The sequence below is a fragment of the Leisingera thetidis genome (assembly GCF_025857195.1).
GTDB classification, from domain to species: Bacteria; Pseudomonadota; Alphaproteobacteria; order Rhodobacterales; family Rhodobacteraceae; genus Leisingera; species Leisingera thetidis.
The window spans coordinates 3,356,785-3,468,279 of the sequence record NZ_CP109787.1 but is presented as its reverse complement, the minus strand read 5'-3'; the positions used below and the strand labels follow the sequence as shown (position 1 = coordinate 3,468,279).

General features: G+C 63.2%; 101 protein-coding genes, 1 tRNA gene, 2 rRNA genes, 1 other RNA gene, 2 pseudogenes and 1 riboswitch (2 of these 108 cut by a window edge). Of the genes and pseudogenes, 53 read left to right on the top strand and 54 right to left on the bottom strand.

All coding sequences use genetic code 11. The annotated features are described in order from the left end of the window. The 4 genes from OKQ63_RS16720 to OKQ63_RS16705 all read left to right on the top strand — a co-directional run. Positions 1–704, top strand: a 23S ribosomal RNA gene (locus tag OKQ63_RS16720); it begins 2,127 nt to the left of the window's first position. 199 nt (positions 705–903) lie between these two features. Then, a 5S ribosomal RNA gene (gene rrf, locus OKQ63_RS16715) occupies positions 904–1,018 on the top strand. Positions 1,019–1,065: 47 nt separating this feature from the next. After that, positions 1,066–1,142 (top strand) — tRNA-Met (locus OKQ63_RS16710). 438 nt (positions 1,143–1,580) lie between these two features. After that, positions 1,581–5,276, top strand: coding sequence for a type IIG restriction enzyme/methyltransferase (locus OKQ63_RS16705; RefSeq protein ID WP_264211170.1), 3,696 nt, complete (start codon positions 1,581–1,583; stop codon positions 5,274–5,276). Between the two features lie 255 nt (positions 5,277–5,531). Here OKQ63_RS16705 and OKQ63_RS16700 read toward each other — a convergent pair whose 3' ends face one another. From OKQ63_RS16700 to OKQ63_RS16655, 10 genes are all read right to left on the bottom strand, one after another. Beyond that, complete coding sequence (locus OKQ63_RS16700) at positions 5,532–5,798, bottom strand: hypothetical protein (RefSeq protein ID WP_264211169.1); 267 nt, start codon at positions 5,796–5,798, stop codon at positions 5,532–5,534. A 43-nt stretch (positions 5,799–5,841) separates the two neighbouring features. Further along, positions 5,842–6,138, bottom strand: coding sequence for a hypothetical protein (locus tag OKQ63_RS16695; protein ID WP_264210717.1), 297 nt, complete (start codon positions 6,136–6,138; stop codon positions 5,842–5,844). Further along, positions 6,138–7,766, bottom strand: coding sequence for an IS66 family transposase (gene tnpC, locus OKQ63_RS16690; RefSeq protein ID WP_264213928.1), 1,629 nt, complete (start codon positions 7,764–7,766; stop codon positions 6,138–6,140). The genes OKQ63_RS16695 and tnpC overlap by 1 nt, the downstream gene beginning before the upstream one ends. Before the next feature lie 62 nt (positions 7,767–7,828). After that, entirely contained in the window at positions 7,829–8,176 is a 348-nt protein-coding gene (tnpB, locus tag OKQ63_RS16685) for an IS66 family insertion sequence element accessory protein TnpB (protein ID WP_141889229.1), read from the bottom strand. Next, positions 8,173–8,478 carry an IS66-like element accessory protein TnpA gene (gene tnpA / locus OKQ63_RS16680; RefSeq protein ID WP_264213929.1) on the bottom strand — a complete coding sequence of 102 codons (306 nt, stop codon included), beginning with the start codon at positions 8,476–8,478 and terminating at the stop codon, positions 8,173–8,175. The genes tnpB (OKQ63_RS16685) and tnpA overlap by 4 nt, the downstream gene beginning before the upstream one ends. A 152-nt stretch (positions 8,479–8,630) precedes the next feature. Continuing rightward, on the bottom strand, positions 8,631–9,509 hold the full coding sequence (locus OKQ63_RS16675) for a hypothetical protein (protein ID WP_264211168.1): 879 nt from the start codon (positions 9,507–9,509) through the stop codon (positions 8,631–8,633). Between the two features lie 180 nt (positions 9,510–9,689). After that, complete coding sequence (locus OKQ63_RS16670; protein WP_264211167.1) at positions 9,690–9,908, bottom strand: hypothetical protein; 219 nt, start codon at positions 9,906–9,908, stop codon at positions 9,690–9,692. 122 nt (positions 9,909–10,030) lie between these two features. Beyond that, positions 10,031–10,273, bottom strand: a complete 243-nt coding sequence (locus tag OKQ63_RS16665) for a helix-turn-helix transcriptional regulator (protein WP_264211166.1) — start codon at positions 10,271–10,273, stop codon at positions 10,031–10,033. A gap of 83 nt (positions 10,274–10,356) precedes the next feature. Further along, positions 10,357–11,088, bottom strand: coding sequence for a hypothetical protein (locus tag OKQ63_RS16660; RefSeq protein WP_264211165.1), 732 nt, complete (start codon positions 11,086–11,088; stop codon positions 10,357–10,359). A gap of 89 nt (positions 11,089–11,177) precedes the next feature. After that, positions 11,178–12,365 (bottom strand): site-specific integrase, encoded by a 1,188-nt coding sequence (locus OKQ63_RS16655; protein WP_264211164.1) that lies wholly within the window; start codon positions 12,363–12,365, stop codon positions 11,178–11,180. Positions 12,366–12,904: 539 nt separating this feature from the next. Between OKQ63_RS16655 and OKQ63_RS16650 the strand changes: the two are divergent. The 3 genes and pseudogenes from OKQ63_RS16650 to OKQ63_RS16640 all read left to right on the top strand — a co-directional run bounded on the left by OKQ63_RS16650 (position 12,905) and on the right by OKQ63_RS16640 (position 16,640). Next, a pseudogene (locus OKQ63_RS16650) lies at positions 12,905–14,426 on the top strand (transposase). 517 nt (positions 14,427–14,943) lie between these two features. Then, positions 14,944–15,846, top strand: a complete 903-nt coding sequence (rsgA, locus tag OKQ63_RS16645; protein ID WP_264211163.1) for a ribosome small subunit-dependent GTPase A — start codon at positions 14,944–14,946, stop codon at positions 15,844–15,846. A gap of 251 nt (positions 15,847–16,097) precedes the next feature. Further along, positions 16,098–16,640 carry a YaeQ family protein gene (locus OKQ63_RS16640; protein ID WP_264211162.1) on the top strand — a complete coding sequence of 181 codons (543 nt, stop codon included), beginning with the start codon at positions 16,098–16,100 and terminating at the stop codon, positions 16,638–16,640. A gap of 84 nt (positions 16,641–16,724) precedes the next feature. Here the strand turns inward: OKQ63_RS16640 and OKQ63_RS16635 are convergent. Further along, positions 16,725–17,772: pseudogene (locus OKQ63_RS16635) on the bottom strand (transposase); the annotation flags it as partial. 583 nt (positions 17,773–18,355) lie between these two features. Between OKQ63_RS16635 and OKQ63_RS16630 the strand changes: the two are divergent. Next, positions 18,356–18,883 (top strand): amidohydrolase family protein, encoded by a 528-nt coding sequence (locus OKQ63_RS16630; protein WP_264211161.1) that lies wholly within the window; start codon positions 18,356–18,358, stop codon positions 18,881–18,883. 449 nt (positions 18,884–19,332) lie between these two features. Here OKQ63_RS16630 and betA read toward each other — a convergent pair whose 3' ends face one another. The 7 genes from betA to speB all read right to left on the bottom strand — a co-directional run bounded on the left by betA (position 19,333) and on the right by speB (position 26,168). Next, positions 19,333–21,012, bottom strand: coding sequence for a choline dehydrogenase (gene betA / locus OKQ63_RS16625; RefSeq protein WP_264211160.1), 1,680 nt, complete (start codon positions 21,010–21,012; stop codon positions 19,333–19,335). Between the two features lie 81 nt (positions 21,013–21,093). After that, on the bottom strand, positions 21,094–22,554 hold the full coding sequence (locus OKQ63_RS16620; RefSeq protein ID WP_264211159.1) for a purine-cytosine permease family protein: 1,461 nt from the start codon (positions 22,552–22,554) through the stop codon (positions 21,094–21,096). 7 nt (positions 22,555–22,561) lie between these two features. Continuing rightward, positions 22,562–22,726, bottom strand: a complete 165-nt coding sequence (locus OKQ63_RS16615; protein WP_264211158.1) for a hypothetical protein — start codon at positions 22,724–22,726, stop codon at positions 22,562–22,564. 58 nt (positions 22,727–22,784) lie between these two features. Next, on the bottom strand, positions 22,785–23,681 hold the full coding sequence (locus OKQ63_RS16610; protein WP_264211157.1) for a polysaccharide deacetylase family protein: 897 nt from the start codon (positions 23,679–23,681) through the stop codon (positions 22,785–22,787). Then, positions 23,678–24,415 carry an SDR family NAD(P)-dependent oxidoreductase gene (locus OKQ63_RS16605; protein ID WP_264211156.1) on the bottom strand — a complete coding sequence of 246 codons (738 nt, stop codon included), beginning with the start codon at positions 24,413–24,415 and terminating at the stop codon, positions 23,678–23,680. Before OKQ63_RS16605 ends, OKQ63_RS16610 begins: the two co-directional genes overlap by 4 nt. Continuing rightward, entirely contained in the window at positions 24,412–25,194 is a 783-nt protein-coding gene (locus tag OKQ63_RS16600; protein ID WP_264211155.1) for an SDR family NAD(P)-dependent oxidoreductase, read from the bottom strand. Before OKQ63_RS16600 ends, OKQ63_RS16605 begins: the two co-directional genes overlap by 4 nt. A 2-nt stretch (positions 25,195–25,196) precedes the next feature. Then, the gene (speB, locus tag OKQ63_RS16595) at positions 25,197–26,168 is read right to left on the bottom strand and encodes an agmatinase (protein WP_264211154.1); all 972 of its coding nucleotides are present in this window, start codon (positions 26,166–26,168) and stop codon (positions 25,197–25,199) included. Between the two features lie 99 nt (positions 26,169–26,267). Between speB and OKQ63_RS16590 the strand changes: the two genes are divergently transcribed. Next, positions 26,268–27,197 carry a LysR family transcriptional regulator gene (locus OKQ63_RS16590; protein ID WP_264211153.1) on the top strand — a complete coding sequence of 310 codons (930 nt, stop codon included), beginning with the start codon at positions 26,268–26,270 and terminating at the stop codon, positions 27,195–27,197. Between the two features lie 75 nt (positions 27,198–27,272). On the opposite strand, the gene OKQ63_RS16585 is transcribed toward OKQ63_RS16590, so the two are convergent. Continuing rightward, positions 27,273–27,488, bottom strand: coding sequence for a hypothetical protein (locus OKQ63_RS16585; protein ID WP_264211152.1), 216 nt, complete (start codon positions 27,486–27,488; stop codon positions 27,273–27,275). Between the two features lie 481 nt (positions 27,489–27,969). On the opposite strand from OKQ63_RS16585, the gene tnpB (OKQ63_RS16580) reads away from it, so the two are divergent. Further along, a complete protein-coding gene (gene tnpB, locus OKQ63_RS16580) occupies positions 27,970–28,170 on the top strand; it encodes an IS66 family insertion sequence element accessory protein TnpB (protein ID WP_264211151.1) in 201 nt (66 codons plus the stop codon). Between the two features lie 239 nt (positions 28,171–28,409). On the opposite strand, the gene OKQ63_RS16575 is transcribed toward tnpB (OKQ63_RS16580), so the two are convergent. Further along, positions 28,410–29,012 (bottom strand): pyridoxamine 5'-phosphate oxidase family protein, encoded by a 603-nt coding sequence (locus OKQ63_RS16575; protein WP_264211150.1) that lies wholly within the window; start codon positions 29,010–29,012, stop codon positions 28,410–28,412. A 67-nt stretch (positions 29,013–29,079) separates the two neighbouring features. Here OKQ63_RS16575 and OKQ63_RS16570 point away from each other — a divergent pair, with 67 nt between their 5' ends. After that, on the top strand, positions 29,080–29,847 hold the full coding sequence (locus OKQ63_RS16570) for an AraC family transcriptional regulator (protein WP_264211149.1): 768 nt from the start codon (positions 29,080–29,082) through the stop codon (positions 29,845–29,847). A 93-nt stretch (positions 29,848–29,940) separates the two neighbouring features. Further along, positions 29,941–31,107 (top strand): sterol desaturase family protein, encoded by a 1,167-nt coding sequence (locus tag OKQ63_RS16565; protein WP_264211148.1) that lies wholly within the window; start codon positions 29,941–29,943, stop codon positions 31,105–31,107. Here OKQ63_RS16565 and OKQ63_RS16560 read toward each other — a convergent pair. Both OKQ63_RS16560 and OKQ63_RS16555 read right to left on the bottom strand, forming a co-directional pair. Continuing rightward, positions 31,104–31,739: a DUF1326 domain-containing protein gene (locus OKQ63_RS16560; RefSeq protein WP_264211147.1), complete on the bottom strand. Its 636-nt coding sequence runs from the start codon at positions 31,737–31,739 to the stop codon at positions 31,104–31,106. The two genes, OKQ63_RS16565 and OKQ63_RS16560, sit on opposite strands and share 4 nt — an antisense overlap. Before the next feature lie 128 nt (positions 31,740–31,867). Next, positions 31,868–32,416, bottom strand: coding sequence for a cysteine hydrolase family protein (locus tag OKQ63_RS16555; RefSeq protein ID WP_264211146.1), 549 nt, complete (start codon positions 32,414–32,416; stop codon positions 31,868–31,870). A 94-nt stretch (positions 32,417–32,510) separates the two neighbouring features. On the opposite strand from OKQ63_RS16555, the gene OKQ63_RS16550 reads away from it, so the two are divergent. The 3 genes from OKQ63_RS16550 to OKQ63_RS16540 all read left to right on the top strand — a co-directional run bounded on the left by OKQ63_RS16550 (position 32,511) and on the right by OKQ63_RS16540 (position 35,472). After that, positions 32,511–33,437 carry a GlxA family transcriptional regulator gene (locus OKQ63_RS16550; RefSeq protein ID WP_264211145.1) on the top strand — a complete coding sequence of 309 codons (927 nt, stop codon included), beginning with the start codon at positions 32,511–32,513 and terminating at the stop codon, positions 33,435–33,437. Positions 33,438–33,549: 112 nt separating this feature from the next. Further along, entirely contained in the window at positions 33,550–34,623 is a 1,074-nt protein-coding gene (gene pheS / locus OKQ63_RS16545) for a phenylalanine--tRNA ligase subunit alpha (RefSeq protein WP_264211144.1), read from the top strand. Positions 34,624–34,821: 198 nt separating this feature from the next. Further along, complete coding sequence (locus tag OKQ63_RS16540; RefSeq protein ID WP_264211143.1) at positions 34,822–35,472, top strand: hypothetical protein; 651 nt, start codon at positions 34,822–34,824, stop codon at positions 35,470–35,472. 570 nt (positions 35,473–36,042) lie between these two features. On the opposite strand, the gene OKQ63_RS16535 is transcribed toward OKQ63_RS16540, so the two are convergent. The 6 genes from OKQ63_RS16535 to OKQ63_RS16510 all read right to left on the bottom strand — a co-directional run bounded on the left by OKQ63_RS16535 (position 36,043) and on the right by OKQ63_RS16510 (position 42,572). Then, on the bottom strand, positions 36,043–36,714 hold the full coding sequence (locus tag OKQ63_RS16535) for a cysteine hydrolase family protein (protein ID WP_264211142.1): 672 nt from the start codon (positions 36,712–36,714) through the stop codon (positions 36,043–36,045). Between the two features lie 404 nt (positions 36,715–37,118). Next, the gene (locus tag OKQ63_RS16530) at positions 37,119–37,892 is read right to left on the bottom strand and encodes an N-formylglutamate amidohydrolase (protein ID WP_264211141.1); all 774 of its coding nucleotides are present in this window, start codon (positions 37,890–37,892) and stop codon (positions 37,119–37,121) included. Beyond that, positions 37,892–38,785 carry a branched-chain amino acid ABC transporter permease gene (locus OKQ63_RS16525; protein WP_264211140.1) on the bottom strand — a complete coding sequence of 298 codons (894 nt, stop codon included), beginning with the start codon at positions 38,783–38,785 and terminating at the stop codon, positions 37,892–37,894. The genes OKQ63_RS16530 and OKQ63_RS16525 overlap by 1 nt, the downstream gene beginning before the upstream one ends. Positions 38,786–38,787: 2 nt before the next feature. Beyond that, the gene (locus OKQ63_RS16520; protein ID WP_264211139.1) at positions 38,788–39,504 is read right to left on the bottom strand and encodes an ABC transporter ATP-binding protein; all 717 of its coding nucleotides are present in this window, start codon (positions 39,502–39,504) and stop codon (positions 38,788–38,790) included. A 12-nt stretch (positions 39,505–39,516) separates the two neighbouring features. Next, on the bottom strand, positions 39,517–40,668 hold the full coding sequence (locus OKQ63_RS16515) for an ABC transporter substrate-binding protein (RefSeq protein ID WP_264211138.1): 1,152 nt from the start codon (positions 40,666–40,668) through the stop codon (positions 39,517–39,519). A 20-nt stretch (positions 40,669–40,688) separates the two neighbouring features. Continuing rightward, a complete protein-coding gene (locus OKQ63_RS16510; RefSeq protein ID WP_264211137.1) occupies positions 40,689–42,572 on the bottom strand; it encodes a branched-chain amino acid ABC transporter ATP-binding protein/permease in 1,884 nt (627 codons plus the stop codon). A gap of 23 nt (positions 42,573–42,595) precedes the next feature. On the opposite strand from OKQ63_RS16510, the gene OKQ63_RS16505 reads away from it, so the two are divergent. Genes OKQ63_RS16505 through ocd form a run of 3 tightly spaced genes read left to right on the top strand, consistent with a single transcriptional unit; the run spans position 42,596 to position 45,812 of the window. Next, complete coding sequence (locus OKQ63_RS16505) at positions 42,596–43,441, top strand: MurR/RpiR family transcriptional regulator (RefSeq protein ID WP_264211136.1); 846 nt, start codon at positions 42,596–42,598, stop codon at positions 43,439–43,441. Further along, on the top strand, positions 43,438–44,748 hold the full coding sequence (locus OKQ63_RS16500) for a glutamine synthetase family protein (RefSeq protein ID WP_264211135.1): 1,311 nt from the start codon (positions 43,438–43,440) through the stop codon (positions 44,746–44,748). The genes OKQ63_RS16505 and OKQ63_RS16500 overlap by 4 nt, the downstream gene beginning before the upstream one ends. 2 nt (positions 44,749–44,750) lie before the next feature. Continuing rightward, positions 44,751–45,812, top strand: coding sequence for an ornithine cyclodeaminase (gene ocd, locus OKQ63_RS16495; protein WP_264213942.1), 1,062 nt, complete (start codon positions 44,751–44,753; stop codon positions 45,810–45,812). A gap of 256 nt (positions 45,813–46,068) precedes the next feature. Here the strand turns inward: ocd and OKQ63_RS16490 are convergent, their stop codons facing one another. Continuing rightward, complete coding sequence (locus OKQ63_RS16490) at positions 46,069–46,692, bottom strand: TetR/AcrR family transcriptional regulator (protein ID WP_264211134.1); 624 nt, start codon at positions 46,690–46,692, stop codon at positions 46,069–46,071. A gap of 189 nt (positions 46,693–46,881) precedes the next feature. On the opposite strand from OKQ63_RS16490, the gene OKQ63_RS16485 reads away from it, so the two are divergent. After that, positions 46,882–48,000 carry a trimethyllysine dioxygenase gene (locus OKQ63_RS16485; RefSeq protein WP_264211133.1) on the top strand — a complete coding sequence of 373 codons (1,119 nt, stop codon included), beginning with the start codon at positions 46,882–46,884 and terminating at the stop codon, positions 47,998–48,000. Positions 48,001–48,171: 171 nt separating this feature from the next. Further along, positions 48,172–49,449, top strand: coding sequence for a M24 family metallopeptidase (locus OKQ63_RS16480; RefSeq protein WP_264211132.1), 1,278 nt, complete (start codon positions 48,172–48,174; stop codon positions 49,447–49,449). A gap of 87 nt (positions 49,450–49,536) precedes the next feature. Here the strand turns inward: OKQ63_RS16480 and OKQ63_RS16475 are convergent, their stop codons facing one another. The 4 genes from OKQ63_RS16475 to OKQ63_RS16460 are packed head-to-tail and all read right to left on the bottom strand — an operon-like array spanning position 49,537 to position 54,604. After that, complete coding sequence (locus tag OKQ63_RS16475; protein ID WP_264211131.1) at positions 49,537–50,175, bottom strand: sarcosine oxidase subunit gamma; 639 nt, start codon at positions 50,173–50,175, stop codon at positions 49,537–49,539. Beyond that, a complete protein-coding gene (locus tag OKQ63_RS16470) occupies positions 50,162–53,068 on the bottom strand; it encodes a sarcosine oxidase subunit alpha family protein (RefSeq protein ID WP_264211130.1) in 2,907 nt (968 codons plus the stop codon). The genes OKQ63_RS16475 and OKQ63_RS16470 overlap by 14 nt, the downstream gene beginning before the upstream one ends. Beyond that, the gene (locus tag OKQ63_RS16465) at positions 53,065–53,334 is read right to left on the bottom strand and encodes a sarcosine oxidase subunit delta (protein WP_264211129.1); all 270 of its coding nucleotides are present in this window, start codon (positions 53,332–53,334) and stop codon (positions 53,065–53,067) included. The genes OKQ63_RS16470 and OKQ63_RS16465 overlap by 4 nt, the downstream gene beginning before the upstream one ends. A 16-nt stretch (positions 53,335–53,350) precedes the next feature. Then, positions 53,351–54,604 carry a sarcosine oxidase subunit beta family protein gene (locus tag OKQ63_RS16460; protein WP_264211128.1) on the bottom strand — a complete coding sequence of 418 codons (1,254 nt, stop codon included), beginning with the start codon at positions 54,602–54,604 and terminating at the stop codon, positions 53,351–53,353. A 182-nt stretch (positions 54,605–54,786) separates the two neighbouring features. Between OKQ63_RS16460 and OKQ63_RS16455 the strand changes: the two genes are divergently transcribed. Continuing rightward, positions 54,787–55,701, top strand: a complete 915-nt coding sequence (locus OKQ63_RS16455; RefSeq protein ID WP_264211127.1) for a LysR substrate-binding domain-containing protein — start codon at positions 54,787–54,789, stop codon at positions 55,699–55,701. Between the two features lie 120 nt (positions 55,702–55,821). Beyond that, a complete protein-coding gene (locus OKQ63_RS16450) occupies positions 55,822–57,366 on the top strand; it encodes a trimethylamine methyltransferase family protein (RefSeq protein WP_264211126.1) in 1,545 nt (514 codons plus the stop codon). A gap of 333 nt (positions 57,367–57,699) precedes the next feature. Here the strand turns inward: OKQ63_RS16450 and OKQ63_RS16445 are convergent, their stop codons facing one another. Continuing rightward, a complete protein-coding gene (locus OKQ63_RS16445) occupies positions 57,700–60,120 on the bottom strand; it encodes an FAD-dependent oxidoreductase (RefSeq protein WP_264211125.1) in 2,421 nt (806 codons plus the stop codon). Between the two features lie 468 nt (positions 60,121–60,588). Between OKQ63_RS16445 and OKQ63_RS16440 the strand changes: the two genes are divergently transcribed. The 5 genes from OKQ63_RS16440 to pheT all read left to right on the top strand — a co-directional run bounded on the left by OKQ63_RS16440 (position 60,589) and on the right by pheT (position 67,350). Continuing rightward, entirely contained in the window at positions 60,589–61,446 is an 858-nt protein-coding gene (locus tag OKQ63_RS16440; protein WP_264211124.1) for an ABC transporter permease, read from the top strand. Further along, positions 61,443–62,246, top strand: a complete 804-nt coding sequence (locus OKQ63_RS16435) for an ABC transporter permease (protein ID WP_264211123.1) — start codon at positions 61,443–61,445, stop codon at positions 62,244–62,246. Before OKQ63_RS16440 ends, OKQ63_RS16435 begins: the two co-directional genes overlap by 4 nt. Positions 62,247–62,260: 14 nt before the next feature. Next, entirely contained in the window at positions 62,261–63,361 is a 1,101-nt protein-coding gene (locus OKQ63_RS16430; RefSeq protein ID WP_264211122.1) for an ABC transporter ATP-binding protein, read from the top strand. 20 nt (positions 63,362–63,381) lie between these two features. Then, positions 63,382–64,440 (top strand): extracellular solute-binding protein, encoded by a 1,059-nt coding sequence (locus tag OKQ63_RS16425; protein WP_264211121.1) that lies wholly within the window; start codon positions 63,382–63,384, stop codon positions 64,438–64,440. 513 nt (positions 64,441–64,953) lie between these two features. Beyond that, positions 64,954–67,350 carry a phenylalanine--tRNA ligase subunit beta gene (gene pheT / locus OKQ63_RS16420; protein ID WP_264211120.1) on the top strand — a complete coding sequence of 799 codons (2,397 nt, stop codon included), beginning with the start codon at positions 64,954–64,956 and terminating at the stop codon, positions 67,348–67,350. A 93-nt stretch (positions 67,351–67,443) separates the two neighbouring features. Here the strand turns inward: pheT and OKQ63_RS16415 are convergent, their stop codons facing one another. After that, complete coding sequence (locus OKQ63_RS16415) at positions 67,444–68,322, bottom strand: LysR family transcriptional regulator (RefSeq protein WP_264211119.1); 879 nt, start codon at positions 68,320–68,322, stop codon at positions 67,444–67,446. Positions 68,323–68,409: 87 nt separating this feature from the next. On the opposite strand from OKQ63_RS16415, the gene OKQ63_RS16410 reads away from it, so the two are divergent. The 5 genes from OKQ63_RS16410 (at position 68,410) to OKQ63_RS16390 (ending at position 71,525) form a co-directional block, all read left to right on the top strand. Beyond that, positions 68,410–69,045: a class I SAM-dependent methyltransferase gene (locus tag OKQ63_RS16410; protein WP_264211118.1), complete on the top strand. Its 636-nt coding sequence runs from the start codon at positions 68,410–68,412 to the stop codon at positions 69,043–69,045. 48 nt (positions 69,046–69,093) lie between these two features. Next, a complete protein-coding gene (locus tag OKQ63_RS16405) occupies positions 69,094–69,756 on the top strand; it encodes a phosphoribosyltransferase (RefSeq protein WP_264211117.1) in 663 nt (220 codons plus the stop codon). After that, a complete protein-coding gene (locus OKQ63_RS16400; RefSeq protein WP_264211116.1) occupies positions 69,747–70,196 on the top strand; it encodes a YtoQ family protein in 450 nt (149 codons plus the stop codon). The genes OKQ63_RS16405 and OKQ63_RS16400 overlap by 10 nt, the downstream gene beginning before the upstream one ends. Then, positions 70,193–70,723, top strand: a complete 531-nt coding sequence (locus OKQ63_RS16395; protein WP_264211115.1) for a GNAT family N-acetyltransferase — start codon at positions 70,193–70,195, stop codon at positions 70,721–70,723. The genes OKQ63_RS16400 and OKQ63_RS16395 overlap by 4 nt, the downstream gene beginning before the upstream one ends. A gap of 265 nt (positions 70,724–70,988) precedes the next feature. Then, positions 70,989–71,525, top strand: coding sequence for a hypothetical protein (locus OKQ63_RS16390; RefSeq protein ID WP_264211114.1), 537 nt, complete (start codon positions 70,989–70,991; stop codon positions 71,523–71,525). A 29-nt stretch (positions 71,526–71,554) separates the two neighbouring features. On the opposite strand, the gene OKQ63_RS16385 is transcribed toward OKQ63_RS16390, so the two are convergent. The 3 genes from OKQ63_RS16385 to ald all read right to left on the bottom strand — a co-directional run bounded on the left by OKQ63_RS16385 (position 71,555) and on the right by ald (position 74,189). Next, the gene (locus OKQ63_RS16385; RefSeq protein WP_264211113.1) at positions 71,555–72,361 is read right to left on the bottom strand and encodes a mechanosensitive ion channel family protein; all 807 of its coding nucleotides are present in this window, start codon (positions 72,359–72,361) and stop codon (positions 71,555–71,557) included. Between the two features lie 77 nt (positions 72,362–72,438). Further along, a complete protein-coding gene (mscL, locus tag OKQ63_RS16380) occupies positions 72,439–72,870 on the bottom strand; it encodes a large conductance mechanosensitive channel protein MscL (protein ID WP_264211112.1) in 432 nt (143 codons plus the stop codon). Positions 72,871–73,070: 200 nt separating this feature from the next. Continuing rightward, a complete protein-coding gene (gene ald, locus OKQ63_RS16375; RefSeq protein WP_264211111.1) occupies positions 73,071–74,189 on the bottom strand; it encodes an alanine dehydrogenase in 1,119 nt (372 codons plus the stop codon). A 137-nt stretch (positions 74,190–74,326) separates the two neighbouring features. On the opposite strand from ald, the gene OKQ63_RS16370 reads away from it, so the two are divergent. Both OKQ63_RS16370 and ppk2 read left to right on the top strand, forming a co-directional pair. Continuing rightward, the gene (locus tag OKQ63_RS16370; protein ID WP_264211110.1) at positions 74,327–74,785 is read left to right on the top strand and encodes an Lrp/AsnC family transcriptional regulator; all 459 of its coding nucleotides are present in this window, start codon (positions 74,327–74,329) and stop codon (positions 74,783–74,785) included. A 270-nt stretch (positions 74,786–75,055) separates the two neighbouring features. Next, entirely contained in the window at positions 75,056–75,973 is a 918-nt protein-coding gene (gene ppk2 / locus OKQ63_RS16365; RefSeq protein ID WP_264211109.1) for a polyphosphate kinase 2, read from the top strand. A 67-nt stretch (positions 75,974–76,040) separates the two neighbouring features. Here the strand turns inward: ppk2 and OKQ63_RS16360 are convergent, their stop codons facing one another. Continuing rightward, a complete protein-coding gene (locus tag OKQ63_RS16360) occupies positions 76,041–77,138 on the bottom strand; it encodes a CAP domain-containing protein (protein WP_264211108.1) in 1,098 nt (365 codons plus the stop codon). A 708-nt stretch (positions 77,139–77,846) separates the two neighbouring features. Next, positions 77,847–78,053, bottom strand: a complete 207-nt coding sequence (rpsU, locus tag OKQ63_RS16355; protein ID WP_008207378.1) for a 30S ribosomal protein S21 — start codon at positions 78,051–78,053, stop codon at positions 77,847–77,849. A 120-nt stretch (positions 78,054–78,173) separates the two neighbouring features. On the opposite strand from rpsU, the gene OKQ63_RS16350 reads away from it, so the two are divergent. Together OKQ63_RS16350 and OKQ63_RS16345 are read left to right on the top strand one after the other, a co-directional pair. Then, positions 78,174–78,875 carry a COQ9 family protein gene (locus tag OKQ63_RS16350; RefSeq protein ID WP_264211107.1) on the top strand — a complete coding sequence of 234 codons (702 nt, stop codon included), beginning with the start codon at positions 78,174–78,176 and terminating at the stop codon, positions 78,873–78,875. A 123-nt stretch (positions 78,876–78,998) separates the two neighbouring features. Next, positions 78,999–79,982: an NAD(P)H-quinone oxidoreductase gene (locus tag OKQ63_RS16345; RefSeq protein ID WP_264211106.1), complete on the top strand. Its 984-nt coding sequence runs from the start codon at positions 78,999–79,001 to the stop codon at positions 79,980–79,982. A 62-nt stretch (positions 79,983–80,044) separates the two neighbouring features. Here the strand turns inward: OKQ63_RS16345 and OKQ63_RS16340 are convergent, their stop codons facing one another. Continuing rightward, on the bottom strand, positions 80,045–80,902 hold the full coding sequence (locus OKQ63_RS16340; RefSeq protein ID WP_264211105.1) for a DUF2189 domain-containing protein: 858 nt from the start codon (positions 80,900–80,902) through the stop codon (positions 80,045–80,047). 243 nt (positions 80,903–81,145) lie between these two features. Then, positions 81,146–81,790: a ribonuclease T2 family protein gene (locus OKQ63_RS16335; protein WP_264211104.1), complete on the bottom strand. Its 645-nt coding sequence runs from the start codon at positions 81,788–81,790 to the stop codon at positions 81,146–81,148. A gap of 144 nt (positions 81,791–81,934) precedes the next feature. On the opposite strand from OKQ63_RS16335, the gene OKQ63_RS16330 reads away from it, so the two are divergent. Together OKQ63_RS16330 and OKQ63_RS16325 are read left to right on the top strand one after the other, a co-directional pair. Then, positions 81,935–82,702, top strand: a complete 768-nt coding sequence (locus OKQ63_RS16330; protein ID WP_264211103.1) for a DUF1013 domain-containing protein — start codon at positions 81,935–81,937, stop codon at positions 82,700–82,702. A 305-nt stretch (positions 82,703–83,007) separates the two neighbouring features. Beyond that, on the top strand, positions 83,008–85,152 hold the full coding sequence (locus OKQ63_RS16325) for an ATP-binding protein (RefSeq protein WP_264211102.1): 2,145 nt from the start codon (positions 83,008–83,010) through the stop codon (positions 85,150–85,152). Between the two features lie 162 nt (positions 85,153–85,314). Here OKQ63_RS16325 and OKQ63_RS16320 read toward each other — a convergent pair whose 3' ends face one another. After that, a complete protein-coding gene (locus tag OKQ63_RS16320) occupies positions 85,315–86,226 on the bottom strand; it encodes a LysR substrate-binding domain-containing protein (RefSeq protein ID WP_264211101.1) in 912 nt (303 codons plus the stop codon). A 137-nt stretch (positions 86,227–86,363) separates the two neighbouring features. On the opposite strand from OKQ63_RS16320, the gene OKQ63_RS16315 reads away from it, so the two are divergent. Next, positions 86,364–87,041, top strand: coding sequence for a hypothetical protein (locus OKQ63_RS16315; protein WP_264211100.1), 678 nt, complete (start codon positions 86,364–86,366; stop codon positions 87,039–87,041). After that, positions 87,038–88,087 carry a low-specificity L-threonine aldolase gene (gene ltaE, locus OKQ63_RS16310; RefSeq protein WP_264211099.1) on the top strand — a complete coding sequence of 350 codons (1,050 nt, stop codon included), beginning with the start codon at positions 87,038–87,040 and terminating at the stop codon, positions 88,085–88,087. The genes OKQ63_RS16315 and ltaE overlap by 4 nt, the downstream gene beginning before the upstream one ends. Positions 88,088–88,190: 103 nt before the next feature. Here the strand turns inward: ltaE and recR are convergent, their stop codons facing one another. Continuing rightward, on the bottom strand, positions 88,191–88,790 hold the full coding sequence (gene recR / locus OKQ63_RS16305) for a recombination mediator RecR (protein ID WP_264211098.1): 600 nt from the start codon (positions 88,788–88,790) through the stop codon (positions 88,191–88,193). Positions 88,791–88,925: 135 nt separating this feature from the next. Here recR and OKQ63_RS16300 point away from each other — a divergent pair, with 135 nt between their 5' ends. Continuing rightward, a complete protein-coding gene (locus OKQ63_RS16300) occupies positions 88,926–89,429 on the top strand; it encodes a GNAT family N-acetyltransferase (protein WP_264211097.1) in 504 nt (167 codons plus the stop codon). A gap of 62 nt (positions 89,430–89,491) precedes the next feature. Here the strand turns inward: OKQ63_RS16300 and OKQ63_RS16295 are convergent, their stop codons facing one another. Both OKQ63_RS16295 and OKQ63_RS16290 read right to left on the bottom strand, forming a co-directional pair. Next, complete coding sequence (locus OKQ63_RS16295) at positions 89,492–89,836, bottom strand: YbaB/EbfC family nucleoid-associated protein (RefSeq protein ID WP_264211096.1); 345 nt, start codon at positions 89,834–89,836, stop codon at positions 89,492–89,494. A 180-nt stretch (positions 89,837–90,016) separates the two neighbouring features. Then, positions 90,017–91,837 (bottom strand): DNA polymerase III subunit gamma/tau, encoded by a 1,821-nt coding sequence (locus OKQ63_RS16290; RefSeq protein WP_264211095.1) that lies wholly within the window; start codon positions 91,835–91,837, stop codon positions 90,017–90,019. A 194-nt stretch (positions 91,838–92,031) separates the two neighbouring features. On the opposite strand from OKQ63_RS16290, the gene OKQ63_RS16285 reads away from it, so the two are divergent. Further along, the gene (locus OKQ63_RS16285; RefSeq protein ID WP_264211094.1) at positions 92,032–92,565 is read left to right on the top strand and encodes a protein-tyrosine phosphatase family protein; all 534 of its coding nucleotides are present in this window, start codon (positions 92,032–92,034) and stop codon (positions 92,563–92,565) included. A gap of 68 nt (positions 92,566–92,633) precedes the next feature. On the opposite strand, the gene OKQ63_RS16280 is transcribed toward OKQ63_RS16285, so the two are convergent. After that, positions 92,634–93,038 carry a hypothetical protein gene (locus OKQ63_RS16280; RefSeq protein ID WP_264211093.1) on the bottom strand — a complete coding sequence of 135 codons (405 nt, stop codon included), beginning with the start codon at positions 93,036–93,038 and terminating at the stop codon, positions 92,634–92,636. A gap of 110 nt (positions 93,039–93,148) precedes the next feature. Continuing rightward, a riboswitch (cobalamin riboswitch) is annotated at positions 93,149–93,370 on the bottom strand. A gap of 18 nt (positions 93,371–93,388) precedes the next feature. Beyond that, complete coding sequence (locus OKQ63_RS16275; protein WP_264211092.1) at positions 93,389–93,997, bottom strand: TetR/AcrR family transcriptional regulator; 609 nt, start codon at positions 93,995–93,997, stop codon at positions 93,389–93,391. 70 nt (positions 93,998–94,067) lie between these two features. Between OKQ63_RS16275 and OKQ63_RS16270 the strand changes: the two genes are divergently transcribed. Beyond that, positions 94,068–94,946: an alpha/beta hydrolase family protein gene (locus OKQ63_RS16270; RefSeq protein ID WP_264211091.1), complete on the top strand. Its 879-nt coding sequence runs from the start codon at positions 94,068–94,070 to the stop codon at positions 94,944–94,946. An 11-nt stretch (positions 94,947–94,957) separates the two neighbouring features. Here the strand turns inward: OKQ63_RS16270 and OKQ63_RS16265 are convergent, their stop codons facing one another. Both OKQ63_RS16265 and nudC read right to left on the bottom strand, forming a co-directional pair. Further along, complete coding sequence (locus OKQ63_RS16265) at positions 94,958–95,425, bottom strand: SRPBCC family protein (protein ID WP_264211090.1); 468 nt, start codon at positions 95,423–95,425, stop codon at positions 94,958–94,960. Positions 95,426–95,482: 57 nt separating this feature from the next. After that, positions 95,483–96,466: an NAD(+) diphosphatase gene (gene nudC / locus OKQ63_RS16260; RefSeq protein WP_264211089.1), complete on the bottom strand. Its 984-nt coding sequence runs from the start codon at positions 96,464–96,466 to the stop codon at positions 95,483–95,485. 322 nt (positions 96,467–96,788) lie between these two features. Between nudC and OKQ63_RS16255 the strand changes: the two genes are divergently transcribed. Both OKQ63_RS16255 and ffs read left to right on the top strand, forming a co-directional pair. Then, positions 96,789–98,648: a 5'-nucleotidase C-terminal domain-containing protein gene (locus OKQ63_RS16255; protein ID WP_264211088.1), complete on the top strand. Its 1,860-nt coding sequence runs from the start codon at positions 96,789–96,791 to the stop codon at positions 98,646–98,648. Positions 98,649–98,714: 66 nt separating this feature from the next. After that, positions 98,715–98,813: signal recognition particle sRNA small type (ffs, locus tag OKQ63_RS16250), an RNA gene on the top strand. 103 nt (positions 98,814–98,916) lie between these two features. Here ffs and OKQ63_RS16245 read toward each other — a convergent pair. After that, positions 98,917–99,750 (bottom strand): prephenate dehydratase, encoded by an 834-nt coding sequence (locus OKQ63_RS16245; RefSeq protein WP_264211087.1) that lies wholly within the window; start codon positions 99,748–99,750, stop codon positions 98,917–98,919. Between the two features lie 118 nt (positions 99,751–99,868). Between OKQ63_RS16245 and OKQ63_RS16240 the strand changes: the two genes are divergently transcribed. Continuing rightward, positions 99,869–100,375, top strand: coding sequence for a c-type cytochrome (locus OKQ63_RS16240; RefSeq protein WP_264211086.1), 507 nt, complete (start codon positions 99,869–99,871; stop codon positions 100,373–100,375). Between the two features lie 85 nt (positions 100,376–100,460). Here the strand turns inward: OKQ63_RS16240 and OKQ63_RS16235 are convergent, their stop codons facing one another. Further along, entirely contained in the window at positions 100,461–100,697 is a 237-nt protein-coding gene (locus OKQ63_RS16235) for a putative hemolysin (protein WP_264211085.1), read from the bottom strand. A 217-nt stretch (positions 100,698–100,914) separates the two neighbouring features. Here OKQ63_RS16235 and OKQ63_RS16230 point away from each other — a divergent pair, with 217 nt between their 5' ends. The 4 genes from OKQ63_RS16230 to OKQ63_RS16215 all read left to right on the top strand — a co-directional run bounded on the left by OKQ63_RS16230 (position 100,915) and on the right by OKQ63_RS16215 (position 106,795). Further along, on the top strand, positions 100,915–102,828 hold the full coding sequence (locus OKQ63_RS16230; protein WP_264211084.1) for an extracellular solute-binding protein: 1,914 nt from the start codon (positions 100,915–100,917) through the stop codon (positions 102,826–102,828). A 9-nt stretch (positions 102,829–102,837) separates the two neighbouring features. Then, a complete protein-coding gene (locus OKQ63_RS16225) occupies positions 102,838–103,923 on the top strand; it encodes a microcin C ABC transporter permease YejB (protein ID WP_264211083.1) in 1,086 nt (361 codons plus the stop codon). A gap of 3 nt (positions 103,924–103,926) precedes the next feature. After that, complete coding sequence (locus tag OKQ63_RS16220) at positions 103,927–105,033, top strand: ABC transporter permease (RefSeq protein WP_264211082.1); 1,107 nt, start codon at positions 103,927–103,929, stop codon at positions 105,031–105,033. A gap of 169 nt (positions 105,034–105,202) precedes the next feature. Continuing rightward, positions 105,203–106,795 (top strand): ABC transporter ATP-binding protein, encoded by a 1,593-nt coding sequence (locus OKQ63_RS16215; RefSeq protein WP_264211081.1) that lies wholly within the window; start codon positions 105,203–105,205, stop codon positions 106,793–106,795. Positions 106,796–107,102: 307 nt separating this feature from the next. Here the strand turns inward: OKQ63_RS16215 and hemN are convergent, their stop codons facing one another. After that, positions 107,103–108,458 (bottom strand): oxygen-independent coproporphyrinogen III oxidase, encoded by a 1,356-nt coding sequence (gene hemN, locus OKQ63_RS16210; RefSeq protein WP_264211080.1) that lies wholly within the window; start codon positions 108,456–108,458, stop codon positions 107,103–107,105. A gap of 62 nt (positions 108,459–108,520) precedes the next feature. Between hemN and fnrL the strand changes: the two genes are divergently transcribed. Beyond that, positions 108,521–109,261: a transcriptional regulator FnrL gene (gene fnrL / locus OKQ63_RS16205; protein WP_264211079.1), complete on the top strand. Its 741-nt coding sequence runs from the start codon at positions 108,521–108,523 to the stop codon at positions 109,259–109,261. 338 nt (positions 109,262–109,599) lie between these two features. Then, on the top strand, positions 109,600–109,857 hold the full coding sequence (locus OKQ63_RS16200; RefSeq protein WP_264211078.1) for a GlsB/YeaQ/YmgE family stress response membrane protein: 258 nt from the start codon (positions 109,600–109,602) through the stop codon (positions 109,855–109,857). A gap of 104 nt (positions 109,858–109,961) precedes the next feature. On the opposite strand, the gene OKQ63_RS16195 is transcribed toward OKQ63_RS16200, so the two are convergent. Next, entirely contained in the window at positions 109,962–110,801 is an 840-nt protein-coding gene (locus OKQ63_RS16195; RefSeq protein WP_264211077.1) for a universal stress protein, read from the bottom strand. 203 nt (positions 110,802–111,004) lie between these two features. Here OKQ63_RS16195 and ccoN point away from each other — a divergent pair, with 203 nt between their 5' ends. Beyond that, positions 111,005–111,495: the start of a cytochrome-c oxidase, cbb3-type subunit I gene (gene ccoN / locus OKQ63_RS16190; RefSeq protein WP_264211076.1), read on the top strand. 1,120 nt of this gene lie beyond the right edge of the window; only the first 491 of its 1,611 coding nucleotides appear in the window; its start codon is at positions 111,005–111,007; the stop codon falls past the right edge of the window.

The following is a 111,495-nucleotide window of genomic DNA, read 5'->3' as shown; positions in this document are numbered from 1 at the left end:
GCACTCTTGATGTCTAACCGCGGTCCGTTATCCGGATCCGGGACCCTGCGTGGCGGGTAGTTTGACTGGGGCGGTCGCCTCCTAAAGAGTAACGGAGGCGCGCGAAGGTTGGCTCAGAGCGGTCGGAAATCGCTCGTTGAGTGCAATGGCAGAAGCCAGCCTGACTGCGAGACTGACAAGTCGAGCAGAGACGAAAGTCGGCCATAGTGATCCGGTGGTCCCGCGTGGAAGGGCCATCGCTCAACGGATAAAAGGTACGCCGGGGATAACAGGCTGATACTGCCCAAGAGTCCATATCGACGGCAGTGTTTGGCACCTCGATGTCGGCTCATCTCATCCTGGGGCTGGAGCAGGTCCCAAGGGTACGGCTGTTCGCCGTTTAAAGAGGTACGTGAGCTGGGTTTAGAACGTCGTGAGACAGTTCGGTCCCTATCTGCCGTGGGTGTAGGATACTTGAGAGGAGTTGCCCCTAGTACGAGAGGACCGGGGTGAACGATCCACTGGTGGACCAGTTGTTATGCCAATAGCAGTGCTGGGTAGCTATGATCGGACAGGATAACCGCTGAAGGCATCTAAGCGGGAAGCCCCCCTCAAAACAAGGTATCCCTGAGGGCCGTGGAAGACCACCACGCCGATAGGCCGGAGGTGTAAGCGCAGCAATGCGTTCAGCTGACCGGTACTAATCGCCCGACAGGCTTGATTTGATCCAGTAACAGACAGTGTTACTCAGAACCAAACAAGCAAACACATCCCAAAACAAAACTTGGACAAACGTTGATTGTACTGCCTTCCGCTCGTGGAAACGTCTCGTGACGCAACCCAGGTGCGGCAACGCGCATTTGCTTTGCAAATACGCTGCCTGCCGCCAAATCCACTTGCCGGAGGCAAGTGGATTTTTCTCGGTTTGGTGGCAAAAGCGCAAGTGAAACACCCGGTCCCTTCCCGAACCCGGAAGTTAAGCACTGCAGCGCCGATGGTACTTGGGCTCAAGCCCTGGGAGAGTAGGTCACCGCCAAACCTAGTAAAATCCAAATATCTCTCAAAAACGATGCGAAATACACCTGACGCGGGATGGAGCAGCCAGGTAGCTCGTCAGGCTCATAACCTGAAGGTCGCAGGTTCAAATCCTGCTCCCGCAACCAAGATAAACTAATAATACCAGTATGATAGCGCCCTAAGGGGCGCTTTTGACGTTTTGACGCCTTCACCGCTGGAAGCACTGTGGAAGCAAATGGGGCGGATTGTTGCTGTAGCATCCGGGCAACAGTGCGCCAGGCCGTTGGTCCGATCAGGGCATGAGCCTGGCAGCGGCCGCTTCCTTACAGGAAAGAGCGCTGCCCGTGACCACCTGTTTCCTTAGTGCGCCAGACCGGTCTCAGCCCGAAGCGGACATGGCCTGTGCTACCGCAGCATCAGAGCATCCCGGCAGGCGGGGCGAGAAGCGGACGTTCGCCGCGGATGCAGGTTCCTGGGCCGAAATCAAGAAAGCCGACTTTCGCGTCGGTTGCGGGTGGCCTACCCAATGAATTTGGGCGAGAAGTGAACATCCGAACATTTCAAAGGCAAAGGTTTATCGTCAGATGAATATGGTAACTAAGTCCGTTTCCAAGGGTCTGCCACCGGCATTGAAAGCCTTCCGGCCAGCGAGAGCAGATGTAGATCAGTTTGCCTCGAACTTGGGTGGTTACCTTGATCATATTGATAGCCAAGAGAGCGAAGAAAACCTCAAGACTCACCTGATGGCGTTCTTGAAGCCGACATATTCACCTGATCATACAATTGAGCAACAAGGTGCTATCGACTTTGTTATTCGCTCACGTGGCAAGGGTTCGCCCGCTGCGGTTCTTTTTGAGAGCAAGAGAGAGGCAAACAAAGCTGACATGATCCGTTTGGACAATGTCAACCGCAAAGCAATGCATGAACTGGTACTTTACTTCATGCAAGAGCGCGACGCGGGAAACACGGACATACAGCACCTTGTGATCTGCACGGAGTACCAATTTTTTGTCTTTTCTTCGTCAAGCTTCGAAAGAGCTTTCTTCAAGAGCTCGGTCTTTCGAAAAGATTTCAAAGCGTGGCGTGATAACAAGAAAACAGAATCGACTACTGATTTCTTTTACCGGGAAATCGCCGCTCCCTTCATCGAAGCTAGCGACGTCGAACTGGAAGCCATTCATCTTGATTTGCGGACATATCGATCGAAAATTCATAAGGGTGCCGAGAGCAAGGAAATTGTAAAGCTATTCAAGTTCCTGGGCCCTCACTTCCTTCTACGGGAAGAGTTGAACAACGACAGCAATAGCCTGAACAAAGCATTCTACGATGAGCTTCTGCACATCATTGGGCTTGAGGAACGCAAGGAGGGGTCCAAGCGTTTGATTGGGCGCCTATCAAAGGCAAAAAGAAATCCTGGGTCACTGCTGGAAAACGCCATCACCAGAATCCGATACGAGGATGACTTCAACTCCCCGGAAATAATCTTGGAGTATGGCGCTTCAAACGAGAAGCGTGAGTTCAACATTGCACTCGAGCTATGTCTAACTTGGATCAACCGATTGCTTTTCCTCAAGCTTCTAGAAGCTCAATTGGTCAAATTTCACGGTCACGACAGCAGCTACAAGTTTCTCACTAGGTCCATGATCGCCGACTTCGATGACCTATCAGACCTGTTCTTCATGGTTTTGGCCTTCAAGCCAGACGACCGTCCGGACGGTGTACGTGAAAAGTATGCCAAAATCCCCTATTTGAACAGCTCGCTTTTTGAGCTCACGAATCTGGAAAAAAGGTTTAGAATCAATGCATTGAATAATGCTCTGGAAATACCGATTTTCAAAGCAACGGTCTTGAAGGACGCCCTCGGTCGACGTCTGAGCGCTGACAAGAACACGCTAGGATACATTTTTGAGTTCCTCGACTCCTACGACTTCGGAACCGTGGGCGGGGGAGATGTCCAAGAAGAAAGCAAGACCATAATCAACGCTGCAGTGCTCGGTCTAATTTTTGAAAAGATCAACGGATATCGTGATGGTGCAATATTCACTCCCGGTTTCATTACAATGTACATGGCCAGGGAATCGGTTGAAAAATTGGTTCTAGAAGCTTTCCGTCGGGAGTACTCAAGCTGGACACTTGATGACATTGACGACCTTAGGAACAACATCACGGATCGATCAAAGTCTTCAATTCTTAAGCTGAACGAAGTGATCGATGGCTTGACAATTTGCGATCCGGCTGTGGGTTCTGGCCACTTTCTTGTTTCCTGTCTTAACGAACTCATCGCCCTTAAATCCCGTCTCGGTGTTCTGGCCGACTCCGAAGGCAACCGACTGTCTGACTACCAAATTGAAGTGGACAATGATGAGCTTATTATCGTCCACGAAAACACTGATGAGGTTTTTTCCTACCAAGTCATCGAGAATGCCGTTCCTAAGGCGCTTCAGCACGTTCAGAAAACGCTTTTCCATGAGAAGCAAAAACTCATCGAAAACTGCCTGTTTGGTGTAGACATCAACATCAACTCGGTGAGAATTTGCCAGCTTCGTCTTTGGATCGAACTCTTAAAGAATGCCTATTACCGAGACGGTCAGGATGGGCAACTCGAGACGCTGCCGAACATCGATATCAATATCAAATGCGGGAACGCGATACTCTCGCGCTTTGCGCTGGACGAGAACTTGTCCGAGGCTTTCAAGAATGCCGGGCTAACGGTGTCGACGTATAGAGCACTTGTACAAGAATATAAGAACACGAAAGACAAAACGACAAAGAGGCATCTCCAAGAGAGGATTAACGGCGCGAAATCACGTTTTCAGGAAGAGCAACTGGGGCGATTGACTAGAAAAATAGATGCGGAAATAGCCGAGCTCAGAGCCAAAGAAGCACAAGAAGATTTATTTTCAGACGATGAGGCACAAAAATCCAAACGTGCGACGACGATCAGTAGTATCCGGGAAAGCATCGAAAAGCTTGAGAGCGAGCGAGATAAGTTGGTGCAACGGAAAACTTTCCTTAGCGCCCTAGAGTGGCGTTTCGAGTTCCCGGAAGTTTTAGATGACAAAGGAAAATTTCTTGGTTTCGATCTCATAATCGCGAACCCACCTTACGGAGTCTCAATATCGGAACCGGCCCGTTCCCACATTACGCGATCTCTGGGAAAGGTCCCTGACTTTGAAATTTACTATCTTTTCCTAAATTTGGCGGGTGCAATCTGCAAAAAAGAAGGCACGACCTGCCAAATCGTACCGAACAGCGTGCTCTTCAATCACTTTGCAAAACGCTATCGGGAGCAACTCCTACACGACTGGCGGGACATCCACATTGATGATCTAACGAGTTTCCGGGTCTTCGAAGGCGTGGTTGTTCACAACATCATCTTTCATGCACGACGCAGAAAGGGACGGGAAGGCGTAGAATTTCGCCGTACGGGGCTTGACACAAATGTCTTGGAGTACTTGCGTCGGGACACAGAATTGGCATCGTTCGCAACTCTCTTCGAAAACAATAAAAACTGGGGATTGGTCTTCCGCCTGGATCCTCAAGTCATGGAGACCGTGACTAAAATTAAGTCAAGCGGCACAGACTTAAAGGCGCATTTTCCAGATATTTCCCAAGGGCTTATAGCCTACGACAAGCACCAAGGGCAGTCAGAGGAAATCATCTTGTCTCGAGCTTTCCATTCAAACCAGCCGACGGGCACCAATTCACCGTGGTTGAAGGGGGAAGACGTCACCCGCTTTTCTGTTCAATGGAACGGTACAGAGTACATCGAATACTCAGCCGATCTAGCCAATCCAAGGCAGCCTAAGTTCTTCAATGATCCTAGAATCTTGGTCCGTGAAATAACCAATCCGAGGATCTTCGCTGGCTACAGTGAAGAAACGCTGTATAATGACCCAGCCCTCATCAACATTCTAGACAGACCAAACGGCGATTTCCCAGCATTTGCCTTGCTGGCGGTATTGAACTCGAAAGTCGCAAGCTTCTATCATTTTAATTCGTCCCCCAAGGCAACGAAGGGTGCGTTTCCAAAAATACTTGTCAGCGATATCAAATCATTCCCATTGCCTGATATCCATGGAAAGAGTGAACTGATTGAACGTCTGGTAGAGCGTACCAAGAGGCTCTGCGAACTTGCTAAGTCTTCAAAAATGGGAATGGAGTTCAGAGTCCTTGACGAAGAAAACGAAGCGGATGTCGTCAGTCTGTACGGTCTTTCTGACGATGAAGCTGCTATTGTAGCTGAGTATTTTCTCGAAATTCGCACAGAAGACATCTGAAGGTCGGCCATGAAAGTTGCATCTGTATCACCTGTATTATGCATGCGGCGCGAACGGCTGCGTTCTTTTGCTTGTCTCCGCACAGTGATTGTCAGAAATGGGCCGTGGGCGTTACTGGCATGTCTCGTCGCACCAACTTTGCAAAGTCCGGAATCTGCGCTTGTCGTCGTACTAGGCGACCAGGGCTATGCCCGCAGCGAACGGCCGTTTTGGAGGGCTTCCTGACAGTGACTAGGGGCGTGTTGACTCTATCGGTCACTTGAACCGATACCTGCCTACCGCCTTTCCAAGCCTTTCCTCAATTGGCACCGGGTGTTCGTCGGATTGTCGCTGTAAGGTTTCTACATGGCTGTCTAGGAAGTCCCGGAACTCATGGGGCTTCACCTCTGACGCTACTGCTCGCGACACCAGCAGGCCCAAAATTTGCCGGTCTAGCATGCGCATATGTTCCTCCCGATTGGTCTCGATCACTTCGTTGGGCAGGACGCCGCAGCAGTTCTCGTGCAGGTCCAGGGCAATCACGCTGCTGACCTGATGCCACAGCTCATGCGTAAGCGCCCGATTTTTACCGCAGCGGTTGATTGTTGACGCGGGCGATGATGTCGGGCTCAGCGACGAAGTCTTCGAGGAAGCTGTGCCATGCCTCAACGGACACTCGTGCTGATGCCAGCATGTCGCGCAATTCGTCGATGCCCTCGTCGGTCAGCGCCGTAATGTAGTCGTCCCGTCCGATGTGGACGCTGACGATGTTGCCGTAGGAGAGGTTGTCGTCGTTGCTGACGATGGCCTCGAGAAGTCCAGGATCCTCGCCCAGCAGGCTGGCGACATGGGCGATGGAGCAGACGTAGGTCGTCGCTGCCATCACGCAGCCTCGCTGCGTTTCTGATCTGCCGGCTTCCAGTTCCAAGGGAGTAATTCGGCCAGCCGGTTGACCATGTGATCGTGGATACGGTCCAAGACATCTGCGAGGTAGGCCTGCGGATCGAGGCCGTTCATCTTTGCCGTCTCGATGACGGTCATGGCGCGGGCGAGCGTTTCACCGCCGGTATCCGAACCCGCGAATAGCCAGTTCCGCCTGCCAACGCCAATGGGCCGCAGCGCGCGCTCGGCGGGATTGTTGTCGATGGCCACGCGCCCGTCCTCCAGAAACAGCGTGAATGAAGCCCAGCGGCTCAGCCCGTAGCGGAACGCCTTGGCCAGATCACTCTTACCGGGAATACGGGTGAGCTGCCTTTCGGCCCAGTCCCGGAACGCATCAACCTTGGGCTTGCTTTCCTTTTGGCGCACGGCCAGCCGCAGTTCGGCAGGCTTGCCGCTGATTTCCCGTTCGATGTCGTAGAGCTTGCCGATACGGTCGAGCGCCTCGCGCGCGATTGCGGATTTCGTCGCGGTCCAGACATCGTGAAAGTCGCGGCGAAGATGCGCCCAGCACGCGGCCTCCCGGAACTGGCTCTTGCCGTCCAGGTCCGCGGCATAGAGCTTGGCATACCCCTTGTAGCCATCAGCCTGGAGAATGCCGCTGGTCTCGCTAAGATGGGCGAGGACATGCTCTTCCTTCCAGTCCGGGGCAAAGTGATAGACCGCACCCGGCGGGGCCGTGCCCGCCCATGGGCGCTGATCCCGGACATAGGCCCAGATCCGGCCTTTCTTGACGCCCTTTCCGAGCCCCTTGTCGCGGCGGCCGCGATCGAGAACCCGGATGGGCGTGTCATCTGCGTGCAGAAGATTGCTGGCCATGATCTCGGCCTCGATCTTCTCGATCAGCGGCGCCAGCGTCTTCATTGCCCCGCCGCACCAGTCGACCAGGGTCGTGTCAGGGATGTCTGCCCCCATGCGGGCGAAGATCTCGTTCTGACGATACAACGGCACGTGGTCGTCGAACTTCGAGGTCAGCACATAAGCCAGAAGGTTCGGGCCCGCCATGCTCCGTGGGATCGGACGGCTGGGTGCCGGGCTTTGAACCATACGCTCGCAGCGCCGGCAGGATTTCTTGATACGCGCGATCTCGATGACCTTCAGCTGGGCTGCAATCATGTCGATCAGCTCGCTGACATCCTCCCCGACCACACGCAGATCGCCCCCGCAATCCGGGCAACTGTCGCCGGGGTCAAGCTCGCGGCGTTCGCGCGGCGTGTCCTGCGACACCTTCGGACGGCGGCGCCTCGACTCCCGCGGTTCGGCTGGTTCCGGGGTCTGGTTGTCCGTCTCCGGCTCATCATCGCCCTCCGGCGGCAGTTCATCCGCCTCGGCGAGCGCAACCTGCAGGTCCTCCAGCGCCAGTTCCAGTTGCTCGATCTCCCGCTCGATCTTTTCCGAACTGGAGCCGAATTTCTGCTTCTGCAATCTGGCAATCCGGACGCGCAGCGCCTGAACCAGCAGATCATGCGCCCGCAAACTGGCGGACATCTTTTGGTTTTCCGCCTGCAACGCGGCGATCATCGCCTTCAGAACGGCGGGATCATTGGGGAGAGGCGTGGCTTCTACGGACATGGTGGTGGATACCATTCTCCCAGATCGGACGCCATAAAAACAAACAATTCCAGAGAGATAAATCAGCCCGTCCGGGCTGGTGGCGCGCCCCAATCCGGCCTGCGCCAGTCGATCCCCTCCCAGAGCATGGCCAATTGAGCGGCGGTCAGACGCACGCTGCCATCCGTCGCCGCAGGCCATGGGAAACGACCCTTCTCCAGGACTTTGTAATACAGGCAAAAGCCCTGGCCATCCCAATACAGAAGCTTCACCCTGTCGCCGCGGCGCCCTCGAAACGCGAACACGGCACCGTTCGATGGCCGCTGCCTCAAGACATCCTGCGCGATCGCTGAAAGCCCCGCGATACCTTTGCGCATATCAGTGTGACCGCAGGCCAGGTAAACGCGAATGCCGGTGCCCGGGCCGATCATGCCGCCTCCACCGCCTGGATCAAACGGGTCAGCACCGCCGCATCCACATGGGCATCGACCCGCAAGCTGCGACCATTGCGCAGAACCACCTCAATCAACGCCAAGCTCGCTTCAGGGGCGCACGCTTCCGGCGGTTCCGGCGGCGACGTAATATCGACGGGCAGGAATAGCGTCGCGTCGTCTGGCGTCAGAAGCCCCTTCCTCCTCAGCTCGTATCGCCAGGCATAGATCTGCTGCCGCCTGATCTCGTGGCGCTGTGCGACCTGCGACACGGTCGCGCCGTTCACCCCGACCGAAAGCACAATCGCCAACTTCTCGTCGTCACTCCAGCGGCGCCGACGCTCCAAGCCAAGAATTTCGCCCCGCACAGCTGCCTCCCTCCCTGTAGGAGACGTCATTAAAGACGTCTTTATGGACGTCTCTTAGCAATCTCCAGGACACACGAGCAGGCGGTTCAAATCGGGCGGTTACGCTCATGCGCGGGCCAGCGGGCGCGGTTGCTGTCGGTGGTGGGGCAGGTGTAGCGGATCTTCTCGCAGAACTCGGTGTATGCATCGCCCACCATATCGCGGAGGTCTTGCCAGGAGCGCATTTCCCAGCGGTTGCGAAGCTGCTTTGACCCCATGCGCAGTTCAAAGCGCCAGACTTGGCTGGATGCACGGTCAGCTAAGTCCAGGGGCGGGCGGTTCAGTTGGATGCGGGCATCGTTCCAGATGGTAAGCCAGCCCAGCTTGCCCTTCTGCATGACTTCCTGACGCTTATCGTAGATCACCAGCTGCCTGTTGGCGACGGCCCCGGCGCGCAGACCGGTGACGCGGGCGCCGGTGGCGTGGGTTTCGGTTTCATCTATGCCGGTGTGTTCCTGAACGCGGGTGCCGGGCGGCACCACAAGGGCCTCACGGTCTGGTTCGAACCACGGGGCCAGGAAGTCGATGGCATAATCCACACGGGTTACGCGCAGCAGGTGTTCAGCGTAGCGGATGCCAAAGGCGTCCATGCACTCCCGGAAATGTTTTTCAGCGGCGTCCAGGCCGCCGGTGGCGAGCAGGAAGGCCCGAAAGTCTACCGTTATGCCGGGATTATTCGCAGGGCGGTTTTCCGGGTCCAGGAAGTACCATTCCGCGCCGTATTCGCCGGTATGGGCGGAAAAGGCAGAGCCGCCTGTGCGGCGCACTGAGAGGGCGACAGAGCCAAATTCCAGAACGGCTTCGCTATTGGCTTTGATCGCTTCGGCTTTGGCATCGGCAAGGGCGGTTCGGAACTCAGGCGGGATATCGGTTTCAATTGTGAATTTCAGCCCGTCAAAGCCCGAATGCAGGATATCGGCTTCCATTTACTCTGACCTTCGCTTTCGTATTCGTGGAGGGGGGTGTTACAAGACCCCCCTCCTGCGCGGCACATTGGGCCGCTGGTTTCTGTGGAGATGTGAGGGAAAAGGGCGGGGGCCTTTGGCCCCCTTTGTGCCTCCGGCGGGGCAGCATTGGTTTTGGGGCCGGGCCAAGCCCGGCGACCATTATTTCGCGTTGACCTGACGGCCAATCCAGATTTCGGCGCGCTCCGCGCATTTGGCGAGGTTCAGCAGGTCGGAATGATGGAAGCTGCCGGTATTGCGCCAGTCGCCGGTATCGGTCTTGTAGGCGCGGGACAGATCGACGGAAAAGAAGCCGTCATTTTTCCAGATGGTGGCCGTGATGAGGCCGATTTTCAGCTTGTGAGCAGGCTGGTTTGCCATGGGTTCTGTGCTTTCGAAATGTGTTGGAATGAGAAAGGGCGCGGGACCGTTTCGCCCGCGCCCCCAAGAGCCATCCGGCCCCAAAATCCCGCGCGGCGCTGCCAGCCCCACGCGGGCAAAACTCAGAGAGCGCTGGCGCTGGTGCTTTTGCGGCGGCGCTCATCGCCCCAGGTGAGCAGGTCGCGGCGGCGGTAGCGGATGGAACGGCCAGATTTGTAGAATTTCGGTCCGAAGCCAGTCACGCGCCATTTCTGGACAGTGCGCACGCTTTGGCACAGGAAGTCAGCGGCCTTGGCTTCGTCAATGAAGCTGTCCAAGAATTCCGAAGCGGGGGCATTGATGGTGTCTGCGGCGTTAGTTTGCATCTTGCATTCTCCAATTGAGTTCTGATGCGTTTGTCTTCGCTCAAGCCGCAGACACAAAAAACGACAATAAATGGGGGTGGATTTTATTGTTTTTTGTCTTCCTTCCACAGGGGGGAGACGATCCGCCGGAAGGTTTCGTAATTCGGTGTTTCGGCGGTCACTCCCAGGTCAGGAAAGTCTTCTGCGAGGCGGACTCGCACATTTTCGGTAACTGTCTTCACACTCATGTGCGGTGTCAGAACGCCACTTGCCAGAGTGCGAAGATAGGCCCGCTTGATCTGCGGCTGAACGCTCGGACGGCCCTTGATCGGGGGCTTGGGGGCAGTCGGCGGGTGCGAAGCTGCCGGGATTGAAGCGCTCAGCGTTTTGACGGTATCGTTCCCAACAATCCGGATTTCCACGAAGTGCAAACCTTGTGACTTCAGCTCGTTTTCCTGCCAGTTGATCTGCCCTTGCCAGAACTGCGCGGGAAGGCGGACTGGCTTTGAGGTCATGTGCCGGGGGTGTTCAAAGCCAATTGCAGACACGGCTTCTTGAATAAGTGAACGCACAAGAGCGTTTTTCATTTCAGCCACAAGGCGTTCCTTGGGGCCGTCCACGGCTCTAATTGCGGCTATGAGTTCCGGAGCAGCTTCGGAAAACTTAGCTTTGCGTTCCAGGAGTTCGTCGACTTTGAGCTTTGCTTCCAGGATGGAGTTACGTTTGCTGACAGTTTCCCACTCTTTCCGGAGGTCTGCCGGAGCAAAGCTGCGGTAGGCTTGGCTCAGGTAGGTGCCTGCATTCCAGAGCTGTTCGTTGATTTCATCAGTGTGCATTTCAGTGCTTTTGCAGTCTTTTGTAGGGTCTTATCGCCCTTTGTAGAGGGACGGAAGTGTGCGGAAGTGAGTGGAAATGTACTGAAATGTCATGAAACCACACGTAACCTAGGGGCGTAGATTTCCGGAGAGTTCATAGCATTTCCGAGCATTTCCGCGTTTCTCTCGGCCGCTTTGCGGACCGGGTCGTCTGCAAGATGGGCATAACGCATTGTGGTTTGCAATTGCGTATGTCCGAGCAATCGTCCAACCATTTGAATGGGCATCCCAGAGGAAACGGCATTTGACGCGTAAGTGTGCCGCAGATCATGGATGCGCACATTGGGCAAACCTGCCTTTTCCCGGATGCGCCGCCAGGGGTGCTGCAAGTCGGTGGCATATTTTTCCGCCAGCTTGCCTTCGATCACATAAGGATTGCCGGGAGTGCGGGGCAGGTGCGCCAGGATTTCTCGTGCAGGTTGGGGCAGGGGGATGCGGCGCGCGCCGGTCTTGCTGTCCGGAAGTTCCATGCCCTGCGGGGTGATATACTCCCATTTCAGGGTTTGAATTTCCCCCAGGCGGCAGCCGGTCAGGATCAGCAACCGGAAAGCGGCCACCACGAAGGGTGTTTCGCTGCCCTCGCGCTCCGCTTCCGCCAAGACCTGCCCCAGCCGCTGCAATTCATTCTGGCTCAGATATCGTTCTCGCTTCACCTCCCGGTATTTCGGCACATGGCGGCAGGGGTTGGAGCCGTCCGGGCGCAGCCCCCAGACTTCCGCCAGATTGAACATCTTGGACAGAACGCCAAGGGTGCGGTTGGCCTGATACGGCTTGTCTTTGAATTTGTGGTGCAGGTCGGCAATGTCCTTGCGTTCCACATCAACCACTTTGAAGCTGCCCAGGGCGGGGACAATGAACAGGTCGATAGCGCGCCGGTATTCCTTCTGAGTGGAAGGCTTGCAGCGTTCTTTGGCATGGGCATCAAAGAACCGCTCGCAGAGGGCGGCAACGGTGGGGGCCTTGCGGTGCTGCGAGATGTCCTCGGCGGGGTTTTCGCCTTTGGCAACCTGCCCCATGATTTCCTTGGCGAGCTTGCGGGCTTCATCCACTGTGACTTTGCCATGCCGCCCGACTGAAACCCGCCGCGTGCGCCCGCCTTTTCGGTATTGGGCCTGATAGGTCTTGGCTCCGGAGGGCATGACGCGCACCCCGAAACCGGCAATCTGGCTGTCCCAGACAAAGTAATCTTTCGTCCCCGGTTCAAGCGCCTCAACGCTGCGTTTTGTGAGTTTGGCCATGTCCCTAATCCTACCTCTGAATTCCCTCGTGGAAGCACTGTGGAAGCAACTGGAAGCAAACCACGGGGTAAGGCGTAGGAGCTGAGCGCGCGGCGCGTCAATTTAAAATAAGCAATAACAATAAGATAGGGCAGCTGGGCGCAAGGTGGGGTAAAAGGTGTGAGTGGGCCTAGGCTCTCTCATAACCTGAAGGTCGCAGGTTCAAATCCTGCTCCCGCAACCAAACACATCACTGTAATAGCAGTAGCTTAATAGCCGCCCAAGGGGCGGCTTTTTGCCATCCAGAACAGCCCGGTGCTACAGCGGTGCTACGCAACGCTGCAAACAAGCGAAAAAACCTAAAGCCAAGCAGTGCGACTCGGAAAGCCGAAAACAGCCCCTTGGCGACATCCGTACCAGAAACAGCGGGCACACTCCGCTGCGGTCGCGAAACTCTGGGGCAACATTCCCGGAAGTAGGCGCCCGATGGATGAGGCGATGTGGCATGAACCGCATCGGGTTTGCCGGAGGCTTCAACTCCTGCGTAGGATGAAGCCATAATGAGCAAGACAACAAACAAGTATTCTCCTGAGGTCCGCGAGCGTGCGGTGCGTCTGGTGCTGGACAACCAGAGCCAGCACAGTTCCCGCTGGCAGGCAATCATGTCGATCTCCGCGAAGATCGGCTGTTCGGCGCACACGCTGAATGAGTGGGTGAAGAAGGCGGAAGTCGACAGCGGCAAGCGGGCGGGTGTTCCAACTGATGTCGCCGACAGGATGAAGGCGCTTGAGCGGGAGAACCGCGAGCTGCGCCAGGCGAACGAGATCCTCCGCAAGGCATCGGCGTATTTTGCGATGGCGGAGCTCGACCGCCGGTCGAAGTGATGGTGTCATTTATCCGCTGCCCGGCAGCACATGCGCAGCATGTGCGAGAGGGGACATGCATCGCGGTGAGCATGGGGTCGAGCCGATCTGCATTCGCCATTGTCTCTCGGACCACTGGCGTTCCAATGGCTCCTTCCTGCCGATTGCCCCTTCCACGTATTACGAGCATCTGGCGAAGCGGGCCGATCCGGCCCGGTTGTCGGACCGTGCCCGGCGTGACGCGGCATTGCGGCCCGAGATCCTGCGTGTTTTCGAAGAGAACTGGCGGGTCTATGGCGTGCGGAAGATCTGGCGGCAATTGCAACGGGAAGGTTTTGACGTCGCCCGCTGCACGGTCGCCCGGCTGATGAAAAGTATGGGGCTTCAAGGCGCTCGCCATTGTCCTCGGACCAATGGCGGACAAAGGCTCGCTCCGGGGCAAGCCGCACAAAACCACGGTGCCCGACAAGAAAGCCCCGTGCCCCCTCTCGCACATGCTGCGCATGTGCTGCCGGGCAGTGGATGGACAAGGTAAACCGGCAATTCCGTGTGCCCGCGCCCAACATGCTCTGGGTCAGCGATTTCACCTATGTCGCCACCTGGAAAGGGTTCGCCTATGTCGCCGCTCGCCATTGGGCTCGAACCAATGGCGCCTTCAATGGCTCGCTCATTGACGCCTATGCCCGCAAGATTGTCGGCCCCCTCTCGGCAGATTTGGCATGGCCAAATCGCCTGCCGGTCAATGGGTCGTGTCAGCACTTCGGCGCATGCCGGGTTCGTTCTCGACGCCCTGGAACAGGCTGTTCACGAGCGGCGGCGGACAAAGGCGATGGGGCTTGTTCATCACTCCGACCGCGGCAGCCAATACCTTTCGATCAAATACACAGAACGGTTGGGCGAAGCTGGCATCGAACCTTCCGTCGGCAGCGTTGGGGACAGCTATGAGTTCAAGCGGGTCTGCGCAGCGGATCAAATGATCCGGGGGGATCATTTGAAGGCGCAGAACGCGCTGGCTGAAACGATCAATGGCCTTTTCAAGGCTGAGGTCATTCACCGCCGCGGCCAATGGCGCAACTTCGAAGCCGTGGAATACGCAACGCTCGAATGGGGGGATTGGTTCAACAACCGCCGCCTGCTTGAACCCATTGGGAACATCCCGCCGGCAGAAGCAGAGGCCAATTTCTACGCCGCTCTGGAAACTGAGGACATTGCCGCGTAACTAACTGAAATCAGCCTCCGGCAAACCCGGTGCGGTTCAATTCGTGCTCAGCGCAGCATTCTTTCAAAGTAACAACGGCAGGCGGGAGTTGCTGCAGCTCAGGGCAAACAGCTCCGAAAGAAAGGTGCCATCGATTGCGGTAAAACCCCAACAATTGAGCCTAGGTATCTGCGCTTGGCGGTCCTCAAGCCTCAAGCGCGGCTCGTTGTTCATTGCCGGGAACCGACAAAAGTAATGTCATTTCAGGCAGCGGACCCACGTGGCGTTACTCATTTCTGACAACGTTGAAGCGATCAGGTAAGGAAACCTTGATTATTGCCTGACGGTAGTAAAACTGGCCGAAAGGACTTGCTTTTCCCTGATGCCGTGGCCATGCACGGTGACCGTGGTACATTCTATTGTTCAATCACCCCTGTCGTTGGCCAACCTCGGCTGGTCCCAGTTCTTTGGCAACCAGCTAGGTCCTGACGAGACAGATTTAGCCCGGATGCGCATTGCGACTGTCCACCGGTCTCGCATGACAGCTGTATCTGAAACCGGCCCGGTGAAGCTGAACCTCCCCGCCCAAACGATTACGGCAGATTTCGCCGTGGGGGACTGGATCTTGGCGGATCCACGGACCCACATAGTCATTCGCCGTTTGGAAAGACGTGCCTTGTTGCAGCGCCGGACCGAGGGTGCCCGGACCCAGCAACTGATCGCCGCAAATGTGGACACGCTCTTCATCGTTACTTCTTGCAATGACGATTTCAATCAAGCCCGGCTGGAACGTTATCTGGCCCTCGCAAATGAGGCCGGCGCAAACCCCGTGATTATCTTGACGAAAGCCGATCAAGTGGCGGATGCGGAGCCATACCGGCAGCAGGCAGAAGACCTGCAGCGCGGAGTGGCCGCCGTTGCGGTGAACGCGAAAACCTGCAATGCAGTGATGGCTTTAGCTCAGTGGTGCGGGTCAGGGCAGACTATTGCTCTTGTCGGATCATCCGGGGTGGGGAAATCAACTCTGCTCAACACTCTTGCTGCCAAGCCACCTGGGGAAGCACAGCTTACTGGCAGCATTCGGGAGGACGATGCTAAGGGGCGCCACACAACTACGTCTCGCTCCCTACACTCTATCAAGGGCGGCGGTTGGGCGATTGACACGCCGGGAATGCGTACGCTGCATGTCAGCGATGTCCGGGCTGGTCTAGACATGCTGTTCGCGGAGATCACTGAGCTTGCACCCAAGTGCCGTTTTCGGGATTGTACCCACGCGCATGAGCCAGGCTGTGAGGTTCAGGCCGCGGTTGCGGCTGGGGCGGTCGACCCAGTGCGACTTGGCCGGTGGCGCAAGCTTGTCGAGGAAAACCACAACAACACACGCTCTGAATCCAGGGCCCGTGGCTACAAGACCCCAGACGTCCGTGGCAAGCGACGCTAAGTCTATTCCCACTATGCACGACCTATGATCCACCGAGACTGAGTTCTCCGGCCCACAGCCGCAGTTGCCCGGTTCGTTAAACGCTGCCAGCAGATTGCTCAGGCCGGCCATTCGTGCTCAGTTCAACACTGTGATGGCTCTAAGGTCGGCGGCGGGTCGAGAACCTTGCGGGGCGATGCCAGTTGCTTTCCGCTTTCGCAAAGCCACGCTGCGCTCTAAACATCCCTATCTTCGCTAGCCCGGGAAAAATCATGGCGCAAAAGGCCACCATCTATAAAGTAGAGCTTTCCGTATCCGATATGGATCGGCACTATTACGAGACCCACAAGTTGACCGTCGCCAAGCATCCTTCGGAGACGGATGAACGGTTGATGGTGCGTATTCTCGCTTTTGCGCTGAATGCCCATGAGCAATTGGAACTTACTAAGGGTCTTTCAACGGATGATGAGCCAGATATTTGGCAGAAAAGCCTGAGTGGAGAGCTTGAATTATGGGTAGCGTTAGGTCTTCCCAGCGAGAAGATTGTTCGTCAATCTTGTGGCAAGGCCAAAGAGGTGATTGTCTATAGTTACGGCAGGACCGCTGAGGTGTGGTGGGAAAAGATCAAAAACAGCACCGCCCGGTTTGATAACCTTCAGGTTGTGAATTTTTCAGAGACGGATACCCGTGACTTGGGAAACCTTGCAAGTCGATCGATGAAGCTGCAGGTCAATATTCAGGATGGTGATGTCATGGTCAGTGTTGATGATAGTATCGTTTACGTGACCCAGGCCAAATGGAAGAATGCGGTGTAGGCACGGCATGACCTGCCACTGAACGTTCATCCAGCCGCGACCGGAGTCCGGTTGCTTTTTACGCCGATCAGCGCAGGTTGAGCAATCGCCCGCCCAGGCAGCGATCACGGCACGCGCTTGGGCCAGCTCGCGGAACATGGTCACGTTGAGCAACGCATCGCGCATTCGCCCGTTGAAACTGTCCACGAAGCCATTCTGCATCGGCCTGCCTGGCGTGATGCAAGGCCATTCAGCCCGGTGCCCGGAACACCACCGCAGGATGGCATTACAGGTCAGTTCCGTCCCGTTGCCGCCGGCAATCATCCCGGGCTTGCCGCGGCGCTCGATCAGGACCGTCAATTCACGCGCCACACGGCGGTCCGGGATAGAGGTATCCGGGATCGCTGCCAGGCAGCCGCGGGTGCCATCGTCGACCAGGTCGAGAACGCGGACGCGCTGGCCGGCGGCGAATTGATCCTGGACGAAATCCAATGACCAGCGCGCGTCGGGCCGTGCCTCAACGAGGATCGGGGCTCGTGTGGCGGCCGCCTTGCGCCGGGCCTTTCGCTGGCGCGCGGCCAGCCCCTCCCCGCGGCGGAGCCGATAAATCCGGTTGATCCCCGAAGCTTCTCCCTCTCGGCGCAACAGCACGGAGAGCCGCCCCTCTCATGGTTTGCAAGCAAACCACTGCCGGACAGTGGATAGCCGAACCTGCGGCGCTCATTGGCCAAGTCCCGCAACCGGCCGCGCAGCACCCTGTCCGGCGCACGCCGGGCCTGGTCGCGGACCATGTTGCGATCCGCCCCGGCACTCCGGCACGCCCGCCGTTCCGAGAGCCCAGGCAGGGACCTCAGGTGCGCGGCTGCGTCGCGCTTCACGGCAGGCGTCCCCACTGTTTTGAACCCAGTTCCTTCATCGCGGCGAGATTGAGCATCTGTTCGGCCAGCAGCGTCTTCAGCCTGGCGTTCTCGTCTTCGAGCGCCTTCAGCCGCTTCGCCTCGGGCACCGTCATGCCGCCGGACTTGGCCTTCCTGTTGCAGAAAGTGTCTTCCGGCATACCGTGCTTGCGGCACAGGTCAGCGCACTTGGCGCCTGCCTCGTGCCCGGCCAGGATGCCGATGATCTGCTCGTCCGAGAACCTTGTCCGCGTCAGTGTCCGTCCTCAGGTTGGGCTGGACTCCAATCGAAGGTGGAGGAAAGCCCCCTGGCAGGTCACCCTTGCCACCATGGGGCAAAATTCTATTGCCGTCAGGTGTCGCCGTGGTTCCTGGCCTGGCTTCGACAACGTTCGGTCCAGTCTCTTCCGGGATCGGCGTTGAAATGATGTTGCCGGCCGGATCACCGGGGATCGGAGAACCTGTGTGGTGAGGCAGACCAAGCTCCTCAATAGGGTACGCTTCAAGCCATTGCTCGATCCGTTCCAGAGTGAAGCCCGGCAAGTGCCCCTAGCGGCGTTCATCTTCCGTCAGTTCGGGAAAGACCTCGACCCAGCCCTGCGCCAGTTCACCGTCCAGGGACGTAAACCGCCTTGCTTCCAAGGCAACCAAGGTGTCTGCCGCAAGCCGGCGTGCTTGTGCTCCCGCGTTCGCCACGTGGCAGATCAGCAGGAACAGGCGGCTTCGCCGACTGAACCTGCAAATCAGCCCTGATTTTCCGGTAGGAAGTCAGATCAAACGTAACAGAACACGCGAGCCGAAGGCGGGACTTCGGCCGCCAATCTGACGGAAAGGTCAGTTTTGCTTGGCATTCAACAACCACGGTCAACACCTTCATCAACAAAGTGGAGTCACTGGTGGATCTGGACAAGCTCTACCGCCAGGACGGCCTGTGGGGGGGACCGGGTCTATCCGTTCCGCAGTTTCCGGGATGCCGGTGGCATTGTCGCGGCGGGCAGCAATGCGCCGGTGGATGTGCCGTCGCCGCAGCCTTTCGTCAACACGGCGGCGGGCTTGATACGGGCGGACCTGCTGCCGGCCAACCCGCTTTCAAAGGATGAAAACGGGGAAATCATGGTAGTTGCGGTCAACGCGGAGGAAGCGCTGGAACTGGACGACATTCTGGCCGCCTATACGGTGAACGGCGCGATTGCGATGGGGCAGCAGGATTTGACCGGGTCGCTGGAACCGGGAGAGCGCGCGGATCTGATCATGATTGATACCGACATCGAAGCGCCGTCGCAGAATTTGGAGACGATCTGGGACATCGCGGAGACCAAGTTCCCGCTTACAGTCTTCGACGGCGAGATTATCCACGACGCTCGCTGAAGCGAGTGCAATAGTCCAAGACAGTGGCCCGGGCAGTTTCTGCCCGGGCTATCAAGCCAGGTAACCGGGTACAAATTTGGGTCGAGTAGTACAGGCGGCTCCTTCGGGCAAACAAGGGCTTCTGGAAGCGGCCGTTGGCTGCCATGCAAGAAGGTTCACCTGTTTGCGCAGTTCCGTTGCTGCTGATCCGAACCGTGCTGCGGCTTGCATGAATGGCTGCTTTTTCATAGTGAAGCAGCGGTGGACACAGCCATGGCGCTTCGTGGAAAATTCTGCGCGCGCAGCAGGGGCTTAGCGCTTTCGGAATGGGCTCCAAGCCGTCAAGCTGCCTCATAGTGTTCTGATCGTCGCTCTGGGCCGATGCCGCCTCTGCCGAACCAATATGTTTTTATCTCCAAACTGCATGCATCGGCGGTTGGCATTAGGACTCTGCAGGGCCAATCTTCCTGTCAGATTTTGCGGACTGGCTCGCTGCTGCGCTGGGTCTGGCCCGTCCCCGGGGCGGTGCCAACCGCGGCATTCGATGGCGGCAGCAGCGTGCGCCCGCGCACCATGTCCGCCGCGCGTTCCGCCAGCATGATCGTTGGGGCGTTCAGATTGGCGTTGGGCTCACTCGGGAAAACTGAGCTGTCAATCACGCGCAGCCCGCCGATACCGTGTACCTTCAGCTCGCTGTCCACAACGGCCATTCCATCCTCGCCCATGCGGCAGGTGCCGCAGGGATGATAGGTGCTTTCCATCGTTTCACGCACCCAGGCGTCGATCTCGTCATCCGTCCGGACGTCCTTGCCGGGGGCCATTTCCTCACCTCGGTACCTGTCAAACGCAGGCTGGGCGACAATCTCCCGCGTCAGCCGCAAGCACTTGCGGAACCCTTCCCGGTCTTCTTCCCGCTCAAGGTAATTGAACAGGATATCGGGCTGCTCAAACGGGTCGGTGGACCGCAGCCGCACATGGCCCCGGCTTTTGGGTTTATTGGGCCCCGTCAGCACCATGAAGCCATGCTCCTTTAGCGGCTCTTTGCCGTCATACCGCATCGCGGCAGGCAGGAAATGGAACTGAATATCGGGCCATTCCAAGGAGGCATCCGAACGGATGAAACCGCCGCTTTCGAAGTGGTTGGTGGCCGACAGGCCGCGCTTGAACAGTATCCACTCCGCGCCGATCAGGAACTTGCTCCAAAGCCCCATCTTGCCATTCAGCGTAATCGGTTCCTTGCAGGCGTACTGGATGTAGACCTCGGAGTGATCCTGCAGGTTTTCCCCCACGCCGGGCAAATCGTGCTGCACGCCGACACCGGCTTTGCGCAGAACCTCTGCCGGGCCGATCCCCGACCGCTGCAGCAGGTGCGGTGCGCCGATCGGGCCAGAAGAGATCAACACCTCGCAGGTGGCATGAGCAATGTGGCGCTGACCGCCGCGTTCATACTCGACGCCCACCGCGCGCTTTCCCTCCAGGATCACCCGCCGCGTCATGGCGTGGGTCAGGACGGTCAGGTTCGGCCGGGACATCGCGGGTTTCAGATAGGCGTTGGCAGTCGACCAGCGGCGCCCGTCCTTCACGGTCATGTGCATCGGGCCGAACCCCTCCTGCAGGTGGCCGTTCGGGTCGTCTGTGGTGACATAGCCTGCCTCCCGCCCTGCCGCGACGAAGGCGCGATAAAGGGGGTTTTCCATTTCATTGCCGGCATTCGTGGCAAGCGGGCCGGTGTCCCCGCGCCATTCATCGCCTCCGCCCTTCCAGCTTTCGGCGCGCTGGAAATAAGGAAGGCAGTTGGCGTAGCCCCAGCCTTTGGCGCCAAGCTCCTCCCATTCATCAAAGTCGCGTGCATGGCCGCGCATGTAGACCATGCCGTTGATCGAAGATGACCCGCCCAGCACCTTGCCGCGCGGGCAATGCACCCGGCGCCCGTCCAGACCTGGTTCGGGCAGCGTGTAGTAGCGCCAGTTATGCTTGGTGCCGTTCATCGGAATGGACAGCGCCGTTGGCATCTGGATGAAGATGGACTTGTCCGACCCGCCGAATTCCAGCACCAGAACGCGGGTTTTGGGGTCTTCGCTCAGCCGGTTCGCCAGCACGCATCCAGCTGAGCCCGCACCAATGATGATATAGTCGTAGGACTGGGTCATGGGACACCTTCCGTTATTTCAAGTGGATTGCAGCCTTGCGGCGGCCGGCAGGCAAACGAAGCTTCACCTGCCGGATTTTCGTTAGTTCTTGGGGTAATTCCCCCAGCCGAGACGGTTGGCCAGCAAGCGGGTCAATACGTAGTGGACCAGCCCGGCCATTGCGCAGGATGGCAGCGACGCCGTGAGGTAGCGGAAGGCTTCCACGTTATCGAGCGTTTGCGGGTTGAACAGCCACACATAGGTGACAAAGCCCGCCAGCAGCGCGAAGAGACCAATCGGGTTGAACCCGCCCAGGAACTGGTAAGCGCCGTTTTCCTGCCTGCCGTGCAGCGCGCGCAGGTCAAGCCGCTGGCGGCGCAGGAAGAAGTAGTCGGCGATGCCGATCCCCGCCAGCGCCGAGTTGAGCGCCGAAGTCCAGACCAGGAAAATGAAGAACCCGTCATATATCTGCGGAAAGACCACGGCCAGCAGCAGCGGCACAATGCAAAACCCGAACAGCAGCGTGCCCCAGCCGATCCGGCGCACGCCAGCCGTGCCGACCTGACGCAGCCCGACATTTGCAGAATATAGGATATTGGCCATTGAAGTGATGTTGGCGAAGGCGATGAAAGCGAGCGCCAGCACACCGAAACCAACGCCGGCAATCATCGTCATCCAGATTGTCGGGTCGCTGTCGCCCAGAGATACCGCCGCCAGCAATCCCACGATCTCGCCGAGCACTGCGGCCCCGAAAATGCCGACAAGGTTGGGCCAGAAGGCGGTCCGCTCATTGCGTGTCAGCCGCGCCAGGTTGCCGATATAGGGCCACCAGGAGAAGCCCGCCGCCATGTTGACCTCGATCGCGATGATAAAGTTCAGATGGCTGTCCTCGAACGGCGGGTCGAGTGCTTCCATGGCCATCAGTTCTGCAAAGGAATGCTGACGGAAGATCAGCCACAGCATGCCTGCCATCAGGAGCACCAGCGCGGGCGAAACGATCATGTTGAAGACCTTGATCGACGTCGGCCCGCGGGCGACGATATACCAGGTCAGCAGGATCGCCCCGACCGCCGCAATGGCCGTCTTGATGCCGACAGGAGAAGCCGTGCCGCCGCTTGCCAGCGCGGTCAGCCCGTCAATCGAACGGCCGAACATCATTGCCAGCACAGCCAGCCAGCCCATGGTCAGAACGATGACAGCCAGCAGATAGACAAGGCGGCTGCCGTTGTAACCGAACTGGCTGCGCAGGGCGGTGAACTGTTCCACACCGTAGCGCCCTGTCATGACCGTGGTGGCCAGTGCAGTCAGAACCACACCGAAAATATTGCCGATCACGATTGCCGCGATCCCTTCCTTGGGACCGACAAACAATCCAACCGCGCCTCCGATCAGGAAGGCCCAAGTGGCAATTGCCAGCGCCGAATTGGCAAAGGTGAATTCCTTGAACCCCCATAGCCGTTCGGATGGCAGCAGCGGCGCATCGCCCCGTTCGGCTGCCGCAGCATAGCCATTGGATACATCGCCTGCGGGTTCCGCCCCAAAGCTCTCAGATGTTGTTTCCATTGTCATCTCAGGTCCCCCACACCCAGAAAACGGCGGCAACCGCCAAAGTCAGCGCGGCTATCCCGAGATAGTCGACTGCGGTCATGCGGCCTTGGCCGTCTTCGCCGGTCTGGTCATAGACCGCGGCGCGCCGATCAATCTCAGCGAGCCATTCCTCAGTATGTTCGTTCATCGTTCCCTCCCTTGATGGCAGGCCAATTCAGCCCGCAGTAACTCTCCTTAGGTATCCATTAGGTTCTCCGGACCTGGACGGGTTCCGGGTAATGCGGCAGCTTGTCTACGCGCGGGCTCCATGCCCCGCTTTGCACCACATCCTGGACATGGGCCGCGATCTCCTCCATCGGTGCAAACCAGACACCGCCGCGTTCCAGAGCCTCTTCAATAAACCGGTGCATGATCTCCCACCGCGCCAGCCGGCCGGTGGCAAAGGGATGCACAACGGGAATCCACAATCCGCCGTGGCGCCATGCCGCCTCATATTCCTGCGAGAAGATCTTGAATCCCTCTTGCGGCGCGCGGATGGGCATCATGTAGTCGAGATCCATCGACTGAACATATTGCGGCCAGTCGTCCATGCCCCAATGCGACGGCAGTTCCACCAGCTGCCCAGCCGCGGATTGAAGCAAATACGGCTGGTCGTCGCCCATCAGCGAGGCATCATAGACAAAGCCCCGCTCCGCCAGAAGATCCGCCGAGCGGTGCGAGAAGTTGTAGAGCGGCGCACGCCAGCCGCGCGGGCGTTTGCCGGTCGCCTCGACGATGACTTCAATGCCCCGGTCAAGCCAATGGGCCTCTTCGTCCGCTGAAAGTTCACGCGGATGCTCATGCAGGAAGCCGTGATGGGCGATCTCATGCCCGCCCTCCAGGATCGCCTCGACCGCCCTTGGGTATTGCTCGATGCACCAGGCCGGAATGAAAAAGGTCTGGCGGATGCCAAGCTGCCGGTAGCTTTCGACGATACGCGGGATGGCAATTTCCGGCCCGTAGCGGAGCATGGAAATTGCCGCGGTGCGGCTGTGGCCGTCGTTCGGATGCGCCAGATGGATCAGGCTGTCGGCGTCCATGTCGAAGGTGATGCAGGCCGCGCATTTTGCTCCGCCCGGCCAGGGGATAGGGTTGCTGATCATGGCATGACGCTCCCGCCGTTGGGGCCAATCCCTTGGCCGGTGAAATACCGGCCGCCGGGGCCGGCGAGGAAGGCCGCCACCGTGGCAACCTCCTCTGGCGTGCCGAAGCGGCCGAGCGGAATGGCAAGCTCTTTTGCCCGCCATTCAGCGCTCATGTGTTCGGCGCCGAGCATTTCGGTATCGATCGGTCCGGGGCAGATGGCGTTGACAAGAATGCCGGGGGCGAACTCCTTGGCCCAGCTGCGCACGAGCCCAAGCACACCGTGTTTGGAGGCGACATAAGGTGAAAATGTCTCGCGCCCGTAATAGGCCATGTCGGAAGCGATCAGGATCGCGCGGGGCGGGTTGGCCGCATCGGGTGTCATCAGGCCGATGGCGGCCTGGCCAACCAAAAAACTGCCACGAAGATTGACGGCAATCACGCGGTCGAAGTCTGCCGCCGGGGTGTCCAGAAGCGGAGCTTCGTGGATGATTCCGGCACAGTGGACCAGCACATCAAGCCCGCCCCAGGCAGATTGCACGGTCTCAGCCAGCGCGGCCACCGCGGCCGCATCGGAGACATCGCAGGCGTACGCGTGAGACTCTGCCGCTCCTTGTGAGCCTGCCGCTCCGGCGGATGTGTCCGGCGCACTGAGATCGGCAAGCGCCAAACGCGCGCCCTGTCTTGCAAAGGCCAGGGCAGTGGCGGCTCCGATGCCGCGCTGAGCGCCGGTAATGAGAACACGCGCCGTCATGCCATCACCTCGCCGCGGTCAACCATGACCGCTTGACCGGTGATATCCCGCGCGCCGTCAGAGGCGAGATAAAGGTAGGCCGCAGAAATATCGTCAGGTTCCAGCAGTCCCGGCAGGATTTGCGCGGCAGTGATCTCGGACAACAGATCTTCTTCGCTGCGCCCGGTGCGCTGCGACATCTCGGTCAGCGACAACATCGCTGCATCGGTCTTGACCCATCCCGGACAAACCGCATTCACCCGGATACTGCGCGGCCCGAGTTCCTTGGCCATCACGCGGGTGAAACCCAAGTTGGCATGCTTCGAGCCGACATAGGCCGCAAACTCCGGCACCGCGGTACGGCTCCAGATCGAAGCGGTCACGATAATACTTCCGCCATTGCGCATTTTCGGCACGGCGTGGCGGGTGACGTAGAAGGTACCGTTCACATTGATGTCAGTGATACGCCGGAATGTTTCCTCTACGGCCGCGTCAGGGTCGAGCAGCGGGGTGATGCGCTCCAGCCCGGCATTGTTGACCAGCACGTCGATCCGGTCGAGCGGCGCAAGCGCTGCCTTTACGGATGCGCTATCGGTGATGTCGGCTTCGAGCGCCCGGCAAGGACGCCCGCTTTCTGTGGCAATCGCATCAGCGGCGGCATGGATGCCGGCGCCTGAAGACAAGACCGTCACCTCGGCACCAGCCATGGCAAAGGCTCTGGCGGCAGCAAAGCCGATACCACGGCTTGCGCCTGTGACCAGCACCTGTTCCCCGGTGAAATCATAGCGGAGTTTGCCCATTTTCAGACCTCCCGCGCGTGCATGATGCGGCCGATAAGGTTCATCAGAACCTGTGCCGCCAGAATTGCCGTGCCGCCGGTGTGGTCGTAGTCCGGCGCAACCTCGACGAGATCGATGCCGACAATCGTGCCGCGTCCGGCAAGGCCGGCGAGAATTTCCAGCACCTCGTAGTAAATGAACCCGCCATGCGAGGGCGTGCCCGTGCCTGGAGCAATCGAGGGGTCGAACCCGTCGATGTCGATTGTCACGTAATAGCGTTCGCCCTTTGGGATCCGCGCCAGCACAGCCTCCACTCCAAGCGAACGGATCTGGCGTACCGAGAGGATATCGGAGCCCATGGCACGCGCTGCCTCATAGCCGTCGCGCGCTGTCGAGGAGACATTTCGGATACCAAGTTGCGACAGGCCGCAGACATAGTCCTTCTCGGCGGCGCGGCGCATCGGGTTGCCATGCCCGCAACGCACACCGTGGCGTTCATCGACGAAGTCGAGATGCGCGTCGATCTGAATGACGTGGATGGGGCCTTTCCGGGCACAATCCTCATCAAAGGCATTGATGCAGGGGATGTTGACCGAGTGATCCCCGCCCAGGACCACTGGCAGTGCGCCAGCGGCCAGAATTTTGCGGACGCCAAGTTCGATGTTCGCGTGGCTCTTTTCAGTATCAGTATGGATGATATCGGCATCGCCAAGATCGACTATCCGGACCTTCTCCGCCGGCAGATAAGTAACATCGTCCTCATGGTCATACGCGCCGCCATGGCCAAACGAGAACAATGTGGAAGCTTCACGGATTGACCGCGGCCCGAACCGCGCGCCGGCGCGCCACTGGGTACCAAAGTCGAACGGAGCACCGAGAATCGCGACATCGGCGTCTATGCGGTCCCAGTCCGCTACATACGGGTGTTTCCCAAAGGTGCTGATGCCAACAAATGGCAAGTTGAGGCGGCCTTGGTCATAGGCATTGCCGGACATGCTTTTCTCCCCTCCAAATTTGGACGGGATCAGGAAAGCACCGAAAATCGCTCAGTTAAATCTATATGTATCTAAGCTTAGTTGTGATAATCTCTATGTATGGAAAAGATTGCTCTTCAAACGCCCCAGCCACACGGCCTTGCTGATGTTGATTTGCGCCTGCTGCGGGTCTTTGCCGAAATTGTGAATGCCAACGGGTTTTCGGCCGCTCAGGTAAACCTCGGCATGACGCAGGCTACGATTTCAGCGCACATGCGGCATCTTGAGGAGCGGCTCGGCATGCGGTTGTGCGAGCGTGGCCGCGGCGGCTTCTACCTGACCGAGGAAGGCCGGCAGATCTATTCGGCGATGCTTGATCTTTTCGGATCCATCGACCGGTTTCAAAATGCGGTCAGCGAAGCGCAGGGGGAATTGTCCGGAGATCTGAGTTTCGGGACGGTGGATGCCATGTACACCAACCGAAGCCTGAAACTGGATCGTGCCATCGAGCAATTTTCAAAACTCGCACCACAGGTGCGGCTGTCGATTGACATTGCAGCGCCGCAAGTCCTGTCTCAAGGCATCTTGAACGGCCGCTATCAGGCCGTGCTGATGCCGTCTCAGCGTCAGCTGGGCCAGATGCAGGCTGTCGATGTCTTTGAAGAACGCCAAAACCTGTATTGCGGCTGCCGTCACCCCTTGTTTTCCGTAGAGGAAGACACGCTGACGGATGCGGTTCTTGCCCGGCAGGATTTTGCTGGACGCACATATATGCCGCAAGGACCGATCTGCGGCATCGACTTTAATTGGCACGCCGTTGCCGCGCATATGGAAAGCACGCTTCTTCTCATTCTGTCCGGGGCCTTTATCGGGTTTCTGCCCGATCATTACGCGGATCCCGAAGTGCAGCGCGGCCGTTTGCGCCCCCTGGCCAAGGACCGGATCACGTTCAATGACACGTTTCAAATCGTATATCCGCGTAAACGACCTTCGCGCGCGGCTGGCCTTTTGGCGAAAGCAATTCTTTCCTGCCAAAAGGATCATGAATAGTGGTGCCGCCTCCCGTAAGGTCCGGTTTCTCCGCCTTCAAGGAAAATGGATACAGTTGCTAGAGAGGGACGGCTATTACTTGAAGCGATACCGCCTCGCCGCCTTTGCAATCCGTCCGGTCAGCGGCGTTGGGTGTTCGTCAAACATCCGTCTGATCGCTTCAATATGTCCGTCCAAAAATTCCCCGAACTCATGTGGTTTGACCTCCGACGCCGCGGCACGGGAAACCAGCAGCCCGAGGATTTGCCGGTCCAGCATTCGCATGTGTTCGGCACGGTTGGTCTCGGTCACATCGCAGGGCAGGACGCCGGAACGGTTCTCGTGCAGGTCCAGGCACTAGACATGCGCCCGCCAGCGCCCGACACTCTCATTCGGATTGGCCCATAAAAGCGGGTCTGGACAAAGCTGTGGGGTGCATGGTCCCCGTTTCCTCATCCGGGCGCCGAAAATGGCCGGACGCGCTCCATGCTGCGGCCGTTCAAAAGATCCTGGCTGATGCCGGAATCCACGAGACGGCTGAGGAGAACGGAGCCAATAAATTGCTGGTCGCTCTTTGGGTCAAGAAGGCCGGCACCTCCAGGAAGAACCCAGCTTTTGTCGAGGTCGTTGCTCCGGCGGCCCAGCGGTCAGCAGCGCCTCCTCACGAGAATGGACCCGAGGCTGCAAGCAGCACTTCCTGCCGGATCAGTATCGGAGCGGCAGCCATCAAGATACCCTCTGGCTATCCTGCCGATCACATGGTGGAAGTGTTGCGGGCAGTGAGGACGGCACAATGATGTCTCCTGCCAGCAACTTCCGGATTTACCTTGCCTCAGAGCCGGCCGACTTCCGCAAGGGTATGGACGGGCTTGCCGCCTGTGTGGCTAACAGTTTCAAGCTCGATCCCTATTCAGGGGCGATTTACCTGTTCCGCTCCCGGCGCGCCGACCGGTTGAAGATTCTGGTCGGCGATCCTCGCTGCCTGAGCGCCTGATGTTACGCGCGCCAGTTGGCGGTCTAGTAGGTCGTCCTAGGACGTTCGCTCACCGAAAAGTTTCCCTGCGTTCTTGCACTTGAAGAGCAAGCAAGCTTGCCGCCTGATGAAGATTCCGCCGCAGTTGCGAACCGCTTGAACCTGCCGGTGGAGCACGCGCAGCGAATTCATGCTGTGTTGAGAATTGCCGCCAGCCGCACGCCGGACGGCATTGGACTGTCCGGGCTCAGTGCCGCCATTCACCACATCCGCGTCCTGGCGTATTCCGCGTAGCCCTCGTCATAGGCTTCGGCTTCGAACCCCTCATCCTGTTCCTTCAGGAACTGGCCTGCGGTGGGGAGGGCGGGGCGATCGGCCTCCGCATCCCAAAGCCGCGCGCGCAGGATTGCCTTGGCGCATTGGAAATAGAGCTCTTCGATGGTGATCACCGCCACCGTCGCGGGCAGCAGAGTCCTGCGGGCAAAGGTTTTGCGCGCGGTCTCGTCTGCGGTCAGGTAAGCGGTGCCGTTCACCCGCACCGCATTGCTTTCGCCCGGCACCAGGAACATCAGGCTGACGCGCGGGTCGCGCACAATGTTGCGCAGGGAATCGAGCCGGTTGTTGCCGCGCCAGTCCGGCAGCCACAGAGTACGGGGGCCGGCGGTATGCACCACCGGGCCATCATCGCCGCGGGGGCTGGCATCGGTGCCTTCCGGGCCGGTGGTGGACAGCACCAGGAACCGGGAGGCCCCGATCCAGCGCTGGTAAAGCGGCGTGAGGCGGGTGGCAACTTTGGCCAGGGACCGTGGTGCTGCAGCCCCGAAAATTTGTTCAAGTGTCTCAGTATCGGTGATTTTCTGCATGCGCCGTCCTCCTTTTGGCTGCAGGGTATCTTGCCCTTTCGTGCCGTTGGGGCCAGTTTCGGCGCAAATGGGCCAGAATGCGGATATCCGGCGGCGGGGGTGGTCCTCGTCCGATGCGGTGCAGATGCTGCCGCACGGGGTGGCGAGCTATGCCCGGACCTATCAGGACGGCTATGTCTCGACCTGGCACGACCACCCGCGCCACCAGCTGGTCTATGCGGTGGCAGGGCTGATGATGGCGGAGGCCGATGGCACCAGCTGGGCGGTGCCTGCAGGTTCCGGCCTGATCGTTCCGGCCGGAACGCTGCATGAAATCCGGATGATCGGCCGGGTGGAGCTGCAGTCGCTGTATATCGCCCCGGCTGAGGCGGGTGCCGAGGCGCTGTCGGCCTGCCGTGCGGTGACGGTTCTGCCGCTGCTGGCGGGGCTGATTGCGGCACTATGTGCGATGGGCAACCCCTGGCCGCTGCCGCCGCGGGCCTATCACCTGGGCCAGCTGCTCCTGATCGAGCTGGGCGCGGCGCCGGAATCGCCGCTGGCGCTGCCTTACCCGCCGGATGCGCGGCTGCGGCGTGTGTGCGATGCGCTGATGGCAGCACCCGGTGCGGCGCAGACCCTTGACCATTGGGCGGAGCTGGCAGGGATGAGCCGGCGCTCCTTCACCCGCCGTTTTCCGCAGCAGACCGGCCTCAGCTTTGGCCAGTGGCGGGACCGGCTGCGCTGCCAGATCGCGCTGCGCGCCGAGGCCAGGGGCGCGGGCATGGAGCGGGTGGCGCAGGAGCTGGGCTATGCCAGCCGCCAGTCCTTGCAGGCGATGATGCGGCGGCTGGGCTGACAGTGCCGCCGGTCGCACCGTATTGAATTCCGTAATCGCACGGCGGCTGGCGTTGTGGCAGGTTGCCCGGAAAAACCCGGGTATGAGGCTGGCATGAAGTTCGTCCGTGATGTGATGGCGCAATTGGAAACCCCGCGCGCGGCGCGGCCTTTTGGCAGCGGCTGGCTGTCGGGGGCGATGGCGCTGCTGGCTGCCGTCACCGGCCTGCTGCTGGTGCTGCTGCGCTGGTACCCAGAGACCTTCTCCTACCCGCAACTCGCCATTGTCCATTCCAGCGGCTATGTCACAGCCTTCCTGCGCTTCGTGCTGCTGGCGGGCTATGCGCTGTCGCTGCTCAGCCTGATCCTGAGCCGCCAAAAAGCGCTGGGCTGGGCGGCCTTGGGGCTGTCGGTAGCGGCCTCGCTGATGGCCGGAGCACAGCCGCAGCATGCGGGCGATGCGCCGCAGAGCCTCTATTTCGGGCTCGACTACTTCATCGTGAACGTCTTGCTGGTGGGCTTCCTGTTTGTGCCGCTGGAGCGGGTTTTTCCGGCCCGGAGCGAGCAGACCGTGTTCCGCACCGAATGGCGCGAGGACATGTTTTATTATCTGGTCAGCTCGATGCTGGTGCAGGTGCTGACCTTTCTGACGCTGGCGCCTGCGAATTATGTGAATGCAACTGCCGATCTGGAGGGCATCCGCGCCCATATCACCAATCTGCCCTTTGGCGTGCAGGTGCTGATCATCATGGCGGCGACGGATTTTGTGCAGTACTGGGTGCACCGCGCCTTTCACAGCGTCCCGGCGCTGTGGCATTTCCATGCCATTCACCACTCCGCCAAGAAGATGGACTGGCTGGCGGGCGCGCGGATGCATTTCATCGAGATTGCAGTGCTGCGCGGGCTGACGGCGGTGCCGATGTTCACCCTGGGCTTCATGCCGGAGGCGATTCAAGGCTATCTGCTGATTGTCTATTTCTACTCCAGCTTCATTCACGCCAATATCGGCTGGAAGCTGGGCTTCCTGGAGCGCTTTCTGGTCACGCCGCGCTATCACCATTGGCACCACGGCAGCGAGCGGGCAGCGATCGACATCAACTATGCCTCGCATTTTCCGCTCTATGACTGGCTGTTCGGCACCCATCATCTGCCGGAGGCGGCCTGGCCCGCCAAATACGGGGTGGCGGGCGACACGGTGCCAAACGGCTACTGGCGGCAGTTTCTGTACCCGTTCAACCAGAAGCGCTGGAAGAAGCAGCCCGGCAAAGGTCCCGAGGCCTAGGCGGCGATTCCATGCGGGCCGTGGCGGATGACGGCCCACTGGCCGTACGTATCCTCCAGGTCCAGCGCGATTGCGGCGGTGGATCTGCTTGAGCCGCTGCCGATTTCCGCCAGCGTGAATTCGATGCCGCCAGGAATGCCGATTTGCACCCGGTGCTCGCCGCCACCGTGCGGGGCCTGGATCGGGCGGCCCGTGGCCTGCAGCAGCCCTTCTATGTCCACCTTGGCGGTGCGGTTTTCGATGTCCACCTCATAGTCGATCCGCTTGGTCAGCGTCTCGTGCACCGTGTCGCACATGGCGCGGAACACCCACCAGTGGGTGGCCTCCTCATCCGTTTCGCCGCCCAGAAGCACGGTTTCCAGCGCCGCGCGCTGGTCGTCCGTCGCGCGGTCGTCGATGATTGCCTGCAGCGCGCCCTTGCCTTCGAAAATCGGGCCCGGCCAGGCGTAGAGCAGGGCGGACCGGGTGCCGGTGAGGTCGGTATTGCCGAAATGGCCCTTGTCGATGTGGAGCACCTCGAACCCGGTGCAATTGCCGTGGGTCGGCAGGTCTTCGAACTGGCAGGGGCAGCCGTAGTTGCAGTTGCAGTTTCCGAAGCTGCGGCCCTCGATGTACCAATCCACATGTGCCATGACTGTGCCCTCCGGTGCTGCTGAAAAGATGCAGGCGGAGTGTACCATAAAACGGGCGTGAATTCAGCGCCCGGGCCGCCGCCAGCAGCGGCCCCGGCCTGACCGGGTCCGCCCCGGTCACCTGGGTATCAGCTGAGCAAGCAGGCGTCGGTGCCGACCACCGCTGCATAACCAAAGGCGAGCGCTGCCATAAAGGCCTTGTGGACCTGAACGGCCGGGATCACGTCGCCATTGAACTCCAGGTCGCGGGCAGAGCAGGCGTCTTCGGCCACGGTGACAGTGTAGCCGTAATCAGCGGCGGCGCGGGTAGCGGCGTCGATGCACATGTGGCTCATGTCGCCGGCAATGGTTATTTCGGTGATGCCGTTCTCATCCAGCAGCTGTTTCAGGCCGGTGCCGAGAAAGGCGTTGATCCGGTGCTTGAGCACAACCGGCTCATCCGTGGCAGGCTGCAGGGTGGCATGGAATTCGGCTCCAGGGGTTCCGGCGGCAAAGAAAGGGGCGTCGCTGCTTTCATTCTCATGGCGCACATGCACGATCAGGTCGCCCAGAGAGCGGGCGTGGTCCAGCAGCCGGCGGGCATTGGCGGCAGAGGCCTCAATGCCATGCAGCTCGTATTTGCCGCCCGGGAAATAGTCGTTCTGGATGTCGATCAGGATCAATGCGGATTTGGTCATTTGCGGCTCCTTCGCGGTTGCCGTTTTGGTATAGCCCCCGGCCGTGCCGTATGGTGACTGGCGGAAATGACATAAGCCGGGTTAGATTCGACAAATGGCAACGGGTGATGAGATTCGCGTTGGGCTGGCGGCCTATCCCGGAGCCCAGCAGGCGGCGGTGCTGGGGTTGCGGGACCTGCTGGAGGCGGCCGGATGGAGCCTGACGGGGCAGGGGCGCCGGTTCAAAGTTGATGTTGCGGAGGATTTTTCGGCGGAGAAGCTGTATGACGCGGTGATCCTGCCGCCCAGTCTGGGCCCGCGCCTGGAAGGGGCGGTGCTGGCGGAACTCTCGGCCTGGGTGCAGCGGCAGCATGGCGCCGGCGCGCTGGTCTGCTCGGTCTGCGCGGGCGCCTTCCCTCTGGCGGCGTCCGGTGTGTTGGATGGGCGGACCGCCACCACCCATTGGGCGCTGGCGCAGGAGTTTGCCCATGCCTTTCCGCAGGTGCGGCTGCAGGCGGAGAGGCTGCTGATCGACGATGGCGATGTGATCACCGCGGGCGGGCTGATGGCCTGGACAGATCTGGGGCTGCGGCTGGTGGCGCGGTTCATGGGGCTGGCGGTGATGCTGCAAACCGCCCGTTACTTCCTGATCGATCCGGGCGGGCGCGAGCAGAGCTATTACAATCTGTTTGCCCCGGATCTGACCCATGGCGACGCCGCGGTGCTGAAGGCGCAGCACTGGCTTCAGACGCGTTTTCACGATCCGGTGACGGTGCCGCAGATGGCCGCCGCCGCCGGGCTGGAAGAGCGGACTTTCCTGCGCCGGTTCCAGGCGGCAGCGGGGTTTAAGCCCTCGGAGTATCTGCAGCAGCTGCGCGTCTCCAAGGCCCGGGAACGGCTGGAGCTGTCCACCGCCAGCATCGAGGCGATCGCGATGGAGATGGGCTATCTGGACGTTTCTGCCTTTCGCAAGCTGTTCCAGCGGGTTGTCGGCCTGTCGCCCAGTGAATACCGCAAGCGGTTTGCGCCGGCGCGGGGGTGAGGCACCCGGCCCGCCGCAGCGCGGTGACACACGCCCGGGGCTTTGGCCTTGGCCCTCTTGCTTTCAGCCGCCCTTGTGGTAGCAGGGCACAAGCAGAACTCGAGGGGCCGTGATGGACGATCTTAAAGCCAAATACCTGGGTCAGATTGCAGACGCCGCGGATGAAGCCGCACTGGAAGCGATCCGCCTTGCCGCCGTCGGCAAGAAGGGCGAAGTGGCGCTGAAGATGCGCGAGCTGGGCAAGATGACCCCGGAAGAGCGCCAGGCTGCAGGCCCGGCATTGAACGCGCTGAAGGATGAGATCAACTCGGCCCTGGCGGCCAAGAAGGCGGGTCTGGAAGATGCCGCCCTGGACGCGCGCCTGCGTACCGAATGGCTGGATGTGACCCTGCCGTCGCGCCCTTCGCGCCAGGGCAGCCTGCATCCGATCAGCCAGGTGCAGGAAGAGATCACCGCAATCTTTGCCGAACTCGGCTTCTCGGTGGCCGAAGGCCCGCGGATCGACACCGACTGGTACAACTTCGACGCGCTGAACATCCCTGGCCACCACCCGGCGCGGGCCGAGATGGACACGTTCTACATGCACCGTGCGGAAGGCGACGACCGCCCGCCGCATGTGCTGCGCACCCATACCAGCCCCGTCCAGATCCGTTCGATGGAGAAGATGGGCGCGCCTCTGCGCATCATCTGCCCGGGCGGCGTCTACCGCGCCGACTATGACCAGACCCACACGCCGATGTTCCATCAGGTCGAAGGCCTGGCGCTGGACAAGGACATCTCGATGGCGAACCTGAAGTGGGTGCTGGAGGAGTTCGTGAAGAGTTTCTTTGAGGTGGATGACGTCGAGCTGCGCTTCCGCGCCTCGCACTTCCCCTTCACCGAGCCGTCCGCCGAGGTCGACATCCGCTGCTCCTGGGAGGGCGGTGCGCTGAAGATCGGCGAAGGCGACGACTGGATGGAGATCCTCGGCTCGGGCATGGTGCACCCCAAGGTGATCGCGGCCGGCGGGATCGATCCGGAGATCTACCAGGGCTTTGCCTTCGGCATCGGCATCGACCGTCTGGCGATGCTGAAATACGGCATCCCCGACCTGCGCGCCTTCTTCGACAGCGACCTGCGCTGGCTGCGCCACTACGGCTTCCAAAGCCTGGACGTGCCGGCGCTGCATGGCGGTTTGAGCCGCTAACAGATCCAATGTGCGGCCCGGCGGCACCGCCGGGCCGCGATTGCCGGTTTGCGCAAGCGGGCGCTATGCTGCCTGCGATACCGTAAACTGATTGAAGCTGGGATCTTGAGCAAATGGCTTCGGTCTAAGGGATGACCGCCTGAGGTTAGGCACAGGCCCGCTTAGCATCGCCGGCCCTGCACACCGCAGCTTGAAGGCGTGGCGGCTTTCCATGTAACTCACTGTATGCCTGCAAAGATTTTTTCGATGGAGGCGCGGGATGACGGCGGTGCCAGGCTCGCGCTCAACTACAAGCACGCCGGCCGCAGCGGCATCCAGCGGATCTCCTGCGATTTGTCGCAGGCCGGCCTGCTGCAGCTGGTGCTCTTCTCGGAAGCTCTCGGCCTGCGCAAACGCTTCGGACATCTGGTTGCGTCGGATGTGTCGGCTGATGGCCTTGCGCTGTCCTATGACCCTGCGCAGCGGGCGCTCCATATCGAGCGGCAAGCCGGCTACTCCAGGCAGACGGCTTGTATTCCGGTTGAAGTATTTCAATCGGAGATGCCAGACATGACTGACGTCTGCATTGCCCGGGCTGAGGAGTCCAAACACGGGCCGGCCTTGAAACGCCTGCTTGCAGACTCTGCCGTGCCAGACGGGATTGGAAAGCTGCTGACGCAGGACGAGGCCGACCTGGCCATGCATCAGCTGCGCGAAATTGCATTTCTGCTGCTGGTGCAGGAAGCTTCCGCCCGCGGGTCTGCCCTTGCCCGCAAATTGCGCGGAAAGAAAATGCAGGAACAAGCCCGGGAGGCGGTCAGCAGCCTCGTGCTGGAGCTTGCGGCTGAACTTGTTCCAATTTCAGCATGAGCCCGAACTGTCTTCTCCTGGACGACGCGGGAAGCGGCTTTGAGGGCCGTCAATCTTCGCCAGCGGGGGGCATGCTTTTTGGCCGGATCCCCCCCCACGGGTTTCCCGATGCGTGAGCATTCGTCACCGCCGGGTTTCCGGGGCGGCAACCGCTCGTCAGCCTTCGATCCGGCCGGCCGGGCACAGCCAGGGCACTGGCTGACCGCAGCCCGCCCCAGCCAATGACCGGCTGCACTCTGCAAACCCGGTCCGGGCAGTGCGCCTTGGCCGGAAGCCGGGATCGCGGGAGACGGCAAAAGGGCCGGAAGTTGCAACGATGTCAGGACCGGAGAACGATATTCCTGCTGTCTCAGGCGTTCAGCGCATGTTCAGACGTATCCATGGTGCAGCCGTCGCCGTAACGGCTGAGGAAAAAGGACATTCATCCGAAGCGTGAGCAAAGAGCAGGCTAAACTGCATTTGGAACTGTCCCAGAGCCATTCAGCCTCGCTTACTTGGGCTGCTGCTCAAGTAAGCGCCGCGACGTGATCCCGATTGGCATTGATGACGTCCAGACCGCCTTGCAGCGGCTTACCCATTTGAAAGCCCCGCCAATTCGTCGACCAGTTCCTGTGTCGTCACCTGCCTGCAATAACCCTGGATCGTGCGCAGGCTGTGGTCATGGCGTTCCTGGCTATAGGTAAGGCAGGCATCCGTGACCTGAGTGACCAGGTAGCCAAGATCGCAGGCATCGCGGATGGCGCCTTCGACGCATTGATCCGTAAGCAGCCCGGACAGCACGAACTGCTTCACCCCCAGATTGCGCAGGATGTAATCGATATGGGTCGAAACAAAGACCGAGGACGACGATTTGGGTAGAACGATCTCGTCGCCTTCCGGGGCAATCTGATCGATGACCTTGCCATCCCAAGAGCCTTTGGGCACGTGGAACCCGGTAATCTTGTAGTCAAGAGACCGGTCACGCCCATCAAGGGTGAGGCTTTCGATGGTGGTGTACATCACCTCGACAGCGGCTGTGCGGCATGCCTGCTGGATGGCCTGCATGTTGGGAATGACGCGCGTTTCGAGTTCGGAGAAGAACCATCCGTATTTCTCGTTGAATTCCGCGTCGGACAGCCCATCGAATTCGGCCCCCTTGCGATGGGCCGAAAAATTCTGAACATCAATGAACAACAACGCGGATTGCCGCGGCTCAAGCGGGATCTGCCGGGTCGTCGGGAAGGTTTTCGAATTGGTGGCCATGGCGCTACCATCCTCCAAAATGCGTAAGTTTGTTTGTGTCGAAACGGCCCGCCAAGACGTCCTTGAGGGCTTGTTCCAAATTATCGGGGCCTTCTTTTCGCCTCGTCCCTGGTCAAGGTACGGGGCGGGGTCAGTTCCAGCACGTTGGAGTTCATTCCAGCGTAATACAGAACCGCCCCCGGTTCGAAGGTGCGGCAAATCATTTGCGCGGCGGGCTGCGGGGGCGGATCGTGCGTTTGTGGATCTGCGGCCAGTTCCGCTCCGATGGCCAGCCCGCGGCCGCGCACATCCGTGCACAGGCGCGCTCCGTGCCCTTTGGTCACCGCCAGTGGAAAAAAAGCGCAACCGCTGGAACGCGGACGCCGTCCGGCATTCCCGTGAACGGCGGGAACTGGGTTCCTGTCTCATGGCTCGCACTCAAGTATTTTGAGAATTGCATGAGAGAGATGATCCGCCCAAATCTCGACACCATCCCGATCTTTCAACAGATCATGCCGCACTTCGATAAGTGCGTGCTCAATTTCGTATTCCTCCGGAAACTGCGGGATAAACCAGTCGCTGTCGTCGCAGATTTTGTAGGGTTCGTTTACAGCCAGCACCAGATTAGGATCTCTGGCCGCGATGGTATCCAGCATCAGGCTGGCGGTGGTGAGATCGCAGCGTGTCAGGAACCCCGCATGCCAGGGGCGTTGACGGCCGTTCAAAAGCGCAGGCACATAAGAGTGAATGGAAAACCCGGCCCGTCGCGGGGCGCGTTCAAACCCTGACCGGATCGCCGCGTTCAACGGCGCAAAGATTTCTGTGACGCGTCGTTCTGCATCAGCTTGGGAAAGGCCGATATTGCCGGGAATGCCGACACCATCACTGACACTCGGGATTGATCCGGGCGTCCCGGGCGGGCGGTTGCAATCAATAACCAGCCGACTGTAACGCTGCAGGACAAGCGGACAGTTCAATCGCTCTGCGACAGCGCGGGCCAGGGCTTCTGCGCCAATATCCAGCCCGATATGCGTGTCAATTACTCCAGGTGCGAGCCCCAGATCGCCAAGGGATTCAGGGATGCTCTGTCCTGCATGTTCGCATAGGAGCAAAACGGGAGTCTCGCTTGACTGGTTAACCCATTCAACGGGAGCCGGGTCATTTTCGGACAAAAGGGGATATGCGCTGGTCACGTTCATTAGACTTTTTGTGCTTGGAGAGTGGCGGCCGGGATTATCCCGTTTGGCCGGAAGATCAGCATCACAACGACGAGGGCCAGAGCTATCGGCTCGCGGAACTCCTGCCATTCGGCAGGCAGGAAGGCCGACAGGAACACCTCGATAAAGCCCAGGAGAAAGCCTCCGGCGACTGCCCCCTTGAGCGAGCCGAGCCCGCCAAGAATTGCGGCGATGAACGCCTTGAGCACCGGTGTGAACCCCATGAGCGGATCAACCGACGCCCGTTGCGACACCCAAAGCACGGCAGCAACACCTGCCAGCAGTCCCGACAGTGCGAACGCGGCTGAGATGACTGTATTCGCTCGGATGCCCATCAGTCGGGCAATGGCGAAGTCCTCGGCTGCGGCCCGCATGGCGATGCCGTGTTTCTGCCGGGTCATGAAGTACTCCAGAGCGATCAGCATCACGATGGTAGCGATGATCGCAAACAGCTTGCTGACTCCGACAACGAGGCCGCCAATGACGATGCTCTGGTTCAGCAGGCCGGGGATCAGCACCGGCTGCGAGCGGGCCGAGATTAAGTTCTGAAACAAAACTTGAAGGATCATGGCAACCGCAAAACTGGTGACAAGCATGGTTGCGCCCGAAGCATTGCGCACTGGCCGAAAGGCGATACGTTCCATCAGCACCGCGACCAGCATTGCTGCGATCACCGCCAGCGGAGCGCCGATCAGGAAGGGCACCCCCGCGATCCCGCAAAACATCAGCACGTAGCCCGCGATCGTCATCAACTCGCCATGGGCGAAGTTGATCAGCCCCATGATCGAAAACACCACAGCCAGGCCCAGGGCAAGGAGCGCATAGATTCCGCCCAATGCGACAGCGTTCACGGTCTGTTGCAGCAAAAGATCCATGGTCAGTGTCCTCCAAGATAGCTTTCGGCCATATCGCCGGATTGCCGCATCTCGTCGGCGCTGCCCTGTTTCACGATCTCGCCCGAAGCCATCATGTAGGCACGGTCCGCGATCTCCAGGGCACCGGCGACGTTCTGCTCGACGAGGAAAATGGTCATTCCATCATCGCGCAGTGTTTCGATCAGTTCGAACACCTGCTCGACGATAAGCGGCGCAAGGCCAAGCGAAGGTTCATCAAGCAGGAGAAGGCGCGGATTGCACATCAGCGCGCGCCCAATCGCCAGCATCTGTTGCTGCCCGCCCGACAAGGTGCCGGCGTATTGCGCGCGCCGCTCGGCCAAGATCGGGAACAGTTCGAACACATGTGAACGGGCGCGTTCGATTGCGCCGGCGTCCTTGACCGCGTAGGCCCCCATTTTCAGATTGTCATCGACGGTCAGGGTGCCGAAGACACGGCGCCCTTCGGGGGACAGCGTCAGCCCCGCGATTGGAATTTCTTCAGGCGGTAAACCTGTGATATCGCGCCCCTCGAACCAAACCTTGCCTTCTGCCACGGGCTCCAAGCCGGCGACAGCGTTCATGGTTGAGGATTTTCCCGCCCCGTTAGCGCCCAGAAGGGCGACGATCTCGCCCTTCCGGATCTCAAGATTGAGACCGCGCACGGCTTCGACGGCGCCATAGCGCACCTTGCAGTTCTCAAGTTTCAGGAATGAAGACATGCGCGCTGAACCTTACTGCATCCGCGGGGCGGGGATCAGGTCAGCCTTGGGAGACGGCTGGCCGACCAGTTCACGTTCGCCGCCTGCCACGCGGATCAGCGAGACCTGGCGCACAGGCATGCCGGTAGTGCCCTTGTAGGTGATCGTGCTGGTGGCCCCCTGGACGTTTTCCAGCTCGGCCAATGCGTCACGGATGGCTTTTGCGTCAGTCGATCCTGCAGCCAGAACCGCGGCTTCGAGCACCTTCACGAGGTCGTAGCCCACCGCGTTGAACACGGTCTCGGACGCCGCACCGGTCTTTTCCTCAAAAAGCGTGTTGAAGGCTTCCAGCGGGCTGCCGGCAGTGGCATGGCCGGCGGTGGTGAACACCACCCCTTCGGCAACATCGCCAAGACCAAAGGTGGTGAGGCTGTCGATGCCGTCGGACCCAATGACCTGCCCCTTGTACCCGGCAGCGCGGAGCGCCTTGATGAAGGTCGGGAAATCCGGTTCGTATGCCGATGTCATGACAACATCAGGTGCCGGGCTGAGAGCCGCAATCCGGGTCGCAACCGCCGAGAAGTCAGGCTGGCCGATATTGTAGGTCGCTTCGCCCAGAACGCCGCCGCCAAGCGCCTTCATCACGTCGGCAAAGTAAAGCGGCATTGTGGTGTACTGGCTGTCGGGAGAATAGAGGATAAAGGCCGACTTCATACCCTGGTCAAACGCCCAAGAGGCCGAAACCGTGGCCTGCACGTTATCGCCGGGGAAATTGGCAAAGACGTAGTCGCCGCCGATCAGCGGCAGCGTTGGCGAGGACGCGCAGGTGGAAATCGCGGGGACTTCGGCAGCGCCGACGATGCTTGCAGCGGCAATGGACGGATCGGCGTCGCAGGGCAGCACGATTGCCTCGGCACCGCCATCCACCAGCTCCTGAGCGGCAATGACCGTCTGGGCTGTGTCGGAACGCACGTCTTTTTCGATCAGCTCGATCATGACGTTGCCGCCGATCCCGCCAGCGGCATTGATCTCGTCAACGGCGATGCGGATGCCTTCGACGACCGGGGCGTCATAGGAGGCAAGTCCGCCCGTTTGGGCCGTGGCCAGTCCGAGTTTCAGTTCGTCCGCCTGCGCGGTCATCGCGGCCAAGCTTAGAGCGGTGGTGGTAAAAAGCAGTCGTTTCATTGTGTTCTCCCTGTTTCAGCCTACGCGGCTTCGTGGTTGGTTGTGCCCAGATAGGCCTCGATGACAGCGGGATCGCGGCGGACTTCTTCCGGGGTTCCTTCGGCGATCTTGCGGCCTTCATTCAGAACGACGATGCGCTGGCAAACCGCGTTGATCAGCGCCAGGTCGTGATCGACCAGCAGAATGCCGATGCCCAACTCGGTGTTCAGTTTGCGCAGGATCAGCATCAGCGCATCGGTTTCTTCGCGGTTCATTCCTGCGGCAGGCTCATCCAGGAAAATCAGTGAGGGCTGACAGACCAGTGCCCGCGCAATCTCGACCCGGCGCTGATCGCCATAGGACAGGGTGCCGGCAGTTGCTTCGGAAATACCGGTCAGGCCAAGCCGCTCCAGCGCGGCGGCAATCCGGGCAGGTGCATCTTTGCCGCCTTTGGTTGAGAGAGCTGCAGCCTGAACATTCTGGTAGACACTTAGTGTGGGGAACAGGCGGATATTCTGGAAGGTGCGCGAAATCCCGGCATCCGTAAAGCGATGGGCAGGCAGTTTGATCAGGTCACGGCCCGCTCGGGTAATTTCGCCGGAGTCCGGGCGCAAAATGCCGGACAGCTGGTTCATCAGCGTGGTCTTGCCCGACCCGTTCGGCCCGATCAGCCCCAGAATCTCTCCCGGGCGGACGGTAATGCCGACATCATTCGTGGCGACCAGCCCTCCGAAGCGTTTGATGATATTGCGGGCTTCCAGTGCGTCGGATTCCGCAGGTTCCAGGGGCTTCGGCCCGACTTTAGCGCGCCGCGCAGGCAGCAGCCATTCTTCCCACTCTTTCAATCCTGCCAGCCCATCGGGACGGCGCACCAGGGCCAGCAGGATCAGGATGCCGATGCCGATCTGGGTGGTGCCGAAGACCTGCGGAATCTCGACGAAACCCAGGTCCAGCCCGCCTTCAAGACGGCGGAGAACTTCTGTGACGAGGGTCACGACCACGGCACCGGCCATGGCGCCGGTCACGGTTGTCATTCCACCGACGATGAGCATTGCCAGAAGAAAGAAAGTGTCAGTGAAGTAGAACTTCTTGGGGCTGAAGGCACCGAGGAAATGCGCGATCAGGGCACCGGAGAGGGCCATTAGCCCGGCGCTCAGCACAAAGGCGACAAACCGTTCCATAGGGACGTTGATGCCGACAGCGGCGGAGGCGATGGCGTTCTCGCGGCCGGCTCTCAGACGAAGCCCCGAGACGGAGTCGCGATACAGGCGCGCGGTAACAAGAGCAATCAGGCATGCGGCAGCTGCCACCCAGATCGTTGTTTCGCGCGGCACTCCGAAGAAGGTCTGCGCGCCACGGGTCACGTCGCGCCAGCCGATCAGAATTCCGTGAGTGATGATCAGAAGCGCAAGGGTGGAGATAGTTGCCGCGGAGCCTTCGAGCCTCCAGATCGCAAGCCCGACCAAAACGGCAAGCAGCATCGTCAGGCCGACAGCAAAAACCGTGGCTGGCCACAGATCCAACTGGATTGCGGTCAGCCATTCGGGAAGCGCGGGGAGCGTCGCTTCCTTGATGTTTGCAGGCACTGTCAGCAAGGCGGAGGCATAGGCTCCTATGCCCATGAAAGACAAATGCCCGAAGCTCAGAATTCCGGAATTTCCTGAATAGACCCCCATTCCGGCAATCGCCGTCAAGGAAATCAGGAAGACGATCAACGTCCGTTCAATGGCTGAGCCGGCGGCGGCACCGACGGCCGCTGCCATCCCGACAACCAATAGCAGCGCCAGGAGCGCCGGAAGCATTTGCGAGCGTGGGGCAGTTGTGATCATCGGATTCTCCTCGTGGCAGCAGGATATCGATGAAAAATTTTCAAAGTCAATCCAGTTAGCCTTGACTGAAAAATTATTTTCAAACACAGTCAGCACAAAGAAAGGAATCCAATCTCATCATGCTGGTAAAAGATCGCATCACTGCCGAGGCGGAAAACCTCACTGCAAGCGAGCGCAAGCTGGCCGCCGCCGTGCTGTCGGACTACCCCTATGCGGGGCTGGTTTCGATACAGGATTTAGCGGCTCATGCCGAGGTTTCCGCCCCCTCCATCTCGCGTTTCGTCAACAAGATCGGGTTGGCCGGGTATCAGGAATTTCAGCGCGCTCTGATTGCCGAACTGAAAGAGGGGCAGCGGTCGCCCGCCGAGATTCACACCGGAAACCGTCATGTCGAAGGCGGGTATCTTGGCGACTTCATTGCACGGGCCTCAGCCCAGATGGCGGTGTCTTCGGCCGCCATTACCGAGGCCCAGTTCGGGCGCATATGTGCCCTGTTGATGGATCCCAAGCGCGAGATTCACATTTTGGGCGGACGGGTCAGCGATTCAATCGCATTTCACCTGTCCTTCCATCTGCGCCAGATGCGCAAAGGTGTTTATCACCTGCCCGCGAATATCGAGACATGGCCGGAATACATCCTGCGGATGAAGCAGGACGACGTGCTGTTTGCCGTTGATTTCCGCCGTTATCAGTCCAGCCTGCTGCGGCTTTGCGAAGCCGCCCAGGCGCAGAAGGCGCGTGTTGTTCTGATGACGGACAAATGGCTTTCGCCCATTGCCCGGCACGCCGCCGAAGTACTGCCCGTGCCGATCGAGAGCGGCACGCTCTGGGACACATACACACCGGCGCTGGCGGTCATCGAGGCCATTGCCACGAAGATCGCAGAAGACAACTTCGACCAGACCCGCGCCCGGATCAAAGCCTGGGATGCGGTGCGGCTTACCGATGAGGACCGTTCCACATGACACCAATGCCCCTGATATTCGCCGCAACGTGCGACCTTGCCGGAAAAGTGCGCGGCAAGGCATTTCCTGCCGGCCAGTTGGAAAAACGGCTGAAACGCGGCGTCGGCTGGACACCGACAAATGTCATGATCAACTGTTTTGACGGGATCGGGGACAGCCCGTTTGGCGCGCTTGGGGATCTTTTGCTGGTTCCCGATCCGGCCACGGAGGTGAGGGCCGATTTCGGCGCGGGTGTGACGGAACACTACATGCTGGGCGATATCACTTCGCTGGATGGCGAGCCTTGGGCGCTTTGCACGAGGTCGATTTTGCGCGGGGCGCTGGATCGTCTTAAGCGCGTTGCCGGCGTGCATCTTCTGGGGGCGTTCGAGCACGAGTTCCAGCTCAAGGGCGCGCCCGGAATCCGCAATCAGGGTTTCGGCCGCGAGGCGTTCGAACTGCAGCGCAGGCTGAGCGAAACGCTCATGGCCGCGCTGCAGGAGGCCGGTATGGAACCTGACAGCATCATGAAGGAATTCGGCCCCAATCAGTATGAAGTCGTGGTCGGCCCCGATAAAGGGGTGCGTGCGGCTGATGCTGCCGTGCTCCTGCGTGAGCTGACCCGCTCTGCCGCCCGCGCCCAGGGCGAAGAGGCGACGTTTACCCCGATCCGTGACGTGGCAAGTGTTGGCAACGGGGTGCATATCCATATGAGCTTCCTGAACGATGACGGCAGCCCGGCAACCTACGACGAAAATGGCGCCTGCGGGATGTCGGCCCTGACCAGCGCATTTTCGGCCGGTGTGCTGAAATACCTGGAAAACATCGTGGCGTTGACAGCGCCTTCTGCCATTTCCTACGAGCGGCTCACCCCGCACCGCTGGTCGGCGGCCTACAACAATCTCGGTTTCCGGGATCGTGAAGCATCGCTGCGCGTTTGCCCGGTCACGGCGAAGGACCCTGCCTCGATCGCACGGCAGTTCAACATCGAATACCGTGCCGCCGACGCAGCCGCCTGTCCGCATCTGGCACTGGCGGCAGTCGTGCATGCGGGCTGTCAGGGGATTGAGGAGGGTTTGACGGCTCCGGCTCCCACAGAGGAAGACCTCTCGCTGTTGCCGCCTGAAGAGCTTGCCGCACGAGGGTTTGTCCGCTTGCCGTCCTCACTGGAAGAGGCATTGGACCGGTTCCAATCCTGTGACGTGGCCAAAGGATGGTTCGCAGACCCGTTCCCGGCGGTTTACCGCGCTCACAAGCAGGCTGAATTGGCCTCAATTGCCGAACTTGACACCGAAGCCCGCTGCGCGGCTTACGAGGATACCTATTGATGATGCCTGCCTCCTTTGCGCCTTCTGGCAAGGCGCTGGTCCCGTTTGTAAGCGTCGAGAGTATGTTGGCCCTGGTTCATCAGTACGGGATTGAGCGCTGCCTGCACGAACTCACCGACTATATCGAAGCTGATTTCCGCCGCTGGGAGTTGTTCGACAAGACCCCGCGTGTGGCTTCGCATTCTCCAATCGGTGTAATCGAATTGATGCCGGCTTCCGACGGCACCGACTATGCGTTCAAATTCGTCAACGGCCACCCGTCCAACACCAAGCGCGGGCTGCAAACCGTGACCGCCTTCGGCGTGCTGGCTTCGGTGGAGACGGGATACCCGGAGCTCTTTTCGGAAATGACCCTGCTTACTGCCTTGCGCACCGCTGCGACCTCGGCGCTGGCCACGCGGACACTGGCAGCCAAGGGGGCGGACACGGCGGCGATCATCGGCAATGGCGCCCAGTCGGAATTCCAGATCCTGGCGCTGGCCTCGGTGTGCGGGATCAAGAACTTCCGCCTTTATGATGTTGATCCCGCTGCAACCGCCCGCTGCATGGTCAACCTGGAGGGCAAGGGGGTGGCCCTGACGGCGTGTTCCAGCGGTGAAGATGCCGTGGAAGGCGCACAGGTCATCACCACCTGCACGGCGGACAAGCGGTACCAGACCATTCTGACCGACAACCTGGTCGGCGCAGGCGTTCATGTGAACGCAATCGGCGGCGACTGCCCCGGCAAGACCGAACTGCATCGCGACATCCTGCTGCGCTCGGACATCTTCACCGAATACACCCCGCAGACACGCATCGAGGGCGATATCCAGCAACTGGATGAGGATCATCCTGTAACCGAGTTGTGGCAGGTGCTCACCAGCGCCTCTTCCGGACGGACCAGCGACCGGCAGGTTACGATCTTTGATGGTGTGGGCTTCGCGGTCGAGGATTTCTCGGCGCTGCGCTGGCTGCGCGACCGGGTCGGTGACCACGATATCTCAAGTCCACTTGATCTCATCGCCGACCCGGACGATCCACGCGACCTGTTTGGAATGCTCAAACGCTACGTGGCGCGGGCCTAGGAAAGTGACGTCGCGTGTTCTGAATTCAAGCTTGCGGTTCCGTTGCAGGACAGCCTCGATGTTCGCAAAGCAGCCATTCTTTTCGGGGGGGCAGCCTTCAGCGCATTGGGGTCTGTGCCGCCGTAGGTTGGTTTCCGGTGCATGGCTGGCCCGGCCAGGCAAGCAGCAACCGCCGTTCGCCTGACCGTTATCCGTCAATGCACTCTGCAAACCTCGCCAGAAATGAGCCGCTCAGACCGTCAGAACAATACAGCTGCTAGGGTTTGGATGCGCTTTTGGCTGCCAAGTAGCATTCCAGCCAGTCCCAGCAGAACGCCTGGATCTTTTCCTTGTCAACGGCCTTGGGATTCAGGCAGCTTTCGAACCAGACACCTTCCAGGAATACCAGGAGGAATGTGGCGAAAGTCCTGGAATCCACAGATATACTTCGTTCTTCGATGAGACCTAGGACCAGCATCTCGAAGGCAGCGCGCTGGGCCTGGAACGTTTTCTCAAAGGCGGTTTTGAGCGCTGGGATCGTCTGCGAAAGGCTCCAGAAACCGGTATAGGTGCCGATCACGCCGTCCTTTGACCACTCGTTTGAAAAGTACAGTCTGAACAGCTGTTTCAGCCGATCTTCGGCGGAAAGTTCCGTGGCGTCGGCTATGGCTCGGACTTCAGCCAGATACTGCTGCGCCATATGCTCGTAAGCTTCGATGAACAGGCTGTCCTTGCCATCGAAATAATGGGTGAGCAGGCCGGGGGATACGCCCAGATCCTTGCAGATCTCCCGCACGCCAGTTCCCTGGGCGCCATACTTCGCCAGAGAGTCCCGAGCAGATTGCAGCATCAGCTGGCGCCGCTCCTCGGGGTCGAGGCGCTGTCTCTTTCCATTTGCCACGGCCGAATGATTCCTGGCTGTTATTCAAGTAATTGAAAACTTGTACAACAGTTGGCTGAATGTGCAAACCAGCATTCCCGCAAATGACAAGCCTGTACTTATACGAGTGTATAATTGCTTCTTGACAGAAGCTGTACAATTGTACAATAAGACTCCTGAACAGGGTCATGAGCGATCAGGGAGCGAACGATGTCTGACAAAATTGAAACTGTGCAGGTTGCCGGGGCGCATCTGGAGGTGTCCTGGACCGGAAACGGCCAGTTATCCCGCTATCCGGCGGTCTGGCTTCGGGACCATTGCCATGCCGCCCGCAGCATGAACCGGAGCTCGCATCAGCGATCGGTAGACACTTTTTCGATCCCCGAAACGCTGGCGCCGGCAGCGGTGCGCATGGATGCTGAAACTGTATTTGTCACCTGGCCGGATGAAGCGGAGGAAAGCGTGTATCCGGTTTCTTTTCTGCAGGATATGGCGGAACCGGGTCTGTGGACCGAAGATCGGCCCAAGAGCCTGTGGATGGCGGCGGATATCGAGGAAACCCTTCCAGAAGTGCCTCACGCGGCAGTGATGAAGGAGGACGGCGACGGCCTGGCGGAGTGGCTGGAGCAGGTCGACCGCCACGGCTTTGCTCTGGTGACCGGCGTGCCGGCCACGCCGGAGGCCACTGAGGAGATGCTGAAACGCGTCGGTTATATCCGCCAGACCATCTTTGGCGGGTTCTGGGATTTCACCGCCAACAAGGCTTTTGCCGATACCGCCTATTCGACGGTGGAAATCGGCCCGCATACCGATGGCACCTATGCCATCGACTCGCCCGGCTACCAGGCGTTCCATTGCCTGGAATTCGACGGCACCGGCGGCGAAAGCATCTTTGTCGACGCCTTCAAGGTGGCAGAAGTGATCCGGGAACAGGACCCCGAGGCCTTTGAAGTGCTGGCCAGCGTGCCGGTTCCGGCGCAGTACAAGGGCGACGGGGTGCATCTTATGGCGGAGAACCCGGTCATCGGCCTGGACCGCGACGGGGGCCTGCGCAAGATCACCTACAACAACTATGACCGTGCGCCGTTCCGGCTGGAGGACAGCCGGCAGGCGGCCTTCTACCGGAGCCTGGGTCTGTTCAACAGGCTGATCAACGACCCCGCCTACCAGCTGCGTTTTGGCCTGCGTCCGGGCACGGTGGTGCTGTTCGACAACTGGCGGGTTCTGCACGCCCGGGAGGCCTATGAAGGCCACCGCCGCCTGTGCGGGGCTTATCACAACAAGGAGGATGTGCTCTCCAAGCTGCGGCTGCTGCGCAACCGGGGCTGACCCGCTGCCGGGGATGGCCCGCAAAGACCGCGAAGCGCGCCAGCCGGCCGGAAAATCGGGCCGGCTGGCGGCGTTGTGGAACGGGGCCGGCGGGAAGAGCAGGGGAGAGCGGCAGTGCCGCCCTCAGCGCGGTCCAAGCAGGCCCTAAATACAGAGCATCAGGGAGGTCAGATGGCCAGGAACAGAGTGATCAGCAACCACGACCGCAGCTGGCCGGTCCGGATGGACCGCGGCAAGGGGCCGGTGCAGCACGGCGCGATGGACCATTCCGAGGCACCCGTCGGTCTGGATGCTGTGCGCCGCTACCGGCTGGCGCGGCTGCAATCGGAAATGCTGCGGCAGGATGTGCCGGCGCTGCTGCTGCTGGACCCGATCAACACCCGCTATGCCACCGACTGCACCAACATGCAGATCTGGTGCATGCATTTCGAGACCCGCTGCGTCTTTGTGCCCGCCGAAGGGCCGGTGACCCTGCTGGATTACGCCGATATGCCGTTCCTGGCCGAGGGGCTGCCGACGGTGGACAATTACGGGGTGATGAAGGCGCATTACTTCTTTGCCGCGGGCAACCGGATGGCGGAATGGGCGGGAGCCTTTGGCAGCCAGATCGGCGGGCTGATGGCCCGTTATTGCCCGGGCGAGTCACGGCTGGCGATCGACCGGCTGTCGCATCTGGGCGGCAGCGCCATTCAGGATTTGGGGTTCGAAATCGTTGATGGCCAGGGGGTGGCCGAGGTGGCCCGTTCGGTCAAGTCAGCCAGAGAACTGGAGCTGATGAAGGCGGCGATTGCGGTGGCCGACAAGGGGATGCATGCGATGCGCGATGCGCTGCGGCCGGGCATCACCGAAAACGCCCTGTGGGCCAAGCTGCATGAGGTCAATATCGCCGAAGGCGGCGAGTGGATCGAAACCCGCTTGCTGGCCTCCGGCCCGCGCACCAACCCCTGGTTCCACGAAAGCTCGATGCGGGTGATCGAGGCGGACGACATGGTGTCTTTCGACACCGATCTGGTGGGGCCTTACGGCTATTGCGCCGATATTTCACGCGCCTGGGTGTGCGGGGATGTCTGGTCGCGCGAGCAGGCGGATCTTTATCAGCTGGCGCGCGAGCAGGTGGAGTTCAACATGGAGGTGATCAGGCCGGGCATGTCCTATCGGGAGATCGCGGAGAAGTCCTGGCCGATCCCGGACCGGTTCAAGAAGAACCGTTATGGCTGCCTCGCGCACGGGGTGGGGCTGTGTGACGAATACCCGTCGATCCCCTACCGCGAGGACCTGGAGGAATACGGCTATGACGGTGTGGTGGAGCCCGGCATGGTGCTGGCGGTTGAATCCTACATCGGCGAGGAGGGCGCGATGGAAGGGGTGAAGCTGGAGCAGATGATCCACGTGACCGAAACCGGCTGGGAGCTGCTGTCCCACTACCCGTGGGAGGAGTTCGAGGCCTAGCCCGCTGAGAATGTGGACGCCAAACGGCCGCCGGGGGAACTCCGGCGGCCTTTTCTTGCGATTGCGCAGCGCACTGCGGGTGCGGGGTTACGCGGACAGGGCCGCCGGTACCGGGCTGCCGTCGTCCTGTGCGGCAGCCGCCGTTGCCTGGACCGCCAGTCCGAATTCGGCGGCGGACAGGGTGAGCCACTCCCAGAAACTGGCGGCATGGCTGGCGGGGATCAGCAGATCGAATTCCGTGTCCGAGCAGCGGTGCAGGTGGAGCTTTGTGTGGGCCATCAGGGTCACCGCGCAGTGGCCCGGCTCAAACCGGTCCAGATCCAGAACGCAGCCCTTGCCCATCAGCGCGCAGGCGGCGGTGCCGCTGATCTGCAGGCGCAGGAAGCCGCCGCCGGCGCTGCTGACCGCGGCGAGGCCGGCAAGCGCCTGTTTCAGTTCCTGTTCCAAGGCCGGGCGGGGACTGATCAGATGCCAGCAATTGCCCGCCGCCCAGGCCAGGCAGTTCTCCTCGGCCTCGGCAAAGCGGCCGGGAGCGGGCAGGACGGTAAAGCCGAAAGGCGCCAGCGCGGCACCGGCGGCCGCTGCCTGGTCCCGAAAGGGCATGATCCGCAGCACGGTGGTGCCGGTCACGATCCGCACCTCCACACCGGCAGGCTGGACGGAGGGGACACCGGTCAGGTCCAGGCCTTCGAGGCAGAACAGAGGGAGGGCTTCAGCTGCGGACACGGGCATTCTCCGGATCATAGAAATGGTGGGACACGATGGTGGCCGGGACGGGGTCTTCGCCGTGCAGGGGGTCGATGATCTCGACCACCTCGCCCAGCCGTTCCCGCCCGCGCCGGACCAAAGCGATGGCGATATGGCTTTCCAGCGTCGGGCTCCAGGCGGCCGAGGTGATGTAGCCGTCGTCATTTTCCGGGGCGAGGGGGGCGCCCTTGGCAGTGATATGGGCGCCCTGGCGGAAGCTGCGCGCGGGGTCCAGGGGTTTCAGCCCCACCACCACCTCACGGTCCGGATCTGTCAGGCCGGGGCGGGTGCTGAGGGCGCGGCCGATGAAGTCCTTTTTCCCCGACATCATCATGCCGAGCCCCAGGTCCCCCGCGGTGGTGAACTTGTTCAGCTCCGAGCTGACATGGCCCTTTTCGATGCGCAGCACATCCAGCGCCTCGACCCCGTAGGGGGTGATGCCGAAGTCCGCGCCTTCGCGTTCCAGCGCTTCGGCCAGGGGGCGGCCATAGGGGGCGGGGACGTAGATCTCATAGGCCAGCTCGCCAGAGAAGGAGATCCGGAAAAGCCGCGCTGGGACGCCGTCCAGAATGGCGGTCTCGCGCGCCGCCAGAAAGGGCAGGGCTTCGTTGCTGGTGTCGGTGCCGGTGGCGATCCGGGCCAGCACCTCGCGGGCGCGGGGGCCGGCCAGGGAAATGCCCGCCCAGTCTTCGCCAGCATCGGCGAAGACCACGTCCAGCTCCGGCCACAGCACCTGGTGGCAGTACTCCAGGTGGCTGAGCACGGCTTCCGCCTCGGCGGAGGAGGTGGTGACGAAGTAATGGTCCTCAGCCAGCCGCGAGACGGTGCCGTCGTCCATCACGATGCCGTCTTCGCGCAGCATCAGCCCGTAGCGGGACTTGCCCACTGGCAGCTTGGCAAAGCCGTTGCTGTAGACCCGGTCGAGGAAGACCGCGGCATCGGGGCCCTGCAGGTCGATCTTGCCCAGGGTGGAGACATCGCAGAAGCCCACTGCGCTGCGCACCGCCTGAACCTCGCGGTTGACGGCCTGGCCCATGGTCTCGCCCGGTTTGGGAAAATACTGGCTGCGGTGCCAGAGGCCGGATTCGATGAACACGCCGCCCTGGTCCGCGACCCAGCCGTGCAGCGGGGTGCGCAGGATCGGGCGCCAGTGCCTGCCGCGGGAGCGGCCCGCCAGCGCGCCCAGGCTGACCGGGCGGTAGGGCGGGCGGAAGCCGGTGGTGCCGACCTGGCCCATCGGCGAGCCCAGTGCCTTTGACATCGCGGCGATGCCGGGGATGTTGGAGGTCTTGCCCTGATCGGTGGCCATGCCCAGCGTGGTATAGCGCTTGACGTGCTCGACCGAGCGATAGCCCTCGCGAGTGGCCAGCGCGATGTCGGCGGCGGTCACATCGTGCTGCAGGTCGATGAATTTCTTTGAGGTGCCGGCGCTGGCCTCGAAATAGGCGCAGTTGGCGGCGCTGTGTTCGTTGGCTTCCAATAAGGCGTGGTAATCGGTGAGATCGGCGCTGTCCGGGGCGGTGAACCGCCGGGCGGCGGCGTCGCCTGCGATGCGGCCATGGATCTGGCAGGCCTCGCGGTCCTCCAGCCCGGCCAGGCTGCCGGTGCAGAGGAAGTCCGCGCCGGCCATCTGTTGCGGCAGGAAGGCCTGCAGGCTGTCGCTCCAGCGCGGTTTCTGGCCGCGCTGCGCCAGCAGCTGCACCGCCGGGTTCCAGCCGCCGGAGACGCAGACGACATCGCAGGTCAGCTTGCGGGTGCTGCCGTCCTTCTGGCGCAGGGTGACACCCTTGACCGAGGTGCGGCCATGCACGGTTTCGATCTCATCGCCGTCGCGGGCATCGGCCACCGCGGCGATCGTGACCCCGGCGGCTTCCAGCGCCGTGGCGAGTCCTGCGGTGCTGTCATTGGTCGTGAAGATCACCGCGCGATCGCCGGGGCGCACGCCGTAATCGCGCAAGTAGCGCTCGGCGGCGGAGGCCAGCATCACGCCGGGGCGGTCGTTGTTGCCAAAGACCAGCGAACGTTCATGGGCGCCGGTGGCGAGGATCACCTGAGCCGCCGCGATCTTCCACAGCCGCTGGCGCGGCTGGTGGGCGGCGGGCACAGCCAGGTGGTCGGAGACCTGCTCGACCGCGCCGAAGGTGTTGCCGTCATACCAGCCAAACACCATGGTGCGCGGCAGGATGCGAACGTTCTCCAGCGCTTCCAGCGCGGCGATGTCCTGTTCCAGGCCGGTGCTGTCAAAGCCGCCAAGGCGGGCGTGTTCCTCCACCAGGGTCACCCGGGCGCCGCTTTGGGCTGCGGCACTTGCGGCGCTGAGGCCTGCGGCACCGCCGCCGATCACCAGGATATCGCAGTGGTGGTGCTGCTTCTCGTAGGTGTCGGGGTCGATTTCACCGGACAGGCGCCCCATGCCTGCGGCGCGGCGGATCACCGGCTCATAGAGACGCGTCCAGAATTTGGCGGGCCATTTGAAGGTCTTGTAGTAGAACCCGGCGGCAAAGAACGGCGCGAGCAGCTGGTTCACCGACAAGAGGTCATATTGCAGCGAGGGCCAGCGGTTCTGGCTGGTCGCCTCCAGCCCGTCGTAAAGCTCGACCATGGTGGCAGGGATGTTGGGTTCCTGCCGGGCGCCGCTGCGCAGCTGCACCAGGGCGCTGGGTTCATGCGGGTCGCAGGTGAAGATGCCGCGCGGGCGGTGGTACTTGAAGCTGCGCGCGACCAGGCGGACGCCATTGGCCAAGAGGGCAGAGGCGAGCGTGTCGCCTTCAAAGCCGCTGCAGGGCTTGCCGTCGAAGGTGAAGCTGATGGGCTTGCTGCGGTCGAGGCGGCGGCCTGCGCCGCCGGGCAGCCGGTGGGTCTGGCTGGTCATCGCTGCACCTCTCCGGCGGGGCGGGCCTGGGCGGCCTGGGTGATCTCATGGGTGACGGTGTTGCGGTCCACAACCAGCCAGCTGCCGCAGCCTTGGGCGTGGCGCCAGTGCTCGCGGTGGGGTCCCTTGGGGTTGTCGCGCAGGTAGACGTAATCGACCCAGGCCTCCATCGGGGCGGCTGCGGCGGGGCGGGTGACGGTGGCGTCGCCGCGGTAGGTGAATTCTTCCAGCGGGCGGTCGCCGCACAGCGGGCAGGGGATGCGCATCGGGTATCAGCCCTCCTCAGTGATGGTTGGGGAAGGGGCCGCCGCCGGTGGCATCCACCGGGCGGCCTTCGGCAAAACGGTCAAGGTGGAACGGCGCGTTGAACTTGTGCGGCGCGTCGTTCGCGACGGTATGGGCAAAGCACCAGGCGGCGCCAGGGATGGCCTTGAACCCGGTATAGTTCCAGCCGCCGTTCAGGTAGAGACCCTCGACCGGCGTCTTGCAGATATAGGGGGAGCCATCCATGGTCATGTCCACCACGCCGGCCCAGTGGCGCAGCAGCCGCACCCGGCCCAACGAGGGCAGGAACATCATCATCGCCTCGGCCACGTCCTCGACAATCGGCAGGTTGCCGCGCTGCGCAAAGCTGTTGTAGCCGTCCAGCATGCCGCCAAAGACCAGCCCGCCCTTGTCGGACTGGCTGATATAAAGATGGCCGACGCCAAAAGTGGCGACGGTGTCGACGCAGGGTTTCACCGCCTCGGAGACGAATGCCTGCAGCTTGTGGCTTTCGACCGGCAGCCTGATCCCGGCCATCTGCATCACCTGGCTGGTGTGGCCTGCCACCGCGACCGCGACCTTGCCCGCGCCGATGCGGCCGCGGCTGGTCTCCACCCCGGTCATGCGGCCATCGGCGTCACGCTCAAAGCCGGTGACCTCGCAGTTCTGGATGATGTCGACGCCCAGCCGGTCGGCGGCGCGGGCGTAGCCCCACACCACAGCGTCGTGACGGGCGTTGCCGGCGCGCGGCTGCAAGAGGCCGCCGAGCACCGGGAAGCGGCCGTTGTTTTCATCCACCAGCGGCATCATCTCCAGAACCTGCTGGCGGTTCAGCATCACCGCGTCGACGCCATTCATGATCATCGCATTGCCGCGGCGCACCGCCTCGTCGCGCTGACCGTCGGTGTGGAAGATATCGAGCACGCCGCGCTGCGAGAACATCACGTTGTAGTTCAGTTCCGCACTGAGGCCCTCCCACAGTTTCAGCGACCACTCCAGCAGGGGGATTTCGCTGTTCAACAGGTAGTTGGAGCGCACGATGGTGGTGTTGCGGCCCGTGTTGCCGCTGCCGATCCAGCCCTTTTCCAGTACCGCGACATTGGTGATGCCGTGGTTCTTGGCCAAATAGTAAGCGGTTGCCAAACCGTGGCCGCCGCCTCCGATGATCACCACGTCATACTGCTTTTGGGGCTCCGGATGGCGGAAGGCCTCGGGCCAGCCCTGGTGGCCGCGCAGGGCCTGTTTTGCCAAGGATGTGATCGAATACTGCATCGTCTCCGGCGCCTGTTCCTGGTCTCGTGCTGCGGGGGTGTATTGCCGGCCTGATGATGGCGCGGCGGGCGGTCCTGCCGACAGGGCAAAAAATTTCAGCGGTGGCTCAATAAATTCTGCAATTGTGGAAGCGGCCGCTTCCCGGCAGATTGGATGGACCCTGAAAACTGGCGGACAGGACCATGAAAAGACGGCTTCCCCCCTTTGCCGCAGTCAAGGCCTTTGAGGCGGCTGCGCGCCATTGCAATTTCCAGCTGGCGGCGGAGGAGCTGGGCATTTCGGCCTCGGCCGTCAGTCATCAGGTCAAGGCGCTGGAGGATTTCATCGCCCTGCCGCTGTTCATCCGCCGCAACAACCGGCTGATCCTGCGCGAGGAGGGGAAGGCCTATTACCAGCGCTTAAGTGTTGCGCTCGACGAAATCGAAACAGCAACGGATGCGCTGGCGCGCGCCACCGGGCGGTCGCAGCTGACGCTGAACCTGTTCCCGTCACTGGCGGATGTGTGGCTGATTCCGCGGCTGGGGGATTTCCACCAGAAGCACTCCGACATAGCGGTGCGGCTGAGCACCTCCGAGCTGGCTGGCGACAGCCTGAACCGGGAGGCGGATTTTGCCCTGGTCTATATGCCCAGGGATGAGGTGCCAGAGGGCGCGCCGGTGCTGTTTTCCGATGACATCGTGCCGGTGGCGGCGCCGGAATATCTGGCCGCACACGGCCCGGTAAACAGTCCTGAGGATCTGCTGGAGCACACCCTGATTGCCAGCCTATCGGAAGACGAGGAATGGAAGTTCTGGTTTGAGGCGCAGGGACTCAGCGGCCACCGGCAGGCGCGCTATCTGGAACTGGACATGTGCTCCACCTGCCTGAAGGCGGCCAAGGAAGGGCTGGGGATCGCCATGGGGCGCAGGCCCTATCTGGATCAGGATCTGGCCGCCGGCCATCTGGTGGCGCCGCTGCCGGGGGTGATCTCCACCGGCTACTGCCTGGCGCTGGTCACCACACCGCGGGGCGGCGGCCTGCCTTACGCGCCGCGCTTTCGCAACTGGATGATTGCGGCGAGCCGGGAGTCGGAACAGGCTTGGGCCAAGCTCTGCTGATCAGGGCCGGGTGCGGGTGGCACTATTGTACAAATGAACAATAATGATTGCGCGGGAGGAGTTTTCGTGCTTTGTTATTGTTCAAGTGATCAATAGGTAACTCTCCGCAGGAAGGCAGCCATGACCCGAACCTCCGCACGCAGACGCGCCCGTGGCGGCGCCCGGCCGGACCGCAGCAGCGGCGGCGTAACCCAGGCGCCCTGGACCCAGGTCCGCTACCGCAGCGCTCCCGCAAACATTCTGAGCGCCGATCAGGTGGAGGCGATCCATGAGGCTTCGCTGACCATTCTGGAGGAAATCGGCGTCAAGGTGCTGGAGCCGGAGGCGCGGCGCTATCTGCAGGAGGCCGGCGCCAAGGTGGACCACGGCGCCGAGATGGTCTGGCTTGACCGCGGGCTGGTGGAGGAGAAGCTGAAGCTGCCGCCGTCCTCGTTCATGCTGCATGCCCGCAACCCGGCGCGCAATGTGCGGCTGGGCGATGACTGCGCGATCTTTGCCTCGGTCGGCGGCCCGGCGTTTGTCTCCGACCTCGACAAGGGGCGGCGCCAGGGCACCTATGCGGAGATGTGCGATTTCATCAGGCTGGTGCAGAGCCTGAACATCCTGCATCAGGAGGGCGGCGGCCCGTTCGAGGCGCTGGACCTACCGCAGGAAAGCCGCCATCTGGACCTGCATTTTGCGCAGATCACCCTCACCGACAAGAACTGGCAGCCTTGGGGGCTGGGCGCCGACCGCGCCCGCGACGGGCTGGAAATGGCGGCGATCTCCTTGGGATGCACCCGCGAGGATCTGATCGGCAAGCCGGTGTTCACCACGGTGATCAACACCAACTCGCCATTGCAGATCGACGGGCCGATGGGCGAGGGGCTGATCGAGATGGCCAAGCACGGCCAGCCGGTGATCATCACGCCCTTCACGCTGGCGGGGGCGATGTCGCCGGTGACCATTGCCGGCGCGCTGACCCAGCAGAACGCCGAGGCGCTGTCCGGCATCGTGCTGGCGCAATGCGTGCGGCCCGGCACCCCGGTGATCTATGGCGGCTTTACCTCCAATGTGGACATGAAAACCGGCTCGCCGGCCTTTGGCACCCCGGAATACACACTGGCGGCGCAGGCCACCGGGCAGCTGGCGCGCCGCTATGGCATTCCGTTCCGCTCCAGCAATGTGACCGCCTCCAACGCGGTGGATGCGCAGGCGGCCTATGAGAGCCAGATGTCGCTGTGGGGCGCCATGAGCGGCCATGTGCATCTGCTGAACCAAGGGGCCGGCTGGCTGGGCGGCGGACTGGTGGCCTCTTTCGAGAAGCTGATCATCGATGCCGAGATGCTGCAGATGATGGCGGCGGCGCAGCAGCCGTTTGAGGTGTCGGATGCGGCCATCGGGCTGGACGCGATCCGGGAGGTGGGGCCGTGCGGCCATTTCTTTGGCACCCAGCACACGCTGGATCGTTACGAGAACGCCTTTTACTCGCCGCTGGTGTCGGACTGGGACAACTACGAGAACTGGACCGACCGCGGCAGCAAGGACACAGCACAGCGGGCCAATGATGTCTGGAAGCAGCTGTTGGCCCAATACGAGCAGCCGCCGATCGACGCGGCCATCGAAGATCAGCTGAAGGATTACATGGCCCGCCGCAAGCAGGAGATCCACGGCGGCGCGGCCTGACCCGAGAAAACCTCTCCCAGCCTTATGCGGCAGCGGAGCTGCATAAGGTCTTTCTGCCCGGCTTCCCATGGCCGGGCAGCTTTTTTTTGCGTTGCGGGCCAGCGAGGCCCTGTATCGGGCCAGTGTCCGCGCGGTTGTCCCCCGTTCCCGTAGCTTCGCCGGGGTCAGCGCGCTGTGCTCAGGTGCAAACCAACGGCCCGCCAAGACTGGAGGCTTTCTTGCCGGGGCAGGACGCCGCGCAAAAAACCGGAGCAGGCCTGTCTGGCGCTGCTCCGGTTCGGGGCTGGATGCGGTGAGGATAATGCCCCAGCCCGTTCCGGTGATGGCGGAGTGTCAGCCGCGCATGCGCAGGCCGTCGGGATCGACCGGCGGGGCGGTCAGCAGCCGCGCCTTGCAGCGCTTGCCCACGATGTCGATCTCGTATTCGGCGTTTGCGTCGATGGCATCCGGATAGAGATACCCCAGCGCCAGGCTGGTATCCGCGCAGTAGCCGTAGCCGCCGGAGCTTGTGTAGCCCGCCAGCTTGCCATTGAGGAACACTGGCTCGCCGCCAAAGGCGTCGGCCTCATCCGCGTCGACGGCGAATTGCACGAAGCACTCCCGCGGCCCGGCTTCCCTGGCGGCCAAGGCGGCCTCGCGGCCGATGAAGTCCCCCTTGCCGTAGCGCACAAAGCGCGCCAGCGCGGTTTCATGGGGGTAGTAGTCCGAGGTGAGCTCCATGTTCCAGCCGGCAAAGCCCTTTTCCAGCCGCAGCGCCATCAGCGCGTGGCCGCCAGCCAGCGTCAGGCCATGCGGCTCGCCCGCCGCCATGATCTCCTCGAACAGCGTGCGCTGGTATTCCATCGGCATGTAGATCTCAAACCCGCATTCGCCGGTGTAGGAGACCCGGACCACAAAGGCACCGGGGCAGGGGCCCAGCTCCATCTCGCGGCCCGACAGGAATGGGAAGTCCGCGCTGTCGAAGCTGATGCCGGGGGCCACAGCTGCCATGATCGCCTTGGCGTTGGGGCCGGCCACATGCAGCCCTGCATAGCGGTTGGTTAGGTTTTCATACGTCACGCCGGTTTCGGGCATTGTGTCCAGGAACCAGCGCTCGTGAATCTTTTCCATCGAACCGGACCCTAGCACCAGGCAGCTGTCCTCGCTCAGGCGGGTGACGGTGAAATCGCCAATCACCTTGCCCTGATGGCTCAGCATCGGGCAGAGCGCGGTCTTGCCCGGGGCGGGGATGCTGTTGGCCATGATGCGGTCCAGATAGGCCACAGCGCCGGCGCCGCTGAAGCGGTACTTGCCGTAGCTCGTCAGCTCGAACAGGCCGGCGGTCTCGCGCACCGCGCGGGATTCGCGGGCGACGGCGGCGAACCAGGCGGGGCGCTCGTAGGAATAGCTCTCCTGCCGCTCGGCCTCGTTGGTTGCATACCAGTAGGCATCTTCCCAGCCGCAGGTCTCGCCGAACACCGCGCCTGCGTCTTTCAGCCGGTCGTAGATCAGCGAGGTCTTCATCGGACGGGCCGCCGGGAAGGTCTGGTAGGGGTAGATCCGGCTAGAGCGGTTTTCGTACCAGTATTTGGTCATCTCCTTGGCATAGCGGCTGCCGGCATAATCGCCGTAGCGGGCCACGTCCCAGAAGCTGACGTCCAGCGAGGGCTCGCCGTCGATGATCCATTCCGCCAGCACCTTGCCGATGCCGCCGCCCTGGTTGAAGCCGGTCATCACGCCGTTGGCGCAGAAGTAGCCGGGTTTTCCGGGGTAGGGGCCGATCAGCGGGCCAAGGTCGGGGGAGAAGATCATCGGGCCGTTGATCACGCTTTTGATGCCGGCATCGGCCAGGCTGGGGATCAGCTCGACCGCCTGCAGGAATTCCTCCTCCATGCGGCTCAGATCGTCGGGCAGCAGTTCGTGGCCGAAGTCCAGCGGGGTACCGTTTTCGGCCCAGTGGATGCATTTGCTCTCATAGGCGCCGATCAGCAGGCCGTTGCCCTCGGGGCGCATGTAGAGGTTGGCATCGGCATAGGACAAGAGCGCGTGGCCGTGCTCCATTTCCGCCATGCCGGGGATTTCCTCGGTGACCAGATAGTGGTGCTCCACCGGCATCAGCGGCAGTGTGATGCCCGCCAGCGCCGCCACTTCACGGCCCCAGAGACCGGCGGCGTTGACCACATAGTCGGCAGTGATGGTGCCGGTTTCCGTCACCACGTCCCATTTGCCGTCGTGGCGCTGGTTGGTTTCCAGCACCGGGGTGTGGCGGTAGATCGAGGCGCCGTAGTTGCGCGCGGCCTTGGCAAAGGCATGGGTGACGCTGGCCGGATCGCAATAGCCTGCGGTTTTTTCGTGCAGGATTGCGGTCAGATCCTCGGTGTTGAGGGTGGGCGCCAGCTCCTTGGCGCGGTCCGGGGAAATGAATTCGGATTCGATGCCGTAGCGCTTGCCGAAGGCATGGGCGATGGCCAGTGTCTTGATCTCTTCGGCGTCCTTGGCGACCAGCAGTTCGCCATTGTAGTGCAGCCCGCAGTCCTGCCCGCTTTCGCGTTCCAGCTCGGGATAGAGGTCGATGGTGTATTTCTGCAGCACCGCGGCGTTGCCCGGCGCGGTCAGGGTGAACAGGTTGCCGGCCGCATGCCAGGAGGAACCCGCGGTCAGCTCCTGCCGCTCCAGCAGCACCACATCCTTCCATCCCCGTTTGGCCAGGTGATAAAGAATGCTGCAGCCGACGACCCCGCCGCCGATAATGACCACTTTTGCTGTTGTTTCCATCGCGCTCGCCCTGCTGCCGTTGAGGTTTCAATGGAAAACTGTCGAGCAGGGCACTTCTGAACTCAAACGAATAAAATTGCGCGGTCCCCAAATTTGTTTCCGCCGCACCGCTGCGAAGCCTGCCAAGCGGGATGGAAAGCAATCCGGATCGACAGCGTCCCGGCGGCGCCAATGCTGTCAGGGAAGCTGGAAAACGGCAGCTGGACACCCGCGAATAATTTTCTTGGTGACGATCAAATTTTTTTTGTTTGAGATTAATCCAATGCTGCCGGATCGTTAATCGAAAGCAATCCGATTGCAAGAGAAGGAATGGTTTTCTTTCGGTGGGCAGGTACTGGTTGGTGCCAATTCCCGAAAGCATTAGCCATTCGGCGGTGCTCGAAGAATATTCAGGGCAGCGAGCGTATGAAACTACTTGGGTAAACGCCCCGAACCGGAATTGGCATTGATGCCAGAGAGGAGCGACGGTTGCACTTACGAACCGAAGCAGGCAAGGGCCTGGCGCTGAGCGCCCCGGCGTCGCTTTATGTGGGGCTGCTGGTGGCGGCGCCGCTGGGCATCCTGGTGGCCTACAGCTTCTGGACCCAGACCTATGTCGAGGTGGACAGGACGCTGACCTGGGCGAATTACCTGGAGGCCGCCACCGATCCGCTGGTGCGCCACCTGATGCTGCGCTCGATCGCCATTGCCGGCGCGGTGACCGCCGCCACCGTGGCGCTGGCCTACCCGATTGCCTATTTCATCGCCTTCCGCACCCGGAAGAAAACCCTGTGGCTCTTGCTGATCACCATCCCGTTCTGGTCGAGCTACCTGTTGCGGGTGTTCAGCTGGAAACTGATCCTGGGCTTCAACGGGGTGATGAACTCGGCGCTGCTCTCGCTGGGGCTGATCGACGAGCCGCTGACCTTCCTGCTGTACAATGAATTCGCGGTGGTGCTGACCCTGGCGCATGCCTGGGCGCCGTTTGCGATCCTGCCGATCTATGTGTCGCTGCAGAAGATCGACCGCGCGCTTCTGGAGGCGGCCACCGATCTGGGCTGCTCGAAACTCGAACGTTTCTGCCGGGTCACCCTGCCGCTGTCGGTGCCCGGCATCATCGCGGGCAGCCTGATCATCTTCATTCCGACCGTCGGCGACTACGTGACGCCGTCGCTGGTCGGCGGCTCGCAGGGCAAGATGGTGGCGAACCTCATCCAGGTGCAGTTCGGCCCCGCCAACAACTGGCCGCTGGGCGCAACACTGTCGCTGGCGGCGATGGCCGCGGTCGGCTGTGTCGCCCTCCTGTTCGTCATCCTGGCCACCGCCCTGGGGAGGAGGATCCGTTGAGCAAACCCGTCCGTTTCCCCTGGCTGCTGGCCTATGCGGTGGCCTATCTGGCCTTCCTCTACCTGCCGGTGCTGCTGCTGCCGCTGTTCTCCTTCAACGACGGCACCATCGTCGCCTTCCCGATGAAGGGCTTCACCCTGAAATGGTACGCCCAGCTGGGCGCGCAGGACACGCTTTTGCAGGCGATGGCGAACTCGCTGATCGTCGGCGCGGTGACCGCGCTGGTGGCCACGTCGCTGGGGCTGTTCGCGGCCCGCGCCTATGTGCGCTACCGCTTCAAGGGGCGCGAGCTGTCGGAGGGGCTGGTGATGCTGCCCTTGGTCATCCCCGGCATCATCGTGGCGTCGTCGATGCTGGTGCTGTTCATCTCGCTGGGGCTGAAGCCGTCGCTGACCACGGTGATCCTGGGCCATGTGTTCGTGGCGCTGCCGTTTGCGGTCTCGATCATGAAATCGGCCTTCGACGACTTCGACCAGTCGCTGGAGGAAGCCGCCTTCGACCTGGGCGAGAGCGTCATCGGCACCTTCCGCCGGGTGACCCTGCCGATCGTGGCGCCGGGGATCGTCGCCAGCCTGCTGGTCACCTTCACCGTGTCGTTCGACGAGTTCGTGCTGGCCTTCTTCCTGTCCGGCAACCAGCCCACCCTGCCGGTCTATATCTGGAGCCAGATCCGCTTCCCGGCGAAGCTGCCGAACACGCTGGCGCTTGGCTCCTTGCTGCTGCTGGCCTCGGTGCTCTTGCTGCTGACGGCCGAATACTTCCGCCGCCGCTCCACCAAATCCGCCGCCACATCCGCCTGATGAAGGATACCCAGATGACCAGCCAGAACATCATCGAAATCTCCGGGGTGGAAAAGCGCTTTGGCACCTTCACCGCGGTCAAGGACCTGAACCTGGCGCTGAAGGAGGGCGAGTTCTTCTCGCTGCTCGGGCCTTCGGGCTGCGGCAAGACCACCGCGCTCAGGATGATTGCGGGGTTCCAGGACCATGATGCCGGCACCATCCGCATCGCGGGCCAGGAGATGGCGCATATCCCGGCCAACAAGCGCCCCACCAACATGGTGTTCCAGTCCTATGCGATCTTTCCGCATCTGAACGTCGGCGACAACGTGGCCTTCGGCCTGCGCAAGCTGAACCTTGGCAAGGCGGAGGTGAGGGACCGCGTCGCCGAAGCGCTGGAGATGGTCGAGCTGGGCGGGCTGCAGGCGCGCAAGGCGGATGAGCTGTCGGGCGGCCAGCGCCAGCGGGTGGCGCTGGCCCGCGCCCTGGTGATGCGGCCCAAGGTGCTGCTGCTGGATGAGCCCCTGTCGGCGCTCGACAAGAACCTGCGCGAGGCGATGCAGTTCGAGATGCGCCGCCTGCAGCAGAAGCTCGGGATCACCTTCGTGATGGTCACCCACGACCAGTACGAGGCGATGACCATGTCCGACCGCATCGGCGTGATGTTCCAGGGCCGGCTCAAGCAGGTCGACAAGCCCGAGGTGCTCTATGCCCGCCCCTGCAGCCGGGAGGTGGCCGCCTTCATCGGCGGCATGAACTTCCTCGACGCCGCCGTGACCGGCGAGGTGAACGGCAAGCTGCAGGCCGAGGTGCAGGGGTTCGGCCCGCTCGCCATCGACGTGAACCCCAATGTGGCGCGGCGCGGGCCGCAGCTGCTGGCGGGCATCCGTCCCGAGCAGCTGGAGATCTCGGCGCAAAAGCCCGACGGCTATGACGGCTACCTGCAGGGCACCGTCGCCAACGCCGCCTTCTACGGCGAGAACGTGCACTACCACGTCACTGCCGAGGGGCTGCAGCAGCCCATCGCGGTGTCGGTGCCGAACTACTTCCACACGGTTGATCACAAGCAGGGCGATCCGGTCTGGCTCGGGGTGCAGAACGCCTCCGTCATCGACCTCGGCGCCCGCGAGACATGAGAATAAAGGGAGGAAATCACATGACGCATTTCAACACGGCACTGGCGGCTGCCGCAGCCCTGGCCGCCTCGGCAGGCCTCGCCGCCGCCGATGCGGCCAGCCTGTCGGTCTTTGACTGGTCCGGCTACGAGGACCAGGGGTTCTACGGCGATTACGTCGCAAAATACGGCGGCGCCCCCAGCTACACCTACTTCGGCAGCGTCGAGGAGGCCTTCACCAAGCTGCAATCGGGCTTTGCCGCCGATCTGGCCCACCCCTGCACCGATGCGCTGCGCAAATGGGTGGCCGCGGATCTGATCAAGCCGATCGACACCTCGAAGATCGCCAACTGGGACAAGCTCTTGCCGCAGATCAAGGAGGTCGACGGCGTCACCATCGATGGCCAGACCTACATGGTGCCGTTTGAATGGGGCAACACCGGGCTGATCTACCGCACCGACCAGATCGCCGAGGGTGACGTCTCGCTGCAATTGCTGGCGGATCCCGCCCATCAGGGCAAGATCGCCATTCCGGATGCCGCGTCTTCGGCCTATGCGATGGCGGCTTTGGCCACCGGCGCCTCCAGCTATACGGACATGTCGGACGCGGAATTCCAGAAGGCGTCCGATTTCCTGCGCCAGATCCACCCCAACGTGCGCTTCTACTGGTCCGATGCGGGCCAGCTGGACCAGGCGCTGGCCTCGGGCGAGGTCACCATGGGCTGGGGCTGGAACCAGTCGGAGCTGAACCTGATCTGGAACGAAACCCCGGCCCGGATGATGCGCGACGTCGGCAAGGGCATCGCCACCTGGGTCTGCGGCTATGTGCATCTGCAGTCCTCGACCCGGAGCGACGAGCAGGTCTATGACATGCTGAACGCGCTGAGCGCGGAAGGAAGCGGCAAATACATCATCGAGAACTGGGGCTATGCCCACGCCAATGCCGACGCCTTCGCCTCTGCCGACCCCGAGCTGATCCAGACCTACGGCTTTGGCGATGTGAACAGCTTCTTCGAGGACAGCCTGTTCTTCGACGCGGTGACCCCGGAGCTCGAGGGCCGGATGCTCAAGGAGTTCGAACGCATCAAGGCCGGCTTCTGATCCGCCCCGCGATACGCCCCGGGGCCCGCCGCTAAATATATGAAATTCCCTCCTTGGCTGACGGGTTTGCACCGCCTGGCAGCCAAGGAGGGACCCGGCGGGCGGGAAAGCTCTCGGCAACATGGCCAAGGCGTGCAGATGCTTCGGCATCAGCCGGGAAACGTTTCATGACTGGCAGAAGCGCTGCGCCGCCAAGGGCGGCGCAGCGCTGTTGAGCTCCTGGCCTTGCCCGCAGAAGCCCGGGCTTCGGATGCCCAGGGCCATCGGGGGAAAAATCCTCAATCCCTGCAGCAAGCGCCATTTCGGCCCGTCCTGCGTTGCCGGCCTGGCATATTGCCGGAAACTGCTTATCTCCGGCGGCCTGGCTTCCTGGAAGCAGGTCAGCTTGATCCGGGCTTTTCAGCCAAACTGCCGGCTATCCTCGGGGGCAGGGCGTCCGGACCCTTGAACCTTGCGCCATTCTTTGCCATTGCCTGTGGCAATCACGCATGTCTGCCAAGGGGTCCCCGACCGATGAAATTCACGCTTTCCTGGCTGAAAGACCACCTCGACACCGATGCTTCGGTCGAGGAGATCACCGATGCCCTGACTGATCTGGGCCTTGAGGTGGAGGAGGTCATCAACCCGGCCGACAAGCTCAAGGACTTTACCCTCGGCTATGTGACCCATGCCGAAAAGCACCCCGACGCCGACAAGCTGCGGGTCTGCAAGGTGAACACGGATGAGGGCGAGCTGCAGATCATCTGCGGTGCCCCCAACGCGCGCGAGGGCATCACCGTGGTGGTCTGCAAGCCGGGCATGTATATCCCCGGCCTCGACATCACCATCAGCGTCGGCAAGATCCGCGGCATCGAAAGCTTCGGCATGATGGCCTCGGAACGCGAGCTGGAGCTGTCGGAGGAGCATGACGGGATCATCGAGCTGCCTTCGGGCGCGGTCGGCGACCGGTTCATCGACTGGCTGACGGAGAACGACCCGGCCAAGGTCGACCCGGTGATCGAGATTGCCATCACCCCGAACCGCCCCGACGCGCTGGGGGTTTACGGCATCGCCCGCGATCTGGCGGCGCGGGGTCTGGGCACCCTGAAGACCCGCGCGTTTGAGGCGATTCCGGGCGATTTCGACAGCCCGGTCAAGGTCTCGATCGACGCGGACACGCGGGACGGCTGCCCGCTGTTTGCCGGCCGGCTGATCAAGGGTGTGAAGAATGGCCCCAGCCCGCAGTGGCTGCAGGACCGGCTGAAGGCGATTGGTCTCAGGCCCATTTCGGCGCTGGTGGATATCACCAACTTCTTCACTTTCGACCAGAACCGCCCGCTGCATGTGTTCGACGCGGCCAAGGTGCAGGGCGACCTGCGGGTGCACCGCGCCGCAGGCGGCGAAACCCTGAAGGCGCTGGACGAGAAGGAGTATACCCTGCAGGCGGGCCAGATGGTGATCTCGGACGAGAACGGCCCGGAGAGCATCGCGGGCATCATGGGCGGCGAGGCAACCGGCTGCACCGAAGAGACCGTGGACGTGTTCCTGGAAAGCGCGTTCTGGGACCACGTGCAGATCGCCATGGCGGGCCGGGCGCTGAAGATCAATTCGGATGCGCGCTACCGCTTCGAGCGCGGAGTGGACCCGGAATACACCATCGAAGGCCTGCACAAGGCGACCCAGATGATCCTGGACCTGTGCGGAGGCGAGCCGTCGGGGGTCGTGATCGCAGGCGATGTGCCGGACCACTCGCGCGCCTACAAGCTGGACGCCGGCCGGGTGCAGTCGCTGGTGGGCATGGAAATCCATGAAAGCGATCAGCGCCAGACCCTGACCCGGCTCGGCTTCCGGCTGGAGGGCAACTTGGCACACGTTCCCAGCTGGCGCCCTGATGTGCAGGGGGAGGCTGACCTGGTCGAGGAAGTGGCGCGGATTGCCTCGCTGACCAAGCTGCAGGGCAAGCCGCTGCCGCGCCTGGCCGACGGGATCCCGAAGCCGGTGATGACGCCGCAGCAGCGCCGTGAGCAGATGGCGCGCCGCACCTGCGCCGGCCTCGGCTACAATGAGATCGTCAGCTACAGCTTCATCGACAAGGCCTCGGCGGCGCTGTTCGGCGGCGGCGATGACGCCACCATGCTGGCCAACCCGATCTCGTCGGAGATGTCGCACATGCGGCCGGATCTGCTGCCGGGCCTGCTGCAGGCTGCGGCCCGCAACCAGGCGCGCGGCTATATGGATCTGGCGCTGTTCGAGGCCGGCCCTGCCTTCACCGGCGGCGAGCCCGGCGAGCAGGTCAATCAGATCTCGGGCCTGCTGGTCGGCCGCACCGGACCCAAGGACGTGCATGGTGCCTCGCGCGCGGTGGATCTCTATGATGCTAAAGCAGACGCCGAGGCGGTGCTGGCGGCCATCGGCGCGCCTGCCAAGGTGCAGATCCTGCGCGAAGGTGATGCCTGGTGGCATCCGGGCCGTCATGGCCGGATCTGCCTGGGGCCGAAAAAGACTCTCGGCGTGTTCGGAGAACTGCACCCCAGGGTGCTGAAAGAGATAGGGATCAAGGGCGCCGCCGTCGCCTTTACCATCTGGCCGGATGAGATTCCGCTGCCGCGCAGATCCGGCGCCACCCGCCCGGCGCTGGCGATCAGCGATCTGCAGGCGGTGGAGCGGGACTTTGCCTTTGTGGTCGACGCGGATGTCGAGGCGCTGGCGCTGGTCAATGCCGCTGCTGGCGCCGACAAGGCGCTGATCGAAGATGTGCGCGTCTTTGACGAGTTCATCGGTGGCTCACTGGGCGCGGGCAAGAAGTCGCTGGCGATCACCGTGCGGCTGTTGCCGACGGACAGGACGCTGAAAGAAAAGGACATCGAAGCGGTGAGCGAAAAGATCATCGCCAAGGTGGCCAAAGCCACCGGCGGCACTCTGCGCGGATAAAGCGGGACCAAGACTTTTTGAAAAGTCTTGGCAAAAGTTTTCTGAAAACTTTTGGGCAGCGCACCCGTTGGGGGCGCTGCCTTGTTCATTCTGTCATCTCCCGGAGAAGAATTCCGCCAGCAGGTCGAACACCAGCCGGATGCGGCGGCTGGTGTGCACTTCGCGGTGAGTGGTGAGCCAGACCGGAAAGGTTATTGCGCCGCTTTCGGGCAGCAGGCACTCCACCTCCGGCGCGGCTGCAGCAACCTCGTCTGACATCGGGGTAATGCCAAATCCCTGCCGGACCAGTTCCCAGGCGACCAGGCCGCTGTTGGAGCCGATGCGGAAGTTATCTGCCGTCACGGGAATTCCCATCGGGCCCAGAAAGCCGATCATCCGGTCCGTGTCGCCAAAGCTGACGAAATCATGGGCCGCCAGTTCAGCGTATGAAGCCGGGCGGCCGCGCCGGTTCAGATAGGTTTTGGCAGCATAGAAATGCCCGGAGGCCTCCTGCACCAGCCGGGCGATCAGCTCCGGCTGCTCGGGGCGGACGTGGCGGATGGCGATATCCGCCTCGCGCCGCATCAGGTCGCGGATGTCATTGGCTGCCACCACGCCGATGGTGAGGCCGGGCGCGCGCTGGCGCAGCCGCTGCAGCAGCGGCGGCAGCACATGGGCGGACATCACATCCGAGGCGGTGATCCGCACGGTGCCATCGATCGACTGCGCCTGGCCGGTGGCCGCGAGGCTGAGCCCATCGGCGGCCTCTCCCATTCTGCGGCTGTGGTGGAGCAGCTCCTGCCCGGCCTCGGTAAGAGCCAGGGAGCGGCCAAGGCGTTCGAACAGCAGCACGCCCAGCTCGCCCTCCAGTGCTGCGACCTGGCGCGACAAGGTGGGCTGGGTCAGGCCGAGCCGCCGCGCTGCCGCCGAAAGCGAGCCGGCTTCAGCGGTGGCGAGGAAGGCGCGTATGTGGTTCCAATCGGGGTTGTTCATGCAAATGTGTATAGCACCCCTGCGGATTTCAGCAATTTATCTGCGGTTCTTGCATGGATAGGGTTCGGGCACCCAAGGAGATCCGCCATGACAGCCGACGCCCGCTTTTGGAACAAGGCCGCCCCGAAGTATGCCAAATCGCCGATCCGCGACGAAGACGCCTACCGCTGCGCGCTGGAGCGGACACGGTCTTATCTGCAGGCGGATGATACCGTGCTGGAACTGGGCTGCGGCACCGGCTCCACCGCGATCGAGCTGGCAAGCAGCGTGTCCAGGATAGTTGCAACCGATCTGTCGGAGATGATGCTGGAAGTAGGCCGGGAGCGGGCATGGAACGCGGGCGTCAGCAATGTGGACTTCCAATGCAGCAGCGCCGGGCATGCTCCGGACGGCCCGTTTGACGCGGTGCTGGCGCATAACCTTCTGCACTTGCTGCCGGATCTGGAGGATGTGCTGGAAGGGGTGGCTGCGCGGCTGCGTCCCGGCGGGCTGTTCATCTCCAAGACGCCGTGCCTGGGCGAGGCGCGGGGCAGCTGGAAGTACCGGATGTTTCAGGTGGCGATTCCGCTGATGCGGCTTGCGGGCCACGCGCCCGGCCATGTGGATCTCATGGAGATCCGCAGCCTCGAGGCGGCGGTGCAGCGGGCAGGATTCGAAATCATCGAGACCGGCAACTACCCGGCGGATACGCCCGGCCGTTATCTGGTGGCGCGGCGGCTCTGATTCATTGCCTTTGCTCCGTCCGCGCTAGGTAACGGGGTGGAGGCCATAATGTTCGAGGACCGGACCGCTGCCGGGCTTCAGCTGGCCGGGCAACTGGCTGAACTGCCGATGACAGACCCTGTGGTGCTGGCGCTGCCGCGGGGCGGTGCGCCTGTGGCGCTGCCCATTGCGCAGGCCCTGCAGGCGCCGATGGATCTGCTCCTGGTGCGCAAGATCGGCATGCCCGCCAACCCGGAGCTGGCCGCAGGCGCGCTGGCCGAGGGCAGCAATCCCATTTTCAATGGCGCGCTGCTGCAGGCCACAGGCATGACGCCGGAGGACTTTGCCCCCCAGGTCGCCCAGGCGCGGGAGGAGAACGCCGCCCGCCGCACCCGCTATCTGCACGGGCACCCGCCGCTGGAAATGGCGGGGCGCACGGCGATTGTTGTGGATGACGGGATCGCCACCGGGGCCACCTTCATGGCAGCGCATTTCTGGCTCAGGGAACGCAAGCCTGCGCAGGTGATCCTGGCGGTGCCGGTGGCGCCGCCGGAAGCGGTGGACGAATTGCGCCCCTTGGTAGATACTCTGGTCTGCCTGCTGAGCCCCAGGGAATTCTGGGCGGTCGGCGCGCACTACAGGGATTTTACGCAAACCAGCGATGACGAGGTCATGGCCGCCTTGGCCGCGGCCCCTGAAGCTGGCGCAGGAAAGGACAGAACGTGGCATTGAAGGTTTACCTCTCGGGCGAAATTCACACCGATTGGCGGGAGCAGATCATCGAAGGCGCAAAGGGATTGGAAGTCAGCTTCAGCGCGCCGGTGACCGACCACGGCGCCAGCGACGATTGCGGCGTGGCCATTCTCGGGGCTGAAGACAACAAGTACTGGCACGACCACAAGGGCGCGATGGTCAATGCGATCCGCACCCGCAAGGGGATCTCGGACGCGGATGTCGTCGTCGTGCGCTTCGGCGACAAATACAAGCAGTGGAACGCGGCCTTTGACGCAGGCTATGCGGCCGCACTTGGCAAATCGGTCATCGTGCTCAGCCCGCCGGAGCACCAGCATGCACTGAAGGAAGTGCATGCGGCGGCGCTGGCGGTGGCAGAGGAGCCGCGCCAGGTGGTGGAAATCCTGACCTATGTTCTGACCGGCAAGCTGCCTGCATGACGCCACCGGTTTTGGAAACGGACCGGTTGATCCTGCGCCCGCATCAGTCACAGGATTTTGACGCGGTGGCAGCACTTTGGGCGGATCCGGAGGTGGTGCGCTACATTTCCGGCACCCCAGCCACGGCAGAGGAAAGCTGGGCGAGGCTGCTGCGCTACATCGGCCACTGGCAGGCGCTGGGCTACGGCTATTGGGCGGTGACCCTGCGCGGCAGCGGCCGGTTCATCGGCGAAACGGGCTTTGCCGACTTTCAGCGTGCCATGCAGCCGCCGCTGGCCGGCGTGCCCGAAGCGGGCTGGGTGCTGGCAACGGAGGTGCATGGCCAGGGCATTGCCACCGAGGCGGTGCGCCGGATCCATCAATGGGCGGAAGAGGCGACGCAGTGGACGGAAACCGCCTGCATTTTCGACCCGTCCCATGCGGTGTCGCAGAAAGTGGCACGCAAGCTGGGCTATGTGCCGGCGGGCGAGGCTTTGAACAATGGGACCCCGGTTCTGGTCATGAAACGGCCCGTTCCCCGGAGCTGATCCGGGGGGCTCCTGCCCCCTGAAGCCGCTTCCGCGGGACGCGCCATGCCGCGTTGGGCGGGGGCGGCGCGGTGCGTGGAAGGCTGCGGCCGGAAGTCCCTGCCGGAACCGTTGTTTGCCCCGGTCTGACCATTTTGCGAGGATTTTACTGTTTGCGGCCTCGGTAAACCTTCCATTAACCGCATCCGGACTAACAAGGATTGAGACGCACGACACTATGAACAAAGACCTGCGGTCCCTGGGGCGGCAGTGTCTGGAAAGCCTCATGAACAACCGCCGCAGACCCGCTGTGCAAACCACACCGCTGATCGAGGACGCAGGGCTTTTTAAGCGCGAAGTGCGGGATGTGCCGGTGGAGCTGGTGCCGGTGTTCAGCCGCAACAGCCGCGGCGACCTGGTGGTGAAGGGCATCGTCAGGCCGGAGGCGGAGATCGAGGTGCTGTTCGCCGGGCGCCGCACCCGGGAGGCAGCGGGGCTGGTCGCCCGGATGAAGAAACTGCGGGCGCAGGGAGTGCGTGCGGCGATGAACGGTCATGATGCGATGACCCAGATCCGCCAGCTGCGGCTGCCCGTGCAGGTGCGCGGCACCTGGCGGTTCAGCTTTCGGCCCGATGCCTCCGGCTGGGAGATCAAGAGCTACCAGCTGATTGCCGCACAGTGGGCGTTCCACGATGAGGATGGGGTCACCGTGCTGTGCGGCTGGCCGCCGGCCGCGCCGGAAAACAGAGTGCAGGATCGTGCCCGGGCAGCCCGGGCCCGGCAAGCGGCGGCGCGGGCCAGACAGTCAGCAAAGGCACGCTGAACACCAGCTTTCCGCACAGCCGGGACGCCTCAGCCGTCTTTCTTGATCTCCACCGAATGCGGATAGGGAATAGAGATGCCTCTGGCGTCAAAGGCCTCTTTCACACTCTGGGTCAGAGCGAATTTCAGTTCCCAGTAGTCCTCGGCCTTGCACCACACCCGCGCCGTCAGATCCACCGAACTGTCGCCCAGGTTGGTGACCCGGACCCAGGGCGCCGGATCCTGCAGCACCCGCTCGTCCCCCTTGGCCTGCTCCAAGATGATTGCCTTGGCCGTCTCGGCATTGTCGCCGTAGTCGATACCGAACATCATATCGACCCGGCGGGTGCCGTGATGTGAGAAATTGGTGATGATCGAGCCCCAGGCCTTGCCGTTGGGCACGATGATCTGGACGTTGTCGGGGGTGGCCAGTTCGGTCACGAACAGGTTCAGGTCCTTCACCGTGCCGGCGGTGCCGCCGATGTCGACATACTGACCGATCCGGTAGGGGCGGAACAGGATCAGCATGAACCCCGCGGCCAGATCGCTGAGCGTGCCCTGCAGCGCCAGGCCGATTGCCAGGGTGGCAGCCCCCAGCATGGCCACCAGGCTGGTGGCTTCGATCCCGAAGATGTTGAGAACCGCCACCAGCACCACCGCCAGCAGCGCCCAGCGGACCACGCTGGCGGCGAAATTGCCCAGTGTCGGATCGATCCGCGGGGTCCGGTTGATGCGGTTGCGCACCACGCTGCTGATCCAGCCGGTGGCGATCCAGCCGAGGATCAGCACCACCAGCGCCTTGGCGCCGCTGACCATCAACGGCCAGTAGACGCCCGCCTGTTCAATGAGCTGTTCCATGAAAATCGTCCCTTTCAAACGCGCAAAAGGAGCGGCAGCCCGCCCCTTTGCACTTCTTCATTGCCGCGGCCGCGGTGTTATTTCTTCAGCGAGTCGCGGATTTCCAGAAGCACGTCAAGCTCTGTCGGCCCGGCGGGCGCCTGTTCCGCCGGAGTGTCCTTTTTGCGCTCCATCGCATCGCGGGCGCGGTTGACGGATTTCACCAGCAGAAAGACCACCCAGGCAATGATCAGAAAATTGATCACGGCCATCAGGAATGACCCGTAGGCAAACACGGAGGCACCGGCCTCGCGCGCCGCTTCCAGCGAGCTGTAGGCGGTGCCATCGCCGCCCAGGACCGCATAGTTGTTGGTGAAGTCCACGCCGCCGGTGAACAGGCCGATGACCGGGTTGATCAGGTCATCGACCATGGATTTCACGATTGCCGTGAAGGCGGCGCCGATGATGATCCCCACCGCCATGTCCATCACGTTGCCCCTGGCGATGAAGGCTTTGAATTCGTTCAGCATGTCCGTTCCCTCTCCCGTCCCGAAGGTTTCAGTGCCGCGGCGGGCCGGGTGCGGCGCGCCGCGCTTTATGCGGGAATAATGCTGCCGGAATGTCCGGGGCAGGGGATAAAATCCGCAGCAGAGCCAGTTTCGCTGCCGTCAGATGCAAAAAGGCAGCAGCCCGGGCGGGGCTGCTGCCTGCGGCAGGAATTCCTGCGGCTTTACTGTTTCAGTGCCAGTTTCGGCGACAGCACGTCGATGCCGAGGGCCTCGCCGACCGCGTAGTAGGTCAGCTGGCCGGCGTGCACGTTCAGGCCGTTCAGCAGGTGCGGGTCGTCCTCGCAGGCCTGGCGCCAGCCCTTGTTGGCCAGGTTCAGCATGAAGGGCAGGGTGGCATTGCCCAGGGCCTGGGTCGAGGTGCGGGCGACCGCGCCCGGCATGTTGGCCACGCAGTAGTGCATGATGCCGTCGACCTCATAGATCGGGTCGGCATGGGTGGTCGCCTTGGAGGTCTCAAAGCAGCCGCCCTGGTCGATGGCAACGTCCACCAGCACCGCGCCGGGCTTCATTTCGCTCAGCTGCGCGCGCGAGATCAGCTTGGGCGCTGCGGCACCGGGGATCAGCACCGCGCCGATCACCATGTCGGCCTCGCGCACCAGCTCGGCGGTGGCGCCGGCGGTGGAATACTGGTTCTTGAACGCGCGCCCGAAGACGTCGTCCAGGTATTTCAGGCGGGGCAGCGAGCGGTCGAGGATGGTGACATCCGCGCCCATGCCTGCTGCAATCTTGGCAGCGTGGGTGCCGACGACACCGCCGCCGATCACCACGACCTTGGCCGGGGCCACGCCGGGCACGCCGCCCATCAGCACGCCGCGGCCGCCATTGGCCTTTTGCAAGGTGTAGGCGCCGACCTGCGGGGCCAGGCGGCCGGCCACTTCCGACATCGGCGCCAGCAGCGGCAGGCCGCCGCGGTCGTCGGTCACGGTTTCATAGGCAATCGCGGTGCAGCCGGATTCCAGCAGGTCGTGGGTCTGGGCCGGATCGGGGGCCAGGTGCAGATAGGTGAACAGCAGCTGGCCTTCGCGCAGCATCTTGCGTTCGCCGGCCTGCGGCTCCTTCACCTTGACGATCATGTCGGCGGTGGCAAAGATTTCCGCGGCGGTGTCGAGGATCACCGCGCCGGAGGCGGCGTAATCCTCGTCGGTGAAGCCAGCGCCCATGCCGGCGCCGCGCTGAATGACGACCTCATGGCCGTGGCTGACGGCCTCGCGGGCTGCGTCCGGGGTCATGCCGACGCGGAATTCCTGCGGTTTGATTTCGGTGGGGCAACCGATTTTCATGTGAGTATCTCCTCCGTATATGGCGGACATTTTGCCGCATATGGCGCGGAATGTGCTGCTTTTTTGCGCGGTTTAAAAACATGGCAACGGGAGAATCTTCGGCTATAACCGGGTAAACAAGCAAGGATCTACGAAGAATGGCGCTGGACGAAACAGATCGTCGCATACTTTCGGTACTGCAGAAGAAAGGGCGTATATCGAACGCCGACCTCTCGGAACAGGTGAACCTGTCGGCCTCGGCCTGCCACCGGCGGGTGCAGCGGCTGGAGGCGGAGGGCTATATCCGCGATTATGTCGCGCTGCTGGATGCGCGCAAGATGAACGTGCCGACCACGGTGTTCGTGGAGATCACCCTGCAGGCCCAGGCGGATGAGGTGCTGGACGCCTTTGAGCGCGCGGTGTCGCGGATCCCGGATGTGCTGGAATGCCACCTGATGGCGGGCACCGCGGACTATATCCTCAAGGTGGTGGCGGAGAACACCGAGGATTTCGCCCGCATCCACCGCCAGCACCTGGCGCGGCTGCCTGGGGTGGCGCAGATGCAGTCGAGCTTTGCCCTGCGCACCGTGTTCAAGACCACCGCGCTGCCGGTGTGACCCCGGTGCCCGGCGCCGGGACGGGCACCCGCAGCGGCGGGCGGCCGCTTGCGGCGGCGGCTTTTACGCTTGAACCCTGACGGAATTTCCGGTTGCCTTGGAGACAGCTGCAGGCGGTCAGCATCCTGCCGGGATGCCCCGCCCGGGCACCGGTTTGCCGCCGTGCACGGCCCTGTCCCCGAGGGCTGCGCGCGCGGAACGACATCAAACATTCACATGCTGCCGGTAAACGGCGGCATTTGCTCCACCACACCAGGAAGGAACCTGCCCGTGACCCGCGAATTTGAAACCGCATCCCTGGACTGGCTGGAAGCGGAGCTGCAGGACACGCTGGACGAAGACATCGAGATCGAATTCTCCGAGCCGATGCTGAGCCAGGAAATCCGCAAGATCTACCGCGAGCAGCATCCGGAGATGCTGGACCGCCAGGTCTACTTCCGCAACCTGCTGCGGCTGCAGGCGGAGCTGATCAAGGTGCAGGACTGGGTGCAGCACACCGGCGCCAAGGTCTGCATCCTGTTCGAGGGCCGCGACGCGGCCGGCAAGGGCGGGGTGATCAAACGGATCACCCAGCGGCTGGACCCGCGGGTGGCGCGGGTGGTGGCGCTGCCGGCGCCGAACCGCCGCGAGCAGAGCCAGTGGTACTTCCAGCGCTACGTGCCGCACCTGCCGGCCGGGGGCGAAATCGTGCTGTTCGACCGCTCGTGGTACAACCGGGCCGGCGTCGAGCGGGTGATGGGCTTTGCCAGCGACGACCAGGTCGAGCAGTTCTTTCAGGACGTTCCGGAATTCGAACGGATGCTGGTGCGGTCGGGAATCATCCTGCTGAAATACTGGTTCTCGATCACCGACGAAGAGCAGCAGCTGCGGTTCATGATGCGCATTCACGACCCGATGAAACAGTGGAAACTGTCGCCGATGGACCTGGAAAGCCGGATCCGCTGGGAACAGTACACCAAGGCCAAGGAGGCGATGTTCAAGCGCACCAACATCCCCGAGGCGCCCTGGTACATCGTCGAGGGCAACGACAAGAAGCGCGAGCGGCTGAACTGCATCGAGCACCTGCTGACCAGAATCCCCTATGAAGAGGTGCCGAGCGAGAAGGTGGTGCTGCCGGACCGGAAGTACAATCCGGATTACGAGCGCCAGGTTCTGCCGGATGAACTGTATGTGCCCAAGGTCTATTGAGGCCCGATGCCAACGCGCAAGGGGGCGCGCCGCAGCACGCCCCTTTGCTGTTTGCCCGGTGGGGAATTCAGAACAGGAAGTCGCCTGACTGCAGCTGCTGCCCGGTGATGCCGGCCAGCAGCATGCTGTCGCCGTCCGCATCGGTGATCAGCAGCCCGTTTGCGGTCTGGCTGGTGTGATTGCTCATCAGGTCGCTGAAGCTGCCGATGCCGGTGGCGCTGCCCAGGTCGATGCGCTCGCCGCTGGCCTGCGGGTTGAAATCGGTGACGGTGTCGCTGCCGCTGCTGAACACAAAGAGGTCGCCGCCGCCCTTGCCGGCGAGCTTGTCGTTGCCATTGCCGCCGTCCAGGGTGTCGGAGCCGGTGCCGCCCCACAGCTTGTCATGGCCGCGGCCGCCGTTCAGCTCGTCGTTGCCGGAATTGCCGCGCAGCTGGTCACTGCCGCTGCCGCCGTCGAGCAGGTCATTGCCATCGCCGCCGCGCAGCGTGTCGATCTGGACGCCGCCGTTGAGGTCATCGCTGCCGCCCATGCCGTTCAGCTTGTCGCGGCCGTCGTTGCCGCGGAGTTCATCGCTGCCGCTGCTGCCGGTCAGGGAATCATCGCCGGCCAGGCCGCTGAGGCTGCCGGCGCTGCTGAGGGTCAGAATGTCGTCGCCGGAGGTGGCGCCGCTGCCTGACCCGCCGCCACTGCCGCCGCCGGATCCGCCGGTGTCGAGCTGCAGCGGCGCGCTGGTGCGGGCAAAGTTCTGGGTGACCATCACCGCGTCCCAGCCGTTGAAATTGCCCTGCTCGATGCCAATGCCGATCACTTCGACGTTGGCATTCAGGATGTTGGCGCGGTGGCCGGGGCTGTTCATCAGCGAGTTGTGCAGGTTGATGACGTCATCGGCGAGGCCGGGGGCGCCGCGCTCGCTCTGCCAGGCGATGTTCTCGGCCCAGGTCCAGCTGCCGGAGAACTGGAAGCCTGCGTCGGCCATCCGGTCGCCTGCGCTGGAGCCGCCGGCGCCGGTGTGGGAGAAGACATCCTGCTGCAGCATCCAGTCGCTGTGGTCTTCTGCCGAATCGTTGAGGCGCAGCTCCAGCTTCACCGGGTTGAGCCCGCGCGAAGTGCGCTCGGCGTTGATCAGGTCGAGCATCTGGCGCTCGAGTTCGCTTGCCTGTGACATCGTTAACTGCTCCGTGAGTGTGCCGGCTGTGCGGCGGTGCGCCATCCGGTTAACGGAAAATTAAGACGCCGGAAGGGCAGGAGGGTGCCGGGGCGGATTTGCGGCGAAGCTCTGCCCGAAGCGCGGGGGCGGATACGCGGATTCCTGCGCGTATGGCGGCGCCAGGCAGCCAGGCGGGCGGCCGGCGCAATCCCGCTGCCGGGCCAGGCGCGCAGCGGCCGGGGATTCGGCGGCTGTGCCGGTACCGGCAGCGGAGCATGTCAGTGCAGGAAGCGGAAGCATGCAGGCCGGGCGCCGGCAGGGGGGAGCTGGCGGCGCCCGGAATTGAAAGCAACCCGGAGAGGCAAAGCCTTGTTTGCAGGGACCAAGACGGCGCCGGTATAGTTGGGGGGAAGCGCAGCCTGCTCCGGGTTTCAATCAACCGGGTGTTCCAAGCCCGGCCGGCGGGGGCATTGGTTAGGGAAACGCATCAAAATTGCCCTGCCGTGAACCATGTATAGCAGAAGCAAACCGGGAAATACAGCCTAAAGGTGTAATTCGAGATAATTCTCGATCTTTGCGTGTGTCCGCATGCCCGCTTGCCCATCCATTCGGGCTACTCCAAATGACAAACCCCCGGGGCGGGGCCGCGGGGGTCGTCGGAACTTAAGTTCGGGCGGTCCGGAGACCGGCCTCTAGTGCTGTCCAAAGCTGGAGAGCAGGGTGTGCTTAGAGCATACCTTCGCGCTGTGCTTTCTTGCGTGCCAGTTTACGGGCACGGCGGATCGCTTCAGCTTTCTCGCGCGCTTTTTTCTCGGACGGTTTCTCGAAATGCTGCTTGAGCTTCATTTCACGGAAAACGCCTTCGCGCTGCAGCTTCTTCTTCAGGGCACGAAGCGCCTGATCGACGTTGTTGTCGCGAACACTAACCTGCATGTGGTATTCACCACCTTTCTAAGTTTTGAGTTGCAAGGAAGTTTGCAGGAAATGGCCATATAGCAAAGCCCGGCTATTTTGTCTAGTAGGGTATCAGGACGCTGAAAGCGGGAGGCTGAGATGACCGGAAACCAGGATCACGCGCAGGAAGATCTCAAGGAAAAACTGCTGGATGCGGCGCTGCTGCATGTGCCCTTCGACGGCTGGTCGGAGGCCACCTTCCGTGCCGCCTGCCACGATGCCGGGGTGCCCGAGGTGCTGGCCCATGCGGTCTGCCCGCGCGGCGGCGTGGACCTGGCGCTGGCCTATCACGCGCGCGGCGATTCGGCGATGCTGGCAAGGCTGGCGGCCGAGGATCTGAGCGGCCTGCGGTTCCGCGACAAGGTCGCGGCAGCGGTGCGGTTCCGGCTGGAGGCCGCCTGCGACAAGGAAGCGGTGCGCCGCGGCACCACGCTGCTGACGCTGCCGCAATATGCCGGCGACGGGGTCAAGGCGATCTGGGGCACCTGCGATCTGATCTGGGAGGCGCTGGGCGACGGCTCCGACGATCTGAACTGGTACACCAAGCGCGCGTCGCTGGCCGGGGTCTATTCCGCCACCGTGCTGTACTGGCTGGGCGATGACAGCCTGGACCATCAGGCGACCTGGGATTTCCTGGAGCGGCGGATCGGCAATGTGATGGATTTCGAGAAGCTGAAGGCGGGTTTGCAGAAGAACCCGCTGCTGAAGCCGTTTCTCGTCGGGCCGAACTGGCTGGCCGAGCAGATCAAACCGCCAAAAGGCCGCGATGACCTGCCGGGCTCGCTGAACCCGCGCCGCTGAAGGCCGCGCAGCCCGGCGGGGCGCCGGGGCGTTCCGCAAACCAGCCAGGGTGCGGCGCCTTTGCTGTTTGCCCCCGCCGTGGTGGATGCTAGGCAAGGGCAAGGATCAGGAGGACTTTTTCCGATGACAGAGATAATGCGCGCGGTGGAAATCACCAAACCCGGCGGCCCGGATGTGCTGCAGCTGACCAAGCGCCCGGTGCCGCAGCCGGGCCATGGCGAAGTGGTGATCAAGGTGGCCTATGCCGGCGTCAACCGCCCCGATGCGCTGCAGCGCGCGGGTGCGTATGACCCGCCCAAGGGCGCCAGCGACCTGCCGGGGCTGGAAGCCTCGGGCGAGGTTGTGGCGTTGGGGGCAGGCGTCACCGGGGTTGCCGCGGGCGATCAGGTCTGCGCGCTGCTGCCCGGCGGCGGCTATGCGGAATATGTGGCAACCCCGGCCGCCCACTGCCTGCCGGTGCCTGCGGGGCTAGACCTGAAACAGGCGGCCTGCCTGCCGGAGACCTTCTTTACCGTCTGGTCCAATGTCTTCAGCCGCGGCGGGCTGAAGGCCGGGGAGCGGTTCCTGGTGCATGGCGGCTCCTCCGGCATCGGCACCACGGCGATCCAGCTGGCCCGGGAATTCGGCGCGCGGGTGTTTGCCACCGCCGGCTCGGACGAGAAATGCCAGGCCTGCCTGGACCTCGGCGCCGAGCGCGCGATCAACTACCGTGACGAGGATTTCGTCAAGGTGCTGCGGGATGAGGGCGGCGCCGACCTGGTGCTCGACATGGTTGGCGGCGATTATATCCCGCGCAACGTCAAGGCGATGGCCGAGGATGGCCGCCTGGTGCAGATCGCCTTCCTGCAGGGGCCGAAGGTGGAGCTGAACTTTGCCCTGATGATGGTCAAGCGGCTGACGCTCACCGGCTCGACGCTGCGGCCGCAAAGCGATCTGGCCAAGGCCCGGATCGCCCAAGATCTGCGCGAGGCGGTGTGGCCGCTGATCGCGGCGGGCAAGGTGGCGCCGGTGATGGACAGCGAGTTTGCGCTGGAGGAGGCGGCAGCGGCACATGCCCGGATGGAAAGCTCCGGCCATATCGGCAAGATCGTCCTGAAGGTGGGCTGACGCCTCAGGCGTTTAATGCGCAAAGGGCCGGCGGAACTGCCGGCCCTTTGTGTGTTCGGGGGCTATTGCACGGCGCGCCTGTAGAGATGCCAGGTGGCATGCCCCAGCACCGGCACCACGATGATCAGCCCGGCGAGGAAGGGGATCGCCCCAAGTATCAGCGATACGCCGACGATCACGCCCCATGTCATGCAGATCACCGGGTTCTTGCGCAGCACCTTGATCGAGGTGGCCACCGCCACCGGCAGTCCGGTATGGCGGTCCAGCAGCAGCGGGAAGGAGACCAGGCTCATCGCCAATGCCGCAAAGGCAAAGACCGCGCCCGCCGCACCGCCGGCAATGGCCATGATCCAGCCCTCGCGGGTGGTTGCCACAGCGGCGGCAAAGGTTGCGATCGATTCCGGCGGTTCCGGCCCCAGGGTGCGGCTGTAGATCATGTCGGCGGCCACCAGCCAGACGATGAACAGCGCCGCCAGATAGAGGCCAAGCACCAGGATGGCGCCAAAGGACGGCGAGCGGATGACGCCAAAGGCATCCATCCAGCGCGGCTCGAACCCGGCTTCGCGGCGTTTGGACATCTCGTAAAGCCCAACCGCGGCCACCGGGCCGAGAATGGCAAAGCCCATGATCATCGGCACGATCAGCGGCAAGAGGTTCATCGACAGGCTCATCACGATCAGCGCGATGCCGATCAGCGGATAGAACAGCACCAGGAACATCGCGTCGCTGCGGCAGGCGGCAAAATCCTCCAGCCCTGCGGCCAGAGAATGGATGATGTCGTCCATCGTCAGCTTGCGTGCCTTGGGCAGTTCCTTGACCCCATCGCTGCCCATTTCGCCAACGGTTTCGCTGATATGGTGCCCGGTGGTTTCTGCACCCTGCAGAAGCCAGCTGAGCGGGTTGCCAATTGTCTTTGCCATGCGCTTCGTCCTCCTCGCTGAGCAAAACGGAAGTGCCGATCAGGCAAGGCCGGGTGCGGCACGTACCATGATACTAGCACAAATCCGGGCAAAGTGTGGTTCATGGGCCATTTATTGCTGCGCGAGGCGGGGGCGCCTGGTGGCGCCGGCGTCCGGCGGGGATATTTTTGGCCAGAAGAAGGTCTGGATCCTTTATTCATCTGGCTGCAAAGCCAAGAGGGGCAGCGCCCCTGTCCGGGCTGTTCAGCGGACAGGAGCAAACCGGGCATCCTTCAATGTGCAGTCCTTGATCGCATCCCGCCCGCAGGGCACCGGGTCGAGCGCCTTGGACAGGCAGATGCGGGCCTCCTGGATGGCGCCGTCCCGGCAGGTGATGGTCAGGCTGCCGCGCGTGAGCTGCGGGTTTTCCTTGAGAAACGCCTCCTCCACCACCGACGCAGGCAGGGTGACGGGTTTGTCCAGCTTGCGGAAGATGGCGGGGCGGGTGACGCGGGTGTAGGCCTCGCGCATCAGGGTGTAATACCGGCGGGCGCTGAGGCCGGAGCAGGTGCCGTGTTTCTTCCACTGGTGCCAGGCGAGGCCCGCGCTGCCCATAATGTCCGCCATACTGCGGCTCATCGCGCGGCTGGGCGGTGCCTCGGCGGTGCGGCAGTAGCTGGGCCAGCCGCGGTGGAACTGCGGCCAGAGCCCGTGCAGGGTCCAGCCGAAATCATGGCGGGCCTCGCATTGCTCGGCGCCGCGGGCATCGCCCTCCTGCGCGCACCAGTTCGGCGACCAGCTGAGCGCCAGCACGTAATAGTCGAACTCCCCGGCCGGCTCGCCCTCTGCTGCGGCAAGCGCGGCAAAACCCGTCAAAACAGCCGCCAAACCCAGCAATAACTTGCGCATTGGCCTCTTTCCTTATGAAATCAAGCCGACTATATAGGGCAGAAGTTCCCCGACAACGGAAACCTGCCCCGCCCGCCGGGGACGCCCTTTCAGGCGGCGGGAGAGATGTATCCGGGGACCGGAGTGTTTTAAGGAGATGAGCACATGGCAAAACCGTTGATGGCCAAGGCAACCGCCGTGTGGCTGGTGGACAATACCACGATCAGCTTCAAGCAGATTGGGGATTTCGTGGGCATGCACGAGCTGGAGATCCAGGGCATTGCCGATGGCGAAGTGGCGGTCGGCGTCAAGGGCTTTGACCCGGTGGCCAACAACCAGCTGACCCAGGACGAGATCGACAAGGCGCAGAGCAACCCGCTGCACAAGCTGAAGCTCAAGTTCAATCCGGCCGCGGCCGGCGAGGAAAAGCGCCGCGGCCCGCGCTACACCCCGCTCAGCAAGCGCCAGGACCGTCCGAACTCGATCCTGTGGCTGGTCAAGTTCCACCCCGAGCTCAGCGACGGCCAGATCGCCAAGCTGGTCGGCACCACCAAGCCGACGATCCAGTCGATCCGCGAGCGCACCCACTGGAACATCGCCAGCATGCAGCCGATCGACCCGGTGGCGCTGGGCCTGTGCAAGCAGTCCGAACTGGATGCCGTGGTGCAGAAGGCTGCCGCCAAGAAAGCCGCCGAAGGCGGCGTGATGAGCGATGACGAGCGCCGCAAACTGGTGTCCACCGAACAGTCTCTGGAAATGGACGCCGAGCCGAAAATCCCGACCGCCATCGAAGGTCTTGAAACCTTTACCCTGGGCGGCGGCCCGGCTGCGGACAGCGAGAAGAAGGAAGAGGAAATCCTTGACGCCGACAGTTTCTTCAACCTGCCCGCGGGCGGAGATGATGACGACGACGACGAGGATTCCCGCCTCTGATCCCTTAGGGGCCGGACAGGCCGGTTCCTGAATTCATTAAAAAGCCGCAGATCCGATGCTCCGGATTTGCGGCTTTTTCTGTTAGAATTGAGTCTCAACCTTACAAGATGTTGACTAAGCACCCATATATTGCGCAGCATGATGTTGCGGGGCTGCCGTGTTCCGGATTGCCTGCAAGTTTCAGGGTGCGGGAAACCCTTCTGCCGGGGCGGGGCTCCAAGGCATAGGGGACAGTAAGTTACTGAGTGTTGCCAGCGGCCTGGCTTGGGAAGCCAGTCCGTGCAGGGATGGCAGGAGTGCAAGTTATGGACGCATCAGGGGCAGCGGCGCTTGGGGAAGGCGGCCGCTTGGATCCGGGAACGCTGGCGCGCTTGAGCGGCCAGGCGTTCTGCCAGGCTTTCGTGGAGCAGCTGGCGCAGGGCTTTGGCGCCGATCTGGTCACCGTGGGTGAGCTGAAGGTCATGGAGACCGAGCGCATCCGGGTGCTGGCCAGCTGGTTTGACGGCCAGCAATTGGGCGATTTCGAGTATGAGGCTTGCGTGACGCCCTGCCATGATGTGGTGCTGAGCGGCGCGCCGCATGTGTTTCCCTGCCGGGTGCAGGAGCTGTATCCGGATGACGGGATGTTCATCGAGGAAGGCATCCAAAGCTATGCCGGGGTGGCGCTGAAAAATTCTGCCGGAGAAACAGCCGGGCTGCTTCAGGCCGCCTGGCGCCGGGAAATCGGCGACGGGGCGGCGCAGCAGATCGTGGCCGTCATGGAGCAGTTTGCCCCCCGGCTTGGCGCGGAGATTGCAGGGCTGCAGACGCTGGCAGCCCTCACGTCGCTGGCCGCAGGCCCGGACGGGACGTCCCCGCGCGAGGCCTTCCGGCAGCTGGCCGGGCAGCTGCAGGGCGCGCTCAAGGTGCGCTCGGCGTTCATTGCCGAGTGCATCGATGACAAGCCGGACTGCTTCCGGGTGCTCGCTTGCTGCTCCGAGGGGCGGATGCTGGCCGGGGCGGAGGACGCGGTTGTGCCGTATGACGGGACCCCATGCGCCTGCCTGCAGGGACCGGAGAATTTTCTGGTGCCGGATGGGCTGCAGGAGGCGTTCCCGTCGCAGGCCCATTTCCGGACGCAGAACCTGCATTCCTATCTGGGCATTCCCGTGACGGACAGAAATGGCAGTGTGATCGGCCATTTCGCGCTGCAGCATGACCGGGAAATCAGCCAGCGCACACAGGAAAGCGAGCTGATCGCACTGTTTGCCGCCCGGATCGGGCTGGAACTGCGCCGCCGCAAGGCGGAGAAGCGCCGCCGCCAGGCGGAAGCAGCACAGCTGATCAAGCGCAAGACCGAGTGTCTGGGGCTATTGGCGGGCACCATTTCCCATGAATTCAACAATCTTCTGGCCTCGATGCAGGGGCGTGCCGAACTGGCGCTGGCGCATCTGAAGACAGCGCACCCGGCACAAGAGCACGTGCAGGAGGTCGAGCAGGGCTTGCAGGATTCGGCCGTGCTGGTGCGGCAGCTGCTGAACTATGCCGGCAGCGGCAGCGGCCGGGAGCGGGGGGCCTGCGACTTGAACGCGATCGTGCGGGAGGCCATGCGGCTGGTCCCGGTGGAGCGCAGGAAGGGCAAGGCGGTGGTGCTGGACCTGGCGGAAGGTGAGCTGGCGGCGCGGATGGATCCGGCCCAGGTGGGCCAGTTGCTGACGAATCTGGTGCTCAATGCAGTGGAGGCGATCGGGCCCGGGGCGGGTACTGTCACCATCGCCACCCGGAGGACCTGTCTGGACGATGCGGAGCGGCGCAAGCTGCTGAAGGGGCGGAAGATGCCCGCCGGTGCCTGCCTGCTGCTCGAGGTGCGCGACACCGGCGGGGGCATGGGGCAGGACACCGTCACCCGGATCTTCGACCCGTTCTTTACCACCAAGCCCGGCAGCCGCGGTCTTGGCCTGGCCGCGGCGCTGGGAATTATCAGCCGCCACCAGGGCGGTCTGGCGGTGGACAGCCGCAAGGGGGAAGGCAGTGCCTTCCGCTTTTACTTCCCCGCATGCGGCGCGCCGGATCAGCAGGATGGCGCGGTGCTGCCTGCCGCAAGGCCGCGCGGTGCCGGAGCGCGGCGAATCCTGGTGGTGGATGACGAGGATACGGTCCGCCGTGCCGTGGCCGGGCTGCTGCAGCTGCGCGGCTGCGAGGTGCAGCAGGCCGACGGTTACGACGCGGCGCTGGCGCAGCTGCAGGCGAACGGGCCGTTTGACGGTGCGGTGATCGACATGACCATGCCGGGGCGCAGCGGCTGGGAAACCCTTTCCGGCCTGCTGGCACTGCAGCCCGGGCTGAACGCGGTGATGATGAGCGGCTTTGCCATCAGCGCGGCAGCGGCAGGGTTTCCGGAACTGGCGGATATCCAGGTGCTGGACAAGCCCTTTACCAAGGAAAAACTGTACAAGGCGGTGTTCACCTAGCCCCGGCTGGCGGCCGGCAGGTTTGGAAGGCACCCGGGGTCTCCCGCGCCCGCATGTGCCGCGGCGCGGTTGCGCCTGGCATCGCTGCCGAGGCCGGCCCGGCAGGCGCAGACCCCGTGATTCCGCTGCGCATCGCCGCCCGCAGGGGAGCCGGACGCCGCTTCAGACAGTAACCGTTTGCGGAGCACGGCTTGCCGCGGAGTCCAGCAGCAGCCAGCTGCGGACCCGTTCGATCCGGCTGGTGCCGGCCTTGGCTTGCGGGGTGAGCAGGTAATAGGCGCTGGCAGGGGTGCAGCAATGCGCATGGGCCTGGATCAGCGCGCCTTCGGCCAGCTCGCGGCGCACCAGCAGTTCGGGCAGAATGGCCACGCCGTGACCGTATTTCACCGCGTCGATCAGCATTTCGAACTGGCTGAACAGCGGGCCGGCGGGGCGGGCGGGCAGCGTCTCGCCCGCATCGTCGAACCAGATCTGCCAGCTGAGCGGGCGGGTGTTGTGCTGCAGCGCCGGAAAATCCAGCAGCCGGGCGGCGGATTGCAAGGGTCTGTCCATCAGGCTGGGGGCGGCAACCGCAACCAATGCCTCCGGCATCAGCAGGTCCGCCCGGAAACCCGGCCAAGGCGGATCTCCCTGCACAATGGCGAGGTCAACAAGGCTGGCGTCCACCTGGGTATTGTCCAGATAGGTGATGGTATTGACGGTCAGTCGCGGCTGTTCCCGGGCGAGCTGCGCCAGGCGCGGCATCAGCCAGCGGCTGCCCAGCGTCGGATACGTGCCGATGTTGAGCGCGCCATAGGGGTTGTCGCGGGTGCGCAGCCGGTAGAAGGTGGCCTCCAGCGCCGCCAGCTGCGGGGCGAGTTCCTCCAGCAGCATCTGCCCCGCGCCCGTCAGCTGCACCCGCTGGCGGGCGCGTTTGAACAGGGTCTGGCCGGTCTGCGCCTCCAGGCTCTGGATCTGGCGGCTGAAGGCGCTTTGCGACAGGTTCATCGCACGCGCGCCTGCAGCAAAGCTGCCGGCCCGGGCGGCGGCTTCGAAACACAGGAGGGCAGCGGTGGGCGGGATCTTGCGGCGCATAGGGGCAGCCTGCCACCTGTTGCAGTTTTTGCAAGACAGATTGCGGAAACCCGGCTTTTTCACCGGGTGCCGGCCTGGCATTGTGGCGCTGAATGCATCACCCCACGCGAACAGCATGAGAAAAGGGAGCGCGCGACATGAGCTTTCTGCCGCAGATAAATGACGCCGACGTGCAGGCCGTGAGCCAGGCAATGGAGAGCATGCCCGACTCCGCCTCGGTGGCGGGTTTTGTACCCGGTCCCGGCATCCGGCGGCTGCAGCTGAGATTCGATATCGCTATGCTGCAGGAGGCGTTGGAGGACTGCCTGAGGCGCGAGGATTTCATGGGCGGCATGCAGGACCAGGGCTTTGCCGCGCTGCCGCTGACCCAGCGCCCGGGCCAGACCGAATGGACCGCCAATGATCTGTCGGGGCGCTACTGGCTGCGCGCCGACGGCCGTTATGTGGAGGAGCCGCGCGAGGAACTGGTGCCGGAGATCGGCTTCAGCGAGTTCAATCCCAAGTTCAGGGGCACCTACTTCGAGCATGTGCATCAGGAACTGGGCAAGCGGTTCCCGATCGGACGCATGCGGGTGCTGTCCAAGGGGCTGTACAATTGCAACTCCTGGCACCGCGACCCCGAGCCGCGGCTGCATATTCCGGTGCTCACCAATCCGGGGTCGCTGTTTATCGTGAATCATCACGCCACCCACTTGCCAGCGGACGGCTCGGTGTATTTCACTGACACCCGCGGTTACCACACCGCATTGAACGGAGGCGAAACCCGGCGTGTCCATATCGTGGCGGCGCTGGCCTATGACCAGGTGACGGAATGAGCCAATATGCAGGGCTGGCAGGGGCAGGAGCCGGTGACGCCCTCTGCGATCTGCGCAGCGATACGGTGACCCGGCCCGATGCGGGCATGATGCGGGCAATACAGGCGGCAGAGCTGGGCGATGACGTCTATGGCGAGGATCCCCAGGTGAACCGGCTGGAGGCCGCGCTGGCACAGCGGCTGGGCAAGGCGGCGGCGCTGTTCCTGCCGACCGGCACCATGAGCAACCTCGTTGGCCTGCTGGCCCATTGCCAGCGCGGCGAGGAAATCATTACCGGCGCGGATTATCACGTGCATGCCTATGAGGCCGCGGGTGCCTCGGTGCTGGGCGGCATTGCCCTGTGTGCGGTGCCGGTGCGCAGCGACGGCGCGCTGGATCCAACGGCGGTTGCCGGGGCGGTCAAGGAGGATGACAGCCATTTGGCGGTCAGCCGGCTGCTGTCGCTGGAGAACACCCACAACGGGCTGGCGGTGCCCTTGGCGGATATGGCGGCGGCGGCTGAGGCCGGGCGCGATGCGGGGCTGGCGGTGCATCTGGACGGCGCGCGGTTCTTCAATGCTGCAACGGCCCTGGGCTGCGCTGAGATGGATCTGGCCGGGCTGGCGGACACGGTCTCGATCTGCCTGTCCAAGGGGCTGGGCGCACCTGCCGGGTCGGTTCTGGCCGGTCCTGCGGATCTGATCGCGCGGGCGCGGCGCTGGCGCAAGATGCTGGGCGGCGGCATGCGGCAGGCAGGCGTACTGGCGGCGGCCGGGCTTTATGCGCTGGAGCACAATGTGGACCGGCTGGCGGAGGACCATGCCCGGGCGGAAGAGCTGGCAAGCGTTTTGCGCGGGCTGGGTGCCGGTGAAGTGTCCCATGCCACAAACATGGTGTTCTTTACCCCGGGCGACGGGCGCAACGGTGCGCTGCGGGCGCATCTGGCGGCGGAGGGGGTGGTGATCGGCGGCGGCAGCGCCGGCGCGATCCGGATGGTGCTGCACAAGGACGTGGATGACAGCGCGCTGGCGCGGGCGGTTCAGGGGCTCAAGGGTTTTTACGGCTGACAAGCTGAGGAAGGCCGCGCCCGCCAAAGGCGGGCGCGGCTCCGGAAAATTCAAATTTTCCGGCCAAAATTTTTTCTTAAAAATTTTACGGCGGGATGCGCCGTCAGATTTCCTTCCGCGCCCGCAGCGCCGCGGAGATGGTGCCTTCATCCAGATAATCCAGCTCGCCGCCGATCGGCACGCCTTGCGCCAGCGAGGTGAGCCTGACCCGGCCCTCCAGCAGGTCGGCGATGTAATGCGCCGTGGTCTGCCCGTCGATGGTGGCATTCAGGGCCAGGATGACCTCGCTGATGCCTTCGGCGGCCACCCGGTCCGCCAAACGGGGAATGCGCAGATCTTCCGGTCCCACTGCGTCCAGTGCCGACAGGGTGCCGCCCAGCACGTGGTAGCGGCCCTTGAACACGCTTGCGCGCTCCATCGCCCAGAGGTCGGCCACATCCTCGACCACGCAAAGCTCGCCGTTGGCGCGCTCTTCATCGGTGCAGATCGGGCAGATCTCGCTGGTGCCGACGTTGCCGCAGTTGAGGCATTCACGGGCGGTCGCGGCGACCTCGCTCATCACGTCGGCCAGCGGCGTCAGCAACAGGGCGCGTTTGCGGATCAGATGCAGCACCGCGCGCCGCGCCGAGCGCGGCCCCAGCCCCGGCAGCTTGGCCATCAGGGCAATCAGGTCTTCGATGTCGCTGGTGGAGTTCTTGATCATGCCTCGGGCCCTTGTCTGTCCAGCCATATAGGCTGATTGCAGCGGGGATGCGCAAGGGCAGGGCGGCAAAATGTTCGGGGTTTGTTTTGCTGCTGCCCGGGGGTATGCCTTGGCAGGGCCGGCGGAGGGTTCGGAATGAGACGTGCCACAGAGCAAAAGGAAAACGGGGCGCGGCAGCTGCGTTTTGCCCGGCTGACGGACGTGGCGCCGCAGGAGATTGCCCGCCACATGTCAGATCCACGGATGGCAGAGCATATGCCGTTGCTGACCGGAAGCTGGGATGAGGCCGCTGCCAGGGACTTCGCGGCCGCCAAGGAAGCCTGCTGGCAGCGCGACGGGCTGGGCCATTGGGCTTTCTTGCGCGGTCAAGACTATCTTGGCTGGGGCGGGTTCCAGAAAGAGGGACGCGAATGGGATTTCGGGCTGGTGCTGAGGCCGGACTGCTTTGGCCTGGGGCCGGCCATTGCCCGCAAGGCGCTCGCGTTTGCCCGGCGGGATGCGCGCATCCCCTTTGTCACCTTTCTGCTGCCGCCAACACGCCGCCATCTGCGTCCGCTGGCACGGCTGGGGGCTGCTCAGGCCGGTGAGGTGCATTACGAGGGGCAGCGTTTTTTGAAGTTCCGGCTGGAGACGAGCTGAGGCGGGCAAGAAAAAGGCGGCTCCAAACGGGCCGCCTTTCAAGCATGGAAGCGTGCGGCCGCTTAGAACGGCAGCTTGATGTCCTTGGGCAGGCCCATGCTTTCGGTCAGCTTGGCCATCTCTTCCTGCGCCTTTTCCGCCGCCTTGGCCTGGGCGTCCTTGATCGCGGCCAGGATCAGGTCTTCGACCACTTCCTTGTCGTCGCCGTTGAAGATCGACGGATCGATGTCCAGCGCTTTGAGGTCGCCCTTGGCCGAGGCGGTCGCCTTGACCAGGCCCGCGCCGGCCTCGCCGGTGACCACCACGTTGTGCAGGTCTTCCTGCATCTGGGCCATTTTGCCCTGCAGTTCCTGTGCCGATTTCATCATCTTGGCCATGTCGCCAAGACCGCCGAGGCCTTTGAGCATCTGAAGTCTCCTGAGATTCCGGTTTGGAGGGTAGATACGGGGCGCGCGGGGCTGAAACAAGGGGGAAGGTTCACCGGATCAGGGGAGCATGGCACCCTTCCGCCCGTCCCGGCCGGCTGAACCGGGTCCCGGAGCAATCAGCAGGGAGATGGCCGCACCCGCAAATTCCTGGAGCGTTGCTCAGCCGTCCTCGAACGGATCCCATTCATCCTCGACCTCGGGCAGGGCCTCGGCGGCGACTTCGGCGGCCAGTTCCTCGGCGGTGCGGATGCGGGTGATCTTCGCCTTGGGAAAGCTCTCCAGCACCGCCTGCACCAGCGGATGGGCGGCGGCTTTCTCGCGCAGGGCGTTTTCGGCGGCGTCGCGGACCTCGGCAATGGTGGGGGCGTCGCCGTCGGGGGCGATGGAGACCACCCAGCGCGCACTGGTCCAGTTCTGCAGCGCCGTGCCAAGCCGCGCGGCGAGATCCTTGGGAGCCTGGGCGGAGGGGGTGAATTCGATCCGCCCGGGCTGGTAGGAGACCAGGCGCACGCCGCCCTCGACCTCGACCAGCAGTTTCACGTCGCGGTTGGTGCGGATCAGCTCGACCACATGTTCGAAACTCGGGTAGCGGGCCAGCGCGGAGCTGACTTGCGGCGCCAGAGCCGCCACGGTGCCGCCACCGCCATGCGCCACGGGCGCGCCGCCGCCGGGCCCGCCCTGGCCGCCATAGCTGCCTTGGGCATTGCCGCCGCCTGAGCTCCCAAGGGCCGGAGCGCCCATGCCCTGCATCGGCACGCCGCCGCCCGGGCCCTGGCCCGGGGGCGGCGGCGGGGTGTCCTGCAGCTTGCGGATCAGTTCCTCGGGCGAGGGCAGATCGGCCACATGGGTGAGGCGGATCACCGCCATCTCAGCCGCCATCATCGCGTTCGGCGCGGCAGCCACTTCCTCCAGCGCCTTCAGCAGCATCTGCCACATCCGGGTGAGGACGCGCATCGCCAGCCGCTCGGCCATCGCCTGGCCGCGGGCGCGCTCGTCGGGGCTGACGGTGGGGTCCTCGGCGGCATCGGGGGTGATCTTCACCACCGAGACCCAATGGGTGATTTCAGCCAGATCGCGCAGCACCGCCAGCGGGTCGGCGCCCTCGGCATACTGGCCGGATAGTTCGGTCAGCGCCGCCGCCGCATCGCCGCGCAGGATCATGTCCATCAGGTCCAGTACCCGGCCGCGGTCCGCGAGGCCCAGCATGGCGCGGACCTGATCCGCCGTCGTCTCGCCCGCACCGTGGGAAATCGCCTGATCCAGCAGCGAGGTGGCATCGCGGGCGGAGCCTTCGGCAGCGCGGGTGATCAGCGCCAGCGCGTCTTCGGCAATCTCTGCGCCTTCCGCCGTGGCGATCCTGCGCAGCAGGGCAATCATCACCTCCGGCTCGATCCGGCGCAGATCGAAGCGCTGGCAGCGCGACAGCACCGTCACCGGCACCTTGCGGATCTCGGTGGTGGCAAAGATGAACTTCACATGCGCGGGCGGCTCCTCCAGCGTCTTCAAGAGCGCGTTGAAGGCGCTGGTCGACAGCATGTGGACTTCGTCGATGATGTAGATCTTGTAGCGGGCCGAGGCGGCGCGGTACTGCACGCTGTCGATGATCTCGCGGATGTCGTTCACGCCGGTGCGCGAGGCTGCGTCCATTTCCATCACGTCGACATGGCGGCCCTCCATGATCGCCACGCAATGCTCGCACTGGCCGCAAGGATCGGTGGTCGGGCCGCCCTGGCCATCGGCGCCGACGCAGTTCATGCCCTTGGCAATAATCCGCGCGGTGGTGGTCTTGCCGGTGCCGCGGATGCCGGTCATGATGAAGGCCTGCGCGATGCGGTCGGCGGCAAAGGCATTTTTCAGCGTCCGCACCATGGCGTCCTGGCCGACCAGATCGGCAAAGGTCTCGGGCCGGTACTTGCGGGCCAGAACCTGGTATTTGGAGGGGCCGGTGCCGCCGGGTGTGCCGCTGGGGATGTCGTTCATGATGTCTCGTGCCGGATTCGGGATGCGGAGCGCCCGCGTTCCGCGCAGGGTATTGAAGCGCGCCGCATTCGTCCACCGCAGAAGGCGGCAATCCTGAGGCCGCAAAAGGGCTTTGGGATTGCGCGGTTAGAAGCTAGTCTGCGCAGACGGGGAGATGCGGGGGCATGCAGGAACGCAGCGGCTGAGGAGGCGGTATGCGAACTGACGAAACCTCGAAGCCTGCCGCGCAGGACGGCGCGGCGCAGGCTGGCCTGATCATCCATGCGCTGTCGGCCGGCGGCGGCATTCTGGCGCTGTGCCGGCTGCCCGGCGGGGCGGGCGATTACCGGGGCGACCTGATCCAGATCTATCAGTGGAAACCGGGGCTGGTGCTCTCGATGACCACGGCCGAGGAGCATGACGCCGCGGGGGTGCCGCGGCTGGGGATCGATATTCAAAGCATGGCCTGCCGCTGGCTGCATCTGCCGGTGCCGGATTTCCAGGTGCCGCCGCCCGCGGTGGCGGCGAAATGGCCCGCCGCCAGCCAGTCGGCACGGCAGGCGCTGGGCGGCGGCGGCCGGGTGCTGGTGCATTGCCGTGGCGGCTGCGGGCGGTCGGGCATGGCGGTGCTGCGGCTGATGATCGAATGCGGCGAGGATCCGGCGCAAGCGCTGGCGCGGCTGCGGACGGTGCGGCCCTGCGCAGTGGAGACTGACGGGCAATTGCAGTGGGCCTGTGCGGCGCAGTAGGCAGGCCGGGCCGCCACGCAAGCCAGGAACGCAATCGCCCGGCTCTCAGAGCTTGCGTGATTTCGGTTTCACAGCGCCATCATCTGTTCCGCCTGCCGCGCTTCGGCGGTTTTCGGCAGCGCCTCCATCAGCGCGCAGGGGCGGGCGTCCAGTTTCGAGGCCGCAAAGCCGGTGCCGCCGCGGCTGAGGATGGCATCGGCAAAGCGGTCCAGCCCTTCGCGCGGGGCCTCTCCACCCACGCCGCAATACAGCCGGATCCGGTCATGGCTGGCGGCAAACTGCGCCGGGCAGGTGCGCGGGCAGCCGTCCAGCGCGGTGGTGCCGGTGATCTCGAAATCCTCCTGGGTCAGCGGTTTGGCCCTGGTCATCGCCTCGGCCAGCTTGGCGATCATCCGTTCCGCCGCAGGGCAGGGGCGCCCCAAATACTTGCAATCCGTTGCCGCATAGAAATGCGTCTGGTCCGTCCAAATCATATCTGCGCCCTCCGCGCGTGGCGCGGGGGTCTGGCGGACAAGAGACCGGATGAATGACGGAAAGCCTCCGCCGCAGCCATCAGACCCTGTCCGGACACCCCGCCCGGTTTCGAGTTTCACTTCCGATGGCAGGTCTCCTGACTTGCGGGTCGTCGCTTTCCCGATCCTTCCCGGCCTTTTTGCGGGCCAGTGGCTCTATCGGGGTCGCTCGCCGCTTACAGTTGCGGGGGCAGCCGCGGAATTGGCCTGCTTGCGTGCAGGCCGCACCGTGTTCCCTTTTCATCCCGGACACAAGATTCTGTGGCGCGGGAACCATCGCCACCAGCGGTAGCGGCTGGCGCCCCGAGTCGTCAATCGTTTTTCTGCAACTGCATTGGTGCGTGCATCTGCCGGTGCAGCCCCCGGATCACATCCGAGTCGCGCCGCACCCGCGCCAGCTGCCAGCCGCCCTGCAGCAGGACATAGAAGTTTTCGGCGGCGGCGCGGGCCGCGTCCTGCGGCAGGCCCAGGCGCTCGGCATGGCGGGCAGTGGCCGCGATCCAGCCCTCGAACAGCTCCGCGGCGTGCCGGTGAAAGGCCTCGTTTTCGGGTCCTGCGAACAGGGTGGCAGAGACCGGGCAGCCGCTCCATCTGCCTTGCTTGTCGAACAGCTTGGCCAGTTTGTAGCAGACCGTCTTGGCGCCTTCGGGAAAGCTAGGGGCCGGGTTGAAGGCGGCGTCGATCAGCTCCAGCATCTGATCCGAGGCCCAAGCCGCCGCGGCCAGCGCGAGGTCGGATTTGCCATTCGGGAAATGGTGGTAAAGCGAGCCCTTCGGCGCCGCGGCAGCGGCCAGCAGCTCTGCCAGGCCGGTGCCGGTATAGCCCTTGTCGCGGAACAGGCGGGCCGCGGCGCGGATCAGCCGGTCCCGGGTCGGAGGCAGGCTGTCCTGATGCGGGCTGGCTGTCGTCACGTCAGTCATGGCGGCAGCTTGACAGCATTGGACCAAATGGTCCAGTCAGGGATTAGACCGATTGGTCTAGGAGGCCGCCATGCTGGACAGACACGCAGAACATACCGCCGGTATCCGGGAGCAGGAGCTGCGCTTTGCCTCCGGGGACGGGGAGCTGGCCGGGCGGCTGTACCAGCCGGCCGGGACGGCAAAGGCGGCGGTGGTGCTGAACGGCGCAACCGGGGTGCCGCAGCGCTTTTACCGGCATTTCGCGCGCTGGCTGGCGGCAGAGCGGCAGATCGCCTGCCTGACCTATGACTACCGGGATTTCGGAGACTCGGCGCAGGGCCATCCGCGCCGCTCCAAGGTTACAATGGCCGAGTGGGCGCTGGTGGATCAGCCGGCCGCCCGGGCCGAGATGCGGCGGCACTGCGCGGGCGTGCCGTTGTGGGTGATCGGCCATTCGCTGGGGGCGATGCTGATGCCCCTGCAGGATGGTCTTGAGGACGTCGCCCGCATGATCGTGGTTGCGGGCGGCTTGGTGCATCACCACGATCATCCCTGGCCCTACCGAGCGCTGGCGCTGGCTTTCTGGTTCGGCCATGTGCCGCTGGCGGCCGGTGCCCTGGGCTATCTGCCCGGGCGCGCGGTGGGGTTCGGGGCCGATTTGCCCGCCGGGGTCTACTGGCAATGGCGGCGCTGGTGCACCACCCGGGGCAGCTACCTGCCGGACACCGGCCGCAGCCTGCCGCGCCCCCGCTGGGCCGAAAGCGGCATTCCGGTGGATCTGTTTGCGATCGCGGATGATGACGTTGTGCCGCCACCTGCCGTGTGGCGCCTGGGCGAGGTTTTCGGCGGGGTGCCGCAGCGGCGTACGGTGCTGGTGCCGAACCGGTCGGGCCTGCAGGCGATTGGCCATCTCGGCGCCTTTGCCCCGGCCAATGCCAGCCTGTGGCCCGGTCTGATTCCGCAGATCTGATGCGCAGCCGGTCAGGCGGTGCGGTTCAGCCGTTCCTCGGTGATCTTGGCATATTCCGCCAGCCGCAGCTTGAACCGGCGGGTAAGGTTGCTGCGCGCCAGTTTCAGCGATTGCACCAGCAGGCGGCCGGTCAGGGTCGTGGGCGACAGTGTCAGCTGCACCGACATGCGGGTCCGTTGCGGCGACAGCGCCAGCAATTCAACCTCCATCCGGCCGTCGATGCCGCTGCCGCCGCCGGTCAGGATCATTCCGGTGACCGGCGTGTAAGATGCCAGCGCCAGCCGGATGTCGCGCTGCTTGCCGCGGAAGCTGAAGGCCAGGTCCCACGCCAGGCCTTTTTCCGGACTGGCAGGATCGCCGATGCGCTGCAGCTCGATGCCGCGCCGCAAGGCGGAGCGCTCCAGCAGCTCGAAATCGCTGATCGCGCCGAACACACCGGCAATCGGGGCTTCGATATCTTCTTTGCTTAGAAATTCCATGCTCGCCTGCCTCAGTTGCGCCGCCTGGCTGCCACGCCTTTTGCGGCAATATGCGCTCTAGTCCAGCGTGTCCGCAAGCCAGTTCTTGAGCAGAAAATGGGCAATTGCCCCCTCGCGCGAGGGTTTCATCACCGGGTGGCCGCCTCCGAAGACGGTCATCATCTCCTCCCGGCTGACCCACAGCGCGTCTTCGATTTCATTCGGATCGATGCTGATTTCCCGGCTGAGAGCAATGCCTGCGCAGCCGAACATCAGCGACATCGGAAAGGCCCAGGGCTGGCTCGACAGGTAGCTGACGGCGCCGACCCGGACGCCGGTTTCCTCAAAGGTCTCGCGGCGCACGGCGGCCTCCAGCGTCTCGCCCGGCTCGACGAAGCCCGCCAGCAGCGAGTACATGCCCTCGGGCCAGCCGGGAGAGCGGCCCATCAGCACCGAATCGCCGTGCGTAATCAGCATGATGACAACCGGGTCGGTGCGCGGGAAATGCGGCGCCTTGCAGGACGGGCACAGCCGCTGCCAGCCCGCCTGGGCCATGTCGCTGGGCGCGCCGCAGCAGGCGCAGAACCGGTGGCTGCGGTGCCAGGACAGCAGCGCCTTGGCGGTGGCCGCCAGTTCCGCTTCCAGCGGAGTGAGGCGGGCCATCACCCGGCGCAGCTCGGCAAAGACATGGGCTTCCGGCAGGCCGGGGTGCCGCTGTTCGCTGGCATCGGCAAAGCTGTTGAGAGCATCCCGGTCCAGGTCTTCCGGCTGCCAGTCACTGAGGTCGCAGGCAAAGCAGGGGGCGCCGTCCGGGTCCAGCCCGAGGAACAGCGCGGCGTCCCTGCGGCCCGCGGCCAGCGGATGCACCGGGTCCGTCCATGCCAGGCCGCAGGGGGGATCCGTCTCCGCCCCGCGTCTGGTCAGCGGCTTGCCGCGCCAGACAAGCAGCACTTGGGCCTGCGGGCTGTTCCAGGCCGCGTCCAGGGCCGCCGCATCATTGCGCAGATGCGCGGCGCGCTCCAGTCCGCCGCCGCCGAAAGTCACCTGTTCTGCGCGTTTCATCGCGGCTCTCCTCTGACTGGCGGCGCGGCGGCCGCACGCAACGGGTGGAACTGGGGCATCCTTGACAGTGTGCCGCAGGGGTTTCCAGCAATCGCCGGTGATCCGTTCTTGCCTGTCACTGCGCCGCCACACCCGCAGCGCGGCCAGTGCTGCAGAATACGGCGGGCCAGGCCTCTGCGGCGGCGGGACCGGGAAAAATGAGCAAGCTGCAAAAAGGTTTCTTTGCAAATCGTTAAAACGCTGATTCAAATGACTCCGGGACAGAAATGGCGCTGGAAGGCGCTGCAGGGAGCACGCAGGCAGTGTCAGCAGGAACTGGAACATGGTGACCGGGGCGGGAGCCCCTGATGCCCCGGCCACCGGGCTGCTGCAGATTCTGGCGACCACCGACCTGCACTGCAATCTGCTGAGCCATGATTACTATGCCGACCAGCCGGATCCGGCCATCGGCCTGTCGCGTGTGGCCAGCCTGATCGCCAGCGCACGGGCGGAAGCGGCCCGGCAGGGCGCGGCCAGTATCCTGGTGGACAATGGCGACAGCTTTCAGGGCTCGCCGCTGGGGGACATCATTCCCGGGGCCGCGGGGCCGCATCCGCTGGCGCGCGCTTTTCAGGTTCTGGAATATGATGCCGCCGGCCTTGGCAACCACGACTTCGATTTCGGGCTTGCAGCGCTGGCGGGGGTCGTCAGGGACATGCCTTGTCCGGTGCTGTGCTCCAACCTGACAGCGGTGCATCCGGGGCTTGAGCTGCCGTTCCTGCCGTCGGCAGTGCTGGAGCGGCAGATCCCGGGCCGGCCGGATTTGCCGCCGGTGCGGATCGGGGTGCTGTCGGTGCTGCCGCCGCAGACGCTGGTCTGGTGCGGCCAGCAGCTGCAGGCGCAGCTGGCGGCCGGCGGCATCGTCGGCACCGCAGCCGCCCAGGCGCGCCGGCTGCGGGCGGAGGGCTGCGATCTGGTGCTGGCGCTGGCCCATACCGGTGCGGGCAGCACGCCTGGCGCAGACTGCAGCGAAAACGCTCTGGTGCCGCTGGCGGCTCTCGCGGAAATCGACGCCGTGGTGGGCGGCCATACCCATCTGACGCTGCCGGACCCGGCGCTGGACTTTGCCAAGCCGGTGGTGATGCCGGGCGCGCATGGCTCGCATCTCGGGGTGATCAGCCTGGAGCTGGAGTATCGCGAGGCAGGCTGGCGGCCCGCGGGCGGCGGCGCCGGCCTGCGGCCGGTGGCGCAGAAAAGGCCCGCCGGGGCCGTGCCGCTGGCGGAAGAAGAGCCCGGCTTCCTGCGCGCGCTGGCGGCGGACCATGCCCGCACCCTGGAGCGGATGCGCCAGCCCGCCGGCCGCAGCCCGGTGGCGATGCATTCCTATTTCACCTTCTTTGCCCCGGACCGCAGCCTGGCACTGGTCGGCAGCGCCCAGGCCGCGGCGGTGCGGCCGCTGCTGCGGGACTGCGGGGCGGAAAGCCTGCCGCTGCTTGCCGCCGCGGCGCCTTGCAAATTCGGCGGCCGGTCGGGCCCGAAGTCCTACACCGATATTGCCGCCGGGGATCTTTGCGCCCGCAATATCGCCGATCTGCAGGTCTTTCCGAATGAGCTGCGGGTGATCATTGTCACCGGCGGCCAGCTGCGGGACTGGCTGGAAATGTCGGCAGGCCTGTTCAACCGGATCCCGCCGGGCAGCTGCGGGCAGCTGCTGGTCGATCCGCAGCGGGCGGGACATAATTTCGATGTGATCTTCGGAGTGAGCTACCAGATCGACGTGACCCAGCCGCCGCGGTTTTCAGCAGCGGGGGAGCGGATCAACCCTGATGCCCGGCGGATTTCGGCATTGTGCTGGAACGGCCGGCCGGTGGCGCCGGACCAGAGATTCGCGGTGGCCGCAAACAGCTACCGGGTCAGCGGCGGCGGCAGCTTCCGGATGCTGCGGGATGCCGAAGAGCTGCCGCTGCCGCGGCCGCCGATGCGGATCCGCGGAGCGGTGCGCGATTACATTTCCGGGCGCCTGCCTGCCGATCCGCTGGCACAGCTCCCCTATCCCTGGCAGCTGGCGCCGGTGCCGGCCGCCACCGCGGTTGCGGTCACGGGGCCTGGGGCGGAAGCCTATCTGGAGGAGCTGCCGGCCGGGCAGGCGGCAGTGCGCGGGTTGAACGGCAGCGGGTTTCTGGAACTGGACCTGCAGCTTTAGCCTGCACCCGGGGGCAAGCGGCGCGGTGCTCTTGCCAATCCGCCCGCCCGCCCTTATATCGGGATTCGAGAGGTTGGCGCGGGCAGGCGCCTCGCCAACCTGGTCAGGTCCGGAAGGAAGCAGCCACAACGAGCCCCGCTTGGGTCGATGTCCAGCCTCTCACTTAATTTCCCCTAAATGCTGATGCGGGCCGCCGTTTTCATTCGATGAAAACGGCCAGGAAAAATCGATTTTTCCTGGCCGGAATTCGTGCCGAATTCCGGCGCGCTCAGAACCGGCCGTTGTCTGCCGGGTAGACGCCGAGGATTTCCACATTGGTGGTGAAGTAGTTCAGCTCATCCATCGCCAGCTGCACGTTGGCGTCCTCCGGGTGGCCTTCGATATCGGCATAGAACTGGGTGGCGGTGAAGGAGCCGTCGACCATGTAGCTTTCCAGCTTGGTCATGTTGATGCCATTGGTGGCAAAGCCGCCCATGGCCTTGTAGAGCGCCGCCGGGATGTTGCGCACCTGGAACACAAAGCTGGTGATCATGTTATGGGCGCCGCGGCGGGTAAAGTCCGGTTCCTGCGCCATGATCAGGAAGCGGGTGGTGTTGTCGCCATTGTCCTCGATATGCCGGGCCAGCACTTCGAGCCCGTAGATCTCCGCCGCCAGCTCGCTCGCCAGCGCCGCGGAGTGTTTGTCGCCGGCCTCTGCCACATCGCGGGCGGCGCGGGCATTGTCGGGGCTGACGCGGCCGCGAATGCCGTGCTCGCGCAGGAAGGTAGCGCATTGCGGCAGCAGCACCAGATGCGAATGCGCCTCGCGGATGTCTTCCAGTTTGGCCCCCGGCACCCCCAGCACATTGATGTGCACCCGCACAAAGGCTTCGTCGATGATGTGCAGCCCGCTGTGGGGCAGCAGGCGGTGGCTGTCTGCCACCCTGCCATAGGTGGAATTTTCGACCGGCAGCATTGCCTGCTCTGCCCCGCCCGAGCGCACGGCTTCCAGAATGTCCTCGAAGGTGCGGCAGGGCAGCACCTCCATGCCGGGACGCGCGATGCGGCAGGCCTCGTGGCTGTAGGAGCCCAGCTCCCCCTGAATGGCGATCTTGCGGGTCATGGGTGTGTTTCCGGTGCAAAACTTCAACAAATGGGCGTTTCGTCGCGTTGTCTATACCTTGCCACTTTGAAGGGGAAGCCTTAGACACCCCGTCAGACAGCTAAATGGACTCGCGATCATGTTTGACACGATGACCCTCACCAAAGCGACCGCAGGCGTCTGCGGCGCGTTCCTGGTTCTCCTTCTGGGCAAATGGGGCGCAGAAGCACTGTATCACATGGACAGCCACGGTGAGGCGTCCTATGTGATCGAAGTTGCCGCCGCCGAGGACGCCGGCAGCGACGAGCCGGAAGTCAGCTTCGAAGAGCTGATGGCCTCCGCCGATGCCGCCAAGGGCGCCAAGGTTTTCAAGAAATGCTCCGCCTGCCACAAGCTGGAAGATGGCGCCAATGCCACCGGCCCGTATCTGTACGGCGTTGTCGGCCGCGACATCGCAGCGGCACCCGGGTTCGGCTATTCCGGCGCTCTGACCGGCCTGGACGGCGACTGGACCCCGGAAGCGCTGGACGCGTTCCTGGCCAAGCCGTCGGCCTATGCGTCGGGCACCACCATGTCGTTCTCCGGCCTGAAAAAGCAGGCGGACCGGGTGAACCTCATTGCCTATCTGGACAGCCTCGACGGCTGATCCTGGCCGCTGTCCCAGCTATCCGATTGAAAAAGCCGCTGCAGACCGCAGCGGCTTTTTTGATGTGGCTGCGGCCCGGCCGGGCTCAGGCCGGGTTGTTTTCCCGGTAGTAGGCCAGCGCATCGCGCTCCTGGCCGTCGGGCAGGATGCAGACGCCGATGGTCCCGGCCTTGCCGCTGCGCAGCACGTAGCTGCCGCCGGTCTGCACGCAATAGGCCTCTTCCGGGCTGGTGTAGACCACTTCCTCTTCCTGCTGGGCGCAGGCGCTGAGGGCGGCGGCGCCCGCAAGGGCGAGGGCGGCTAGTTTCACTGTCTTCGGCATCGGCAAACTCCCTGATTTCTTGACGCAATAGTGATCCGAGGCTGGCAGGCAATTTTATTTCGCGCAAGCAGAGCCTCGCGCAGGCGCCGCTTTCGGCTGCTTTGTGCCAAGAGAGCGGGGGATATCACTTAATCTCAACTTGAATGTTACCGCCCGCGGCCATTAGCTTGTGGGCAGAAATCCGGGCCCAAGTTCCGGACAAAGGAGGTCATGGCAGATGAACACCGCCCGAGCTGCAGCGCGCGTGCGCGCAAAGGACAGAGTGAACCCGCTGCAGGCCGCGGCCGCATTGGCCCTGGCGCTGATCCTGGCACTGGCGGCGGCCACGCTGGCACGGGCGCAAGAGACCATCGTCAAGGCGCATGGCTTTGCCGAGTTCGGCACGCTGAAATACCCGCAGGGCTTCGCCCGTTTCGACTATGTGAACCCGGACGCCCCCAAGGGCGGCGAGCTGGCAATCTCGGCTGTGGGCACCTTTGACAGCATGAATCCCTTTACCCGCAAGGGCCGGGCCGGGGCGCTGTCCTCGGACCAGTTCGAAAGCCTGCTGGTCGAGTCCTATGACGAGCCTGGCGCCTACTACGGCCTGATCGCCGAAAGCCTGGAATACCCCGAAAGCCAGGACTGGGTGGTGTTCAACCTGCGCCCCGAGGCGCGGTTTTCCGATGGCACCCCGGTTACCGCCGATGACGTGGTGTTTTCCCACAACATCCTGCTGGACCAGGGGCTGAAATCCTATGCCGAGGCGGTGCGCAAACGGATCCCCAAGGCCGAGGCGCTGGGTCCGCACCGGGTGAAGTTCCATTTCAGCCCGGATTTCCCGCGCCGGTCGATGATCACCCAGGTCGGCGGCACGCCGGTGTTCTCCAAAGCCTGGTTCGAGGCGGATCCGGACAACCGCCGCCTGGATGAGCCGCGGCTGGGTCCGGGCATCGGCTCCGGGCCTTACGTGCTGGAAAGCGTCGATGTGAACCAGCGCATCGCCTACCGCCGCAATCCGGACTATTGGGGGGCGGAGCTGAACGTGAACGTGGGGCGCCACAATTATGACCGCATCCGGGTGGAGTATTTCGGCGATGCCATTGCCGCGATGGAGGGGTTCAAGGCGGGGGTCTACACCCTGCGGGCAGAGAACAACTCAAAGAGCTGGGCAACCGCCTATGATTTTGCCGCGGTGGACAACGGCCAGGTGATCAAAGCGGAAATCCCCGACGGCAACGTGCCGGCCGCCAGCGGCTTTGTGATGAACCTGCTGAAACCCGCCTTCCAGGACATCCGCGTCCGCGAGGCGCTGCAGCTGGGGTTCAATTTCGAGTGGACCAACGAAAGCCTGCAATACGGGCTGTTCCGGCACCGGTCATCGTTCTGGCAGGACTCGCCGCTGGCGGCCCAGGGCCTGCCGGAGGGCCGCGAAAAGGAAGTGCTCGCGGCGCTGGGCGATCAGATCGATCCGTCGCTGCTGACGTCGGAACCGGTGATGGCGCACAGCTCCAAGGCGGACCGCCCCGGCGACCGCAAGAACCTGCGCCGGTCGATGAAGCTGCTGGATGAGGCGGGCTGGATGGTCGGCGGGGACGGGCTGCGCCGGAATGCTAAGGGCGAGGTGCTGAAGCTGGAGTTCCTGGTCGACAGCCCGATCATCGGCCGCATCGTGCAGCCCTATATCACCAACCTGCGCAGCATGGGGGTGGATGCGGTGCTGAATCGGGTGGATTACGCGCAGTACACCAGCCGCCGCCGCGAGAAGGAGTTCGACATGATCTCCCACGCCTATCCGATGTCGCTGGAGCCTTCGACCGGCCTGTACCAGTATTTCGGCTCCGAGGCGCACGAGTATTCGGTGTTCAACCCGGCCGGGCTGGCCGACCCCGCAGTCGACACGCTGATCGGCAATATCGTCAACGCCAAGACCCAGGAGGAGCTGCGCGCCAATGCCCGCGCCCTGGACCGGGTGCTGCGGGCCAAGCGGTTCGTGGTGCCGACCTGGTATCTGGATGTGAACTGGATTGCCTATTGGGACATGTACGGCCGGCCGGAAAACCTGCCGCCCTACAATTCCGGCTTCCTGGACCTTTGGTGGGCCGATGCTGAGCGCGCGGCGGCACTGAAAGCCGCCGGCGCGCTGCGGTAAGACACGGACATGGCAGCCTATATCCTCCGACGCCTGCTTCTGGTGATTCCGACGCTGTTCGGCATCCTGCTGGTGAATTTCGTGCTGGTGCAGTTTGTGCCCGGCGGCCCGGTCGAGCAGATCATCGCCCAGCTGGAAGGCGGCGGCGACGTGTTCGAGGGCTTTGCCGGCGGCGGCGGCGATACCGGCACCGAGGCGATCAGCGCCAATGAGAACTACGCCGGCCGCCAGGGCCTGCCGCCGGAGCTGATCAAGGAACTGGAGCAGCAGTTCGGCCTCGACAAGCCGCCGCTGGAGCGCTTCGCGATCATGGTCGGCAATTACCTGCAGTTCGATTTCGGCGAGAGCTATTTCCGCAAGATCGATGTGACCGGCCTGGTGCTGGAAAAAATGCCTGTGTCCATCTCGTTGGGCCTGTGGTCGACGCTGCTGGCCTATTTCGTGTCGATCCCGCTGGGCATCCGCAAGGCGGTCCGGGACGGCTCGCGCTTTGACACCTGGACCAGCGGCGCGATCATCGCCGCCTATTCCATTCCCGGCTTCCTGTTTGCCATCCTGCTGCTGGTGCTGTTTGCCGGCGGCTCCTACTGGCAGGTCTTCCCGCTGCGCGGACTGACCTCCGACAACTGGGAGGACCTCAGCCTGCTGGGCAGGATCGGCGATTATTTGTGGCACATCGCACTGCCGGTTGCGGCCTCCACCATCGCCTCTTTTGCGACCCTGACGCTGCTGACCAAGAACTCCTTCCTGGATGAGATCAAGAAGCAGTATGTGATGACGGCCCGCGCCAAGGGCCTCAGCGAGAACCGGGTGCTCTACGGCCATGTGTTCCGCAACGCGATGCTGATCGTGATTGCGGGCTTTCCGTCGGTGTTCATCGGCATCTTCTTCTCCGGCTCGCTGATCATCGAAACCATCTTCTCGCTCGACGGGCTGGGGCGGCTGGGGTTCGAGGCCGCGGTGGCGCGCGATTACCCGGTGATGTTCGGCACCATGTATATCTTCGGCCTGATGTTCCTGGTGGTCGGCATCGTGTCCGACCTGATGTATGTGCTGGTCGATCCGCGCATCGATTTTGAGAAGCGGGAGGGCTGAGATATGGCGCTTTCCCCGCTCAACCAGCGGCGCTGGAACAATTTCCGCAAGAACCGGCGCGCCTTCTGGTCTCTGATCATCTTTTCGGTGCTGTTCACCTGTTCGCTGTTTGCTGAGTTCCTCGCCAATGACAAGCCGGTCCTGGTCAGCTACCACGGCGAACTGCATGTCCCCATCTTCAAGTTCTACCCGGAGACGGCCTTTGGCGGCGATTTCCAGACCGAGGCCCCCTACAAGGATCCGGAGGTCGAATGCCTGATCCGCTCGGGCGGGATCGAGGACTGCTTCGATGATCCCGAAGGCATCCTGGAACAGATTGCCGCCGGCAGCTACCAGGCCGACGGGTTCCATCGCGGCTGGACGCTCTGGCCGCTCATCCGCTATTCCTACAACACCTCTGTCGACCGCCCTGGTGCGGCGCCTTTGCCGCCCAACGCGCACAATTGGCTCGGCACCGACGACACCAAGCGCGACGTGCTGGCCCGGGTGATCCACGGTTTCCGCCTGTCGGTGCTGTTCACCCTGATGGTGACCGGCGCCGCCTCCCTGATCGGCATTGCCGCAGGTGCGGTGCAGGGCTATTTCGGCGGCTGGGTGGACCTGGTGTTCCAGCGTGTGATCGAGGTGTGGAGCTCCATCAATTCGCTCTATGTGATCATCATCATGTTTGCGATCCTGGGGCGCGGCTTCTGGCTCCTGGTCTTCCTGATGATTGCCTTCGGCTGGGTGTCGCTGGTGGCCGTTGTCAGGGCAGAGTTCCTGCGCGCCCGCAACCTGGAATATGTCCGTGCCGCCAAGGCGCTGGGGGTGGGCAACCTGACCATCATGTTCCGCCACATGCTGCCCAATGCGATGGTCGCGACCCTGACCATGCTGCCCTTCGTGATCACCTCGACCATCGGGGCGCTGGCGTCGCTGGATTTCCTCGGCTTCGGCCTGCCGTCCTCGGCCCCCAGCCTGGGCGAGCTGACCTTGCAGGCCAAGCAGAACCTGGAGGCGCCCTGGCTCGCCTTCACCGCCTTCTTCACCTTTGCCATCATGCTGTCGCTCTTGGTCTTCATCTTTGAAGGCGTGCGGGATGCCTTTGATCCGCGGAAGACGTTTTCATGAGGATGCGTTCCACCAGGATCGCCCACGGCCCGAGGGTGGGGGCAAACCGCCCCCGCGTTTTGCTGGAAGCAAACCTTCGGTTTGAGTGGGCGCGGGCCGGGGGCGATCCGGGCTGCTGCGCACCCCGGAGAACTTTCCTCGAACCGACTGCATATTTTTGGGCATTCTCATGACCACGAACTCCTCTCCCCTTCTGAACGTCAAAGACCTCCGCGTCTCCTTCCGCCAGGACGGCAGGATCACCGAAGCCGTGCGCGGTGTCTCTTTCTCGGTCGGCCGCGGCGAAACCGTGGCGCTGGTGGGCGAGTCCGGCTCCGGCAAATCGGTCTCGGCGCTCTCCACCGTGTCGCTGCTGGGCGACAGCGCCATCGTCGCGGGCTCGGTCACCTATGACGGCACCGAAATGGTCGGCGCCAGCGAAAAGCACCTGATGCAGGTGCGCGGCAATGACATCAGCTTCATCTTCCAGGAGCCGATGACCTCGCTCAACCCGCTGCACACCATCGAACGCCAGCTGGAGGAGTCGCTGGCGCTGCACCAGGGGCTGGCGGGTGCTGCGGCGCGGGCACGCATTCTGGAACTGATGGAGAAGGTCGGCATCCGCGACGCCGAAAGCCGGCTGGGCGCCTATCCGCACCAGCTGTCGGGCGGCCAGCGGCAGCGGGTGATGATCGCCATGGCGCTGGCCAACAAGCCCGACATCCTGATCGCCGACGAGCCGACCACGGCGCTGGACGTGACCATCCAGGCGCAGATCCTGGATCTGCTGGCCGGGCTGAAGGAAAGCGAGGGCATGGGGCTCCTGTTCATCACCCATGACCTTGGCATCGTGCGCCGCATCGCCGACCGGGTCTGCGTGATGAAGGACGGCGAAATCGTCGAGGAAGGCCCGGCGGCAGAGATCTTTGCCAGCCCGCAGCATCCCTATACGCGGAAACTTCTGGCGGCAGAGCCATCCGGCAAACCCCGCCCGGTGGCGGAGGATGCCGAAGAGCTGGTCTCCGCGCGGGACCTCAAGGTCTGGTTCCCGATCCAGCGCGGGCTGCTGAAGCGCACGGTGGGCCATGTGAAGGCGGTGAACCCGATGTCGCTCTCGGTACGGGCAGGGGAGACGCTGGGCATCGTCGGCGAGAGCGGCTCGGGCAAGACGACGCTGGCGCTGGCGGTCATGCGGCTGATCGGGTCCGAGGGCCAGGTCGCCTTTCAGGGCCAGGATCTGCGCAGATGGTCCACCCGCGAGCTGCGCCGCCTGCGCAAGGACATGCAGATCGTGTTCCAGGACCCGTTCGGCTCGCTCAGCCCGCGGATGACCTGTGCCCAGATCATCGCCGAGGGGCTGGCGATCCACAAGGTGGACCAGCACCGCAAGCCGCGCGAGCTGGTGGCGGAGGTGATGCGCGAAGTGGGGCTGGATCCGGCGGCGATGGACCGCTACCCGCATGAATTCTCCGGCGGCCAGCGGCAGCGCATCGCCATCGCCCGCGCCATGGTGCTGCGGCCGAAGCTGGTGGTGCTGGACGAGCCGACCTCGGCGCTGGACATGACGGTGCAGGTGCAGATCGTCGAGCTGCTGCGCGATCTGCAGCAGCGTTACGGGCTGGCTTACCTGTTCATCAGCCACGACCTCAAGGTGGTGCGGGCAATGTCGCACAAGGTGGTGGTGATGAACCAGGGCGATGTGGTGGAGACCGGGGCGGCGGAAGCATTGTTTGAAAACCCGCAGGCGGAGTACACCCGCAAGCTGCTGGCGGCGGCGGGTTAACCCGGCGGCAGGCTTTGCCGCATCTATGCGCGCGCAGGCGGCGCAACGCCCATAAGTTGCGGCAGTGCGTTTGACCAAATGTTTCGCGCGCGAAACATTGCGGCAGAGCTGCTGACCTATTTGGCAGCGCCGGCGGCAGGCAGGCAGGCGCTCCCGCGCCCGCAGGCCTCCCCGGCCGGGGGCCGGAGAGTCCTTGGCGGCCTTGGGCCAGGCTCGGCGCCCCGGCGCCGAGCCTGGCCCAACGGGAGCGCTGCGCCCCAGGGCGCTGCTGCGACGGGCGGGAGGGTCTGCCGTTATGCGTGCCGGCTCAGATCGCGGTGCTGTGGCCGGCCTTGCTCAGATCATAGGCGTCAAAGCTGCGGGCAATCATCCGGGTCAGGGGGCGGGCGGCTTCCCGAATGGCAAGGCCGTCATCAGTGATCGACAGCACGCCGGGAAAGGCCGCGTCTGCCTGGGCGAACATCCGGTCAAGCGCCGCCGCCTGGACCGCAAAGCGGGACAGGATCTCCTCCCGGCTGATCCGGAAATCGCACATCAGCGCTTCGATCAGCCGCGCCCGCAGCAGGTCCTCGCCGTCAAAGGCATGGCCGCGGGCGGTGGCGAACCGGCCCTCGCGGATGGCGCGGATATAGTCCGAGGTGCCCGGCGCATTCTGCGCATAGCCTTGCGGAAAGCGCGAGATGGCCGAGGCGCCGATGCCGATCAGCACCTCGGCCGGATCGTCGGTGTAGCCCTGGAAATTGCGCCGCAGCCGCCCGGTCTGCTGCGCCGCCGCCAGCCCGTCCCCGGGCCGCGCGAAATGGTCGATGCCGATCTCCCGGTAGCCGTCCCACAGGAACAGCTGGCGGGCGGTCTCGAACAGCTCCAGCCGGGCTTCCGGCGTCGGCAGCGTGTCGGATCGGATCATGCTTTGCCGTCTGGCCATCCAGGGCACATGGGCATAGCCATAGACCGCCGCCCGGTCGGGTGTGAGCGACAGCAGCTTCTGCACGCTTTCGGTCATCCGTGCGGGCGTCTGATGCGGCAGCCCGAACAGGATGTCGGCACTGAGGCTGCCGATCCCGTGGGCCCGCAGCAGGTCTATGGCCTGCCGCGTGGTGCCGAAGCTCTGGATCCGGCCGATCGCCTGCTGGATGGTGCTGTCGAAATCCTGCACCCCGACCGAGGCCCGGTTCATGCCGGCCTCCGCCAGCGCATCCAGCCGCCGGCCGCCGAGCTCGTTCGGGTCGATCTCGACCGAGAACTCCGCGTGCGGGGCGAGCGGAAACGCGCCGGTGACCGCCGCGGCCAGATCCCGGATCCGCCCGGCGCTGAGCAGCGTCGGGGTGCCGCCGCCCCAATGCAGCCGCGACAGGGTGATGCCCTCCGGCAGCTGCTGCCGCAGCAGGGCGATTTCGGATTTCAGCACCTCGGCGTAGGCTGCCACCGGCGCGTCGGACTGGGTGCCCTGGGTGCGGCAGGCGCAGAACCAGCACAATCTGCGGCAGAACGGCACATGCACGTACAGGGAAATGCTGCTGCCGGGCGGAACCCGCGAGATCCACTTGGAAAACCGGGCCGGGCCGGTGCCGGTGCCGAAATGCGGCGCCGCCGGATAGCTGGTGTAGCGCGGCACTTTGGCGTCGAACAAACCGAGTTTGGCCAATTGAGCTTTCTGATCCATTCCCTTAGTTTAAGGGGGGGCTGCCGCGGCAGGCCTTGACCCAGATCAACCGGGATCCCTCGATGAACGCTCCAGTACTGTCACAATCCAGATGCGGCGACTGCCCGATCCGCCACCGTGCCGTCTGCGCACGCTGCAATGCGGATGAGCTGCAGGAGCTGGACGCCATCAAGTACTACCGCAGCTACGAGGCCGGGCAGCCGATCATCTGGTCGGGCGACGTGATGAATTTTGTCGGCTCGGTGGTTTCGGGCATCGCCTCGCTGACCCAGACGATGGAGGACGGGCGCACCCAGATGGTGGGGCTCTTGCTGCCCAGCGACTTTGTCGGCCGCCCGGGCCGCGAGGGGGCGGCCTATGACGTGGCGGCGACCACTGATGTGGTGATGTGCTGCTTCCGCAAGAAGCCCTTCGAGGACGTGATGGAGCGCACCCCGCATATCGCCCACCGGCTGCTGGAGATGACGCTTGACGAGCTGGACGCGGCGCGCGAGTGGATGCTGGTGCTGGGCCGCAAGACCGCCCGCGAGAAGATCGCCAGCCTGCTGTCGATCATAGCCCGCCGCGATGCCTCGCTGACGCCGGCCGGGGCCACCAACCGGATGGTGTTCGACCTGCCGCTGACCCGGGAGGCGATGGCCGATTACCTGGGCCTGACGCTGGAAACCGTGAGCCGCCAGATCTCGGCCTTGAGGAGGGATGGCATCATTGAGCTGGAAGGCAAGCGGCATGTGACCGTGCCCGACATGCGCCGCCTGATGGAAGAAGCCGGCGACGACAGCGACGGTGGCTTCCTGGGCTGATTTCCTCCGTGCCCTCATCCTTTGCCTGAACAGAACGCTGGCGATGCCGGGCCGCCCCCACGGGGGGCGCGTGCTGGGGCTCGGCCGGGTTGCAGCCAACGGCTCCCGCGCCCGCGCGTGCCCGGCTGCGCCGGACCCGCTGGCGGCCTTGGGCATGGCACCGCGCAGCGGTGCCATGCCCAACGGGAGGAGGCCCTTCTGCACAGAAGGGCGGACGACGGGCGGGAGGGCTTGGGTTTGGTTCGAGACCGGCAGATCCCGGCGGTACGGAACCCGAAGCGTGACCGGCAGACGCGCCTGTGGTCTATTGGGACTGCGGAAAACAGTCGGAGGCGGCAATGCAGTTTGGAAGTCTGATCGGGATGCTGGTCATCGGAGCCCTGGCCGGATGGCTGTCGGGCAAGATCATGCAGGGGCGCGGGTTCGGCCTGCTGGGCAACATCATCGTCGGCGTGGTTGGCGCCTTTCTGGCCGGGACCATCTTTCCGGCGCTGGGATTCGCCGCGGGCGGCGGCTTCTTCTGGTCGCTGATCCATGCCACCATCGGCGCGGTGATCCTGCTGTTCCTGATCGGCCTGATCCGCAAGGCGGGCTAGGGCGCAGGGCGCAGCCGCGCAACAGCACCAAAAGGCGCCCCTGCGGGCGCCCTTTTTTGCCCGGGCCTTTGTCCGGGGCGGAGACCGCCTGTGCAGGCGCCCGCTCAGTGCGCCATCAGCACCGGCACCGCAGCCTGCTCCAGCATGTTGCGGGTGGCGCCGCCGAGGATGGCCTCGCGGAAGCGGGAATGGCCGTAGGCGCCCATCACGATCAGATCGGCGGCGGTGTCTGCCGCATGGCGGTTCAGGATGTCCGACACCCGGGTCATGGTCTTGCTGAGCACGTCGATCTCGCAGGCCACCCCGTGCCGCGCCAGCATCTGCGCCAGCATGCCGCCCGGATCGGACCGTTCCGGCCCGTGCTGCGGCGGGTCGATCACCGCGATGCGCACCAGATCCGCGCCTTTCAGGAACGGCAGCGCCCGGCGGATCGCGGTCATCGCCTCGATGCTTTCGTTCCAGGCCGCCAGCACGGTCTTGGGCTTGCGCATCGGCGGGCCCTTGTCCGGCACCACCAGCACCGGCGCGCGGCCCTCGAACAGCGCCGATTCGACAATCGGCTCGGCCTCGGCGCGCTTGCCGGGGCCATAGGGCTTGCCCAGCACCACCAGATCGGAGAACCGCGCCTGGCGCGCCACATGGCGGCCGAGATCGGCGATCTGGGCGACACCGCTGTCGGTGGCAAAGGGCACGCCCGCCCGCTGCAGCGCCGCTTCGGCGCCGGCCTGCACCGCGCCGGCCTCTTCCTGGGCGCGGGCCAGGGTTTCCTGCAGCACCATCGCATTGGCGCCGGCGTAGTAATACCCCGTCTGGGTGCGGTCGACACCAAGGCAGAGCGCATCGGCATGGGCGCCGAAATCTTCCGCCAAAGCCGCAATTTGCGCCAAAGGCGCCGCTGCGGTCTCCGCAGCCGTGAGCACGGTAAGCAAGGACTTGTAGGACATGGCATCTCCCGGCGTATCCGGCGCCGCAGACCCCCATGGCCCCGGCGCGGAGAATTTACTGCAGGGGAAGACGTGTCACATGTTGCCCGGATTTGTCTTGATGCAGATCAAGGCGGCAACCAGGCGCCTTTTGCATGAAGGGCGCGGTCTATAAACGTCCCCGTATCCGCAGGATTCGCGGGGGCACGGCAAAGGGACGCAAGATGTCTAACTATATCAAGCTGATAGCGCTTGGTCTGGTCACGCTGTTTGCGATGATCGGTACCAATTACGCGCGGGATCTGGCTTACCAGGTGCATGCGGTCATCGTGATGATCGTGGCCGGCGGGCTGTTCCTTCATACTTTGCGCCGCACCGATGAGCCGAAACCGGCGGTTGTTGGTCTGGAAAACGAGTATTTCGACAGCGTGATCCGCGCTGGTGCAATTGCAACCGCCTTCTGGGGTGTGGTCGGGTTCCTGGCCGGGACTTTCATTGCGTTCCAGCTGGCCTTTCCGGCGCTGAACTTCGAATGGGCCGAAGGCTTTGCCAATTTCGGCCGCCTGCGGCCGCTGCACACCTCGGCAGTGATCTTTGCCTTTGGCGGCAACGCGCTGATCGCCACCTCCTTCTACGTGGTGCAGCGCACCTCTGCGGCGCGGCTGTGGGGCGGCAACCTGGCGTGGTTCGTGTTCTGGGGCTATCAGCTGTTCAT

What these genes read in the sequence shown, in the direction of transcription:
- OKQ63_RS16705 (WP_264211170.1), top strand. Translation starts at nt 1,581, where the DNA reads ATGAATATGGTAACTAAGTCCGTTTCCAAGGGTCTGCCACCGGCATTG.
- OKQ63_RS16695 (WP_264210717.1), bottom strand. Translation starts at nt 6,138, where the DNA reads ATGGCAGCGACGACCTACGTCTGCTCCATCGCCCATGTCGCCAGCCTG.
- tnpC (WP_264213928.1), bottom strand. Translation starts at nt 7,766, where the DNA reads ATGTCCGTAGAAGCCACGCCTCTCCCCAATGATCCCGCCGTTCTGAAG.
- tnpB (WP_141889229.1), bottom strand. Translation starts at nt 8,176, where the DNA reads ATGATCGGCCCGGGCACCGGCATTCGCGTTTACCTGGCCTGCGGTCAC.
- OKQ63_RS16675 (WP_264211168.1), bottom strand. Translation starts at nt 9,509, where the DNA reads ATGGAAGCCGATATCCTGCATTCGGGCTTTGACGGGCTGAAATTCACA.
- OKQ63_RS16670 (WP_264211167.1), bottom strand. Translation starts at nt 9,908, where the DNA reads ATGGCAAACCAGCCTGCTCACAAGCTGAAAATCGGCCTCATCACGGCC.
- OKQ63_RS16665 (WP_264211166.1), bottom strand. Translation starts at nt 10,273, where the DNA reads ATGCAAACTAACGCCGCAGACACCATCAATGCCCCCGCTTCGGAATTC.
- OKQ63_RS16660 (WP_264211165.1), bottom strand. Translation starts at nt 11,088, where the DNA reads ATGCACACTGATGAAATCAACGAACAGCTCTGGAATGCAGGCACCTAC.
- OKQ63_RS16655 (WP_264211164.1), bottom strand. Translation starts at nt 12,365, where the DNA reads ATGGCCAAACTCACAAAACGCAGCGTTGAGGCGCTTGAACCGGGGACG.
- rsgA (WP_264211163.1), top strand. Translation starts at nt 14,944, where the DNA reads ATGACAGCTGTATCTGAAACCGGCCCGGTGAAGCTGAACCTCCCCGCC.
- OKQ63_RS16640 (WP_264211162.1), top strand. Translation starts at nt 16,098, where the DNA reads ATGGCGCAAAAGGCCACCATCTATAAAGTAGAGCTTTCCGTATCCGAT.
- betA (WP_264211160.1), bottom strand. Translation starts at nt 21,012, where the DNA reads ATGACCCAGTCCTACGACTATATCATCATTGGTGCGGGCTCAGCTGGA.
- OKQ63_RS16620 (WP_264211159.1), bottom strand. Translation starts at nt 22,554, where the DNA reads ATGGAAACAACATCTGAGAGCTTTGGGGCGGAACCCGCAGGCGATGTA.
- OKQ63_RS16615 (WP_264211158.1), bottom strand. Translation starts at nt 22,726, where the DNA reads ATGAACGAACATACTGAGGAATGGCTCGCTGAGATTGATCGGCGCGCC.
- OKQ63_RS16610 (WP_264211157.1), bottom strand. Translation starts at nt 23,681, where the DNA reads ATGATCAGCAACCCTATCCCCTGGCCGGGCGGAGCAAAATGCGCGGCC.
- OKQ63_RS16605 (WP_264211156.1), bottom strand. Translation starts at nt 24,415, where the DNA reads ATGACGGCGCGTGTTCTCATTACCGGCGCTCAGCGCGGCATCGGAGCC.
- OKQ63_RS16600 (WP_264211155.1), bottom strand. Translation starts at nt 25,194, where the DNA reads ATGGGCAAACTCCGCTATGATTTCACCGGGGAACAGGTGCTGGTCACA.
- speB (WP_264211154.1), bottom strand. Translation starts at nt 26,168, where the DNA reads ATGTCCGGCAATGCCTATGACCAAGGCCGCCTCAACTTGCCATTTGTT.
- OKQ63_RS16590 (WP_264211153.1), top strand. Translation starts at nt 26,268, where the DNA reads ATGGAAAAGATTGCTCTTCAAACGCCCCAGCCACACGGCCTTGCTGAT.
- tnpB (WP_264211151.1), top strand. Translation starts at nt 27,970, where the DNA reads ATGATGTCTCCTGCCAGCAACTTCCGGATTTACCTTGCCTCAGAGCCG.
- OKQ63_RS16575 (WP_264211150.1), bottom strand. Translation starts at nt 29,012, where the DNA reads ATGCAGAAAATCACCGATACTGAGACACTTGAACAAATTTTCGGGGCT.
- OKQ63_RS16570 (WP_264211149.1), top strand. Translation starts at nt 29,080, where the DNA reads ATGGGCCAGAATGCGGATATCCGGCGGCGGGGGTGGTCCTCGTCCGAT.
- OKQ63_RS16565 (WP_264211148.1), top strand. Translation starts at nt 29,941, where the DNA reads ATGAAGTTCGTCCGTGATGTGATGGCGCAATTGGAAACCCCGCGCGCG.
- OKQ63_RS16560 (WP_264211147.1), bottom strand. Translation starts at nt 31,739, where the DNA reads ATGGCACATGTGGATTGGTACATCGAGGGCCGCAGCTTCGGAAACTGC.
- OKQ63_RS16555 (WP_264211146.1), bottom strand. Translation starts at nt 32,416, where the DNA reads ATGACCAAATCCGCATTGATCCTGATCGACATCCAGAACGACTATTTC.
- OKQ63_RS16550 (WP_264211145.1), top strand. Translation starts at nt 32,511, where the DNA reads ATGGCAACGGGTGATGAGATTCGCGTTGGGCTGGCGGCCTATCCCGGA.
- pheS (WP_264211144.1), top strand. Translation starts at nt 33,550, where the DNA reads ATGGACGATCTTAAAGCCAAATACCTGGGTCAGATTGCAGACGCCGCG.
- OKQ63_RS16535 (WP_264211142.1), bottom strand. Translation starts at nt 36,714, where the DNA reads ATGGCCACCAATTCGAAAACCTTCCCGACGACCCGGCAGATCCCGCTT.
- OKQ63_RS16530 (WP_264211141.1), bottom strand. Translation starts at nt 37,892, where the DNA reads ATGAACGTGACCAGCGCATATCCCCTTTTGTCCGAAAATGACCCGGCT.
- OKQ63_RS16525 (WP_264211140.1), bottom strand. Translation starts at nt 38,785, where the DNA reads ATGGATCTTTTGCTGCAACAGACCGTGAACGCTGTCGCATTGGGCGGA.
- OKQ63_RS16520 (WP_264211139.1), bottom strand. Translation starts at nt 39,504, where the DNA reads ATGTCTTCATTCCTGAAACTTGAGAACTGCAAGGTGCGCTATGGCGCC.
- OKQ63_RS16515 (WP_264211138.1), bottom strand. Translation starts at nt 40,668, where the DNA reads ATGAAACGACTGCTTTTTACCACCACCGCTCTAAGCTTGGCCGCGATG.
- OKQ63_RS16505 (WP_264211136.1), top strand. Translation starts at nt 42,596, where the DNA reads ATGCTGGTAAAAGATCGCATCACTGCCGAGGCGGAAAACCTCACTGCA.
- OKQ63_RS16500 (WP_264211135.1), top strand. Translation starts at nt 43,438, where the DNA reads ATGACACCAATGCCCCTGATATTCGCCGCAACGTGCGACCTTGCCGGA.
- ocd (WP_264213942.1), top strand. Translation starts at nt 44,751, where the DNA reads ATGCCTGCCTCCTTTGCGCCTTCTGGCAAGGCGCTGGTCCCGTTTGTA.
- OKQ63_RS16485 (WP_264211133.1), top strand. Translation starts at nt 46,882, where the DNA reads ATGTCTGACAAAATTGAAACTGTGCAGGTTGCCGGGGCGCATCTGGAG.
- OKQ63_RS16480 (WP_264211132.1), top strand. Translation starts at nt 48,172, where the DNA reads ATGGCCAGGAACAGAGTGATCAGCAACCACGACCGCAGCTGGCCGGTC.
- OKQ63_RS16470 (WP_264211130.1), bottom strand. Translation starts at nt 53,068, where the DNA reads ATGACCAGCCAGACCCACCGGCTGCCCGGCGGCGCAGGCCGCCGCCTC.
- OKQ63_RS16465 (WP_264211129.1), bottom strand. Translation starts at nt 53,334, where the DNA reads ATGCGCATCCCCTGCCCGCTGTGCGGCGACCGCCCGCTGGAAGAATTC.
- OKQ63_RS16460 (WP_264211128.1), bottom strand. Translation starts at nt 54,604, where the DNA reads ATGCAGTATTCGATCACATCCTTGGCAAAACAGGCCCTGCGCGGCCAC.
- OKQ63_RS16455 (WP_264211127.1), top strand. Translation starts at nt 54,787, where the DNA reads ATGAAAAGACGGCTTCCCCCCTTTGCCGCAGTCAAGGCCTTTGAGGCG.
- OKQ63_RS16450 (WP_264211126.1), top strand. Translation starts at nt 55,822, where the DNA reads ATGACCCGAACCTCCGCACGCAGACGCGCCCGTGGCGGCGCCCGGCCG.
- OKQ63_RS16445 (WP_264211125.1), bottom strand. Translation starts at nt 60,120, where the DNA reads ATGGAAACAACAGCAAAAGTGGTCATTATCGGCGGCGGGGTCGTCGGC.
- OKQ63_RS16430 (WP_264211122.1), top strand. Translation starts at nt 62,261, where the DNA reads ATGACCAGCCAGAACATCATCGAAATCTCCGGGGTGGAAAAGCGCTTT.
- OKQ63_RS16425 (WP_264211121.1), top strand. Translation starts at nt 63,382, where the DNA reads ATGACGCATTTCAACACGGCACTGGCGGCTGCCGCAGCCCTGGCCGCC.
- pheT (WP_264211120.1), top strand. Translation starts at nt 64,954, where the DNA reads ATGAAATTCACGCTTTCCTGGCTGAAAGACCACCTCGACACCGATGCT.
- OKQ63_RS16415 (WP_264211119.1), bottom strand. Translation starts at nt 68,322, where the DNA reads ATGAACAACCCCGATTGGAACCACATACGCGCCTTCCTCGCCACCGCT.
- OKQ63_RS16410 (WP_264211118.1), top strand. Translation starts at nt 68,410, where the DNA reads ATGACAGCCGACGCCCGCTTTTGGAACAAGGCCGCCCCGAAGTATGCC.
- OKQ63_RS16405 (WP_264211117.1), top strand. Translation starts at nt 69,094, where the DNA reads ATGTTCGAGGACCGGACCGCTGCCGGGCTTCAGCTGGCCGGGCAACTG.
- OKQ63_RS16395 (WP_264211115.1), top strand. Translation starts at nt 70,193, where the DNA reads ATGACGCCACCGGTTTTGGAAACGGACCGGTTGATCCTGCGCCCGCAT.
- OKQ63_RS16390 (WP_264211114.1), top strand. Translation starts at nt 70,989, where the DNA reads ATGAACAACCGCCGCAGACCCGCTGTGCAAACCACACCGCTGATCGAG.
- OKQ63_RS16385 (WP_264211113.1), bottom strand. Translation starts at nt 72,361, where the DNA reads ATGGAACAGCTCATTGAACAGGCGGGCGTCTACTGGCCGTTGATGGTC.
- mscL (WP_264211112.1), bottom strand. Translation starts at nt 72,870, where the DNA reads ATGCTGAACGAATTCAAAGCCTTCATCGCCAGGGGCAACGTGATGGAC.
- ald (WP_264211111.1), bottom strand. Translation starts at nt 74,189, where the DNA reads ATGAAAATCGGTTGCCCCACCGAAATCAAACCGCAGGAATTCCGCGTC.
- OKQ63_RS16370 (WP_264211110.1), top strand. Translation starts at nt 74,327, where the DNA reads ATGGCGCTGGACGAAACAGATCGTCGCATACTTTCGGTACTGCAGAAG.
- OKQ63_RS16360 (WP_264211108.1), bottom strand. Translation starts at nt 77,138, where the DNA reads ATGTCACAGGCAAGCGAACTCGAGCGCCAGATGCTCGACCTGATCAAC.
- rpsU (WP_008207378.1), bottom strand. Translation starts at nt 78,053, where the DNA reads ATGCAGGTTAGTGTTCGCGACAACAACGTCGATCAGGCGCTTCGTGCC.
- OKQ63_RS16350 (WP_264211107.1), top strand. Translation starts at nt 78,174, where the DNA reads ATGACCGGAAACCAGGATCACGCGCAGGAAGATCTCAAGGAAAAACTG.
- OKQ63_RS16345 (WP_264211106.1), top strand. Translation starts at nt 78,999, where the DNA reads ATGACAGAGATAATGCGCGCGGTGGAAATCACCAAACCCGGCGGCCCG.
- OKQ63_RS16340 (WP_264211105.1), bottom strand. Translation starts at nt 80,902, where the DNA reads ATGGCAAAGACAATTGGCAACCCGCTCAGCTGGCTTCTGCAGGGTGCA.
- OKQ63_RS16335 (WP_264211104.1), bottom strand. Translation starts at nt 81,790, where the DNA reads ATGCGCAAGTTATTGCTGGGTTTGGCGGCTGTTTTGACGGGTTTTGCC.
- OKQ63_RS16330 (WP_264211103.1), top strand. Translation starts at nt 81,935, where the DNA reads ATGGCAAAACCGTTGATGGCCAAGGCAACCGCCGTGTGGCTGGTGGAC.
- OKQ63_RS16325 (WP_264211102.1), top strand. Translation starts at nt 83,008, where the DNA reads ATGGACGCATCAGGGGCAGCGGCGCTTGGGGAAGGCGGCCGCTTGGAT.
- OKQ63_RS16320 (WP_264211101.1), bottom strand. Translation starts at nt 86,226, where the DNA reads ATGCGCCGCAAGATCCCGCCCACCGCTGCCCTCCTGTGTTTCGAAGCC.
- OKQ63_RS16315 (WP_264211100.1), top strand. Translation starts at nt 86,364, where the DNA reads ATGAGCTTTCTGCCGCAGATAAATGACGCCGACGTGCAGGCCGTGAGC.
- ltaE (WP_264211099.1), top strand. Translation starts at nt 87,038, where the DNA reads ATGAGCCAATATGCAGGGCTGGCAGGGGCAGGAGCCGGTGACGCCCTC.
- recR (WP_264211098.1), bottom strand. Translation starts at nt 88,790, where the DNA reads ATGATCAAGAACTCCACCAGCGACATCGAAGACCTGATTGCCCTGATG.
- OKQ63_RS16300 (WP_264211097.1), top strand. Translation starts at nt 88,926, where the DNA reads ATGAGACGTGCCACAGAGCAAAAGGAAAACGGGGCGCGGCAGCTGCGT.
- OKQ63_RS16295 (WP_264211096.1), bottom strand. Translation starts at nt 89,836, where the DNA reads ATGCTCAAAGGCCTCGGCGGTCTTGGCGACATGGCCAAGATGATGAAA.
- OKQ63_RS16290 (WP_264211095.1), bottom strand. Translation starts at nt 91,837, where the DNA reads ATGAACGACATCCCCAGCGGCACACCCGGCGGCACCGGCCCCTCCAAA.
- OKQ63_RS16285 (WP_264211094.1), top strand. Translation starts at nt 92,032, where the DNA reads ATGCGAACTGACGAAACCTCGAAGCCTGCCGCGCAGGACGGCGCGGCG.
- OKQ63_RS16280 (WP_264211093.1), bottom strand. Translation starts at nt 93,038, where the DNA reads ATGATTTGGACGGACCAGACGCATTTCTATGCGGCAACGGATTGCAAG.
- OKQ63_RS16275 (WP_264211092.1), bottom strand. Translation starts at nt 93,997, where the DNA reads ATGACTGACGTGACGACAGCCAGCCCGCATCAGGACAGCCTGCCTCCG.
- OKQ63_RS16270 (WP_264211091.1), top strand. Translation starts at nt 94,068, where the DNA reads ATGCTGGACAGACACGCAGAACATACCGCCGGTATCCGGGAGCAGGAG.
- OKQ63_RS16265 (WP_264211090.1), bottom strand. Translation starts at nt 95,425, where the DNA reads ATGGAATTTCTAAGCAAAGAAGATATCGAAGCCCCGATTGCCGGTGTG.
- nudC (WP_264211089.1), bottom strand. Translation starts at nt 96,466, where the DNA reads ATGAAACGCGCAGAACAGGTGACTTTCGGCGGCGGCGGACTGGAGCGC.
- OKQ63_RS16255 (WP_264211088.1), top strand. Translation starts at nt 96,789, where the DNA reads ATGGTGACCGGGGCGGGAGCCCCTGATGCCCCGGCCACCGGGCTGCTG.
- OKQ63_RS16245 (WP_264211087.1), bottom strand. Translation starts at nt 99,750, where the DNA reads ATGACCCGCAAGATCGCCATTCAGGGGGAGCTGGGCTCCTACAGCCAC.
- OKQ63_RS16240 (WP_264211086.1), top strand. Translation starts at nt 99,869, where the DNA reads ATGTTTGACACGATGACCCTCACCAAAGCGACCGCAGGCGTCTGCGGC.
- OKQ63_RS16235 (WP_264211085.1), bottom strand. Translation starts at nt 100,697, where the DNA reads ATGCCGAAGACAGTGAAACTAGCCGCCCTCGCCCTTGCGGGCGCCGCC.
- OKQ63_RS16230 (WP_264211084.1), top strand. Translation starts at nt 100,915, where the DNA reads ATGAACACCGCCCGAGCTGCAGCGCGCGTGCGCGCAAAGGACAGAGTG.
- OKQ63_RS16225 (WP_264211083.1), top strand. Translation starts at nt 102,838, where the DNA reads ATGGCAGCCTATATCCTCCGACGCCTGCTTCTGGTGATTCCGACGCTG.
- OKQ63_RS16220 (WP_264211082.1), top strand. Translation starts at nt 103,927, where the DNA reads ATGGCGCTTTCCCCGCTCAACCAGCGGCGCTGGAACAATTTCCGCAAG.
- OKQ63_RS16215 (WP_264211081.1), top strand. Translation starts at nt 105,203, where the DNA reads ATGACCACGAACTCCTCTCCCCTTCTGAACGTCAAAGACCTCCGCGTC.
- hemN (WP_264211080.1), bottom strand. Translation starts at nt 108,458, where the DNA reads ATGGATCAGAAAGCTCAATTGGCCAAACTCGGTTTGTTCGACGCCAAA.
- fnrL (WP_264211079.1), top strand. Translation starts at nt 108,521, where the DNA reads ATGAACGCTCCAGTACTGTCACAATCCAGATGCGGCGACTGCCCGATC.
- OKQ63_RS16200 (WP_264211078.1), top strand. Translation starts at nt 109,600, where the DNA reads ATGCAGTTTGGAAGTCTGATCGGGATGCTGGTCATCGGAGCCCTGGCC.
- OKQ63_RS16195 (WP_264211077.1), bottom strand. Translation starts at nt 110,801, where the DNA reads ATGTCCTACAAGTCCTTGCTTACCGTGCTCACGGCTGCGGAGACCGCA.